This window comes from Streptomyces atroolivaceus (assembly GCF_000717025.1).
Lineage (GTDB): Bacteria > Actinomycetota > Actinomycetes > Streptomycetales > Streptomycetaceae > Streptomyces > Streptomyces atroolivaceus.
The window spans coordinates 1-115,343 of record NZ_JNXG01000007.1 but is presented as its reverse complement, the minus strand read 5'-3'; the positions used below and the strand labels follow the sequence as shown (position 1 = coordinate 115,343).

Sequence of the window (115,343 nt, the reverse complement as noted above, 5' to 3'; positions counted from 1 at the left end):
TCAACCAGAGCCGCACGGCACCCACCGTTTCGGCCATCGCCCAGCGCTGGGGCTTCATCAATCCGACCCACTTCAGCAGGGTGTTCCGGAACGCGTACGGCCTCTCCCCCGCCAAATGGCGCACGACGCGCTTGGAGGTCGGGCGTGCGACCTACGCGGGCAGGACGGTGCACGTGGTTCCCGAGCAGGTGATACCTGGACGGCCAGACACGACAACGACTCGCTCACTGGGCGAACCTCCTGGAAACGTCGTTCGTTCGGGCCTTACGGGCTTCGAAGTGCGCCCCTGCACCACTGGTGACAATGAAAATGAAGAGCACGAGTAGCGAGAACCGCCTGGGTAACACCCCAGGCAGCACATCCCGACGCGTCCGCGGAGGCGCCGTCGCCTGTCTGCTAGGAGCAACGCTTTTCTGGGCCGGCAATTACGTCGTCGGCTCCATCGCGGTCGCGAGCCTCGACCCCCTCAGCCTCACCATTTTGCGTTGGGTGACTGCACTCGTCCCGCTTGCCGCCATCGCTCAGGTGCTCGAAAAACCTCATTGGCGGCAGGTCCTCAGTTCCTGGCCGTGGCTGATCTCACTCGGCGTATCAGGTCTGGCGGGATACAACTTGTTGCTGTACGCCGCCCTGTCGTACACCGACGCTTTCAACGCCTCGCTCATCAACGCGTTCAATCCCGCGCTCATCACTCTGGCTGCCGCCGGATTCTTGCGTGAACGCCTGACCCCGGCAGCGACAGCCGGTGTCCTGATCGCGCTTGTCGGTGTCCTCGTTGTCCTCAGCGGCGGAGATCTGACCGCTTTGCTGGACACCGGATTCGGAACGGGCGAGCTCCTCATGATCGGGGCGATCGGGGCCTGGACCGCGTACACGATCATCGGCCGGCTTGCACCACGTTTGCCACCGATAACTTCCACCGTTGTACAAGCAGCAGTGGCCGTCACCATACTTGCACCCTTCAGTGTTGCCACTGGCGGTCCAAATCTCCCGAAGAGTGCGGATGCCGTCGCCTCCTTGCTTTTTATCGCGGTCTTCCCGTCGGTACTCTCTTACCTGCTATGGAACCGCGCACTGCAACTGATGCCCGCCAACGGTGCGGGTGTATTCCTCAATCTCATCACCGTATTCACCGCGATATTCACCGTTCTCGCAGGCCGTCACTTTGACGCTGCTCAGATGATCGGCGGCGCGGTCGTCATAGGCGGTGTCGTGATGACCAATACCCGAGCTCTACGTCGCAAGCCCAGCCCACCAGGCTCCGAGGGCGGTTGATGAGGGTTCGCCGGGGCCTGCGGCGAGGACGTCCCAGAAGCCCTCGATCGACGGGACGGCGTTCAGCAGAAGGCATGGGCCGAGGGCATCGCCAAGCTCCTGCCGTTCAGTGCCACGGCGAACGGACACCGTGGCGGTCAACGATTGAGTGGTGCTCGGAACAGAGCCGCGGCCGACGGGCGAGGGGCCGGCGTGATCCCCTTTGACAGCCTGACGTGCGACCCGCCCACGGAGCAGTCGTCCAGGCCCGGTCGGCCGGCTCGGCCGGTAGAGCTGCGTGGAGGCGAGGCCGGACGCCGCCCGGCTCGCACGCCGTTCGCGCCTGTGACTCCTGCCGCACGGATGACCTGTGCATGCGTGCTCACCCTACGTCACCGCAGCAGGAACGCAATTTCGACCATGGGTACTGATGGGCAAGAATGTGTCGGCGAAGGGCAGCATTTGCGAGCCAGGGAACGGGTGGACTCACCCAAGTAATGAATGACGGCGACATGAAAATGAACCGGGAGGAACTGGCGTTCGGTGTGTTGTTGCGGCACCTCCGGCTGAATGCAGACATGACCGTGAAAGACCTGGCCGAAGCTTCGGGGGTGAGCGTCCGAGGAATCGGCGATCTCGAGCGAGGACGGCGTGCGGAACCGCAACGGCGGACAGTGGCAGCGCTCGCCTCCGGCCTACGTCTGGACGAGCGCCGATGCGATGAACTCCTCGCGGCTGCGCGGAGAGGGTCCCCCGGAAGCCGTGATTCCGTCGCTGTACGCACCTTTCCCCGCGGCATCGACGACTTCGTAGGCCGTGAGGAGGAGTTGGCTTCGCTCATCACGCTGCTGTCGGAGCGGACGGATAGCGCCGGGACGAACCTTGAGAGGCACCGGCCGGTGTTGGTGACTGTGTCGGGTCCGCCTGGCACAGGAAAGACCACGCTCGCTCTCCATGCGGCGCAGGAGTCGGCGAACAGCTTCCCGGACGGCAGGATGGTTCTTGATCTGCGCGGTATGGACGACACGCCGGCCTCGACGGCCGAGCTCATGCTGAGCATCTGCAAGGCCTTCGGCGTGGCGGACCAAGAGCTCGCGACCGCAGGCCCCGAAGGGCACTCTGCCTTGTACCGGGATTTCCTCTCCAACAAGCGCTGCCTGCTGGTCCTGGACAATGCCCGGGATGAGGCCCAGGTGCGAGAACTACTTCCGGCGCACGGTCGAGCGGTGGTGATGGTGACCAGCCGGCGCATGCTCACCGGGCTTCACGGTGCGCGCCGGCTCGTGCTGGGGGAGCTGGCTCCCTGTGAGGCCGTCGCGTTCCTCACCGCCATGATCGGGACGCGCCGCGCGTCCGCCGAGTCTTCCGCACTCGAGGACCTGGCTCGGCAGTGCGGGTATCTTCCGCTCGCCCTGCGCGTGGCAGGAAGTTGGCTGGCGACCCGCACCAGCTGGACCGTGCGTAGGCTGGCCGAGAGGCTGGCTGTCGTGGAACGCCGTCTGGACGCTCTGGTCGCCGGCGACATGCGTGTGTCGTCCGCGTTCGACCTGTCCTATCATCAGCTCACGCCTGACGCCGCCCGCCTCTTCAGACGCCTTGCTCTGGTGCCCGGTCCTGACGCGGGTCCGGCCTGCGCTGCGAGGCTGATCGGGCAGGATCTCCCCTCTGCGGAAGCCGCACTGGGGGAGCTGATCGAAACGGGCCTGCTCGGTACTCATGGAAACCGCTTCAAGCTGCACGACCTGCTCCGCCTGTACGCGCACGTCCGTCTGGAGGCCGACGAGGAACCCGGAGAGGTAGAGAAGGTTCGGGACGATCTGTATCGCTGGTTGCTGGAAACCACCGTGGTCGCCGGCCGCTGGTTCGAACCGGATCACGGTGGGCCTCCTTCAGACCTCCGGGGGCTGGTGGATCTGTCATCCGCTGACAAGGCTCGTGACTGGCTGCAGACACAAGGAGTGAACTGGCTGACTGCTCTGCGTGCCGCGGCGGAGGCGGGCGACCATGCGCTCGTCGTGGATGTGGCTGAGTCCCTCCACTGGTTCTCCGACCAGTGGATCTTCTGGGGGCACTGGCCCGAGGTGTTCGGTACGGCCGCGCGCAGTGCCAAGACACTCGGTGACGCGGTCATGGAAGCGACTCAGCTCAACTATTGCGCCTGGGCCGTTCTCATCTGCGAGAGCCGTCCCGCTGCGAGTCTGCCTCTGTCCGCCCGAGCGCTGTCGATCGCGCTGAAGGCCGGTGACGCCGCCCAGCAGGCATGGGCGCACTATTACCGCGCATGGGCCTGTCGAAACCTGAATCAACCGGGTGAAGCAGCTCGCCACTGCGACCACGCGGCGGACCTGTTCGCATCCACGGGCGACCTCCACGGCAGCCTTCAGGCTCACCACGCCCGATCCGTGAATCTGTTGGAGGACGGGGATGCCGAGGCCGCCCTTGCCTCGTACCAGCGCACCCATGCTTTCCTGGATGAGGCCGGCGCCCTGGTAGAGCCCCACATCGCCACGACGACGCGCATCGGCATTCTTTCCGGGACGGGCAGGAGCCTTGCTCTGCTGGGGCGGTGGGACGAGGCCGTCAGAAGCGTGCAGGACGCGGTGCGCGTCAGCCATGACCTGGGCAATGCCTCGGTGATGAGCGTCCACCTGGTCCACCTGGGCCGAATGCTCGCTGATGCGGGCCGGGTCACGGAAGCGCGGGAGGCCTTCCTGACCTGCATCGAGCTCGGATCCGACGCCGACCCCCGCCGCGTCGAGGAGTCACACGCGCAGGTTGCCCAGCTCGACTCCGCAGGGAACGCTTCGGTTCTGTGAGTGCAGAGAGGTGTGCCGACGTTGCACTCGAAAGCGACGCAGAGCCCGACCGCGTGAGGTCTTCGCGAACTTGGTCGACGGAGCCGGTCGCCGGGCAGTCGCCCCAACCCAGAAGGCCGAGGAAGGGCTGCTCGGGACACACCCTGTCAACCGTTCATTTCGACGAACGTATCCGCGCTCCTTTCCCTCACGGGCCCACGCCTCCTCACCTCCGACGAGTTCTGTCCGGAAGCTCGGGAACCGGAGTCGTCATCTCACCGGTGATCCCCTGTCTCCGAGCAGCGGCCTCGGCGGACAATCACCCGGTGCACCAAGACGTCGGGTGGGCCCGTCGGCACGGCCTCCCCGCGCCAGCGGCACACGAACCTTCACGGCCCCGGTTGTGTCCGGCGTCCCGAGGACTTGAGGCGGGGACATCGCCACGGTACGAGCAGTCCGGGGCCCTGAGTCTCCGGCCGACAGACGCATGGAGCGCCATTCGCGGGGCGGAAGGCCGTACGCGCCACGGAAGACCCGGCTGAAGTGGGTGGGATTGACGAATCCCCACCGCTGCGCAATGGACGAGACAGTGGGCGCGGTCCGGCCGCTGCGAGCCAGTTCACGCGCGCACTCCTCCAGCCTGCGCCGCTGGATGAGCCGGCTCACGGTGATGCCTTCGCCCTCGAAAACCCGGTGCAGGTAGCGCACCGAGATGTGGTGTGCCTTCGCGACGGATTCCGGTGACAGGGCGGGATCCCCCAGGTTCTCGTCGATGTGGGCGCGGACGCGTCGCACGAACTGATTCCGCGCGTTCCAGACCTCTGTTTCCGCGCCTTCGGTGGATTCGGCGACCAGGGCAGCGAAAATATCGGTGAAGCCGTTCGCCAGACCGCTCGCGGCACCTGGGGAGAATACGTGCGCCGAGGCGACGACCGTGGCGAGCAGCGGCTTCAATACCGCGGCACACCCCTGGGCGGTGCTGAACACAGTGCCGGTGGCGCTTCGAAGTTCCTCGTCCGAGAGACCCAGCATGTGGCGAGGGATGTGAACGACGCTGGTGGAGAAGCGCTCGGGGAAGTCCAAGAAATAGGGACGCGTCGTGTCCCAGACGAAGAGGTCATCAGGGTTCGCGATGACCTGTAGTCCGTCCTGGGTAAGTACCGTCGTGCCCGATGTCTGCAGTGCTATGGCCACGAGGGGCTCCGGTGAGCGTGTGATGTGGGCCGCCGTCCGACTTACGCGGTACGCGTCGGCGGCGACAGCCGAGACCCGCAGGGCCCCCACGCGGTGAGTGACGATGCTCCCCTCGAAGGGGCGGCCGCCGCGCACGACGATGTTCACAGGCACCAGCGCGTGTTCCACGGCCTGGCGCCAAAAGGCGAGTCTGTGTTCCTGGGGCACCGAAGTGGTCGTCAGCACCGGACTCATCCGGCTCTCCTCTCATCCGTGCAATACCGGCGGGGCCCTCGGATACCCGTGGTCGCACGGGCTGGCGGATGCTCGACGCCTCGAAGAGGGGACGGCCGTGCCCGGGCACGTGCGGATGTCCCGTCGAGGGAAGAACCCCTGCGACGGGCCCGGACGGCGGCACTGCGGCCCGGTTCCCCGCTGTGACCAGCCAAGCAGCTCGGCGTACGGCACTCCAGGCAGAAGACAGGCAGAATGTGGCGCAGAGGGCGGCGACCGGCAGGACCAGCTCAGAGCGGCAAGCCCCGATCCTTCGGCGCGCCCGTGGGCTGACAGCGCCTGCCGATCGAGGACGATCGGCAGGCGTACGGGGAAGAACGTCAGGACGAGCCGACCACCGTGCGCGAAGGAGTGCAGGGGGCCGAGACATGCCCGGTTCACGCAGTGTGCTGGTTCACGGCTGTCCCGTACACCACCTCGACGTGAAGGAATGGTGTGCTTGTGCCACCCCGACGCGTCACGGGCGCCCGGGGCGGTTCTGAGAAGGAGCGGTCGTTCCGCATATGCGGCCGACGGCCGGAGCCACAGTCGCCAGGCTGTGCACGAAGATGTCGCCTACACGGGGGGCCAAGAGTCAACCATCGGGATGCCGGGCAACCGCCGACTGCGCCGGCGTTCGCGCTGTCCCCACCCACCCGGCGAAGAGCGCCCGACACCGCCTCCCAAAGACGGTCTGTCTGGCTGTGACCAGCAGACTCGTGCGCACTAGACTTCTGATGACCGTGCTCGGGAATCCACGGGAGCATGGTGAACGAGGAGTCCGGAGTGACCGATGATCACGGAGCGTTCGGAGTTGCGCTGCGCAGGCTGCGGGTTGCCGCTTCGCTGACGCTGGAAGGTCTGGCCGAGGCCTCCGGAGTAAGCGTTCGGGGCATCGGAGATCTCGAGCGTGGGCGGCGTGCTGCGCCGCAGCGGCGGACAGTCGCGGCGCTCGCGCACGGGCTGGGGTTGGGCGAAGATGACCGCGAGCGGTTGCTGGCGGCTGCCAGAGCCGGGCGAGGCACACGTTACTGTCTCGCCGGCGTACGGACCGCCCCTGGCGGAGTCGTCGACTTCGTAGGCCGGACCCGGGAGCTGGCGTCGCTCACCGAACACGCCGAGAGGGCCGCGGCCCGTCGCGGCACCGAGGGGTACGCGGGACAGGTGGCTGTGGCGATCTCCGGGCCACCCGGCACGGGGAAGACCACCCTGGCGCTGCAAGCGGCGCGTGAGCTGTCGGATCATTTCCCGGATGGGCACTTGGTGGTCGACTTGCGCGGCACGGACGCCGATCCGCCAGGGCCGGCCGAGCTGATGCTCACGGTGCTCAAGGCTCTCCATGTGGCAGACCGCGATCTGGCGAAGTCGGGGCTGCCGGGCCACCCCGGGTTGTACCGGCAGCTTTTGACCGAACGGCGCTGCCTGCTGGTGCTGGACAATGCACGCGACGAGGGCCAGGTCCGCCCGCTGCTGCCGAGCGCCGGTGCGGGAATGGTGATGGTGACCAGCCGCCGCATGCTCACGGGCCTGGAAAGTGTCTACCGGCTCCCCTTGGGCGAGCTGACACCAGCAGAGGCCGAAGTCTTCCTGACCGGGTTGATCGGACCGGAACGGTCGGCGGCGGACCCCGTGTCGCTCGCGGAGGTGGCCAGCCTGTGCGGACACCTGCCGTTGGCCCTGCGGGTGGCAGGCAACTGGCTGGCCATCCGCACGGGCTGGTCGGTGCGCAAACTCGCCGACAGCCTGTCTCAGGAGGACCGGAGGCTCGACCTCCTGTCCGCCGGCGAAACCGGAGTCCCGGCTGCCTTTGACCTCTCCTATCGCCAGCTCACCCCGACGGCCGCCCAAATGTTCCGCAGACTCGCGCTCGTCGCGGGCCCGGACGCGGGGGTGGCCTGTGCCGCCCAGCTAACCGGACAGGAGCTGTTCGACACCGAGGACACACTGGAAGAACTGGTTGAGGCGGGGCTGTTGGGATCAAGCGGAGAACGCTATCGGCTGCACGATCTGCTGCGGCTGTTCGCACGTACCCGCCTCGTGGCGGACGAGAGCGCCGAGGCAGCCGACCGGGCAGCGGCGGCCCTGGACGACTGGCTGCTGGATACGACGATAGTTGCTGGCCGCTGGTTCGAACCCGACCACGGAGCTCTCCCGGTGGGCTGGCGAGGGGCTGTGGATCTCTCGTCGGCCGATCTCGCCAGCCAGTGGCTGAAGATTGAGGGTGCCAACTGGCTCGCTGCGCTGCGCAGGGCCGCCGAGGCGGGTGAGCACGCCACCGTGGTCGAAGTGGCAGAGGCGCTGCACTGGTTCTCCGACCAGTGGATCTCGTGGGTGCACTGGCCGGAGATCTTCCGCACTGCCGCCGAGTGTGCGAACGCGCTGGGAGATTCCCTCCTCGAAGCGACCCAGCTCAACTACTACGCTTGGGCGCTTCTCGTGTGCGAGGGGCGCTTCCACGACAGCATCGCCCGTGCCGACCAGGCCCTCGCCGCCGCTCGCCGTGCACGCGACCCCCTGCAGGAGGCTTGGGCGTACCAGTATCGCGCCTGGGCCTTCCGTAAGCTCGGTAACCACGCGATGTCCGGCAAGGATGTCGTCAGGGCCGCCGAACTCTTCGAAGCCGCAGGGGATGTGCACGGAAGTCTTCAGTGCATGCAAAACCATGCCCTGAGTGTGATGGCACAGGGGCGACCCCAGGAGGCCTTGACGTCCTACCGGCGCACCCAGGCCTTCCTGGAGAAGGCAGCTGAGCGCATCGAGCCGCACGTCGCCGACATCACCCGCCTCGAGTTGCACTGCAACATGGGTTTGGCGTACGCCGAGTTGCAGCAGTGGGACGAGTCGCTCACTCATATGCGAACGGCAGTCCGCATATGTTGCGACACGGGCAATACGTCGCTGGAGAGCCGTAGGCTGATCGACCTGGGTACCGTGTTGCTCGATGCCGGCCGACCTTCGGAGGCCGTCGCCGTATACTCCCGCGTGCTGTCGTTGGGTCCGGACGCCGACCCGCGAACCGTCTCGGAGGCACGCGAACGGCTCGACGAACTCCGCGGCCCCTGAACGGTCGCTCGCCGATCACGCCGCCCATGCCGGTCAGAGACCGAAGGATGCGGGGCGGGTCGTGACGTTTTCCACAGTAGATGACTTCCGCATCCGGTTCTGTTCCTCCCGTGCACCGTGACGGTTCTCCCTGCGCACGCAGCGGTTCGAGTGGATCAGCAGACGATCTGTGTGGCGTGTAGGTGGGGTTGCTGACTTCTTCCGCGCTCTGGCGGGTCTGGTTTGCCGACCCTGTGCACGTGGGGGCGTGGTGGGGCCGGGTCTTCTCACGTCTGCGTGGCCGGCCAGGTCTGTGGCGGGAGGGAACTGCCGCGACGAAAGGCCTGCCGATTGTCCGTCGGGCGACCCCGCTCCATACGTTGGTGCACACCAGCACCCACCCGCGCCGCATTGGCAGCCACCCTCGGCTTCATCGTGTTCACCCCCCAGTTCTCTGACCTGCTCGACGGCGCGTAGGTGTCGACCCTCTGCGGACACCATGCGCTGACGGTCACGAGCAGGTGCACTACCGGAGAACCTCTGCCCCCCAGCGCACTTACGTTCCCCTTGAGGGGGTCGTCAGCTCGGAGAGCGGCTCTCTGCCACTGCAGCCCCTGCACCGACAACTTAGGGAGCCCGATGAGCACATCAAACGGAATCAACCCGGATGCCCCGCCCAGTGGTGCAGGCTGCGTCGAGTGCGAGGCCACGGGCAGTTGGTGGTTCCATCTGCGGCGATGCGCCGACTGCGGGCACATCGGGTGTTGCGACGACTCCGTCGGCAGACACGCCACCGCACACGCCCGGACGAGCGGTCACTCGGTCATCCAGAGTTTCGAACCCGGCGAGAGCTGGTTCTGGGACTACGACACCTCCACCCTCTACGAGTCGGGTCCGAAGCTGGCCCCGCCGCGTAGCCACCCCGCCGACCAGACCGTCCCTGGACCGTCAGGACAGGTCCCGGAGGACTGGGCCGACCGTCTGGGCTGATACTTCTCCGCTCCGCCGGAACGCACTGGGCCGGGATCAGCACAGTGCATTCAGTTCCCGCAGGCAGACCTCCGAATCGACTGCATGACCTGGCTCGACGAGACCGAAGCCCCTCGACGCTCAGGGAGACGCCGAGCGGGCTGTCTGTTCGGATCCCGCTCACCCCTCCAGTCCGACGGGGTCAAGCGACCTGGTGGGGTCTCGGGGCTCGCAGCTCCTACAGGAAGTCCCCCCTGGGCAAATCATCGTGCGTTCCACGACAAGTCCCCCCGACCGAGGGCCGCAGAGTGAAGGGAAACATCACACGTCTGCAGTCACTCGGGGGGTCCCATGGAGAAGCGTTTCGGTACTATCACGTGCGTAGTAACGGCACACGTAAGTGCCCTGAACGGCACGTCGTTTCCGTTGCCGGTGAAGTTGCAGTACGGAGTCACCGACCCCTACGCCGTCAGGCTCTCTCTCGGCCCGTCGACCAGGCCGGCCGTCAGCTGGGTTTTCGCCCGTGAGCTGCTCGCCGATGGGCCGAGACGCCCGACGGGCCCCGGTGATGTGCTGGTCCTTCCCAGATGCGGCCACCGCTCTCATTCCACACGGATCGCGCTGATGAACACACACGGCACGGCCACGATCGAGATGCCCTCTACGGCCGTTGCCGCGTTTCTTCGCAGAACGTTCAGCCTGGTGCCCCTTGGCACTGAAGGACAGTATCTGGACCTCGACGGCGCCATCACTGCGCTTATGGGGCGAAGCCACCACTCCTGATCCGGCTGGGCCCGGACAGAAGGTCGTCTGCAACTCTGCTTCACCGGCCTGGTCGATCGCAAAAAATGCCCGTGCACATAGCCTTCATAGGAGAAAACACCTGTGCCTGAGAAACACGTAGCGCCCAGCACCCAGTTCGGCATCTTCACCGTCGGAGACGTCACGCCCGACCCGACCACGGGCCGTACGCCGACCGAGCGGGAGCGCATCAACGCCATGGTCACCATCGCGATCAAGGCAGAGGAGGTCGGCCTGGATGTCTTCGCGACCGGCGAGCACCACAACCCGCCCTTCGTGCCGTCGTCGCCGGCCACGCTGCTCGGCTACGTCGCTGCACGCACGGAGCGGCTGATCCTGTCCACCTCCACCACCCTGATCACCACGAACGATCCCGTGAAGATCGCCGAGGACTTCGCGCTGCTCCAGCACCTGGCGAACGGCCGGGTGGACCTGATGATGGGGCGCGGCAACACCGGCCCGGTTTACCCGTGGTTCGGCAAGGACATCCGGGAGGGCATCAGCATCGCCGTGGAGAACTACGCCCTACTGCACCGCCTGTGGCGCGAAAACGTCGTGAGTTGGGAAGGGAAGTTCCGCACGCCGCTCCAGGGCTTCACCTCCACGCCCCGGCCACTGGACGGCATCCCGCCCTTCGTCTGGCACGGCTCCATCCGCTCGCCGGAGATCGCCGAACAGGCGGCGTACTACGGCGACGGCTTCTTCCACAACAACATCTTCTGGCCCGCCGACCACACCAAGCGCATGATCGAGCTGTACCGGAACCGCTACGCCCACTACGGCCACGGCACCCCCGAACAGGCAATCGTGGGCCTCGGCGGCCAGGTGTTCATGCGGAGGAACTCGCAGGACGCGGTGCGCGAGTTCCGGCCGTACTTCGACGTCGCCCCCGTCTACGGGCACGGGTCGTCGCTGGAGGACTTCACCGAACAGACGCCGCTGACGGTGGGATCGCCGCAGCAGGTGATCGAGAAGACGCTCGCCTTCCGCGAGTACGCCGGTGACTACCAACGCCAGCTGTTCCTGATGGACCACGCGGGGCTGCCGCTGAAGACGGTTCTGGAGCAGCTCGACCTGCTCGGCGAGGAAGTCGTGCCGGTGCTGCGCGAGGAGTTCGCCAAGAACCGCCCGGCGAACGTGCCGGACGCGCCCACCCACGCCTCTCTGCTGGCCCTGGCAGAAGCTGAGTACACCAGGGAAGAAGTGACAACGGGATGAAGCTCGTCGTCGTCTCGGGCGGACTGAGCGTCCCGTCCTCCACTCGTCTCCTTTGCAACCGACTCGCCGCAGTGGCCGCTCCTTCAGCCACGGCTCCAGATCCCCAGCCAGCTGATGTCAAGGTCATCGAGTTGCGCGACTTCGCCGTGGAGATCGCACACACCTTCACCAACGGGTTTCCTGAGAAAACGTTGGCAGACGCTTTTAGTGCGGTCACCGAGGCTGACGGTCTGATCGTGGTCACGCCGGTGTTCTCGGCGTCGTACAGCGGGCTGTTCAAATCGTTCTTCGACGCGCTGAGCGTCACCGACGAGAATGCTCTCGCCGGGAAGCCAATGCTGATCGGCGCGACGGGCGGGACGGCCCGGCACTCGCTGGTCCTGGACCACGCCCTGCGTCCGCTCTTCTCCTACCTCAAGGCCGTCGTCGTGCCGACCGGCGTCTACGCGGCCTCGGAGGACTGGGGCGCCGAGGGCTTGAACGCCAGGGTCGCACGGGCCGCCGGTGAACTGGCGTCCTTGATGGGCAGACCCGCCACGCTTTCGAAGCCCTCCAGGCAGAGCCTCGAGCCGGTGCCGTTCGATCAGCTGCTCACCGAGCTGGGCCAGGCCCCCAGCCATCCTGAAGGGCACCGTGGAAGGAGAGATCGATGAGGACCAGGACGAAGCCGCTTCTGCACGCCCGCCGGTGTGCGCGTCCCAACGCTGGCAGCCGGCCTCGGAGGCTCATTGCTGAAGGCACCTCGGCGGTCAGCCCCGATTGGCAGGCATGGGTGATGTCCGAGCAGTTGCCGTACCTGGGCGGGTTGCGGAAGAGCACGCGGCCGTCCTCGTCCGCCCGGACCGGCGACCCCGCGTCTCCACACCGGCGATGTTGCCGGCCTGCTCGCCGGCGCGGAGAAGGCCGACGAACTCGGCCAGGTCCGAGACCGCGCTCGGGGGCCGCCGGTGCGGCGGCATGCGGCAAGGAGCGGTCGCGCCTCGTCGACAGTGCGGGTGAGGGTAGAGCGCGTATGCCGGGCAGGCAGTGCAGTCGTGTCCTGCCCGGCGAACACGCCGTTGGGTGTGGTGGAACACTCGATGGTCAGCGAGCGGAAGCACACAGCGCGACGCGGGAGACACGATGCGCCGGTGGTGTCAGCTGCCACGTCTCAAGTTCTACTGAGGCGGCTCGGGCTCCTGGCCGCCGGAGTTGTCCACCGGTCCTGCAGCCGTGTCGAAGGCATGCGTGACCTCCGGTGCGGTGCCCGCTACGAGAAGTGCTCGGGCGTGCTCCTCGAAGCGGCGGTCGTCGGCCGTGAGCCGGCTGTGGTGCTGCGGCTGCTACAGCGCCGAGGCCAGGCCGGAAAGGCTGCTCCGATTTCTGTTCAACGCATCGGCAGTTGTCCAGCAGCGCACTGTGCGCCGCGCTGTGCGCCGAAGGACCAGAGTTGGTGCGCCAGCGCGCAATGAACGGCGGTTTCGCGGTCGTAGCGTGGCCATGAACGGTCCGGCTGAGCTCCGGACAAAGTGAAGGCCGCACGGTCGGAAACACCGACATGCACGTAATTCTCAGGAGTCCACATGTCTCAGACCTTCGAGCCGGTCCAGCCGGTTCTGGAACCGGCCGCCGCGGCGTTCGCCGAGGCAACCGCCAACCCTCCGTATCTGTTCGACCTGGCGCCTGCAGAGGGCCGCAAGGCCGTCGACGAGGTGCAGTCCGGTGACATCACAAAGCCGGAAGTCGACGAGGAGTGGATCACCGTGCCGGGAGGGGCCACGGGCAGTGTCCGTGCCCGAATCGTCAAGCCCGCCGGGGCTGAGGGCACTCTGCCCGTCATCCTCTACATTCACGGCGCCGGCTGGGTCTTCGGTAACGCCCACACCCACGACCGACTGGTGCGCGAACTCGCCGTTGGTGCAGAGGCCGCAGTGGTCTTCCCCGAGTACGACCTCTCTCCCGAAGCTCGCTACCCCGTTGCTATCGAGCAGAACTATGTGGTGGCTCAGTGGATTGTCGGTGAAGGCGCCAAGAAGGGCCTCGACGCCAGTCGCCTCGCTGTCGCAGGTGACTCGGTGGGCGGCAACATGGTGGCCGCCCTGACCCTGATGGCCAAGGAACGGGAAGACGTCCCACTGGTCCAGCAGGTGCTGTTCTACCCCGTCACCGACGCGAATTTCGACACCGCTTCGTACCACCAGTTCGCGACCGGTTACTTCCTGCGCCGCGACGGCATGCAGTGGTTCTGGGATCAGTACACGACCGACGAGGCCGAGCGCGCCCAGATCACCGCCTCCCCGCTGCGCGCCACCACCGAGCAGCTCACCGGGCTGCCGCCGGCGCTGGTCATCACCGGGGAAGCCGACGTCCTGCGCGACGAGGGCGAGGCCTACGCCAACAAGCTCCGCGAAGCCGGCGTCCCGGTGACCGCCGTACGGATCCAGGGCATCATTCACGATTTCGTGATGCTCAACACCCTGCGGGAGACCCACGCGGCTCAGATGGCCATCACCCTCGCCATCACCACACTGCGTACCTCTCTGCGGGCCGGCTGACCGGGACGCTTCGCCCGTTGTTGTCGGCCGATTGCAAGGATCGCGGCTTCGCCCCCACGGGGCAGCCGGGTGACGGATCGACGACCGGTCTGTGGCGCGCGTCCGCAGCATGTTCTCGGCGCGTCGCCCCATAGGAACAGAGGGGCGCGGGGGCCACTTGCCTCCCCTCCAGGCTGTGGCTGACTACCCGCGTCGGGCAGGCTGGAATTGTCAGCCACGTCCCGGGAGAGCCCGAGCCCCTCTGACGGTGCTTGACGGCAGCTGCGGTTGAACCAGGCGCTCGGCCCCGGTGGTCCTGCCGCTCAGCATTCGACAGACGCCCCCGGTTTTGTAGGAAGCCCGAACCGGTGCCCCTCGAGGCAATTCTCTCCAGCTCGGACCGCGCAGAGCGCACGCGCCTACCACGGGGTGCACATGCCACGTCCGGTGACAGCTGGTCCGCCAGGGGCGGCGCACGGCAGCACCGTCGCCTCGAGGGCCCCACACCCCAACATGCCTGACATCCGCTCACCGATCCGATGGCGGATGCCGTATGCCGCGGGCATCCCCTCGTACTCCCCGCCTTTTACAGGAGACAAAGATTATGCACGTTCGTTCTCGACGCACCCTCGTGGCCGCGCTCACGGTTGTCTCGGCCGGGTCGTTGGCGCTCGCCGCCCCCACCACCGCCGCCCCGAATGCCTCGACGGCGGTCAGCGCAACCAGTGCCACTACCGTCGCCAAACCGACCATCGTGCTGGTGCACGGCGCCTGGGCCGACGCCTCCAGCTGGAACCCGGTCATCTCCCGCCTCCAGCATGCCGGCTACACCGTCTACGCGCCGCCGAACCCGCTGCGCGGCGTTGCCTCCGACGCGGAGACCATTGCCGACTTCGTGTCCACCATCCCCGGCCCGGTCGTCCTGGTCGGCCACTCCTACGGCGGCATGGTCATCACCAACGCTGCCACGTCGCTGCCCAACGTCAAGGCACTGGTGTACGACGACGCCTACATCCCGGATCAGGGCGAGACCGTCTTTCAGATCAACTCCGCCCAGCCTGGCTCCTGTGTCAGTGTCGACCCCTCTCTGTTCCTCAACCTCGTGCCCTACCCCGGAGCAGCCTCCGGGGATGCCGATGCCTACCTCAAGACGGCCTCGGGACCCTCCTACAAGGGATTCGGCAAGTGCTTCGCGAACGGAGTGCCCCGCGCCCAGGCAAGCCTGCTCGCGGCCGGTCAGCGCCCGTTCGCGGTGAGTGCCGGCTCTGAACCCTCTGGTGCTCCGGCATGGAAGACCCTGCCCTCCTGGGCTGTCGTCGGCACCCAGGACAACGTCATTCCCCCCGCGGAACAGCTCGTCATGGCCAAGCGGGCCGGCTCGCATATTGTCAAGGTGCGGGCCGGCCACCTCTCCCTGATCACCCACCCGGGCACGGTCACGAACACGGTCATCGCTGCCGCCCGGGCCACCGGCTGATCAGCATCTCCTCTCAGCAAATCCGGTCGATGGACCTGGGCGCCACTCCGTGCGAAGGCCGTGGTCCCGGTGGCCGCCGCTGGGCCGCGGACCGTGCGCGTCACCGAGTGAGCAGCGTGACAGGTCCCTTACCGGGCGAGCTGTCGGATCGGAGCTCTGACCTGGGCGAGGACCTCCGTGTACAGCGGTTTCAGGACCGCACTCGCACGGAGGTCTTCGCGCGCCCTGGCGGTGCCCCGCCGCAACCCCTGCGGTGCCTCGGACAGTTCCTCCTGCCCGTCACGGCATCGCCGACGCGCGCCAAGGAGCCACCTGTGACCGTCCTGGACTCGCTGAGCGCCCGTGACGCGCGGGGCTGGCCGCGCTGCGCCGGTCGTGCCGCGCCGCCATAGTGGTGCCCAGCCTCTTCGCGCTGGGCACAGAGGTGCTCGGCAACTCCCTGGTGGCGATGTTCGCGGCGTTCGGTTCGATCGCCCTTCTGCTCTTCGTCGACTTCGGCGGCTCACTGCCCGAACGGCTGGCCGCGCAGGCCTGGCTCGTCGTCGCCGGAGCGGCGTTGGTGTGTCTGGGCACCCTGGCATCCGACTCGGTGTGGCTGCCCGCCCTCGCCATGGCGGTGGTTGCGTTCGGGGTTCTGTTCTCGGGTGTAGTCAGCTCGGTGATTGCCGCTTCGGCCACGCCGTTGCTGGCCGTCTTCACTCTCGCGGTCATGGTGCCCGGGCCCGCAGCATCTCTTTTCGACCGGTTGGCCGGCTACTCGATGGCGGGTGCCGCGTCCTTGATCGCCATCGCCCTGCTGTGGCCGGCGCCCGTACGGGAGCCGCTGCGACACGCGATGGCACGGTCCTGTGCCCTGCTCGCCGATCGCCTGCGTGCGGAAGTCGAGTGCGCGCGGGGGGACTCCACCGGGGACAACCGAGTGGCCCTGGAAAAGCTGCTGGTGATCTGCTGATCCTGCTCGGCACCGACTTCCCGTACTCGAACTTCCTGCCGCGGAATGTCAAGACGGTGCAGATCGACATACAGCCCGAACGGCTGGGCCGCCGAACACAGGTGGATCTCGGCGTCTGGGGGGACGTGGGCGAGACGCTGAAGTGCCTCACGCCGGCCGTGCAGGAGAAGAAGTCGCGACGGTTCCTCGACCGGATGCTGCGCAAGCACGTCCAGAGTCTGGAAAAGGCGGTCGGCGCCTACACGAGGAACGTCGAGTCGTTCACCCCGATCCATCCTGAATACGTGGCTTCGGTGCTGGACGAAGTGTCGGCCGACGACGCGATCTTCACGGTCGACACCGGGATGTGCTGTGTCTGGGCGGCCCGCTTCATTACCCCGAACGGCCGTCGCCGCGTGCTGGGTTCCTTCGTGCACGGCTCGATGGCCAATGCTCTGCCCCAGGCGATCGGCGCTCAGTTCCTCGATCGCGGGCGGCAAGTGGTGTCCCTCTCCGGTGATGGGGGATTCTCCATGCTCATGGGCGACTTCCTCACCCTCGTGCAGTACGACCTGCCGGTGAAGGTGGTCGTCTTCAACAACTCCTCCCTGGGGATGGTCGACCTGGAGATGATGGTCGACGGCCTGCCTCCGCACGGGACCACCTACGCGCACACGAACTACGCGGCCATAGCCACAGCGGCCGGAGCTCGCGGCATCCGGGTGGAGAGTCCGGCTGACGTGCGGGGCTCCCTGCGGGAGGCGTTCGCCCACGACGGGCCGGCCCTCGTGGACGTGGTCACCGACCCGGACGCGCTCGCCATCCCGCCCAGGACGACTGCCGAACAGGTCAGTGGCTTCGCTCTGTCGGCGGGCCGTGCTGTTCTCACCGGCGGAGTGGGGCGAATGATCCACGTCGCCCGGAGCAATCTGCGCAATGTTCCGCGACCGTGAGCACGTGAGCCAGGATCGCGACGGATGGCTATACCTCTGCGGAACATACGTCAATGCGCTGAGAGGCGCATTCTGCTGTGCGAAGTTTCCAAGCTGGCAAGCGGAGTTGGGCACAGGCCGAATCAGTCATTTCGATGGACGTTTCATGCCGAGTGCCAGAGGGTGGCAACAGTTTTGTTCCGGCACGTGCCACGTGTCGTTGTACTTCAGGAGATGACTTCCTCGCTCGGGCGAGAAGTCAAAGGAGAGGAAAGTGAAATCAAATACACGACCGCTTGCCAGTGTGTGGGATTGGCAGACCAAAGCGGCCTGCCGTGGAATGAAGGAATCCGTCTTCTTCTCTCCTCCTGGCGAGAGGGGAAGCAGGCGACGGCGCAGGGAGGGCGGTGCTCGTGCTGTCTGCCGGGCCTGCGCGGTGAAGCTGGACTGCCGGTCTTTCGCTGAGGCTTCTCATCAGCGCTACGGCGTATGGGGAGGTACGACGGAGGGCGAGCGACGCGTTCGGGAATAGCTGCTGCGCGGGCGCCCTTCGGGTACCGGGGGCCACAGGATCCACTTGGCTGGAGGTGCTGAGGGCGTTGAGGGAAAGAAGCTCGTGCTCTCACGGAAAAGTTGGCTCCTGGGTCACTGTGCAGACTTGACTTCAGCATGTGCCGATCATGCCGCTAAGGATGTTGGGCCGGCCCCGGATCCTGCTCTCGAATTCCGGGAAGGAACGGTAGCCATGCCCGTGCGGAACCCCCGTCGGGACGGCGACTTCGCAGAATTGGAACCTTCCCCCGGTGTCAGAGCGTTCATCTGCATCTCGTACGCGGGTGCTCCTTCGTATGCCGAAGCCTTGCGTCTGACGCCGTGCACATTGATCCATATTCGTTTTCTGGAATCCGAGACGAGGTAGGGCGAGTTTCATGGACATCACCCACCACACGGCAGTTCTCAACGGAATCAATCAGCATTGGGTCAGCGCGGGCCAGGGCCCGCCGGTCTATCTTTTGCACGGCTTCCCGCAGACCTGGTACGGCTGGCGCAAGCAGATTCCTGCGTTGGCAGAGAAGTACACCGTGATAGCACCGGACCTCCGTGGGTACGGAGATACGGAGAAGCCCGCGTCCGGCTATGACAAGCGCACGATGGCCCATGACGTTTCCGCGCTGATGGACCACCTGGGACACGAGAAGGTCGCGCTGATCGGACACGACCGCGGGGCGCGCGTGGGGACACGGTTCGCGAAGGATTTCCGCGACCGCATTGACCCGTTCGTTGCCATGGACAACATTCCGACCAGGGTCATCGCGGACACCTACGATGTGGCTCTTGCGCGGCAGGGGTATTGGTTCTTCACCTTTCTCCAGGTTCCCGACCTGCCGGAAGCTTTGATCGCCGGCAACGAAGAAGCCTGGCTGACGTACTTCTATCGCAGCTGGTCCTACAACCCGGACATGCTGACGGCGGAGGAGATCGACGTCTACGTCCGCGCCTACCGGCAGCCGGGGGCGGTCCGGGGCTCCTGCATGGATTATCGAGCGGCTGCCGAGGACGTGACCCAGGACCGCGAGGACGAGGACCAGCTCATCGACTGCCCCGTGCTGACCATCTGGGGCGAGAACTTCAGCGCGGTCGGAGAAGCGTACGACGTTCTCGGCGTGTGGAAGGGCATGGGCCGTGACGTGCGCGGAGTCGCCATTCCCCAGTGCGGTCATCTCTGCCAGGAAGAGCAGCCCGAGGTGGTCAACGCCGAGCTTCTTGCCTTCCTGGACGGCTGGAGCGGCTGAAAGTCGAGCTGTCCGCGCCCAACGGTCTCGGGCGCCGACACCGACCCACGACATAGAAAGAAGGGAGCAGCCCTATGACGCTGCTCGATCCGAAACCAGGAATGCTGCGTCCCCACACGACTCAGGGGCCGTCGGTCGACAGGGTTGCCGACAGCCGGGCGCCCGGCACCCCGGACGTTCTTCGGGACGCCCTCGTTGCTCGACTGGGCGAGCACAAGGTGCTGCACAAGATCTCGGACCTGGTGAGATACGCGTCGGACGCCAGCCCGTACCGGATGGTTCCTCGCGTCGTCGTCGTCGCCGAAACCGTCGACGACGTGGCAACCGTGCTGCAGTTCGCGCGCGAGAACCGTCGTCACGTCGTCTTCCGTGCCGCTGGAACATCCCTCAACGGTCAGGCCCAGGGGGACGACATCCTGGTAGACGTACGCCGTGACTGGACCGGAGTGGAGGTTCTCGAAGGCGGCAAAAAGGCTCGCATACAGCCGGGGACCACAGTGGGCCGGACCAACATCACGCTCTCCCGGCACGGCCGGCTCATGGGCCCCGACCCGGCCAGCTCCAGCGCGTGCACCGTCGGCGGCGTCGTGGCCAACAATGCTTCCGGGATGACCGCCGGCACCACCCGCAACTCCTACCGGCTGCTCTCTTCTCTGACCGTGGTACTGCCCTCAGGGACAGTCGTGAACACCGCGGCCCCCGACGCCGAGGCGCGCTTTCGGGCGGCGGAGCCGGAACTGTGCGCGACCCTGCTTGCACTGAAGGGCGAGATCGAGCGGGACAGCGCGCTCGTGGCACGCATCCGCGCCAAGTACGAACTGAAGAACACCAGCGGCTACCGGCTGGATGCGTTCCTCGACGGTTCCGACGCGGTGGGAATCCTCAGAGGCCTCATGGTCGGCTCGCAGGGCACTCTGGGTTTCATCGCCGAAACCGTCTTCCACACCGTTCCCTTGGACGAGAAGCCCTACACGGCGCTCCTGTTTTTCCCCGATCTGCCCTCCGCCGCCGCCGCTGTGCCCCTTTTCAATCACGCCGGGGCCCGTGCCGTGGAACTGATGGACGGCAACACACTGCGCGCTTGCGCCGAAGTGCAAGGAGTACCCGACGACTGGCGGAACCTGCCGCTGGACACTGCCGCACTGCTGGTCGAGTTCCGTGCCGCCTCGGAAGATGATCACCTCGCCAACCAGCGCGCTGCCGCAAGCGTCGTCACGGGGATGGAGCTGGTGGCGCCGGTACCCTCGGTGACCAACAGCTTCGTGACCGACCCCCGCCTGGTGCACACCTACTGGCACGCCCGCGAGGCGTTCATGACAGCCGTGGGCAAGGCCCGGCCCACGGGTACGACGCTGATCACCGAGGACTTCGCCGTCCCGCCCTCCCGCCTGGCCGAGGCGTGCGAGGCTCTGTCGCAGATGCAGCAGCGCTACGGTTACGCCGCCGCAGTGGCCGGTCACGCCGCCCACGGCAACCTGCACTTCCTGCTCGCCTTCGACGCCGCACGGCCCGACGACGTCGAGCGTTACGCGGCTTTCATGGACGAATTCTGCGCCATGGTGATCGACCGGTTCGACGGCTCCCTCAAGGCGGAACACGCCACCGGCCGGAACATGACCCCGTTCCTGGAGGCGGAGTGGGGCGCTCGGGCCACGGAGATCATGTGGCGGGTCAAGCAGGCGTTCGACTCGCACGGTGTGCTCGCTCCGGGGGTCGTACTGAACCGGGACCCCGGGGCCCACCTCCAGCACCTGAAGACCATCCCCACCATTGAGGCCATTGCCGACCCCTGCATCGAATGCGGCTTCTGCGAGCCGGTGTGTCCCAGCCGTGATCTGACGACGACGCCCCGACAACGGATCGTGCTCCGCCGCGAGATGATGCGTCAGCCGGCCGAATCACCCGTCACGGACAAGCTGCTTGAGTCGTACGGCTACGACGCCGTGGACACCTGCGCGGGCGACTCGACCTGCAAAATCGCCTGTCCGGTGGGCATCGACACCGGAGCCATGATGAAGCAGTTCCGGCACCAGCGACACGGCGGTCTCGCCGAACGGAACGCCGAGCGGGTCGCCGAACACTTCGGCGCCGTGGAGTCGTCCGTGCGCGTTGCCCTCGGCGTCGCGGAGCACGTCGGCGACCGGCTCCTGCGCGGTGCCACCTCCCTCGCCCGTAAGGCGGTCACGTCCGATCTGGTGCCCGAGTGGATCAACGCCATTCCGGGGCCTGCTCCCGCGCACTTGCCCCAGACACAACGGGAGGGCGCCGCAGCCGTCTACTTCGTCGCCTGCGTCAACCGAATCTTCGCGGGACCCGAGGACGGGGAGGACCTCCCGCTGCCGGAGGCTGTCGTCAGGCTCTCCGAACGGGCGGGCCACCCCCTCTGGGTCCCCCCGGACCTCGTCGGCTCCTGCTGCGCGACCATCTGGCACTCCAAGGGATACGACGACGGAAACGCCTTCATGGCCAACCAGACCGTCGAGCAGGCCTGGGAGTGGACGGACGGCGGCAGGCTGCCCCTCGTCGTCGACGCTTCCTCCTGCACCCTGGGCATCGGACACGAGATCGCCCCCTACCTGACGGCGGAGAACAAGCGCAAGCACGAGCGGCTCGATGTGGTCGACTCCCTGGTGTGGGCCGCCGGCGAGCTGCTACCCCACCTCACCGCGTCGCAGAAGGTCGACAGCGCGGTCATCCACCCGACATGTTCGATGAGGCACCTCGGCGACGTCGAGCAGCTGGACGAGCTCGCGAGGTTCGTCGCCCACGAGGTGAGCGTCCCCGTGTACGCGGAGTGCTGTGGCTTCGCCGGGGACCGCGGCATGCTCCACAAGGAGCTGACCGAGTCGGCCACCGCCCACGAGGCGGAAGAGGTCCTGGCGGGCAGCTACGACGCCTATCTCTCGGCGAACCGAACCTGCGAGATCGGCATGGAGCACGTCACGGGCCGTCCATATCAGTCGGTACTGCTGCTTCTCGAGCGCGTCACCAGGCCCCTCTGACCCCCTATCGCCCGCTCCGGCACCCTCCCGAAGAGCCAGTACAGGAGAACTCATGCGTATCGCCAACCTGTCCGGACGACTGATTCTCGTCGCGCACGACCGGGCCGTGGACGTGCACGAAGCCAGTGACCACCGGTTCTCACCTGAGCCTCAGGCGATCTACGAACGCTGGGACGAGTTCAGGACGTGGGCTGCGGATGTGGACCTCCGTACGGGGACCCCCTTCGACCCCGCCGACCTCGGCGCGCCGGCGCCGGCCCCACGCCAGCTCCTCGCCGTCGGCCTCAACTACCGCGAGCACGTCGCCGAGGCCGGGTACAGCACGCCCGAAGGCATGCCACCTGTCTTCACCAAATTCACCAGCAGCATCACCGGCCCGGTCACTGACGTGGTGCTGCCGGAGGAGGGCAATACGGACTGGGAGGTGGAACTGGTCGCAGTCATCGGCCGCCATGCCCGGGACGTGCGGGCAGCAGAAGCGTGGGACTACGTGGCCGGACTGACGATCGGCCAGGACCTGTCCGAACGCGTCCTGCAAATGAGGGGGCCCGCGCCGCAGTTCAGCCTCGCGAAGTCCTACCCGGGCTTCTCACCCATGGGCCCCTGCCTGGTGACCCCCGACGAGTTCGGCGACCCCGACAACCTCGACCTCACGTGCAGCATCAACGGTGAGCGGGTTCAGCACGGCTCCACGCAGCAGCTCATCTTCCCCGTGCCGGATCTCATCGCGAAACTGTCGGCGGTACTGCCACTCTCACCCGGGGACGTCATTTACACCGGTACGCCATCGGGCGTCGGGCTTGGCCGTACACCCCAGCGGTGGCTGAAGGCAGGCGACGAACTCGTCAGCTCGATCCACGGAATCGGCGAGCTACGGCAGCGGATGCTGGCCGCCTGACCCCACCTCTGCGGACGCCCGACCGCGCCAAGACGCGTCACCGCTGATGCTCACCCACGTTCGAAGAGGTTCACAGGCTCATGTTCCATCGCATTCTCGTTGCCGTCGATTCCAGTCCGGCACGCCACTCCGCTGTACGTACGGTCGGAGAGCTGGCCCGGATCACCGGGGCCACGGTCAGTGTTCTGCACGTGATGGCCACCGCGGCCGAGCTCGCTGCCGTGGTCCCGCTCGAGTCCGACGCGGAAGCTGGGGACGTCCTCGACGAAGCGATTGCCGCGCTGCGGGACGTGGGTGTCTCCGCCGGAGGCACCCTCGCCAACGCCCCGACGACCAAGGTGTCCGCCGCCATCTCGTCCGCCGCTGCTGAGTTCCAGGCTGACCTGCTGGTCCTCAGCCCTCATCAGCACGGACTGTTCGGGGCGTTGTTCAACCCTCCCGTCAGTGACGCCGTTGTCCACGGCAGCCGTATCCCCGTACTCCTGACACCCCGTATCGGCGGGAACGACCGGAGGCGAGAGGGGCCGCGGGGGTAACGAGCGACGCACCGCGTCCGCGCGGCAGTCCCGTCGTCCCCTTCGGATGCGGCATGCGCTCACGCCGTGGGCGCCTACCCGCGACCGGCGCCATTGCGGAGCACGTTCACCCATCATCCCGACCGCCCGCACTTTCGGGGCGCGTCCATCCCGACTCGACGTGTGACGGAAGAGAACCCATGACCACGCTCATGAAGAGATTGCGCACCGGACTTCTGGCCTCAGCCGTGGTCACAACCATCGCCGTGACCACGGCTTCGGCCGCCCAGCCGCAGAACGTGCGCGTCATTGCGCACCTAGACATGGCCGAGGGGCAACGTCCGGAGAACATCACCCTGGAGCCCGACGGCAGCGCCGTGGTGACCTTCGCCTACAGCCGGCAGATCGCACGAATCACCAGGGACGGCAAGGTGCGGGTCCTTGCCACTCTGCCTGCACCCGCGGCCGGATCCACCACACCGGCCCTCTCACAGCCGTTCCTCGGAGGCATCGTGCGCGCCGACGACGGAACCCTCTACTTCCTCTACGCCACCGGCAGCAGCGATCTGACCGGCGTGTGGCGGATGCGCACCGGCGGAACCGCCCAGCGCATCGCCGCGCTTCCCGCCGAAGGCCTCCCCAACGGCCTTGCCCTCGACCGGAGTGCACGCAGGTTGTACGTGGCCGACTCGGTCCTCGGCACCGTCTGGCGCGTCCCGCTCACCGGAGGGGCCCCCTCTCGGTGGAGCAGCGGCCCCGAACTGGCTGCGGCCGGATTTCTCGGAGCGAACGGCATCAAGGTGCACAGGGGCTCGGTGTGGGTCTCCAACCTGGACCAGGGCACTGTGCTGCGCATCCCGGTCACCCGGCAGGGCGGCGCCGGATCTGTCGAGACCCGCGCGACGGGACTGACCAACATCGACGACTTCGTGTTCACCGGTCCCGGCGACACTCTCATGGCCGCGATCAACGCGGACAACGCGATCGATCTGGTCAAACCGGACGGCAGCCACACCGTCGTATTGACCGGAGCGGACGGAATCGAGAATCCCACGTCGCTTGCGTTGCGTGGCACCACCGCCTACATCGCCAGCGGTGCCTACTTCACCAACCACGATCCGAACCTGCTCACAGTGCGGACCACAGCGCGTCCGTAGGACGCGTCCACGCGCTCAGATACGCAATCCACATCGAAGAAGGGACAACCTGATGGCTCAGCTCAGCGGGGAACAGGCGGCCACGACACCGGATACGTTCGATCCGGAGGCCTTCCTCGTCGTTCCGGCAAGGGCGTTCGAGGATCTCCAGGTGGGGGAGGTCTTTCGTGCCGCCAGCCGAACCCTGACGGGCGCTCACGCCGCAGCGTTTCAGACAGTCTCCGCGGACAACCATCCGGTGCACTACGACGCGGAGTGGGCTCGTCGGCACGGGCACACCGCACCGGTGGTCCACGGCTTGCAGGTGCTCGCCTTCACCGCTCCCGGCGCCACGCTCTTCCCCCACTTCATCGGTGAGGCCTTCATCGCCTTCCTAGAGCTGTCGTGCACGTTCCTCAAGGAAGTGCACTCGGGGGACACCCTGTATCCGGCGCTCACCATCACCGGGCTCGAGCACAAGGACGACGACGGCGTCGTGAGCACCGCGGCGACCATTCACAACCAGCGGGGCGAACTCGTGCTGTCGGGCCGGCATGCTTACCTGCTCCGGCGTCAGCCTTCCGGGGACGAGCCCTCGCGCCCCTGACGTCGGCTGTGGCAACCGGCTGCAGGAGCCGCTTGGGACGCAACAGCGCCCGGCTTCCCGGATCCGCAGGGTCTGCATCCAGCCCGGGCCTCGGCAGCATGTCGACGTCCGTGGGGTGCACGGCCGTCCTGAATACGGGACATTCGCCGTACGGCCCGAGCTCCGTGCCACAGGGCGGTCCAGTGAATGAACTCAAGCTAGTACGAGCCGCGGTCACTGCGGCCTGGAGGGACGGACAGCTCATGAACGGCACCGATGCCGGAACCAAGGGCAAAGCTGCCGACAGCTTCCCCGCCGGGAACGCTCTCGACGTCGAACGGGTCCGGGGCAGGCCTCTCCCCGATGCGCTCCAGCGCCCAGGTCTCACCCTCGCCGTGACCAGTGCCGCCACCGCGGTCGCCCTGATGACTTACACCGCGCCGATGGTGACCCTCTCCCAGACGGCTTCCGACCTGGGCACTCCGCTCTCCGCCCAGGCGTGGCTGCTGAACGGGGCCCCGCTGGGCCTGGCCGCCCTACTGCTGGTCGGAGGCAGCCTCGCCGACGACTTCGGACGCCGCCGGATCTTCGTTTCCGGCACGTTCGCTCTCGGGTTGGCGACAGCTCTGGGCGCGCTTGCCCCATCGACAGTGCTGTTCACCCTTGCGCGCATCGCGCAGGGCGCCGCCAGCGCCGCCCTCCTGGCGAGCAGTCTGGGACTCATCGTCCACGCCTACGCCACCCTGCAGGGCAGGATCCGTGCCACCGGTGTGTGGGGAGCATTCGTAAGCGGCGGTATCGCGGTGGGGCCGCTTCTCGCCGCTTCGATGCCCTCCTGGCGCCTTGCGTACGTGGTGCTGGGCGTTGCCGCGCTGATCCTGGCGGGATGCGGTCTGTGGGGGCTCTCGGAGTCGCGCTCTCCGCGCGTCGGGCGGACGGACGTCGTCGGTGCCCTCACCTTCGCAGCTGTGCTCGTGGCGCTGGTGGCGGCGCTGACGCTGGGCCGGGACGGCTGGGTGCGGACCCCCGTTGTTCTTCTGCTGGCTGCTGCCTTTCTGCTGGCGGCCGTGTTCGCCCTGGTGGAACGGCGGGTGGCGACGCCGATGATCGACCTGGCGCTGCTGCGTCGACCGCTCTTCCTGGCTTCGTCCGTCGGTGGGCTGTTCACCGGCCTCGCGGTGATAGGCCTGTTCAGCTTCCTGCCCACGCTGCTTCAGCAGGCGCTGGGACTATCGGCGGTCAGCACTGCCTGGCTGTTCCTGCTCTGGTCGGGCATGTCCTTCGTGGTCGCCCTCCTGGCGCGCCACCTCGGCAGCCGCCTTTCCCACCGCCACCAGATGGTCGTCGGCTTCGTTCTGCACGCAGCCGGAACACTGGCCATGCTGGGCGCGGTCGGCGCCGGTTCCTGGACGCGCCTGTTGCCAGGCCTCCTGGTGGCGGGAGTGGGCAGCGGCCTGCTCAATGCCGCGCTGCCGCTGCTGGCGGTCGACTCGGTTCCGGTAGCCCGCGCGGCCATGGGCTCGGGGGCGCAGCAGTCCTTCCGCTATCTCGGTTCATGCGCTGGCGTAGCGCTGACGATCGCGCTCACCGCGTCGGCCCACGACATGGCCGGGGGAGCGAACGAGGCGATGGTGGTGTCGGCAGGCCTGGCGCTGGTAGCCGCGCTGGGCATGGGTCTGCTCCGGGAGCGGGGAAGGATGGCGTCGAACTGAGACCGATGGGCCGCCCGTGGCCGAGGAGGGCTCCGTCCTCCACAAGACGGCCCTCGGGCTGCCATGCCGCCTGCCGCCACATGACCTGAGGCTCACCAGCCGGCCAGCCAACTCCCCGCCCCCGCGGGCGCCACCACGCCGGTTGCGCTCGCGAGGGCGGTCCGCGATGTCCCCGGTTCTCGCCCCGCCTCCATCCGTCATCGCTGGCGAACGTCACAAGAAACCGAAAGGAGCCTGCCTCCGGTGCGCTCACTCCGTCGCTTCCGCGAGCGTGGCAGGCGTAGCGCTCACGGATAAAGCCTGAGGCACGAAGAGGCAAGTCCGCTCGGGTGTGGTCGGTACGTTTGCAGGCATACCCGCTTCTTTCGCCTGAAAGGACCCGGTGTCGAAAGTGGCCCGGGGGCCGCAGAGCGGGGACGTGGCCACTTATTGCATGCCCCGTCACGGGACACGGGGCCGACTCCGGCCGCTCCGATGCCATGTCCGGAAGGTGTCGGACCATCGGTCGGCTCCGAGCTCCGTGTTCAACCGATTCCACTGATCAGAGAGAAACGAGCCCCATCATGTCGCGTACAGAGAAGCCGACCATTGTCCTGGTGCACGGTGCGTTCGCGGACGCATCCAGCTATTCCGCTGTCATCCCTGAGTTGCTCAAGAGGGGGCTGAAGGTTGTTGCTCCGGCTGTTCCCAATCGCAGTCTGATCGGGGACGCCGCGTATGTCGCCTCGGTGGTCCGCCAGATCGACGGCCCGGTGGTGCTGGTGGGCCACTCCTACGGTGGTGCTGTGATCACGGTGGCCGGCGTGGAGGAGAACGTCGAGGCATTGGTCTACCTGTCAGGCTACGCGCTGGAGGTCGGCGAAAGCCTGGGCGAACTGCAGGGCCGGTTCCCTGATTCGGCCCTAGCGGCAGCGCTGGTGTACAAGCCGTTCCCGGTCGAGGGCTCCGACACCCCGGGTACGGACGTGTCGGTGGAGACCGACAAGTTCCCGGCGATCTTCGCGGCGGACGTGGATCCGGAGCTCGCGAAGGTCCTGGCGGTCTCGCAGCGGCCGCTGGCCGCACAGGCTTTCGCGGACGTTGCTCCGGCCGCGGCGTGGAAGACGAAGCCGTCCTTCGGCCTGGTGTCGTCCTCTGACCACACGATCAACCCCGATGTGGAGCGTTTCGGCTACGAGCGTGCCGGCATGACCACCATCGAGGTCGACTCCTCGCACCTGGTCATGCTCGCGCACCCCAAGAAGGTCGTCGCCTTCATCGAGGAAGCCATCGAGGCCACCTCCGAGTAGTTCCGCCGGAAAACCGTCGGCTCTCTTCCGACACGGCCCGCAGGCCGTGCCCACGGCTCGCCCGCATAGGTCGCGGGCGAGCCGCCCCGAGTAGAAGGACAACGATGAATACATCAATCTCGCGTCGCACCGTGACCCTGTCTGCAGTGGCCGGTGCAGCCGCCCTCGGCGCCACCGGCATCGCGCACGCGGCTCCACGGGACACGTCGGCCGCCACCAAGGAACTCACGCACAAGAAGCAACTCCCCACCATCGTGCTGGTGCACGGCGCCTTCGTCGACGCTTCCAGCTGGGCCCCCGTGGTGCAGCGGCTTCAGCGCCAGGGTCACCGTGTCGTGATCCCGCCGAATCCACTGCGCAGCGTCTCCGGTGACGCCGCCTATGTGCGCAGCGTCCTGGACGGTATCGAGGGCCCGGTCCTGCTCGCGGGACACTCCTACGGTGGTTCCGTCATCAGCCGTGCTGCGGTCGGTTCCGCCCAGGTCAAGGGATTGGTTTATGTCGCGGCCTTCGTCCCGGACGTCGGCGAGAGTGCGGCCGAGCTGAGCGACAAGTTCCCAGGCAGTTCGCTCGCCAGGACCACAGTTGTCCAGAAGTACCCGCTGCCCGGTGGAGGCGTCGGCGATGAGCTGGTCATCGGACAGGACCTCTTTCCGCAGCAGTTCGCAGCCGGCGTCGCCGAGACGACGGCCCGGACTATGGCCGTCGGGCAGCGCCCGATCACCGTGGCGGCCCTGAACGAGCCGGCCACCGCGGCGGCCTGGAAGACACTTCCCGTGTGGTACCTCATCGCCACCGAGGACCGGAATATCCCGCCGAAGGCGCAGCGATGGATGGCCGCGCGCGCCAAGGCGCACACGGTCACCGTGCACGCACCCCACGCAGTCGCGACAAGTTCCCCGCGCGCCGTCGCCGATCTGCTCGACAGGGCAGCGCGCGCCGTCGCCGCCGGTCACTGACCGCGCCAGCCGGGACCGCGGACTGCGGTCGGCACCGTGGTGACGGCCCACCCTTGATCGGGCTCTCCCATACCGGCCACGTCGCCCACATGCGCCTCTCGTGCCATTCGCCGGGCATACCCGGCATGCAGACCACATCGACGCCCACAGGAGGCGAACCATGACCGCCATCACGAACCACACGCTCGAAAGTCAGCCGAAGCTGCATCAGAAGGGCTCTTTGATACAGGAGTTCGGGACCGTCAGGCAGTATCCGATTGGCCTGTCCCACGACGCCCGAATGTATGCCTGCCAGCGACTCAACAAGTGCCTGGCGGACACCTCAATCCTGTACGGCCTGTACAAGAAGAGTCACTGGCTGATGCGCGGTGCGACCTTTTACCAGCTTCATCTGCTGCTGGACAAGCATGCCGGAGAGCAGCTTGAGCTGATCGACACCCTCGCCGAGCGTGTGCAGTCGCTGGGGGGTGTGGCGGTGGGCGACCCCCGGCACGTTGCCGAGATCTCCTCGATCCCGCGGCCCCCGGACGGCGTCGAGGAGGTACCGGCGATGCTCTCCCGTCTGTTGGAGGCCCACGAAACCATCCTCATCGAGGCTCATGACGCTGCCGCTCGCGTCAATGAACTGGGCGACGACGGCACTAACGACGTGCTCGTGTCGCAGATCATCCGGACCGGCGAACTCCAGGCGTGGTTCCTCGCCGAGCACTTGGTCGACACCCCTCTGGTGCGCGTCTGAGTGGACGCGGAGATCGCCCCGGCCACGTAGGGGGTCGCCCGTCTTCCCCATGAGAGCTCCAACACCGGTGGTCGGCCCGGACTTCGTTCCGGGTCACGTCGTCGATGCCGGATCGTCAGGGCCGTGCCCGAGACGCATCCGTCGCGGCTTGAGTAGGCTCGCTGCTCGGGGCCTGCTGTCTATCGGTCGGCCGTCGCCGGCCGGCCACCCACTGCGCTTCTCCTTGACGTCAGCTCAGGTCGAGGAGAAGCGCGGCGAGTACGCACCGGGCGTGGTTACGGGCGCGCGGTCATGGACTGCACCGATCGTTATGCCCGGCTCTCCGCGTGGAGAATCGCCGCTCTGGCTGCCCAGGCCAAGATGCTCTGGCCTTGCATGGAGAGTCCGAGCCGGTTCCAGTGGAGGATCACGTGGTAGCTGAGCACATGCCTCGACCCGCGGTCCAGCGTTCCGGCCTGAACAGCACCTGTCCTGGCTTCGGCGCCGAAGCTTTCCGATCTGCCGCGTGGACCGTCAGTGGACGGCGTCGAGCCGGGCCCGCTGATCAACCGTCAGCTTCAGGTCCACCGAGGACAGGTTCTCCTCCAGTTGCGCCAGGGACGACGCCCCGGCCAGCGGGATGACCGGCAGCTCGCCGCCGATCTGCCAGGCGAGGACGACCTGGTTGACGGTGGCGCCGGTCTCCCGGGCGACGGCACGCAGCGCGGCGAGCCGGGCCTGGGTGCCCGGGTGGTCGTAGTCCGGCGGCAGCGGCGTGTCCTCGCGGACGTACGCCCCGGCGAGCAGCGGGGAGTAGGCGACGAGGGTCAGGGCGGGCTCGGCCCGCAGGTAGCCGAACAATTCAGGGGCCGGCGTGGCCGGGGCTGCCGTCCTGGAAGAGGTCGCTCGGCACGTCGAACCGGCGCGCAGGTGGCTGTGCTGGTACTGGAGCACCTCGTATCCGGGCAGCCCGGCCGCGGCGGCCAGCGCCCGGGCCCGATCGACCCGCCACATCGCCTGGTAGCTGGGCCGAGGAGTCCGACCGTACCCTCCGCGGCCAAGGCGCCGAGTCTCTCAACGGTCTCCTGCTGCGGTACGGAGTAGCCGTCGATATGTGCGCACAGCAGGTCCAGCTTGCAGCTCCGCCCCCGTGATCCAGGCCGGGCCGTGGTCATGCACGGCCTCTTCGAGGGCGATCACGAGCGGTAGCCACACAGCAACGCCAGAGGGGCCAGCGCAACTTGCACGCTGGGTCCTCTGCCCTGGTATTTCAGCTTTCGGAACGGCGGGATTCGAACCCACGACTTCTTCGTCCCGAACGAAGATCGGGTCAACCTGCGGGAAGCCACATTGCTACCTGATGCACCAGCACAAGCCGGTGCTCGGCAAGGATGGGAATCCCGTGAGGCCCTGTGAGGGGCTGTGGGACCGAGCGACCCACGAAGCGTTGAGGAAGGTGATACTCCACCGAATGGCGCCTTGGGCACTCAACTCGAATCGCGAGCATCTCCTGACGAAGATCGCCCTGTGCGGGCAGTGCCACACCCGGCTGTACGGCGCACCTGATCAGCCGGACCTGGCAGCGGCAGCTGCTCAACCCCGCTCCGTTTTCCCTCGACTTGGCTCGGATACGCGTTCAGAAGCCGGTGGAGCCGGATCTCGGGTGACACGTGATCGTTCCGCTCCCAGGGGCCACCGGTTGGCGCTCCGGGCCTGGGGATTCCCTCCCACCCTGTACCTCGACGTGCCCGACGAGGTCTCGGTCCAAGTCGTCGCGCGGTTCCTCTCCGGCCGCGAGGGTGACGTCCATCTCCGTGTGCCGTCGGGTGGCGCATCCGCCCCGCAGCCCGCGCGCCAGGGCAGACAGGTCGCTTGGCGACGCCCCACTCCGGAGCATCGATGCAGCGCGTCAGAATTTGCCCCCGCTCACCCAGTGACATCCGGGGCGGCCGGGGATTATGGTGCGAACGAACAAAGTGACAACGTTGTCAGTTGAGCAGGACTCGAAGGGAAATACCCCATGCGGTTTGCTTTCAGACCGTTCCGTCCCCGTGCTTCCGGTATAGCAGCCGGTCTGATGGCCGCCGTACTCGTGAGTGGTGGAGTGGTCGGCATCGCCGAGCCGGCCGCCGCCGCGGGCGCGGAACCGATCGACCTGGTCAATCCGTTCGTCGGAACCCAGAACTTCGGCAACACCTTCCCCGGGGCGAGCGCGCCGTTCGGCATGGTCCAGGTCAGCCCGGACACCGGCGGCCAGGGCGGCTACGACTACAAGCAGGACTCGATCTACGGATTCAGCCAGACGCACCTGTCCGGCGTCGGCTGCGGCGTCATGGGCGAGCTGCCCATCATGCCGACCACGGGTGCAGTCGACTCCGTGGACCCGAACGCCTACCGCTCCCCGTACAGCCACGACGACGAGCAGGCCAGTCCCGGCTACTACCGGGTGGGGCTGAAGAAGTACGACGTCGACGCGGAACTCACCGCCACCGAGCGCACCGGGTGGCAGCGCTACACCTTCCCCTCCACCGGTTCGGCCAACGTCCTGTTCAACACGGGCAAGGCCAACCAGTCCGTGCTGGACTCCGAGGTGCACGTCGTCGGTGACCGCACCATCGAGGGCCGGGTGCACGCCGGGGGCTTCTGTGCCGGACACGACGAGCACACGGTGTACTTCAGCGCCACCTTCGACCGGCCCTTCAAGGCCTACGGCACGTGGGACGGCGCAGACCCGGAGCCCGGTACCCGCGACGCGGAGGGAGACGGCCAGAACGGTGCCTGGGTGACCTTCGACGCGACCACCGACCGGGACGCCGTCCTGAAGGTGGGGCTGTCCTACACCGGTGTGGAGGGCGCCCGTAAGAACCTGGCCGCGGAGACCAAGGAGTCCTTCGACTTCGACGCCACGCGTGCGGCGTTGCGGGACACCTGGAAGAAGCAGCTGGATTCCATCCGGGTCGGCGGAGGCGCGGCGGACCGGCAGAAGGCCTTCTACACCGCGCTCTACCACAGCCAGTTGCACCCGAACCTCGCCGGTGACGTCGACGGCATGTACCAGGGGTTCGACAACAAGACGCACACGGCGAAGGACTACACGCCGTATCAGAACTTCTCGCTCTGGGACACCTACCGGCCGCAGAACCAGCTTCTGCAGATGCTGGAGCCGAAGGTCGCCCGGGACGTCGCGCTGTCGGTCGTCGCGGCCGGCCGGGACGGCGGCTGGCTGCCCCGCTGGGCGCTCGCCAACAGCGAGACCAACATCATGACCGGTGACCCGGTCACCCCCTTCCTCGTAGAGGCCTGGTCAAAGGGTCTGCTCGCCGGACACGAGGCAGAGACCTACGCGTTGCTGAAGAAGAACGCGACCAGCACCCCGCCCGCCGACTCGCCGTACAACGGACGCTCGGGATCGGACCACTACACCGAGCGCGGCTACATCCCGTCAGGTCTCGAGCTCGGCAAGGACTGCGCGGACAAGGGCGGCGACAACGACTGCAAGCACCCGGCGTCGGCCACGATGGAGTACTCCGCCGCCGATGCGTCGCTCGCGCTGATGGCCGACCGGCTCGGACACAAGTCGGACGCCAGGATGTTCGCCGCGCGCGGCCAGTGGTACCGGAACCTGTGGGACTCCTCGATCCAGCAGTTCCGGCCGCGGACGGCCGACGGCACCTGGCTCACGCCCTACGACCCGGTCGAGGCGGCGCACCAGTTCCATGAGGGCGGCGCGTACCAGTACCAGTGGCTGGTACCGCAGGACCCGGCCGGCCTCGTCAGCCTGATGGGCGGCCGGAGCGCCACCGAGAAGCGGCTCGACTCCTTCTTCGTCCACGACAAGCTGCTCACCGACCCGGCGGGCACCGCCCGGAACGACTGGATCTCGCAGCCGTACGACTACTACGGCAAGCCGACGTACAACCCGAACAACGAGCCGGACCTGCACGCCCCGTACATGTACAACTGGGTCGGCGCCCCGGCGAAGACCGCGACCGTGGTGCGTGCGGCGATGACGCTGTTCACCAACGGGCCGGACGGGATGACGGGCAACGACGACCTGGGCACCATGTCGGCCTGGTACGTCTTCTCCTCCCTCGGCCTCTACCCGACGATGAGCGGCGGCGACTTCCTGGCCGTGTCCAGCCCGCAGTTCGAATCGGCGACCGTCCGGATCGGCAGCTATCCCAAGGCGTCCGGCACCAAGGGCCAGGGCGGCACGCTGACGATCGAAGCACCCGGAGCGAGCGACACGAAGCGGTACGTGCAGAGCGTGGCCCTGAACGGCCGGAACGTACCCCAGACCTGGCTGAGCTGGAACAAGCTCGCGCACGGCGGAACCCTTGCCCACCGGCTCGGGACCTCCCCCTCCTCCTGGGGCACGGGCAAGGGCGCCCAGCCGCCTTCCGTCAACCAGGCGTCCCCCGACAGCCGCAAGCACGTCGACGCGTCGCTGCGTCCCGCCTCGGCGGTCGTCCCCACGGGTGACGCCGCACAGACCGCGAAGTTCACGCTGGACGTCCTCGGGCAGGCTCCCGGAAAGCTGAACGTGTCGGTCACGGCGAAGGTGCCCAGCGGCTGGAAGGCCACGACGGCACAGCGTTCGCCACTGGTGATCGATTCCGGTCACCTCCCGGTCCAGAAGAAGGTGTCGCTCGACATCACCGTGCCCCCGGGCGTGGCGGCCGGGTCCTACCCGGTGGAGGTGAAGGTCGCGGGCCGAGGGACGAACTCGGTCACCCGCAAGGCCACCGTCACGGTGGGAGCCGCCACGACCTGCGCGAGCGAGGCGAACGGGCAGTGCGCGGTGGACCTGCGCGCAGACCTCGGCCACGACGGCACGGCCACGGTGGCGAACTCCGACGAGGGTGACTTCGACGGGCATGGCTGGAGCTATGACGGCGACCTGCTGCCCAAGGCGGGTCCGGTCACCTGGGACGGGGTGACGTACGACGCGCCGGACCCCACCGGCACGGCGAACAACTTCCTCGAAGCAGGCGGGCAGGCCCTCCTGCTGCCCGCCGGACAGCACAGTGCGCTGCGGCTGGTCGGCTCGGCGCACAACGGTCCTGTGACCACCACACTGACCGTGCACTACACGGACGGCAGCAGCACGGAGGCACCGGTGACGTTCGGCGACTGGGCGGGCTCCGCGCCGAACGGCAGCACGGTCGTCCTCGACATGCCGCACCGCATCAAGAGGGGCAGCGGTGTCGACGGGCCGTCCATTCGGCTCTTCGGTACGGCCGCCGAGCTCGATGGGGGCAAGACGGTCCGTTCGGTCTCGCTGCCGGACGACTCCCGCGTCGAGATCTACGCTATGACGCTCGTTTAGAGAGGGACGGCGGACCGCCGAAACCCAGCCGGCGGTGCGCCGTTCCGGATCGGTGCACCCCTCTCATCAGGGCCCCGGCGCGAAAGCGCCGGGGCCCTTCGCGTACTCGCCCACCCCGGCATCCGGCCCACCGCCCAATGGGCGCCGACGCCTGCCCGAACGGGGCGGCCACGGCTCGCGTGCCGTCGGCATCTCCGGGTACGACGCCGGTCACGGGCACCGTGACGACCTTCCGGTGTTTCTCACCATGACAACGGCGGCCCGCGTGATGACAGGGGCCGCCCGGGTGTAGGCGGTGAGCGGCCCACGGCAGTACCGGCACGGCCGGTCGAGCGCGGTGTCCTGCCCGTCACGGCGGAGGACCCGCTCGACGCGGGCGCGGCGGGTGGTCGCGGAGAACGAGCGGCAGGCGGCCGCCGTCCGGCGCGGCCTGCGGCACATCCAGTACCGCAGCCACCTCTTTTCGACGGCTGTCTCACCGAGACCGGCCTGACCATCCGACCCGCCTGACCAGCAGCACGACATCCCGAGTTCAACCTCGGTAGTCTGCGGTTGCCTCAACGCGGTTTGGTGGACACGGACGTCGACAATCGGGACCGGCAGGTGCGGTTGTCGTTCCTCGGGTAGGGCTTTGCCTGTCGCCACCGTAGGAGCGACTTCCGCCTCACGGAATGAGACCCCGTCCGGATCGATGACGGCCTCGGGGAGGTCCGTGCGTACCTTGGACGGCCCGTGCCTGCAGGGCGCTCCCGTTCGACCAGCCCGGCGGCTTCCGTGCGGGTCAGCCGCCTGGCCAGGGTGGGCGCTTCGACCCACCGTGCCTTCGTCGGCTCTGTCTGTGAGCCGGGGTCGTGTTCCCGCAGGTGGGCCAGAAGCGTGTCCTGGGTGGGCGCCAAGTCCACCTCGGCGAGCCTCCGAGCGGCCAGCGCTGCGGTGCGTGTCGGCGAGGGCGGGCAACAGCGCGCTGACCTGCCCACGGAGTCTCTCCCCGGCTCTGCTACGTCAGCCATCTCGAAGTGGCGAACCGTGAGGGTCGCGAAATGGCAGTCGCCCAGGTCAGTAGGACGAGAAGCGCACCTGTGGAGGATCTGAAGGAGACTTCGTGTAGTCGTCCCGAACGCCAGGACGAATGACTACGCTACAGGTCGGGGTTGTTCAGCGGCCTGCCGGCGATGGCCGTCGGGGGTAAAGGAGCAGGTCAGTGGCGTGGGACGAGTGGGACCAACTGAAGACTGAAGCGCTGGATCGCCAGCAGGCGGGCACGTCGCACATGCAGCTCAACCAGTACCCTGGTGACTCGGGCCCGGGCCCGGCCCCGACGACGCCCGGCAGCACGGGTGACCTCAACGTCAACCAGCAGGATCTCTCCAAGATCGGCAGCCACGCGCATACGCTCTACGACCAGCTCTGGGACCAGGCCCGTCTGGACAACACGAGCGTCGACAAAGCGGCGAGCGATCTGGCCTCACAGGGATTCGCGCTCGGCTCCGGTCTCCAGCATGTGTCGAACCGCTGGTCCACGCAGCTGAACAGCGTCCTCGACGCCTGCGCGCACATCTCCAACCACATGCAGGTAACCAAGAAGATCCATGACGGTGACGAGGCCTACATCCTGCGGCAGGTGAGCAGCATCGACACTCTCGACGCCGGTTTCGACGAGCGGGTCGGAACGGCCGGGGGCAAGAACCCGATCTACGGCGAGAAAAAGTAACTGCACAACGGGGGCCCACTCATGGATTTCGACACTCTGCGCCACGCCAACCTCAAACTGCTCGACGACGCCGTCGAGGACTGGTCGGTCATCGTCCGCAGCCTCCAAACCCTCGCCAGGGACGCCGAAGACGGCTTGCACCAGGCAGCCAACAAGGCGAGCTGGGCCGGCGAGAACTCACAGGTCACCAAGGAGTTCATCGGCAAGACGGCGGGCGAGATCAAGGACGCCCACACCCAGGGCAAGTCCATCCACGGCATTCTCAAGGACACTGCCGGGGAGCTGAGGGCGTACCACACCCAGCTGAAGGATGCCATCGACCGTGGCCTGCAGAAGAACCTCACTGTGACGAACACCGGTGACGGCGGTTTCACCGTGACCATGAACGTCCACCCGGACCGGGCGGCGAAGGGCCATACCCCACCCTCCCATGCTCAGAGCGACGTCAATGCCCTGCGCGACGAGATCCAAGGAATTCTCGGCAAGGCCACCGAGAGCGACAACTCCGCCAGCAAGATCCTCAAGGCGCTTGCCGACCAGACCGACTACGGTTTTGGTGACGCCAGTTACAAGGACCGGGACGCAGCCGCTGAAGCACTCAAGACCGCCGACGATCTGGCGGCACTCGTCAAGAAGGACCCGGATGATCTCTCCACCGCCGAATTCGACCGGCTCAACGCGGGGCTGAAGCAGTACTCCGCCGACCCGCTGTTCGCCGAACGCTTCGCCACCACGCTCGGGCCGCAGAAGACGCTGGACTTCTGGGCCGGCGTCACCGATCCGCACACGGGGTGGGACCTACGCCGTGACCGCCGGGAGCAGTTCGACGACCTCCAGAAGAACCTGAGCCTCACACTCGCCAACGCCACCCAGAGCGACAGCGCCGCGATGACCTCATGGAAGGGCAACATGGTGGCCCTGGTCGACCAGCCCGTGGGGCGCGGTGGGGGCTTCCCTCTGGGCGGACAGGTGATGAGCAACCTGATGCGCTGGGGCGACTACGACGATCAGTTCCTGAACAGCTACGGCGACAAGCTCATGGCCACGGAGAAGAAGTTCACGGGCAACGGGCAGCACGGAGCCTGGCAGCGTCTGGGGCCCGACGCGACGCTCAACCACACCGGCACGGATACCGGATGGGACCCGATGACGGGGTACCTCAAGGCCCTCGCCAACAACCCGGACGCCGCGACATCCTTCTTCAACGACACCTTCCTCACCAAGGACGAGGACCACGAGTTCACAGAGAAGAAGGACGACAAGGAGGTCAAGAAGTCACTGACCAACTTCGACTACCTCTTCGAGGAGCGTGACTGGCCCGCCGACTTCGACTCCGAACACGAGGAGAGCATCGCGGGACGGAACAACCTGGCGATGGCCCTTGAGGCCGCCACCACAGGTCACCCGGCAGGTGAGCGGCCGACGCTGGACACGCCCCACCACAACGCCGAACAGACCAGGCTCATGGAACGACTGGTGTCGTCCATCGGTGAGGACCCGGACGAACGTCTGCTCAAGTATGGACACATGCTCGACAGCGTGGGGCAGATCACCTCCGAGTACCTGCCGGACATCAATCGGTCCATCAGCGACGCTGATCGGACCGACCCCGACTCGACGTCCTGGAAGCAGACGCAGAAGATGTACCCGATGTACGGGGAAGAGGCCGTACTCGAGCCGCGAGACGTCACCAAGCTCCTCTTCACCGTGGGCCAGAGCCCGGACGGCTACGCGGCGGTAGAGGTGGGGCAGAAGGCTTACATGAGTCAGCTGATGGAGTACCACCTCAACCCCGATCTGCCTGCCGGTCAGGTCGTGGACGACGACACGGAAGGCATTGTGAGGCGAATCGCGGAGAAATCGGGGGAGATCTCCGGAACTCTCGCCCTGGGCCGCCAGGAGGAACTGGCGGCTGCCGGGAAGGAGGCGGATGAGGCGTACAAGGACTCGATGGATCTGGTCAAGAGCGGCATCTCGGGTGGTCTCGGTACGGCGGTCGGAGTAGGGACCTCCTTCGTCGCCACCCCCTGGATCGGAGCCGCCGCGGGTGGAGCCACCACGACCATCACCGGCACCGTCCTCGAATCCATGTTCCAGGACTTCAAGAGCACGGAACTGGAGGATTCCGAGGACACGAGGGGTGAGCTCTGGCAAGACAGCCTGAAGAACAACGGCAACCGCTCGGGCCAGGCAGCTCGGCTGGCCGCGGAAGAGCACGGCATGGTCGACCCCGCGGACGCCGAGACCTGGGCTCGGGAAAGCGGTGCGCAGGGCTTCTACAACGCCCAGTCGATCGTCGACGGCCGTACCCCGGGCAGCCGGACAACGTCCTGACAAAGTCGCCGAGCCCCGCCCAGATACCAAGCAGCCCTCGAGAGGTACCAGCATGTCCCGCCGTCGACCGATCCCTGGAACACGCTCCGGTCCTGCCTTCGCGGCCGTCGTTCTCGCCGTCCTGGCCGCCACGGTCACAGGATGTGGCGCCGACGAGGAGACCAGGGACTATTCCGTGCCAGGCACCCTTTGCGGCATACAGTTCGACATCAAGGAGCTCACTCCGTTCCTCCCGCCGGGGAAGAAGCTCTCCGTCAAGCCCGACGTCTCCCCCGCGGCGACCTGGTGCGATGTGTCCGTGGATGGAAAACTTGCCGTCAGAACGGTCCAGACCTGGTGGCAGGGCGGGCGTGACACGGCGTACTTCCTCCGCAGCCAGACTCTCGAGCGGGTGGAGAAGACCGCCGACGAGGGGCGGTACGTGTACTCCGGCAACCAGGCCTTCGGCAAGACAAAGGACTGCGTTGACGCGAAGTACAAGCAAGAGCTCTATACGGGAGTTCAGGCCTACGGTTCCGATCACGAGGACGCCGACGCCATGAAGCGTCTGATCGTCTCCTTCACCGAGAAGGTCGAGACGTCGGATGCGTGTGACAGGCAGGTGTCATGAGGGACAAGTCGCGTAACGCCGGTGACCCTTCCCATGTCGTCGGCCCATGAAGGGCCGGCGTTCGACTCACCCCGCGCGTATGGGCTGCTCTCCGAGGGGTGCGCAGGCAGGAGCGCTGTCAGGCAGGAACAGGTGTGGGCCGCCCTGGCCCCCAATTGCATGGTGCCGTCCGTACGTGTAGAACCCCGACGCAGCCTGGCTCTCCAGGCGGCACACGTCGAACAGCAGAAGCGGCGGCGGCGCGGTGTGCAGCGGCTCCCTTGTACTCCTCTTCCACGTTGGAGACGCGGCTGCAGGTGCCGGTTGGGCTTCCTCGGATAGTGCGTTGCGTCGGCAGGACTGTAGAGGTGAGGTCCGGCCGCGCCAACTGAGTGGTGCGCACCGCTGCCCGCCAGTCCGCCGGCTGCTGAGCTTCGCCCCGTTTCGAGGGCAGAGGGGAGATTACCCCTGCGTCGTTCACCTGTTCCCGATGACCTCGCCCCTGGAGTGCGTGGCGATTCTGGAGTCTGCCTCAAAGGGCCTTTGAACTGCGGGTTCTCCTGGGCTGTCGGGTGTGGTCGGTGGCGCTCGACCTGTTTCCCGAAATGCAGCGGGTCGAGCGGACGGATCGGCCACCCGAAGCCGCCTGACCCGCGGGCTCACTACGCATGCGGTGAACGGAAGAGGGTTTCAGGGCCTTGGCCCAGCATTCTTGCCGCTCGAATGACGCTTGCGAAGAGCCCGGAAGAGCCGCTCGATTGACGGATCCCCGCCCCGACGACCCCAAGCGCCGGCGGCCCGGCGCCCGGTAGGCCCCGGTCGTCTTCGTTGCCGGAGCGCTGCGCGTGGTCCGTGCCTCACCCCCGCCGGGCTTGAGCCGCGTCTCCTCGCCCAGTCAGTCCGACTGCTTCTCCATGTGCTCCAGGACGTGCTCGGAGATACGGGCGAGTGCCTTGAGTTGACTTGGCGTCAGGGCTTCGATGAACAGTCGGCGGACGTGCTCCACGTGATGGCCTGCGGCCTCTTCGATCGCCTTGTAGCCGGCCGGGGTGGCGACGATGAACGCCCCGCGTCCGTCGTCGGGGCATTCCTCCCTGGCCAGGAGCCCGCGTTTCGTCATCCGCGTGACCTGGTGGGACATGCGGCTCTTCTCCCACTCCACGAGTTTGGCCAGATCCAGCAAGCGCATCCGCCCGCCGCCCCTCTCGGTGAGGCCGGCGAGTACCACGTAGTCGGATGCGGACATTCCGGAGTCGGACTGGACGTGGCGGGACAGCCGTCCGATGAGCTTCTCCTGCATGCGGATGAAGTTGTCCCAGGCGGCTTTCTCTTCCCCGGCGAGCCAGCGCGGCGGTGCGTCCATGGAAGCAGTTTAACGAGGCCGTCTGTCAGTTATCTGCGTGCAGGGGCGGGGCGGAACCTTGATGAGGCAGCGCCCGCCGTGTCCGGGGCGACAAGACCCTGGGGCGGCCACTTCCCGGCGATCGCCGAGGGCGGCGTGATCCGCCGCTCCGTCATCCGGCGGACCAGGCGTGCCTTAACAAGCGCGTTCGCGAGGTCCCGCACAGGGTGAACTCCGCCCGCCGGGCAACTAGTTGACACGTCCACCGTCGCTGCTAGTGTGGATGACGTGTCAACCACTTGGTCGAGCTGACCGACCTCGAAGCCGTGACCGTCTCGCTGCGGAAGCGGAGCCTGTCCGGGATGCGATGCCGAGCGTCTCGACGCGGTGGTTGGCCGACTCGGCCCCAAGGCCGCCTGCGCGGCGCGTACGGCCGTATTCCGGCGTCGAGATCGACGGCGTTCGTCCGAACACCCCGAGCACGCGAAGACAAGTATCCGGAAAGGGATTCCATGAGCAACGAAACGAAGTCCGGCCTGCAGGCACTGCTGACGCCCGAGGAGAGCGTCGTCGTCCTGATCGACCACCAGCCGTTCCAGTTCGCCAACCTGAACAGCCACGAGCCCACGATGATCGTGAACAACGTCGTCGGGCTCGCCAGGGCCGCCAAGGTGTTCGAGGTCCCGACCATCCTGACGACCGTCTTGGAGGAGCGTGGCGGCTACCTCATCAAGGGGCTGCAGGATGTGTTCCCGGAGCAGAAGCCAATCGATCGCACGTTCATCAACACCTGGGAGGACGAGCGTGTCGTCGACGCCGTCAGGGCGACCGGCCGCAAGAAGCTGATCATCGCCGGTCTCTGGACGGAGATCTGTGTCGCGATGCCGGCGATACAGGCGGCGGGTGAGGGCTTCGAGGTGTTCGTAGTCACCGACGCCTCGGGCGGTGCCTCGAAGGAAGCTCATGAGATGGCGGTGCATCGCATGGTTCAGGCGGGCGTGGTGCCGATCACCTGGCAGGCCGTCGCGGGGGAGTGGCAGCGCGACTGGGCCCGCGAGAAGACCTTCCCGGGCATGACCGAAGTCCTGCTCCAGTACGGGGGCGCCACCGGCGTCGCCTTCAGCTGGGAGACGCAGCTGCTCGCTTCAGGGCGTGCCGGGAACACCGCCTGACGGACACGTCAGGCGGTGGCCCCTTGCGGCCGTGCACGGCTCGTCAGTCGCGAAGCAGCTCCGATGGGGGCTGCTGGTCGGCACAGCGGCCGGTTCCGTGACCAAGGCCTCGGTCCGGGAACCGGTCGATGACCAGGGCCGCGGACCGCTGAGGATCACCACAGTCGCCCCCTGAGGGCGTGACGCCCAGGTAGTGCGCGCTCTGCCCCCGAGTCGCAAGCCCGGATTTCCTTGATCCGCCCGGCATCGCGTTCGTTTCCTAGGCCAGTCGTTCCGATAAGGGCCGGCGAGCGTGGTGACTGGCCATGGTGGGGGCGCGGTGGCCTGGCCTACTGCCTTGCACGGTTCGAGGTGTCAGCGCTGGTGGCGTAGGCGGCATTGAGGATGCGTCGCAGGCGGAAGCCGTCCGGGGCGATGGCGGTGATGAGCGCTGCGGGACCGGCGAGGGGGGTGAGAACCGCTTGAGCGTCGTCCGGGGTCTCGATGAGGACCTGAGGCTCGAGCGGGCTCTCGTCGAAATCCGGTTCGATGAGCAGGATTTGGCCGGTCGCCCGATGGTGGCCGAGAACAGCCGGGGTGTCCCATCCGGGTGCCCCCGGCCCGTATTCCGCTTCTTGGTCGAGGAGCACGTGGCCGCCGCGACGGACGGTGAGCCGGGTTGCCACATGACCGGGTGGTTCGCCCATGCGCCCGAGTACCTGCTCTTCGCGCAGGACGAGCCGCGCGGTGGGGGCGAGGTCGATGGTCCAGGCCTGCCGTAGATTGCTGCCGGCCGCGCTGATCAACGGTTTGGGCAGCCAGCGGATCTCCGCGTGATCCGCCACAGTCAGGTGCACGTCGTAGGTGGCGTGCGCGGTGGTCGGGCCTCTCAGGGCAAGAGTCGCAGCTGCGGAGGTGATGTGGAGGGAGGCGCCCTGCAGCGCGGTCGCTTCGATGCGCAGGCGGTCGCCGCCGAGGGGGGCGCTCATGGCACCTACGACGCACACCCGCGCCTCGGTGTCCCGTGACCGCAGACGCCGGAATTCGAAGGGCCCGTCGCCGTCCAGGACGGGCAGGACGGTAGCGCCGGCCCTGGCGGCCGCGGTGACACGGGCGGTGGCCCGTACTCCCACGGCGCCGGTGCTGCGGCCGGCCGGTGGGGCAGGTGCGGTGTCAGGGGTCATGCGGGGCCTGCGGACCAGTCGGCGAGGCGTTCGCGGACCCAGTCGGCGACCGGTTTGACGCCGCCCTCGTCCTTGAGGGAGGTGAAGGCGACCGGGAGGTCACCACGCTGGGTCCTGGCATCGTGGGCCATGGCGTCCACGTCGGAACCGACATAGGGGGCGAGGTCGGTCTTGTTGACGACGAGGAGGTCGGCAGTGGTGACGCCGGGTCCGCCCTTGCGTGGGATGTCGTCGCCGCCGGCCACGTCGATGATGAAGATCTGGTTGTCCACCAGACCCTTGGAGAAGGTGGCGGTGAGGTTGTCGCCGCCGGACTCCACCAGGATCAGGTCGAGGGAGCCGATGGACTCCTCCAGGTCCTCGACGGCTTCGAGGTTGGCGGAGATGTCGTCGCGGATGGCGGTGTGCGGACAGGCCCCCGTTTCGACGGCCTTGATCCGCTCGGGCGGCAGGATCGCTTCCCGGAGCAGGAAGTCGGCGTCCTCGCGGGTGTAGATGTCGTTGGTGACCACGGCGATGGACACTTCGGTGCGCAGTGTCCGGCACAGGGCTGCGACGGTGGCGGTCTTTCCCGAGCCCACGGGGCCGCCGAGCCCGATACGCAGGGCGCGGCGGGTCCCGTCGGGGCGCTCGGTGGCAGGTGCGCTGTAGGTGTGCCGGTGGGGGAACTTCTCGTCGAGGTCGTGGCCGAGGTGCATGCGTTTCCTTGTGTGTTTCTCGTGGTGGGTCATCAGGAGGCGAAAAGGCGGGCCGGCCGGGTGGCGTGCTGCTGAGCGCTGATGTCCAGCAGTGGCGCGGAGGCCGCGGGCAGCACGTCGACTCCCTCTTCGGCGACGCGCCGCGCTGTGGCTGTGGCGGTCGCAGCGACGCGGTCGAGTTCCGGAACGAGGCGGGCGAGCACCGCAGTGGCGTCGAACGGATCCAGGCTGAGCAGCCGCACCGTAGCGGTGGCCGGCCCGCTGACGGTTTCGTACAAGGCCGCATAGGCGGCGTCCAGCGGTTCGAGTCCGGCCGACCTGGCGGCCACACCCAGCACCACCGGCTGGTGTGCGCCCCGAGGCCGGGCCGCGGCAAGCGCGTCGAGTTCGGCCGAGGGCCAGGTGGCGCGCGCCGCTCGCATCATCTGCCGGCCCAGCTTCCGGGCGGTGTCCCGCAGGGCCGCCACCGGGGTACGGGTGTCGGCGGCCGTGTCCAAGGCCAGTGGGTCGTGCCCGGCGGCGGCCGCGGCGGCCAGCGCCGCCGCGACCAGCCCGGCGGTGTGCAGCCGGCCCCGGCAGAAATCCTCCAGGGACTCGGCGTCCCTGATTCGGCCGACCGCGACTGCCGGTTCGGCCCCGCCCGAGTGGGCGTGACCTCCGGCGGGGAACCTCCCGTCAGCCAGCACGAGCAGCGCGGCACGGTTCATTCTCATTCCTCTGCTTGGCGGTTCGGGGTCTGTGCCGGCGACAGTCTCAGAAGAGGAAGTAGCGCTGCGCCATGGGGAGTTCCGAGACGTAGGCGCGGTCGACGATGTGGCCGTCGACGAAGGTCGTCACGTCGGTCACCTTCGCCCCTCCGACGATGACCTCGTAGGTGTCGGGGTCGATCCGGACGGCGGGGGTGGCGCTGTTCTCCTTCATGTCGGCCTTCTTGACCGGGCGCGTGTCCGCGATGGCCCTGAACCGCTTGTTCAGCTTGCGGCCCTTGGCCACCCCGTTCTTGACGGCCCGTTCGGTGACGAAGTTGTAGGAGAGAGAACCAGGAGCCAGGCCGGTGGCTCCCCACATCGGGCGGGGCAGTACCGGCTGAGGGGTGGGGATCGACGCGTTGGCATCCCCCACCTGCGCGTACGCGATCTGCCCGCCCTTGATGACCATGTGCGGCTTGACACCGAAGAACTTCGGCTCCCACAGCACCAGGTCGGCCAGCTTTCCGGTCTCCACCGAACCGACGACGGAGCCGATGCCCTGGGCGAGGGCCGGGTTGATGGTGTACTTCGCGACGTACCGGCGGGCGCGTCGGTTGTCGGCCAAGGGCGGCTCGGCCGCCGGGGTCGCGTCTGCCGGTGCCTTGGTCTTCCTGCCCCTCGGCTCGGCTTCCGGCTTGTCCCGGGGCTGGTCTTCCTCCAGGAAGCCGCGGCGGACCTTCATGACGTGTGCGGTCTGCCAGGTGCGCATGATCATTTCACCGATGCGGCCCATGGCCTGGGCGTCCGAGGACATGATCGAGATGGCGCCGAGGTCGTGGAGGATGTCCTCCGCGGCCATCGTGGAGGGACGGATCCGCGAGTCCGCGAAGGCCAGGTCCTCCTCGACCTTGGGATTGAGGTGATGACAGACCATCACCATGTCGAAGTGCTCCTTGACCGTGTTGACGGTCAGTGGGCGGGTGGGGTTGGTCGAGGCGGGCAGCACGTTCGGCTCGCTCACCATCTTGATCATGTCCGGGGCGTGGCCGCCGCCGGCACCTTCGACGTGGAAGATGTGGATGGACCGGCCGTCGATCGCGTCGATGGTGTCCTGGACGAAGCCCGCCTCGTTCAACGAGTCGGCGTGCAGTGCGAGCTGCACCCCGGTCTCCTTGCAGACCTCCAGGCACTTCTTGATGACGGCGGGGGTCGCGCCCCAGTCCTCGTGGATCTTCAGTCCGATGACACCGGCGTCCACCTGGTCCAGCATGGACTCCTTCGACATGGTTGCGCCCTTGCCGAGCAGTCCGATGTTCACCGGGAAACCGTCCAGCGCCTCAAACATGCGGTCGATGTGCCACGAGCCCGGGGTGACCGTGGTGGCCGTGCTGCCCTCCGCCGGCCCCGTCCCGCCGCCGATGAGCGTGGTGACACCGGAGGCGAGCGCCTCGTCGATCTGGTCGGGGCAGATGAAGTGCACATGGGTGTCGATCCCGCCGGCGGTGAGGATCCTGCCCTTGCCCGCGATGACCTCGGTGTCCGGACCGATGACGAAGTCGGTGGGCCTGGGGCCGATGCCGTTGTGGCCGACCCCCTCCTCGTGCAGACGATCCATCGTCTCGGGGTTGTACGCCTTGCCGAGCGCGACGATGTTCCCGTCCCGGATGGCGACATCCGCTTTGACGACGCCCCAGTGGTCCAGGACCACCACGCCGGTGATGACCGTGTCCGGAGGCACCGCGCCGGCGGCGGCCGCGGACTTGCCGGGTCGGGCCCTGCCCGGGTCGCGCGGCACGACGGACTGGCCCATCGACTCGCGGATCACCTTGCCGCCCCCGAAGACCATCTCGTTGCCGCTGCGCCCCGGGCCCCCCGACCAGTCGTCCTCGATCTTGATCCGCAGCGCCGTGTCGGCGAGGCGGATGCAGTCACGAGTCGTCGGACCGAACCGGTCCGCGTAGGCGGCGCGGGTCAAGGGGTCGGAGGGCTTCGGCTCGTCGTGGCAGCACGAACAGTCCGGGCACTGTGCCATGGAATTCACACCTGTTCCTTGTCGAACGAACCCTTGACGTCGTCGAGCGACCCCTTGACCTTCTCGGGCAGGCCCCGGACCTTGTCGCGCAGACCGTGCACCACGCGGTCACCCTCGATGGGCACGAGCTCGACCTCTTCGGTGATGCCGGGCTCGAAACGTACGGAGCTGCCGGCTGGAACGTTCAGACGCAGGCCCCACGCTTTCCTGCGGGGGAACGTGAGCCCGTCGTTGGCTTCGGCGAAGTGGTAGTGGGAGCCGACCTGGATGGGGCGGTCGGTCGGGTTCTCGACGGTCAGCTTCGTGACCTGGTCGAGCTGCCTGTGGCGTTCGTTGAAGATGACCACCTCGTCCCCCTTCCGGGGGGAGAAGTCCACCCGTCCCGGCGAGACGGCCGGTTCTTCGTCCTCGCCTGCTTCGGGGAAGGGGCCGTGGATGGTGACCAGCTTCGTGCCGTCGGGGAACGTCGCCTCCACCTGCACGTTCTCGATCATCTCCGGGACGCCCTCCATGACTTCCTCCCGGGACAGCACCTTGCGTCCGGAGGACATGAGCTCGGCGACGCTTCTGCCGTCCCTGGCCCCTTCGAGGACGTGGACGATCAACAGCGCCATCGTTTCCGGGTAGTTCAGCCGCACGCCGCGGGCCCGCCGTTTCTCCGCGACGTCCGCCGCCACGTGGATCATCAGGCGCTCTTGTTCGTGTGGGGTCAGGTGCACAGCCAATTCCCTGCATTCGCTCCCGCCCAGGACTCCTGTGCTGGGCTGTGAGCCGGGGTTGTGGCCATGCACATCCACCGTTCGGAAAGACACCATGGCGTTGCACCGGGTGCCCTGTGCGCGGCACGGATGTTGTCCTCGGCCGTACAGCCCCGACTCGACGTGGAGCCATCATGATCACGCTGCCAGGGTCGTAGCCTCGTGATCACTCACACGGAACCCGAATGAGTGATCACGAAGCTGAAGGGCTGACGGCCCGGGGAGACCTTGCAACGTCGGGGCGGGAGGTGCCGGGTCAGGATCCGGCGCCCGATCAGCCCGAGGAAACCGGCCCCCAGCCTGCGCTCCCTCGCCGAGGGCTCACCCGGTCTGGTTCACGGGAAGATTTCGAGGAGGCGATCGACGCTGGGTCCCGGACCAGCGTGTGGGGCGTCACCCACGACGCGAGCCCGTGGGAGAACGTCGCCGGGTCCCTCCGCGACATCGGCGTCGCATGGGACGGCACCGTGTGGGGCGTGAACTCCTTCGACAACGTCCACCGCTACACCGGCGACCAGCCCAGCTGACCCCGCCTTGCCGTGCGGCGGGGCCCGGCAGCAGCACAGTAGGGCTCCGCCGCCCTGTCGGGCTCTGCCGGCGAGCACCTTACGTTCGCCAGTGGTCGTCAGGCGGTGACCCGGACTGTCGTCCACCGGCCGCATCCACGATCAGCACGTTGGTGGCGGGGTAGCGGGAAAATCCCGGCGTTGCCACGTCCGTCGAACTCAACGCGAGCCTGATGGGTGCCCGCGAATCGTTCCTGCGGTGAACCTCTGCGTCCGTGAGGGTGAGAGACGGTCGTCATGCATGAGCCGGTGACGTGAGGCCGGTAGAACACGGAAGATCCCGCCGCGCTCGTTGCGCCACCGCGTTCCGTGCCCGGGGCGGTGAAATCTCTCCGTAGTTGCGACCGCTGGTCCAAGACGTTGGTGAAGGGGGCTCGTCAATGAGCCGAGGCTTGATCGTCGTAGACGTGCAGAACGACTTCTGTGAAGGAGGCAGCATTCCCGTCGCAGGCGGCGCGCAGATCGCGACGAAGATCGCCGACCTGGTGGAGCAGAGCGCGGGCCGGGACTACCAGTACGTCGTGGCCACCCGCGATCACCACATCGACCCGGGAAGTCACTTCTCGGAGAACCCGGACTTCAAGGACAGTTTTCCCGTGCACTGCGTGGCCGGGGACGAGGGCGGGGAGTTCCACCCGCACTTCGCTCCCGCCGCCGCCGGCGGCAAGGTCGACGCCGTCTTCTTCAAGGGCGCCCACAGCTCCTCCAAGAGCGGCTTCGAAGGTGCCGACGAGCAGGGCACGTCCTTGGCGGACTGGCTGCGCGCCCGCGGGGTGGAGGACGTCGACGTGGTGGGTATCGCCACTGACCACTGCGTGCGCGCCACCGCGCTGGACGCAGTGAAGGCCGGCTTCCGTGCGCACGTACGCCTGGACTACTCCGTCGGCGTCGCCCCCGACACGATCGCCTCTACCCTGGACGACTTCCGTGAAGCGGGCGTCGTCGTATCCGGAGAGGTGCCCGTACCGCAGTAGCGCTTCACAGCGGACCGGAGCGGCAGCGGGCCGGGTGGCGGGTGCGTCGTGTTGCCGGCACCGGCGGCACGACGCACTCCTGCGTGCTGCGCTCCCTTGGTCCGCCGAGCATGGTGGAGTGGGGGAGCCGCCACCTCGAAAACACTCGGCTGCTGGGGGAAGGGCCGGGCCAGGCGACTGGCTACGTACTCGTGCCGGTGCCGTACGACCGGTGGGCGCGCTGGACAGGGAGAGGGCCGCCGGGTGCGTCGGAGTGGCGGTGGAGGATGCCCCGTGGCGCGTGTGGCCTTGATGATCGGTCGCCGGCTGAGCTCGACACCCGCCACAGTCCGTACGCCGACGGCGGGCGATGCCGTCCGGGGTCACGATGGTGGCCCCGGTCGTACGGTCGCTGGTCACGCCCCGGGTCCGGGTGAAAGCACTTCTTTCCGCCGCCCGGCGCTCGGGGCATACGGCTCGTGTCAGGACAGGTCGGTGTGGGCCGACGGTTCAGCTCGACGCGAGTGTGTGCTGGTGACGGTCAGCGGCGGCCGGTGGCCAGGATGACGAGGAACTGGCCGCCGCCCGGTTCGATGTCGGCGGTCACCGGCAGCCCCGGTACGAGTCGGGAGAACCGGTCCACCAGCCAATCCGCCACCTCTTGGGCGTCCCGCCTGGTCGGACAACGGCCCACCATCTCGCGGCCTCCCTTGCGCTCCAGTCTCCCGGCTACGGTGATCAACGGCGCGGGTTCGACCACGTACAGGTGGTCCGGCCAGGCGATGACCACCTTGACCGCGCCTTTGCGGGTGTTGCATCCGCGGTGCGCGAGCCGTTCGGCGACCTTGGCCTTCCGGTCGGCAGTCCGGCTGTCGACGCTGGGCCCCCGTGGGTCGTTCACCGACTCGTCGGGGTCGACCGCTTCGTCACACACCCAGCACCGCCAGCCGTCGCGCTCGGCCACATCATCAAGGAGACTCATCCGAGCAAACTAGCCTGCCCGGCCGCCTCCTCGCGCACCAGGGGCCCCCGGCAAGGTCTCAGTGACGGCCAACCATGCTGCACTTCCTGGCGATCAGCATCACCGATGCTTTGACCTGTGTGAATGCCGATACTTCGCTGGCCCGCCAAGGTAGCGAGGCGGTGGGCCCGAGGGTGACGAAGGCGGGGAACCGGAGGGCAGTGACGGCCCGGTGCGGCGTGGAGTGCGCGGCGGATCTGCTGGATGTCGCGGTCGCCGATGGGTGGGTATCGCAGGCGCCGGGGCGCGGGTGAGGCAGAGCCGTCGGCGGTGCCGGTGGCGTCGGGCGTACGGCAGACGGTCGAAGTTGTCGGCGCACAGTCCGATGTGGCGTCCGGTGGTGGTGGCCTGGTGCCCGGGCCGGCCGCGCAGCCCAGGTGTCGGGCGGGCCGGCCCACGTCAACCGGGTCCGACTGCGGTGGTCATCGGAGGCCGGCAGGGAAAGTACCCCGCCGACGGCGGCGGCACCGGTCTGCCGGCCGGCCGGTACCCTTTCGGGATGACCCAGCCCCTTATGCCCCCCGAGCGGCGGCCCGCGAATCACGGGCCGAAGGCGGCTGCCCGCAATCGGGACGCTCTGATCGTCGCCGCGCGGGAGATCTTCGCGTCCCACGGGCTGGATGCTCCGCTCTCCGCGATCGCGCGCCGCGCCGGGGTCGGGCAAGGCGTCCTGTACCGGCATTTTCCTGACCGGGCGGCCGTGGCGATCGCGGTCCTGGAGGAGAACGTGCGGCAGGTCGAACAGGCGGCCGCGGCCGAGGGCGCGCTCTTCGCCGATGTTCTCGGCGTTCTGACCTGGCACCTGACGGAGTCGGCCGCGTTCCTGGGCCTGCTGCACAGCAACGGGGCCACCGGCCACTCGGATGCGCTCGCGCACGCCCTGGTCCTCTCGGGCCGGGTCGAGTCCGCCCTGCGGCAACACCTGCCGATGAGGCACCGGCTGGGCGCGGCGAACGACCTCATGCTCGCCGTAGCCATGGTCTCCGGCGCCACCAGCGGTCCCACACGCGAGGTGCGGGAACGCCGGGCGAGGGCCGCATGGCGGCTCCTCGACGTCGAAGTGGGGCCGGTCCGGCCTTTCGAGGGGTGACGGCCGGGGGCGTCAGCCGCCGTTGGACTGCCGGGTGCCCTTCCCCAGGGCGTCGAACGTGTACAGGTATCCGCCGGCCGGTCCGCTGACGGTCATGTATGCCTTGGTCCCGCCGGGTGTGATGGCCACGTTCGTCGCCGACTCGAGCCCTTCGGGGCGGGTGGGGATCTCGACGGTCGCCAGGTGTTCGCCGTGCTTGCTGTACACGGCCATCGCCGCTCGGCCGTGGAGGGCCTGGTAGAGGTTGCCGTCCGCGTCCACGGCGATCGAGTCGGTCTGGGCGATCCCGCCGTCCACGCGGATCGCGGTGTGCCGGGAGGTCATGTCTCCCTCCTCGTCGAGGCGGAGGTAGGAGATCCGGTTCTGTGTGAGTTCGCTGATCCACAGCCCCCGGTAGTCCGCGTCGAAGGAGATTCCGTTCACCGAGGCGAGTCCGTCGGCGAGGACGGTGGACTTCTTGCCGTCGCGCTCGATCCGCACCACCCGCCCCCGCGCATCACCCGTGGACAGGCTGCGTGAGTCGCTGACGTACAGGTTGCCCTCCTTGTCGAAGGCGATGTCGTCAGGGTTCATCTTCGCCCCGTCGACTTCGCCGGAGAAGAAGGTCCGCGAGTCGCTTCCGTCGGGGGCCAGACTGACAACCTCACCATGGGCGTAGTCGGTCAGGTACAGGCGGCCGTCGTACGGGCTGAACTGCGCCGAGGTGTAAGCCCCCCGGTCATCGGTGTGCACGGCCCGCGACGTCTTCTTCCTCACGTCGACGCGCATCACCTTCGGCTTCCCCGCAGGTGCGGTGACGTCGACGACCAGCAGTCTGCCGTCCTCGTCGAAGGTGGGGCCTTCGAGCAGGGTCATCCCGGTCGCTTCGTGCACCTTGGTCAACTGCATGACCTGGTGGGCGCGGATGGTCCTGTCCGCACCGGCGGCGGCCGGTGCACCGACGGCAGAGCCGCTCGTTTCCGTACCGCATCCGGTGAGGGCCAGCGTGCCGGCGGTGGCGAGCGCTGCGAGGGATCGGACCGGGAGTCGTCGCACGGGGGGATCACTCTTCCTGTCTGTGGGGAGCCCGTCGGCCAGGTGGTTCGCCTGGTCCGTACGGGGGCGCGGAGGCGCCCTGCACGCGTGTGAGGGTCACTCGTGCCGCAACCGGACAGCATTGTCCGGTAGTTGCTACCGTAGCGGACGGCCGCTCGATCCGATGCGGCCGACCGATTGGAGTGAGACCCCCACATGACGAGCACTCAAGCGACGGACCCCAACGACATCGACGCCCTGCGGCAGCGCTACAGCCTCGAACGTGAACGGCGGGTACGGACGGACGGTGCCCGCCAGTACCGCCGGACAGAAGCCGAGTTCGGCTACTACGCCGCCGATCCCTACGCGGGCGAAGTGGCCGCGCGTGAGCCGCTGACGGACACCGTCGACGTCGCTGTGATCGGTGGCGGGTTCGGCGGCATCCTCGCCGGGGCACGGATGCGGCAGCAGGGCGTGGGACGCGTGCGGATCGTCGAGAAGGGCGGCGACTTCGGCGGCACCTGGTACTGGAACCGCTACCCGGGCATCCACTGCGACATCGAGTCGCACGTCTACCTGCCGATGCTCGACGAGACCGGCTACGTGCCGGAGTGGAAGTACGCTCCCGGCGAGGAGATCCGCCGCCACGCGGTGCGCATCGCCGAGAAGTACGACCTCTATCCGGACGCCCTGTTCTCCACCGCGGTCACCTCGCTCACCTGGGACCAGGCGTCCGAGACGTGGATCGTGGCCACCGACCGCGGCGACGCTTTCCACGCGACGTACGTCGTCACGGCCACCGGCACCCTGTCCGAGCCGAAGCTGCCCGGGATACCCGGCATCGAGACCTTCCAGGGCCATACCTTCCACACGTCGCGCTGGGACTACTCCTACACCGGCGGCACCCCGGACGGCGGGATGACCGGCCTCAGGGGTAAGCGGGTGGGCATCGTCGGCACCGGGGCCACCGGCGTCCAGGCCATCCCGATGCTGGCCGAGGACGCCGAGCACGTCTACGTCTTCCAGCGCACCCCCTCAAGTGTGGACGTGCGCGCCAACCGCCGCACCACAGCCGCGGATGTCGGCGCCGACCGGGAGGGCTGGGCCCGCGAGCGTCGTGAGAACTTCTTGGCGATCGTCTCCGGCGAGCAGGCCGACCAGGACCTCGTGGCCGACGGCTGGACCGCCTCGGCCGCTCTCCTGGAAAAGCTCCTGCCCAGCTTCCGCCGCGACGAGCAGGGGCCGTCCTTCGAGGCTGCTTACGAATTGGCCGACGCCGCCAAGATGAACGAGCTGCGCGCCCGTGTCGAGCAGACCGTCACCGACCCGGACACGGCGGAGAAGCTCAAGCCCTGGTACCGGTACGCCTGCAAACGCCCCACGTTCTCCGACAAGTACTACGCGTCGTTCAACCGCGACAACGTTTCCCTCGTCGACACCGCCGACACTCACGGCATCGAGCGCATCACCGAGCAGGGGGCCGTCGTCGGCGACGACACCTACGAACTCGACTGCCTGATCTTCGCCACGGGATTCTCCGTGGGGGTTTCCGGCATCTTCTCCGGGACGCTCCCCGTCCACGGCCGAGGCGGCACGCAACTTCTGCACGCCTGGGCGCAGCAGGGCCCGCGGACCCTGCACGGCTTCACCGGCAACGGCTTTCCGAACCTGATCCACATGGGGTCCCTGCACAACGCCAGCAGCGTCAACTTCACGCACATACTCGACGAGCAGGCAGTCCACGCCGCCGCCCTCGTAGCGGCGGCCGAAACGGCGTGCGCGCTCATCGAACCGTCCCCCGAAGCCGAGGACGCCTGGGCAGCTGTGATGGCCAAGGACGCCGCGGACCACGAGTGGTTCCACGCCGGATGCACCCCCGGCTACTACAACCGCGAGGGGCTCGGACGTCCGAACACCGCGAGCGCCTACCCCCACGGAGCCTTCACGTTCCACCAACTGCTCAAGCAGTGGCGCGAGGAGTCCATCGGCGAGGTCCTGCAGCCCAAGGCCGCCCTCTAGGACTCACACAGTCACCTCCGCCCCGTGCTGCACCCGGGCAGGATCAGTGGAAGACGCCGGTTCGGCCTCCTCCCGGGTCGAACCGGCACCTCGGTCGCGGAGACGGCGTGGGCACACACCGCCCCCGGCCGGTCACCGGCGGGTCTTCGTCGCGCCTGGGGATCGGCCGAGGCCGGTGCTTCACGTCTACGGGTGCCAACGAGTCGGGCGAGTCCGCCGGGCCGAACAGGCCGGGACGAGCCCTGGGTAGCGAAAGTCGCGTCATGTCGGCGTCACACACGCTCTGCCGTCCAGCTGCCCCGGTGTCAGGGTCCAGGCGGCCGGAGCGGGCCGGCCGGAGCCTCGTTCCACCACACCGGGCCGGTGGCGCACCGGCCTTGAGGCGGGCTATGACCAGCGTTTTCGAGTTCGGCGTCGCTCCGGGGGTCCGTGCGGACCCACACCTCCCCGGTGGCGGATCCCGGTGGGACGTCGACGCGCTCGAGTCCCGGCGTCTGCGTCAAGAGCAGGAGATCGTCCCGGGATTCGCCCGTCTCCTCAAGGGTGCGGCTGCCGAAGAGGACGCAGTGCACATCCCAGCGATCGTTGTACCCGGAGTCGGCCCGGATCCGGCAGAAGCGGTTCACCGCCTCCTGGTCGAGGGGCGGTCGCGGCCCGTTCCTCCCCGAGCGCGGCGGTCGCGGCGGTCGCGGCGTTCGCGGCGAAGCCTTTCGCGACGTCCTCGGCGCTCCACCACTCCGCTGCCTCGGCGACCGCGGCGGGGGTGAAGTCCGTCATCGTGAGAAAGCCCTCCAGCAGTCGGCTGACCCCCTGTGTCCGCGATGCCCGACTGGGCTTCCTGCCGGCGGGTCACCAGGCCCTCCGCCATGGCGCAGGGGCCCGAGAAGGGGAAGGTGCCGGTGGCGGCCACCAGGGTGCCGCCGCCAGGGTGCGGGACATCGAGCAGTGCATCAGCACCGCTGCGGACCGACCGTGGTGGTCGTACTCCGGTTCGGCCCGGTGGGGTGCCACCCGCCCCCGCCCTGCATCGGGCGGAGGGCCGGCAGCCGCCAATCAGACTCCTCATTCGTCCGGAAACTAAAGCGGCCACGACCAGACCACATCGGCGGCGTCCCGTTCCCTGATGATCCGTCGGTAGCGTGATGCTTCGCGTTGTGTTCCCGAGTTGATCGGGCGGTACCGGACCCAGTCCATCGGGACGATGTGGAGGGCCAGGGATTCCGACGCGCGTTGCCGATCGACCGAGTGCGCGAGCACCACGGCGAAGCGCTGGATACACCACAAGCACTCCCGGGGCGGTCCGGTGACGACGGCTCCGGCGTCAGCGAGCTTTCGGCCGTACCCGTCCTCGGCATCGAGCCCCATCTCCGCATGGAAGTCATCGCCTCCGAAGAAGTGGACGCAGCTGCGTTGCAGGCTGCGCCTCATGTCCGACAGGCGCTCGGCCCTTCCGGAATCGCCGTCCTCCTGCGCACGGGCCACTGCGAGCGGGAAGATCGCGTACTTGCCCCTGTCGATCACAGGGAAGCCGAGATCTGTCCACTGCGGAGTCTTCTCGGAAAACCTTCGACCGAGAACGCGCTCGAGCGCGTGCACGATTGACAGACCGTCCGAGATCCGATTCATGTCCTGCTCGAGCCCGGTCACGAGGCCCCTGGCCCGACTGCGGGATCGTTCTCGGGCGAAGCGGGCTGCTGCGGGGAGCGCAGTACGAGCAGGGTGATCTCGCTGGGGGCGAAGACGCGGAAGGGCGGGCCCCAGAAGCCGGTGCCGCGGCTGGTGTAGAGGAGGGTGCGAGCGCCGTGGTGGCTGAGGCCGGCGACGGCTGGTTGGTCGAGGCGGACCAAGTGGTGGAAGGGCCAGATCTGGCCGCCGTGGGTGTGGCCGGAGAGCTGGAGGTCGATGCCGTGGGCTGCCGCGCGGTCGACGAACTTGGGCTGGTGGGCGAGGAGGAGGACGGGGAGGCCGGAGTCGGCGCCGTGGAGGGCTCCGGCGAGGTGGGCGCGGTGGCCCGCCAGCCCGGAGGACTCGGCGGTGACGTCATCGACGCCGGCGACCACGAGGGTGTCACCGCCGCGTTCGAGCAGCAGGTGGCGGTTGCGCAGTGGCTGCCAGCCCAGCTCGTCCATCAGGTCGACCCAGCCCTGGGCCTCGCTGTAGTACTCGTGGTTGCCGGTGACGTAGACACGGGCCCGGGTCGCCTGCACGGTGCCCAGTGGAACGGCCTGGGCACGACGGCGTTCGGCCGTGCCGTCCGCGATGTCGCCGGTGTGGCAGACCAGGTCGGCCTCCAGGGTGTTCACCGTCTCGCAGACCCGTGCCGACCAGCGGGCGCGGTCGAGCGGACCGTAGTGGGTGTCGGTGATCAGGACGACTCGGGTGCCGTCCAAGCCGGCTCCCAGACGCGGGAGCAGCACGTCGAGCCGGCGGACCCGTGGCACGCGTCGGGCCTCGGCGTACCCCCAGACGAGCAGCAGGGCGGCTGTGCCGAGGACGGCCCAGGTGACGATGCGCGCCCGGTCCTGTCCGTCACCGACGCCGGCCACGGTCAGGGCGAGCCGCAGCAGGACGCCGAGCAGAACGGACCAGGTGAACAGGACCCATGCGCTGCCCAGCAGCGTGTCACCGACGATCGCCGCCCGGTCCTGCTGGCGCCGACCGTGACCGCGCACCATCGCGAGCGGCATACCGATCAGGCCGAGGGCGAACAGCGTGGTGCCGATCAGCGTGACGGGGAGCGGCCAGTGCTGACCGGTGTGCAGGAGAACCCAGCACGGCACGGCCCACAGAAGGACGGGGGCGATCAGGGGGATGTAGCGCATGAGGCGCTGCAGTCGGCTCCGTGGCGCACCCTGCGCTTCACTGGTGGCGGATCGGGTGTTGCTGGTCTCGGTCATGCTTTCCCTCCTGCGGTTCTGTCCGGCCTGATTCTGCTCCGGCCTCGACTGCCGGAGTCTCCTGGAGAGCCCATCGAGAGGTATTCATCCTGAAGTTCGCAGGTCGCGGGGGTGGTGTGGGTCGCCTGGCGGGTGTTCACCCGGACCTTGGTGAGGATGCGCCAGGGCCTGAGGTGGGTGAGCCGTGTTCGAGGACGGCGGGGCTTCAGTGACCGCTTCGCGCAGCCGTCGGTCCTTCCGGGTCAGTGTCTCTCCTGAGCCTCAAAGCATTCCCGAAGGACCCGGACAATGAGTTCATGCTTTTCCACCCCGTCATTCCTCGTGATCGCGAAAATATTCCGCCCAAGCCAATTCGGGTCGTCCACGCGCACCAGAGAAATATTCTGTGGGACGACCGGGGCGAGAAACCCCGGGATGACGCAGACGCCGAGACCGGCGGCAACGAGTCCGAAACGACTGAGCCAGGACCGCGCGCTGAAGGCGACCAACGGTTCGGTCAGCGTGGGCCATGCGCCGAACTGCGGTTCGTCAACGGCGCCCTTGCCCACGATCCATGACACGTGGGCGAGTTCACGCACCGGGACGGCGCCTTCCGTCGCGGCGAGTGGGTGCCCGCGCGGCACGCCCACCATCAGCTCGCTGCCCGGCAGCGGGGTGAGCCGCAGCCCTTCCAGAGCCGGCTGCGGAAGACCCGGCCCGGAAGCCACGACCGCGACGTCCAGCCGCTTGGTGACGACCTGGTGCACGAGCTGGGGCGAGGACGCCTCGGTGAGCGCGAACGTCAGCCTGGGGTGCTGCTCCAATGCTCTGGCCAGTGCGAAAGGGAGCAGAGCGGCGTTCGCGGCGGGAAATGCCCCCACCCGGACCCGCACCTGAGGTCCGGAGGTCAGCTCATCGAGCCGTTCGTCCAGCCGATCGAGGCCGGCGAGGGTCTCGGTGGCGAAACGGGCGACGATCTCGCCCGCGCGGGTCGTCCTGACACCGCGCGCGCCGCGTACGAAGAGCGCCTGCCCCGCGGCTTTCTCCGCGGCCGAGACCTGGCGGGAGACAGCGGGCTGGGAGTAGCCGAGCGTGCGTGCCGCGCCGCTCAGTGAGCCGTGCGCGGCCACCGCGCGCACGACGCGGAGAGCGCTGATGCTGAGTTCGGGCATGGCGGCAGCATAGCCGCCCGAGCCATGCACAAAAGTTATGGGAGCGAACTACTCCTTGCATATGATGCAGGGTTGAAAAGCGGTTTTCCTGGGCTACTGTCGAAAGCGGCGACAACGCCACCACCCCTGAAAGGCTTTTCGCGTGAGCGAGTTCATTTCCCCTGACGACACCCGGTACGACGAGCGTTCCCGGGCCCTGGTACGGATCGGACGTGAGGCGATCGCCGTTGCCGACGACGAGAAGCTGGACGCCTATTTCGCGGAAGACTTCATATTTCACGGACCCGACGGCGACCTGACGTACGCGCAGCTCCGTTCCTTCTTCACAGCCATGCGTACCGCGTTCGAGGGATTCGCGTGCGAGCGCCGCGCCCTCATCAGCCAGGGCGACTATGTCGGAGCGCGTACCTGCATGTCGGGGCGTTTCACCGCACCCTTCGAGGCATCCCCGATCGGCACGATCGCACCGAACGGGCAGCTGATGCGACTCGAACTGATCAACCACTTCCGCTATGACGAGAACGGCCGGCTGGCCGAGGAGTGGGTCCAGTACGACAACGTCGGCCTCCTCCGTCAGCTCGGTGTCGACCTCACAGAGGGGCGCTGACGGACACCAGCGGGCCGTCTCGCCGGGAGTCGGCCTGCAGCTGACCGGCGCCGGCGGCCTGTTGCAGAGCTGGCCAAGCGTGTCCTGGAAGGCTCCCTGGATGGCGAGATCACATGCCCGTCAGGGGGCGCCGCCGCTTCTCGACGATCTGCGGTTCGAACATGCCCGCCACGTCCCGGGGAGCTTCACCTCGACCGGCCCGACGTCCGTCAGGACGGTCCTGGCGCGAGTGCCGTTGCCGCTGCCGCCACTGTTCCGGCCCTCTGCGTCGGGCTGGTCATGACCGAGGTGACCGGACGTCGTCACGGCGGTAACCGCCGAGGTACACCGCGGCATCCCGGGCTCCGGGCCGCTGACGGCGGCGGGGCGCCGAGTACGCAGGGTGCCGACACCTCAATAACCAAGATCAACCGTCAATCTGACAAACCGACAACACCGGAGCATGCACCATGCCCTTTTCCCTCGACGCCGAACTGTCCGCCGTGCTCGCCGCCATGGCCGGGGACACCACGCCCGAGCCGCTGGCGCCCGGTGACTGGAAGACCTGGCGGGACACTGTTGCCGCCCTCTACCCGGCCCTGACCGCCGACCTGGACCGGCCCGAGGTCGGGCATCAGGTGTTCAGCGTGGCCACGCAGGACGGCGCGCGGATCGATCTGCACTGGTTCACCCCGCTCGGCGTCACCGGCCCGACCGCGGCCGTAGTCCACGCCCACGGTGGCGGTCTGGTCGCCGGCGAGGTGGCGCACTTCGCCCCGTTCATCGCCCGGTACGTCGCCTCTGCCGGTGTTCCGTTCCTGTCGGTGGAGTACCGGCTGGCCCCGGAAGTGACCGGATCGACCCTCACCGACGACGTGTACACGGGGCTGACCTGGCTGCTCGAGCACGCCGACGAGTTCGGTGTGGACCCGGCTCGGATCGCGGTGATGGGCGAGAGCGCCGGAGCCGCCCTGGCAGCGACCACGGCGATCCGCGCCCGCCAGGAAGGCATCGACCTGGCTCGGCAGATCCTCATCTACCCGATGCTCGACAACCGAGACACACCACTCGCCCCGCACCTGCACACGTTCTCCGCCGACCTGCACACCCTCAAGAACACCGCCTGGCAGCTCGTACTCGGCGACGCCCACGTCGACGACACACCCGCGACGATCGTCCCCGCCCGCCTGGAGGACTGCACCGGTCTGCCCCCGGCCTACCTCGAGGTCGGCGAACTCGAAGCCTTCCGGGACGAGACCGTCACCTACGCCCAGCGGCTGTGGTCCGCCGGCGTCAGCGCCGAGCTGCACGTCCTGCCCGGCTTGACACACGGCTGGGACCACATCGCACCCGGCATCTCCGCGCACGCCCCGGTCCACGTCCGCCGCGTCACCATTCTGCGTTCCCTTTGACCAGCAAGGAAAGGTCATGGGCACTCCCGACCCGCGCATGCTGTACGTCGACTGCATCGAGGCCCTCGACGCCCGGGAGTTCCACCGGATGGCCGGGTCGACGCGTACCCGGGTGACGCGGGAATCGTGACCGGATCCATGGGTCCCCCCGCGTCGCCGGAACCGGAGCGGGGGAGCGCCCCGCTGTCCCGTGGTGCCGTCGGGCCCGGCCGGGAGGGGGCGTGCTCAGCAGTCGCGGATCGACGTCACGTCATAGACGAGGGCGGAACTGTTGGCCGGTCCGCGGCAGGTCAGTTGGCGCGCCGGCGTGCGCCGGGCCAGTACCTCGACGTCGAGCACCCTCGCGTGAGGGGCCCGGCTGCTGACGCGGACGAGCCAGCCGTCCTGGTCGCGGACCGTTGAGGTGACCGCGTAGTCGTGCCTGCCTGCCGGGCCGAAGCGCCTCAGCACCGCGGCCACCGCTGCCTGCTGTGGCGGGTAGAGGGTGGTGTAGCCCCGCAGGTGGTCGGCACGGATACGGTCGGCAAGGTGCTCCTCGACCACGGTGACCGCCGATCGGGCGTCCAGATTGCCGTAGTAGACGCCATCGGGTACGACGACGACGTTGGCGGCGAACCTGTCACCGCCCACATGCGTGCATTCCCACACGAGATCGGGCCAGCGCGCACTGAGGACCCCGCCCACGGGCCGCCCGCGCACCGCGCAGCAGGCGTCGTGCATACCGTGGGCGCAGACGAGGACGACGGGGGGCCTGCCCGGTTCCCCCGGGGAGTCCAGGGCGGTCACGATCTGCGCCAGGTCCTGGTCGCGGTGCCAGCTGCCCCACCGCTGGCGCAGCGCGCCGGAGCCGTCGTGGCGCAGCACCGCCCACCGTCCGCTCCCCTCGGGGCGGCGACGTCCGTGCCGCCGCACCAGGAGCACGCGGGCCCGGCTCGCCCGGGCGGCGGAGAACACGAAAGCCTTGGTCTCCGGATCGAGGGCGAGGCCGTCGAATCCGTTGGCGGGCCAGCCGCGCCGGTACTCGATGAGCACCCAGACGGAGCCGTACGGGGCTGTGCCCACGAACGCGTCGTCACGCGCCCGGGCGGCGTCCGCGCAGAAGAACCGTTCCGGGGTGGTCACCGGTCCGTGGGCACCAGCACGCCCGCCCGCAGCAGCCGTCCGGCGAGTGCGAGGCCGAGGTCGCCGGCGGTGCGGACCTGGCCGTCCAGCAGCCGGGCCACGGGTACGAGGTCGGCCGCCGGGAAGTCGAGGTAGCCCACACGGGTGAACAACCGGGAACCTTCCAGCCGTGGCTCGAGCGCCTTCCTCAGCCGCACCGGCGACGTCGGGACGAGGTTGTTCAACGCGGTGAGCTGGGCCAGCGGGCCCAGGGGTGCCGGGCGGCCCTGGGACCGCCGGGCGCGATGGAACGCCGGCGCGGGGTCGGCCTCCGCGAGGGCGGCCAGCAGGCGCTCGCGGACCAGGTCCACCTCACCGTCCGAACCGTCCGGGCCGTCGGTTCCCAAGGGAAGGGCGCGGCGCATCACGGGATCGTCGCCCAGCGCCGCGAGGGCGGCCCGGGTCAGCTGCTCGGCCAGCGAGTGGCGGGTCCAGGTGTGCACCCCGAGGGTCAGGTGAATCGAGACCTGCCCCTGGGCCTGCGCGGAGTGCAACCAGCCGCGCGGCAGATAGAGCACATCGCCGGGACGGAGCACGGTGTCCATGTGGGGCGTGCCGTGTGCGGCCTGGTCGGCGACGGCCGAACGGCGATCGGTCCACGGCTGATCGCGCAACGGATCCGGCAGTACGGGTTCGTGGACGACCCACCGCTTCGCCCCCTCGATCTGCAGGACGAAGACGTCGTGCACGTCGTAGTGCGCGTCGAAGCCGCGGTTCTGCGGCGGGGTGACGTAGGCGTTCGCCTGTACGGGGTGCCCCAGCTCCGTACTCAGTACGGAGACCAGGTCCGTCACCGGTTCCCAGGTGCGGTGCAGTGCCTGCAGAACGAGCGTGGCCCCGTCCGAGAACGCACGCCACAGTGCGGTGTCGTCGAGCTGGTCGGCGACGGTGGCTCCGACCCCCGCGGGTGCGGTGAAGGAGGACGAGGGAAGTGTTGAACCGTCCTTGGCGACGCGAAGGAACGGCGTGCGCAACCCGCGGCGTGAGATCAGCTCGTCCACGGCGGACGTGGAGAAGACGTCGGAGAAATCGCTCGCGCCTCGCGTCAGCGCCGCTGTCCGGGCCCAGACGTCACGGGCGAATTCCTCCCGGCTGAGCCTGGTCAGGCGGGATTCCAGGATCCCGGCGCCCTGACGTGCGCCGGACTCCTGGATCTCGGTCCGGGACATGCTCAAGAGCGGCTGCCGGCCTCATCGGCTCCGCCGTCCGCTCCGCCGTCGTGGACGCCGGGGGTGCCTGCTGCTCCGCCGTCCGCGGGCCCTTCGGCTCCGCCGTCCGCTCCGCCGTCGTGGACGCCGGGGGTGCCTGCTGCTCCGCCGTCCGCGGGCCCTTCGGCCCCGCCGTCCGCTCCGCCGTCCGCTCCGCCGTCGTGGACCCCGGGGGCGCCCGCCGCTCCGCCGTCCGCGGGTCCCTCGTGTTCGTTCGCGTCGTGCTCGGGGTGGGTCATCGTTCCTCCTGGGATCGCACCATGGGGACGAGGGTTTTCCGTTGTCCGGAAACCTGGTCGCCGGGACTGATCTGCGCTGAAATAGCCCGTATTTACCGTATCTCCGTGGCTGGAAAACATCGATTCGAGCAACGAGAAGTCCTCCGGATGCCGGAAGCGTTCGCCGGATGGCCACGGCAGTGGTGGGCGTCGGCTGCACACTCTTCTTCGACGCGTTCCAGCGTTTCCTCGTCGACGGCGTCTCCACTTCATCGGTGTCCTGATGAGCATCGCCTCACTGCCTCTGGTGACCCCCCTCGCTGCGGCTGGTACCGGCGCACCTCTGCTGTGTGAGATGACCGGGACGGAGCGGCCCCCCCCGTGCGGTGCTTCGGCGCGCTGGCCGCCGGCGTGTCCGGAGGGCGGGTGGTAGGCGTACCGACAGCTCTGGTCCCGATCTTCGTCGTGCTCCTCCACCCCCAGGGCACCCGTCAGTGCACGGCCCGCGCCTCGGACACGTCATCACCTGCCCAGGGGGCGGCGGGCCTGTGTTTCCTGCGTCGCGGCCCACGAGGCGAGCAGGCGCAGGCCCTCTTCGGAGGGAGAGCCGGGTTCGGCGGTGTAGACGGTGAGGGTGAGGCCGGGTTCCGCCGCCATCTCCAGTCCCTCGAAGGCGAGGGTGAGGTCGCCGACGGCTTCGTGGTGGAAGTTCTTGGTGCCGGTGCCGTGGTGGCGGACGTTGTGGGCACCCCAGCGGGTGCGGAACTCGTCGCTGCGGGTGGAGAGTTCACCGACGAGGTCGTGGAGATCCTTGTCGTGGGGGTTGCGGCCGGCCTCGGTGCGCAGGATCGCGACGGTGACGTCGGCGGCAAGGCCCCAGTCGGGGTAGAAGCGACGGGAGACGGGGTCCAGGAAGGTGAAGCGGGCGACGTTCTCCTGGTTGTGGGCGGTGGCGTAGATGTCGCTGTAGAAGGCCCGGGCGAGAGCGTTGACGGCGAGGATGTCCATACGGCCGTTGCGGACGAACGCCGGGCCGGCGGTGATCGCGTCGAGCGTCCACTGCAGGCTGCGGTGCGGCGACCACTGCCGGGCCGGCCGTCGCCGCCGGGGGCGGCCGAGGGCATCGGAGCCGTCGGCGGCCTGGGCCAGGTGGAGCAGGTGTGCCCGTTCGGCGTCGTCGAGCCGCAGCGCGCGGGCCACGGATTCCAGAACGGCGGGGGAGACGCCGGCGAGGTTGCCGCGTTCGAGCTTGGCGTAGTACTCCACGCTCATGTCGGCCAGGGCCGCCACCTCGCTGCGGCGCAGGCCGGGGACGCGGCGGCGGGTCCCGGAGGGCAGTCCGGCCTGCTCGGGGGTGATCTTGGCTCGCCGCGAGGTGAGGAACTCGCGGACCTCCTGATGGTTGTCCACCCTTCGACCGTACGTGCAGCGGGCCGCAGGAGGGATGTACTGCCGGTACACCCATCGACGGTGACTGGCTGCCCGTGACGAAGGGCGGTTACCTGGAGGACGTGGTGCTCTTCCCCGGCTGTTCGCCGGCAGGGAAGAGGCCGCCCGACCCTGGTGTGCGTACCCGCGAGCCTCGGGGCCGGTTGCACGCGGACCGCAGCAGCGGTCCGGACCACGTACGCAAAGGAACCCCTCATGCGCGGCGCAGTGATCCACGCCCCCGGTGACGTCCGCTTCGAGACACTGGACGACCCGAAGATCCTCCACCCGACCGACGCGATCATCCGTACTGCCGTCACCTGCGTATGCGGGTCCGACCTGTGGCCCTGGCGCGGTCTGGAGCCGATCGGCGACGCCCATCCGATGGGGCACGAGTACGTCGGTTTCGTCGAGGAGGTCGGCTCCGAGGTCACAGCCGTGAAGCCGGGCCAGTTCGTCGTCGGCTCGTTCGCGACCTCGGACGACACCTGCGCGAACTGCCGCAACGGCTTCCAGTCGAACTGCGTGCACCGGGAGTTCATGAGCACCTGCCAGGCCGACTACGTCCGGATCCCCAACGCCCAGGGCACCCTGGTCGCCACCGGGGAAGTGCCGTCCGAGGAGCTGTGGCCGGGCCTGCTGGCCGTTTCCGACGTCATGGGCACCGGCTGGTGGGCCGCCGACGCCGCCGGAGTGAAGCCCGGCTCGACCGCCGTCGTCGTCGGTGACGGTGCGGTCGGCCTGTCGGCAGTGATCGCGGCGAAGGAGATGGGTGCGGAACGGATCATCGCGATGAGCCGCCACGAGTCCCGGCAGAAGCTCGCTCGCGAGTTCGGTGCCACCGACATCGTCACCGAGCGTGGCGACGACGGCATCGCCCGTGTCAAGGACCTCACCGGTGGTATCGGCGCCGACTCCGTGCTGGAGTGCGTGGGCACCGCGCAGGCCATGCAGCAGGCACTTCACTCCGCCCGGCCCGGCGGCGACGTCGGCTTCGTCGGCGTCCCGCACGAGGTCGCCGTGGACGGGCAGGAACTCTTCTTCTCCCACGTCGGCCTGCGCGGCGGTCCCGCCCCCGTACGCCGCTACCTTCCCGACCTCATCGACCGCGTCGTGACCGGCCGGATCGACCCGGGCAAGGTCTTCGACCTCACCCTTCCCCTGGACCAGGTCGCGGAGGGATACAGGGCGATGGACGAGCGCCGCGCCATCAAGGCACTCCTCAAGCCCTGACCCGCACCTTCCCCTTCCCCTTCCCCGGGGCCGGACGCCCGGCCCCGGCCCGCTTGTGAGGACCCCAGCGTGACCACCTACGTTCTCGTCGGCGCCGGTCCCGGCCTCGGACTGGCCACCGCCCGCCGCTTCGGCACCGCCGGCCACGGCGTCGCCCTGATCGCCCGCAGCGCCGAACACCTCGAGCACCTGACTGATGAGCTCCGCCGTGACGGCATCCAGGCCCGCGGATTCCCCGCGGACGTCCTCGCCCCGGACGCGCTCACCGGCGCCCTCCAGGACGTGGCGGAGGCTCTCGGGCCGGTCGAGATCCTGCAGTACAGCCCGGTGCCGCGCGCCGACTTCATGAAACCGGTTCTCGACACCACCACCGACGACCTGGAGGATCCGCTCGCCTTCTCGCTGAAGGGGCCGGTCACCTGCGTGAACGCGGTCCTGCCCGGCATGCGGGCCCTGGGGCGCGGCACCCTTCTCTTCGTCAACGGCGGCAGCGCGGTCCGCCCTCACCCCCAGCGGGCCGGTACCTCGATCGCCTTCGCCGCCGAAAGCGCCTACGCCCGCATGCTGCACGACGCGCTCGCCGCCGAGAACATCCACGCAGCGCAGCTGATCGTCCCCGGCGCGATCCGGCCGGACGCCGGAGAGAGCAGCCCCGAGGTGCTGGCCGAGCGCCTGTACGCCCTGCACACCGAGCGCGACGGCTTCCGCCACTACGCGGAGCCGATGCCCGAGTGACGGTCGCACCCAAGCTGGTCGAGGTCAGCGGAGAGGTGCCTTTCGGCGACGTGGGGGAGTGTCCCAGGCTCGTCTCGCGACCGCAGCCTGGTGACCGTCAGCGGCCTGGCCGCCCTCCACCGCAGGGGGCAGCTGCCCCACCACCTAGGCGTGGCACCGGAGATCGGCCCGAGCGCCGAGGGACTCTCCGGGGCCACCACCCACCTCGCCTTCCAGGCGGGCGGCCCCACGCCATGACCGCGATGAGCCAGCTCAAGAAGCGCGCCGACGAGCGCGGCGCCTGACACCCGTAGACCGCCTCCCGCGGCATCTGCACAGCAAAGGACACCGTCCGTGGAACACATCACCCAGACCCCGACCGCCAAGGCCCCCGCCGAGCGCTTCACCGGCGACGTCTACCTCAACATGATCGAGACCCCCGTCGAGCCGGCCCGGCTGGCGACCGCCCTGGTCCGCTTCACCCCCGGCGCCCGCACCAACTGGCACTCGCACGCCAACGGCCAGACCCTCTACATCACCGACGGCGTCGGCCTCGTCGGCACCCGCGACGGTGACGTCGTACGGGTCGGCGCCGGGCAGACCGTCAAGTGCCCGCCGGGAGAGGAGCACTGGCACGGAGGTACTGACACCACGCTCATGGCCCACATCGCCATGGTCGTCGGCGATGCCGACGGAGATGGCACCACGTGGCTGGAACCGGTGACCGACGAGCAGTACGCCGCCGCGCTCGCCACCGTCATCCGCTGAGGCCGAGTACGGCGGACGGCTACGGGGGAGACCCGGTGAGGGGTGCTGTGGCCTGCTGGGTGGGTCAGGCAGCGCCGGGCTCCTCCAGCGCCACCACGACCATCACCGGAAGATCGCGTCCTGCTGGATCACACCGGCGGTCAGGATCCGGCCGTCGAGAGCCCACTTCCTCACCCTGATGAACTCGTCCTCGTCCGCCGCCGTCTGTTCGGCCTCGACGAGGTGGCCGGCGAGGGAGGACGCCCCGAGCTCGGGCAGGAAGCCGGCGAGCGCCTGCTCCCCCTGCTCGTAGACGGCTTCCACGTCGTCGAAGTAGCCCGACTCGTCGACGTCGAGGATCCAGACGGCGAACGAGACGCGGACCGCCCCACCGCCGGACGTCCGGATCCAGCCTCCGACGCCGTCCTTGTCCCACGACGTCTCCACGCCGTCACGGGGCCTGCCCCCCCCGGTGTCCACTTCTGGGCCGAGAACCGCGCCGCCGCCCCCTCGGCGGTCAGCGGGGCGAGGCCCCGGAGCTCTTCCAGCCTTGCGATCACGGCAGCCATGAACCCGTTCCAGACGGGCCAGGGGCCTGATCCACTCAGTGGATCAGGCCCCTGGCCCGGTGTTTTCCGCTGTCGACGGGCGCTCGCCCGCAACGGGTGGGTCCGCGCCGCGTCGTCAGCGTCTGCGGGAGGGGCGGCCGGCTCCGATTCCCGCTACGTGCAGGGCAAGAAGTGTCAGGCCCAGGAGCATGACGTTCACGGAGGAGAAGACGTCGTTGGTGGCGATGTCTGCAGCGTTGATCAGGAAAGCGATGGCGAACAGGACGGCCGCGGCTATGCCGAGCATGGTGTGCTCCTCTCGAAGGGGTGAGGTGCATGTGCCCGGACTTCCCGCGGGCAGACCCCCTTTTCCGCTTCGGCTTCGGAACAGGGGCCGGGCTGCGTACCGAGTTGCGGGGGTGTGTCTCGTAGGCGGGGGTAGGTGGTGAGGAGAGCCGAGTGAGGGAGGGCCGATGACGAAGGACACGTCGCTGCGCGCGGTGGGGTGGGCACAGTCGTTTCCGGCGTCGCAAGGGGTGCGGGCCGGCCGCCGTTGGACACGGGAGCACCTGGCATCCCTGGAGTGGACCAAGGACGCCCCCGAAATGGTGGACGCGATCCTGCTCAGTGTCTCCGAGCTGATCACCAACGCGCACGTGCACGCGCACAGCGACGCCCAGTTGGTCCTCACCTGGGACAGCCACTGCCTGCACGTGAGCGTCCACGACTCCGACCCGCTGCCCCCCGCCAAGCAGCCCGAAGACGTCACGACGACCGGGGGACGCGGACTGGCCATCGTCGACGCGCTCGCCGACGGCTGGGCCACGCATCCGCAGGCGTCGGGCAAGACCGTCACCGCCTGCTTCGTACCACCGGGCGCTCCCAAGCCCCGGCACGGCGGGGACGTCAGCTGAGCTACGGGCTGAAGCGGGCAGACCGGGAGGAGAGCGGGAGGCATGACGACCCGGTCCGATCCTGCACACGCCTCACGCCCGCGCTGCCCGACATGTGTGTGGCCCGGCACGGCCGGGCCACACACATCGCGGAGGGAGCGCGTCGCGCTCTCGCTGGAGTCAGTGCTTGAAGGCGTCCTTCGCCTTCTCCTTGGCCTGGCGGGCGTCGCCCTTGGTCTGGTCGGCCCTGCCTTCGGCGGTGAGGCGTTCGTTCCCGACCGCGCGGCCGGCGGCCTCCTTGACCTTGCCCTTGGCCTGCTCGGTCTTTGCCCGGTTCTTCTCATCGGTTGCCATGTCATTCACACCTTGCTCTGCTCGGCGTCAGGAACACCTCTCGTGTGACCGGTAGCAGCACGTGCAAACACGGTGACGGCTGCGGAGCCCGGCGGCCTTGGGGGTGGGCGGCGTATCGACGAGCGCGTTCATCCTGGTCCGTGGGGTGGCGGACGATGCCGGGCAGGTCCGTGCGGCAGTGGAGGCGGTCACCTGCCGAGCCCCGGGTGAGCTGTTGTTCCAGTTCCGGGGGAGACCTCCGCAGCTCGGCAGGAAGGCCTGGTGCCGGCCGCCGTCGAGAGGTCTGCAGGGGTCGAGCCGACCGGGCCGGCCGGCAGCCGTCCACTCGGTAGTCCCTCGTGGCTCACTGCGCGGGCGGTGCGGCGGGCGGTGTGGCCGCCCGTGCGCATGACGCGGGCCGTCCGTTGCGAGGCCGAACGTCGGTGACGTGCAACGGGGGCGACCACCGGAGGCCAAGGGTGTCCCGTGATCCCGGGTGGATCAGCGCGCGGCGTCGGATGCGGTGCATCGCAAGGCGGAGGGACGTCCGCACACTGGATGTATCCGGGCGTTCCGGCAACGCGGCGAGGTGCCGTAGCTGTCGTCGTGCGCCCGCCGGGGATCATGGAACAGCCCTTATCCGTGCTCGGTGGGCTCTGGCAGCGCCCTCGTGAGGACTGCCCGGACGTGGTCCGGGTCGGCATCGTGGTCGTCGAGGAGGATTGCTGCGCACAGGCCGTCGCAAAGTGCCACGAAGGCCTCAACGGCGTCAGGGTCGTCCGTCTGTGTTCGGGCGAGTGCCGCGACGTTGTCGCGCCAGCCCCGTGCCGCGGGACGCAGGGCGGGGCGGCGGGCCGCCAGGGTCGACAGCTCACGTTCGGCGAGTGCGCGCTCACGGCCCGGCCCCGCAGACTCGGCGATGAGCCGGGCGAGCCCGTCGAGAGGGTCGTCCGCGGTCTCGACGAGCTGGCGGATGCGGCGCGTGTACGTGTCGGCGACGCTGGTCAGGGCGGCGACCAGCAGGTCGTCGAGTGTGGCGAAGTAGTAGAGGGTCAGACTGGTGGTGATTCCCGCCTCTTTGGCCACGGCCCGATGGGTCACGCCGGAGGCACCGTCGCGGCGGACGATCGCGAGCGTTGCCTCGATGATCTGGGTCCGGCGGCGCTGACCGCGCAGCTTGCGCCCATCGACCGCGTCCTGCTGGTGCTCATCCGTCATTGCCCTCACCGATCATCGCCGCTCACGCGGGTCGAGACTATCGGCTCCGCCCCGGGGCCGGAATCGCCGATCGGGCGGATGTGACGCAGGGTTCCGAAGCAGGCGACCGATGCTACGGCGATCGCGACACCCGCGGTGATCGCGGCGGTGTTGAGTCCGCTGGTGAACGCGTCCTGTGCGTGTCGGAGAGCCCCGGCCGGCAGCGCGTCCGCCACGGATCTCGCGCCGGAGAGGCTGTCGTTGTAGGGCTCGGCCACGGACGGGGGCAGTCCGGGCCGAGCCTCGACCGCCGTCCGGTAGATCGCCGCGGTGAGGCTCCCCAGGAGCGCGACCCCGGCCGCGATCCCGAGCTCTTGCACGGTCTCCGACAGCGCGGCGGCCGACCCGGACCTCTCCGGCGGTGCCGCGCCCACGACGAGGTCGGTTCCGAGTGCGGCGATGACTCCGATGCCGAAGTAGATGAACGCGAATCCGGTGACCACGCTCAGCCGGCTGTCGGTCCCGGCAAAGGCGAGGAAGACGTATCCGACGAGGGACAGCGCGAGGGCGGAGGCCATGACGACCCCCGGCGGAAAGCGAGTGGCGATCAGGGGCGCACCGATGCCGGCGATCAGCATGGCCAGTGCCGGTGGCCCCATCCACAGTCCCGCCGCGGTGGGCGAGAACCCCGCGACGAGCTGCAGGTGCTGCGTGATCAGGAACATCATCCCGCCGTAGCCGACCAGGCCGACCAGCAGAACTGTCAGAGCGGCGGAGAAGGCCCGGTCGGTGAAGAGCCTGATGTCCAGCAGTGGTTCTCTGAGGCGCAGTTGGCGACGGACGAACGCAACCGCCGAGCCGCCGCCGAGCAGGACGGCGGCCGAGGCCTGGACGTCGAGGCCATGTGCGGCGACATGCTTGACCGCATAGAAGGCCGGAAGCATCGCCGTCAGGGACAGCCCGACGCTCGACAGGTCGAGCCGCCCCGCGTCGGTCCGGAACTCCGGCACCAGCGTCGGCGCGGCAGCCAGCACGAACACGCTGACGGGTACCGCGATCAGGAAGGCCGCACCCCACCAGAAGCCGGCGGCCAGGACTCCGCCCACGACCGGTCCGGCCGCCATGCCGAGCGCGAACATCGTGGCCCAGGCGCCGATCGCCAGCGCCCGCTGCCGGGCGTCGGCGAACATGTGGCTGATCAGGGACAGTGTGGACGGCATCAGCGTCGCTCCTGCCACTCCGAGCAGTGCCCGCGCCACGATCAGCCACAGGGCGCTGGGGGCGAACGCCGCAAGGACCGAGGCGGCCCCGAAAGCGGCCATGCCGATCATCAGCAGGCGTCGGCGCCCGATCCGGTCGCCCAGCGTGCCCATGGTGATCAGGAACCCCGCGATGAGGAATCCGTAGATGTCCATGATCCACAACGTTTCCGTCGCGGTGGGGTCCAGGTCCGCGGCCAGGCTCGGGGCGACGAGGTACAGCGCCGTCACGTCGAGCCCCAGCAGCACGGTCGGTAACGCCAGCACCGCGAAGCCGGCCCACTCCCGCCACCCTGCGCGTAACGACGGTTCCGCTGCCATCACACCCTCCTATCTAGTTGAACGAACGTACTAGTTGTACCATCGTTCAGCATTGTGGAGAAGGGGCCGGGCCGTGGGCACAGGAACGAACGCACCCCCTCGGCGTGGAGGGGAGACGGCTGCCTCTCGGTGCAACAGCACGGTCGGCGCCCGCCGGAGCGGCCCGCCCCGCGTCAGGAAGCGCGATGCGACGACCCCCACGGGCGTAGTGGCGCGGCGGGTGCACGGCTACGGGCGTCAGCCTCGTGCTCGCGGCTACGGGCGTCAGCCTCGTGCTTGAAGGCGGTGAACCGGCCGGTGTTCTCCGAGGCGCACGTCCATGTCGCCGGGTCGGTCGCCGCCTGCGGTGCTGATCGTCTGTGCGTGCCGCGGCTGACGCGGTCGCAGCGTGGGGTTACTCGGCGACCTCAAGCCCCCGGCGGTCCCGCACCGTTCACAGCGGGCCGGTGCTCGTGACGGGCTTCGTCGCCGGTGGCCGTCCGGTGGTGCCCGAAGCGGCGCGTCAGAGGCGCTTCCACATACCGGTACAGAGCCACGGAGCAGCCCAGCGCGACCGCGAGCAGGACGAGGACCAGGAACGTGCCGGTCGCCAGGGAGAACGTGCGAGTCGGTCCGATGATGTGGGAGGCCGTCATGATGACGGTCAGGTGGACCATGTAGAACGCGAAGGAGATCTCACCCAGGAACACCATCGTCGGCCTGCGGAACACCGAGGGGCTGTTGTGCAGGTCCGCGACCGCGGCGGCGGCGATCAGGGGCGCGGTGCACACGGACGCCAGCCCGCTCCTGCCCGCGAGGTAGGGCTCGCACAGAGCGAGCAGATATCCGGCTGCGGCCACCGCGAAAGCAGGCACGAGCCCGATCCGAGGCCACATGCCTGCGGTGACGATCCTGGCCAGGAGGATGCCCAGGACGAATTCGAGCGCGCGGACCGGTGGGAAGAAGTACACGAACCACACCTGACCGAACGACACGGGGGCGGTCATCGAGAAGAGGCTCAGCCGTGGCTGGTCGGGCACCAGGAACGTCGCGACGAGGAAGGCACCCGCGATCAGCGCGATCACCGCTGCCGCTGCCGGCCACAGCCACCTGCTGCGCATGCGGCGCAGAGCGGGCAGCAGAGCCGGAAAGGCCAGGTAGAAGAAGAACTCGCAGGACAGGGACCAGCTGACCTCATTGACGGCCATGCTGGTCCGCAGGCTCGGGAACCAGGCCTGCTGCAGAGTCAGCGACGCCAGCCAGTCGACCGCGGAGGTGGGCCGGGCCATGGCGGTCACCAGGAGGGCGGCCAGGCCGAAGGTGACCAGATGGGTGGGACCGATCTTCACCAGGCGGCGGCGCCAGAACGAGCGTGCGGCGTCGTCCGGCCGTGCGGTCCAGGTCAGGACGAACCCACTGAGGACGAAGAAGAAGCCGACACCGTACGGGCCGGCAAGGGAGCAGGCCAGTTTGAGCGCCGTCCCGATGTCGCCCGGCACGAGTCGGGTGAACCACAGGACGTGCCCGGTGAAGACGAGTAGTGCGGCGACGAACCGCAGTCCTGTCAGCGACGGCAGCCGGGACGGGGTCGGACGTGTGGCCGCGCGCGTGGAGCCGCGTTCCTTCGGACGAGCGCCGGCGCGGCCTTCCCGGCCGAGACGCAGGCGTCCACCCGAACCCGCCCACTGGAGGAACGCGACACGACTGCCCGACCGGCCGGTTCCCAGGTCCACACCCATGACAGGAGGAACGACCACGACGGCAACCCGTCACGCTCGGAGAGGAGCTGAGGTGCCTCGCGGGAGTCAGGGCAGCCCGGGGCAAGGGCGGCGTGGTCCGGCCTGACGCGTCGTCCGGTCCGGCAGGAGGCCCGGGTGCGGTGCGTAGACGCAGATCAGGCCTTGTGCTTCAGAGGCGTCGATTCCGCTGGTGCCACGCGTGCGAAGAGGTCAGGAGCCCCGTCGGCGCGCGGCACGGGAGCAGCCCGCGGCCCCCGGTCGGTCACCCGCTTTGCTCTGCCGTACCGCCCTGCGGCTAGTTTGTGTGCAGGACAGGAAAGCAGGCCCGTGGCGGCAGAGGCGCACGGGGGACGGGAGGTCGGGAAGAGTGTCGCTGCGCGGAGGCGATCCAGCCGAGATCGGCGGCTATCCGCTCGAGGCGCGGCTCGGCTCGGGTGGCATGGGCACGGTCTTTCTGGCCCGTACGAGTTCGGGGCGACCTGTCGCGATCAAACTGATTCACCAGCACTTCGCGGGGGACGACGAGTTCCGCACCCGTTTCCGCCATGAGGTGGCGGCCGCGAGGCGGGTGAGCGGCGCGTTCACCGCAGCCGTGGTCGACGCCGCCCCCGAGGCCGAGCAGCCGTGGATGGCGACGACCTACATCGAGGGGCACACGCTCGCCCAGCGCATCGCCACGAAGGGCCCGTTGGACGGAGCGGAGCTGAGGAGGCTGGCCATCGGGCTGGCGGAGGCGCTGCGCGACATCCACCGGGTGGGGGTCGTCCACCGTGACCTGAAGCCCTCGAACGTCGTGCTCTCGCCCGAGGGCCCGCGCGTCATCGACTTCGGCATCTCGCGCGCCGTGGACCAGCAGACGCTGACGATGACGGGGCGGGTCATCGGGACGCCGCCCTTCATGTCGCCGGAGCAGTTGCAGGCGCCGCGTGGAGTGGGACCGCGGTCCGATGTCTTCTCGCTGGGGACGCTGCTGGTGTACTCGGCGACGGGCCACGGGCCCTTCGACGCGGACAGCCCGTACATGACGGCGTATCAGGTGGTGCACGAGGAGCCGTCGCTGGGTGCCGTGCCGGTGGCTCTGCGCGCGGTGGTCGAGTCCTGTCTGGACAAGGAGCCCGAGGGACGACCCTCGGCGGACGAACTCCTCGTGCTGCTGCGGGACCTCCCGGCCGACCTCGGTGGGACCGAAGCGAACGGGGTCGGCGCGGGCCGCGTCCGCGACGTGATCACCCAGCATCACACCGCGACGCGGGCCACCCCGGCCCCGATCGACCCTGCCGGTGCCGATGGTCCTGGGGCCACCGGCACCCCCATCGGCCGCCGTCTGCGTCGCCGATGGCGCCCTGTGCTCGCGGCCGCGGTCGCGGTGGCCGCGATCGGCGGGGGAGTCGCCGTGCTGAAGACCGGCGGCCCTGAGGGGCGCAGCGGGGGCGACAAGGGCAACGGCGTCGCGGCGCCGGGTGCCGCACTTCCGGACGGCTTCGAGCCGTGGCGCAAGACCGTGCGGGGCGGTCAGGAGGACATCCCCGACGAACTGCGCTGCGTCGCGCGCGGCGACGCGCTGTTCTGCGGGGGCGGCGGTGTTGTCGCGACCCGCGTCAGGGCCCTGGACGGCTCGCGGGTGTGGACGGCGAAGAGCCCGGGCGTCCCCGTCCAGGGCATGCACCTTGTGGGCGCCACCGACGACACGGTGCTCGGTTACCGCTTCGCGGCCCAGGACGCCCCGCAGGACCCTCCCGCCGAGGTGGTGGCCCTCGACGCGGACGACGGCCGGGAGTTGTGGTCCGTGCCGTCCGGCGCCCAGTCGACGGCCGTCACGGGCCGGACTCAGGACGCCGTCGTGGTCGGCTCCGCCGTCGTGACGGTCGACTCCTCCAACTCCCGCTTCGAGGCACGGGACGCGCACAGCGGTGAGGTCACCTGGACGACGTCGTTCCCCGCGGGTACGCAGTGCGCTCCCGTCCCGGTAGGCCCACAGGTCTTCGCGATGTGCGCGACGGATGCGGAGGTGGATGCCACAGAGGTGCGCCACCCCACCCTCCACACGGTCGACCGTGCCTCGGGGGCACTGGGCAGGGCCATCGCGATCGACGGCCCCGCAGTGCCGACGGGCACCGCCGACGGCAGGCTCGTCCTCCTTCAGGGGCGCCTGGAGGGACCGGCGCTGGTCGGCTACGACGGAGTGGTGCGGGTCGACCCGGCCTCGCGCAAGGTCACGTACTCCCGACTGGCCAAGACATACGAGGGGACGCCCGGGGTGGCGGACGACACCGTCTACGTGAGCGGGCAGACCGGTCTCGTCACGGCGCTCGACCCCGCGTCCGGCCGGGAGAAGTGGTCGCGGCAGACGGCCGTGGAGGGTGCGTCGGGTCCCGCCGCGGGAGAAGACGCGCTGTACTTCAGCTCGGCCACAGGCCGGGTGGTCGCGCTGTCGCCGCACGACGGCAAGACCCTGTGGACGACGGACCCGCAGGCCGATGGTTTGACGGGCGAGCAGGGCGCAAGCCCGCGCGTGACCGTTGCGGGGCGTGCGGTGATCGTGGCCGCGGCCAGGAACACGCTCTTCGCCTTCGACGCGCAGAAGCCGCCGAAGGCGGGCTGACCCCGGAAGGCCCGGCCCGGCCGCAGCGGCGGAGAGCGACGCGGCCTCCCGCCGGGCCCTGTTGGCCGTCACCGGCAACAAGACGCTGACGCGTACGGCCGTGCTGCTGGAACCAGGTCTCCGCGAGCGCGGCCGCCTTGTCCACGCACCTGCGGCGGACGTGTCGCAGCCCGAGCGGTCATCACGCCGCGCGAGCGCCGCGCGGAGCGAGTCCTTCGGTGCCGTGCCAGTCCAGTATGAGGACAGTGGCGTCGTCGGTGAGGTTGCCGCGGCAGGCATTCAGTACCGCTGTGGTCAGGGTACGGACGGCCTCCCTGGGATGGGAGGCGCGGGTCTCGGCCACGAGGGAGGCCAGATCCACAGCTGCGGCACCGCGTTCCTGCATGCCGTCGGTGAGCAGAACCAGACGGTCGCCGGGGTGCAGCTGAAGCTCCTGGAGTTGGTAGGAGGTGGGCGCGGCGACCCCGAACGGCAGGTTGACGGCGAGCCGGACCTCCTCGGCTTCCGCAGCACCGTCCCGCAGGCGCAGAGGCCAGGGATGTCCTGCGTTGACCAGTTCGCAGGTGCCCGTCTCGAGACGGATGCACAGCAGTTGTCCGGTGGCCAGCCCACGATTGTGGCTCAGCAGGGCCTCGTGAGCGCGATGGGCCTGATGGAGCGCGTCGCAGCCCGTGCGCCGGGCCCCGCGCAACGCACCGGTGACCAGCGTGGCCAGCAGGGCGGAGTCGGTGTCGTGGCCCATGGCGTCGGTGATGGACAGGTGCAGCGTGTCCCGGTCGAGGGTGTAGTCGTAGGTGTCGCCCCCGATGTCGTCGGCCGGGACCAGACCTGCGGCGAGGGTGAACTGGGGGGCCTCGCAGCAGGAGGCCGAGGGGAGCAGCTGATGCTGGATCTCGGCGGCCAGACTGGTCCGAGTGGTGCGCCGGCCGGCGTGGTACAGATCGGTGAAGCGGCGGTCCGTGACGATGATGTAGGCCAGTGCGTGGGCCGCGTCGCTGATCTGCCCGAGCACGGTGTCATCGGCGTACTGCAGTGTGACCTCCAGCAGGCCGATGCAGTCGCCGCGATTGCTCACCGGCGAGATCACGCGCTGTCCGCCCTGACCATCCGGTTCCACGTGCTGCCGCTGGTCGCGGAGGACCGTGTCGTACAGGCTGCCTTGCAGATCGATCGGTTCCGCGGCGTCCACCAGGTCGCTCTCGGCAGGCGCGGTCAGGCGCAACAGCCGCTGTTCCATGAGATCGACGAACAGGAACGACACGCATTCCGCCCCGAAGCGCTTGCGCAGGTCGTGCGCGATCACGCCGACGGACTCGCCGGGCGGCGCGGACTCCGCTGCGGCCAGAAGCTCGCCGAGCTCCAGATCTCTGCCATTCATGGCAACCTCCCTCGTCTGTCGCCACTTATTCCCCGGGTTTCGTCAACCTCACCTGTGCTTCCGTCACGCCCGGTCACGACGTCTCCACTTCGGCGTTGCGTGCCGGTGGCGCATCGACGTGCGGCCACGCTGCCCCCGGCACCGGTCCGGCCACCTGTGCGGCCGTGGAACGGCGGTGCAGGACGCGCCGCCCGCCGAGGCCGAAGCGGTCGCATGTCCGAGGCCGGCGGAGGACCGGTTCCGCCGGCAGGGCACGTTGTCCGTGCGGTACCCGGGCATCACCTGGCGGGCCTGGAACCGCGCGTGGGCGGATGCCTTTCGTGTGCGCGGAGAGGACCCCCGCCCTGGCCGACTGCATCCCGCTGTTGCCGGCCGGGTCGGGCACTCCCGCAGGCGCGCCCACGCTCCGCTCGGCACCGAGGGTCACGGCAGCAAACCCAGCCGGCGGACCGCGCCGACGCGGGGGCGGTGCCGGGCCGGGCCGTCGTTCATCGCGTGGTCACCGGACCCCCGTCAGTCCTGTCCTGACGACGGGTTATGACTGTCCCTGTTCCGATGACCGGTGGCGACGACGTCACCGAAGGACGCGGCCGGTGCTCGCGCGATCAGTCGGGTAGTTCGCTTCGTCCGTCGTCCTCGGCCAAGCGCGTCCACGCGGTGTGCGTCGCGGCAAGGCACGCGCTGGTCGCGGCATGCGCACGGAACGCGGCGTCATGGGTGGCCGCGGTCTCCGAGGGCGTCGACGATGGCCTGCTGGAGTGCGTACTGGCTGTCCTGAGGCCGGGCCCGCAGTGCGGGAGTCGAGACCATCAGCCCGCGGCGGATCGGCGGCGACGAAGAAGCACCCGTCAGCAGACCCTGCGGGCGCAGCGCCGGCTCCGGCCGTGGCTGGTGGCGGCGGTGGCGTCGTCCGGTGGGTTGGAGCCGACGGTGACCTCGCGTGTAGCGTTCATGCCGTCTTCTCCGGAGCGATCTCGGCGATCAGGCCCTCGACCAGGGTCTTGATCTCGTCACGGATCGGGCGCACGGAACCGACGCCCTGACCCGCCGGGTCCTCGAGCTTCCAGTCCAGGTAGCGCTTGCCGGGGAAGACCGGGCAGGTGTCGCCGCAGCCCATGGTGATGCAGACGTCCGACTCGCGGACCGCGTCGACAGTGAGGACCTTCGGCGTCTCGGTGGAGATGTCGATGCCGACCTCGGCCATGGCCTCGACGGCGGCCGGGTTGACCTGGTCGCCGGGGCTGGAGCCGGCGGAACGGACTTCGACGCGGTCTCCGGCCAGGTGGGCCAGCCATGCGGCGGCCATCTGGGACCGGCCGGCGTTGTGGACGCAGACGAACAGGACTGACGGCTTGTCGGCCATGGTGATCGCTCTCTCCCGACGTGTGGCGGAACGGCCGCCGATGACTTCCGTCCGCTGTATCAGCGGGCGATGATGTGAAAGTATCAGTGCATGCTGACTTCAGTCGATCCTGATCTGATCCGGGTGCTGGGCGATCCGCTCCGCCTCCGGATCGTGACCCTGCTGGCGCGCGAGACGCTCTGCACGACGCACCTGGTCGAGGAGACCGGAGCCAGGCAGACCAACCTGTCCAACCACCTGAAGGTGCTGCGTGAGGCCGGGCTGGTGGAGACCGAGCCGTGCGGCCGCTTCACCTACTACAGGCTCAAGCCGGAGGTCCTTGGAGGGCTGTCCGAGCAGTTCGCCGAGCTCGCCGCCTCCGCCCGCACCGCCGCCGAGAACAAGAGGGCCTGCCCGTGACCTCCACCGAGCCCTCGGCTCCCTCCGCCCAGGACGCCGGCCCGGCCGGCGACGACTCGATCGTCGGAAGGCTCTCCACCCTCGACCGCTACCTCGCGGTGTGGATCCTGCTGGCCATGGCCGTCGGTCTCGGGCTGGGCCGTCTCGTCCCCGGGATGAACGGCGTGCTCGCGAGGATCGAGATCGGCGGCATCTCCCTGCCGATCGCGCTCGGCCTGCTGGTCATGATGTACCCCGTCCTCGCCAAGGTCCGCTACGACCGGCTCGATCGCGTCACCGGCGATCGCAAGCTGCTGGTCTCCTCCCTGGTCATCAACTGGATCGTCGGACCCGCGGTCATGTTCGCGCTGGCGTGGACCTTCCTGCCGGACCTGCCCGAGTACCGCACCGGCCTGATCATCGTCGGGCTCGCCCGCTGCATCGCCATGGTCATCATCTGGAACGACCTCGCGTGCGGCGACCGCGAGGCGGCAGCCGTACTCGTCGCGCTGAACTCGGTGTTCCAGGTCCTCGCGTTCGGCCTGCTGGGCTGGTTCTACCTGGACCTGCTGCCGCGCTGGATGAACCTCGGCGACGGCCAGGGGCTGGACGTGTCCGTCTGGCACATCGCGATGAACGTCGTCATCTTCCTCGGGATCCCGCTGCTGGCCGGATTCCTCACCCGCCGCATCGGCGAGCAGAAGATGGGCCGTGCCGTCTACGAGGCGGAGTTCCTGCCGAAGATCGGCCCGTGGGCCCTGTACGGGCTGCTGTTCACGATCGTCATCCTCTTCGCCCTGCAGGGCGAGACCATCACCTCCCAGCCGCTGGACGTCGCCCGGATCGCGCTGCCGCTACTGGTCTACTTCGCGATCATGTTCTTCGGTACCTTCCTCCTCGGCAAGGGGCTCGGCCTGGCCTACGACCGCACCACGACCCTGGCGTTCACCGCGGCGGGCAACAACTTCGAGCTGGCCATCGCGGTCGCCATCGCCACTTTCGGCGTCACCTCCGGTCAGGCCCTCTCCGGCGTCGTCGGCCCGCTCATCGAAGTGCCGGTGCTGATCGGCCTGGTGTACGTCGCGCTCGCCTGGCGCAGGAGGTTCGCTGCGGACGCGGTGACGACGACCCCGTGACGCACACGGCGGATCGAGGGGTTTGTCCCTCGGTGGCCGCCCTCATGGCGTCGGCGGGCCGGCCCGCCGACGCTGCTCGCGAGATCGGCGGGCTGAGCCGACGGTCATGTGAGGGCGGGACTGCGGCGCTCGACGAGGACGAGGCCGCCAGGCGCCGTGCGGGCGACCGGTCCGCTTCCCGCTCCGCCGGTGTCCGTCCGGCCGTCAGGCCGCGGCCGGCATGGCCAGCAGCTTGCCCATCGCGGCGAGCACCGCCGGCTCCACTCGGTAGTACACCCAGGTGCCGCGCCGCTCGGAGGTCAGCAAGCCGGCCTCCCTCAGCTTCTTCAGGTGATGGGACACGGTGGGCTGGGAGACGCCGACGTCGGAGATGTCGCACACGCATGCCTCCCCGCCCTCGTGCGAGGCCACGGCGGAGAACAGCCGCAGACGGACCGGGTCGCCCAGCGCCTTGAACATCCGCGCGGCCGTCTCGGCCTCCTCGGCGCTCATGGGGCGCTCGGTCAATGGCGGGCAGCACGGCGCCGCACCCTGATCGTCGGCTTCGAGCAGCGGCAGCACCTTCGCATTCGACATGTGTCTATGTTGACACACTTCGAACCAGCGCCGTGAGGGCCGTCACGCTGAGAGGCCGACCGTCGCGGCCCCGCGCCGCGCTGCTCGCCCTCTCCGCCACGCAGGTCGTGAGCCGGGTGGCCGACGGGGGAGCGGTCGTAGGGTGGCGGGCGCCCGGGGCCGCTACGAGGTGGTGATGCTCGGGCCCGCGGAACGCCGCGCGTGTCTTCGTGTCCCTGGTGGCCACCGGACCGGTCGGTGACTCTCCCGGCAACGTTGTGGTCTGCGTGAATCAATACCTGTTCCCGTGAAGTGAGAGTTTGCCGGACCACGCGGTGAGAGTTTTTGGTGCAATGGGCGAAGCAGAATTATGCGGTGTGCGCGGGCAGTTTCTGCGTGCTACTGTCGATCTCAGTTGCAGTTGTGGTTCCCAAAACTTCAAGTGCATCCACCCGATTTCTTCCGGTGGGAGCACTTTTGTATTTCCGGTCATTTTCCGGGCGGGGTAATCATCGCGGCGACACGGCGTCCGTGCAGTGCGGACCCGGTGTACTGCCCCAAAGGAGATATGACATGGCTGCTGGTACCGTGAAGTGGTTCAACGCGGAAAAGGGATTCGGCTTCATCGAGCAGGACGGTGGCGGCGCTGACGTGTTCGCCCACTACTCGAACATCGCCGCCCAGGGCTTCCGCGAGCTCCTCGAAGGCCAGAAGGTGACCTTCGACATCGCGCAGGGCCAGAAGGGCCCGACGGCCGAGAACATCGTCCCGGCCTGACACCGGACCGAAGTCCGTAGCTGGGGCCCGCATCCTTCGGGGTGCGGGCCCCAGCTACGTGCATTTCCCCTGGACGCTTCACCGGCGGGACGACGCGGAGGAATCCGCAGTCTCACCGCGTGCGGGTTCCTCATCGGAGTGCAGGCGCAACCCCCAAGTCCCTACCGTGGCTGACGCCCGGATCCTGCATCCCTCGCGTCCTGTGTTTCAGCACCTGCTCGCGCGTGGATTTCCGTCGGCCAGATCTGCTCTTTTGTCATCGGTTCATTCTCGTAATTCGCCATGCTGCGTATCGCTGTGGGAATTCCTTGATATGTGCCGCATCAAGGAAGGTTCCGCATGAACCGCACACGTACGCACGACCGCTCCGCCCGCAGCAGTAACGGCACTGCCGACACCGGCAGGGGAGGAAGCCGATACGGCTCGCAGGCGCCGCGCCGTTCCGCCGGGCCGGCCCGCTCCGGCGGTTACGGCCGCCGAGCCGCCGCGGTGCAAGGTGAGTTCGCGCTCCCCACGACGATCACACCCGCGCTGCCCGCCGTCGATGGCTTCGCCGACCTCGAGATGCCCGAGCAGTTGCTGGCCGAGCTGGGCAGGCAGGGAGTGACCGTGCCGTTCCCGATCCAGGGTGCGACGCTGCCGAACTCTCTGGCGGGCCGTGACGTCCTGGGCCGTGGGCGTACCGGTTCCGGGAAGACCCTTGCCTTCGGCCTGGCCCTCCTCGCACGCACCGCCGGACAGCGTGCCGAGCCACGCCAGCCGCTGGGACTGATCCTCGTACCGACACGTGAGCTGGCGCAGCAGGTGACCGACGCGCTGACGCCGTACGCCCGTTCCGTCAGGCTTCGACTCGTCACGGTCGTGGGCGGGATGTCGATCGGCAGGCAGGCCGGAGCGCTGCGCGGCGGGGCCGAGGTCGTCGTCGCGACCCCGGGCCGGCTCAAAGATCTCATCGAACGTGGCGACTGCCGGCTGAACCAGGTGGGCATCACGGTGCTGGACGAGGCCGACCAGATGGCTGACATGGGTTTCATGCCGCAGGTCACCGCGCTGCTCGACCAAGTGCGTCCGGAGGGGCAGAGGATGCTGTTCTCCGCCACCCTGGACCGTAACGTCGACCTGCTGGTACGCCGCTACCTGACCGACCCCGTCGTGCACTCGGTCGACCCGTCGGCCGGGGCCGTCACGACGATGGAGCACCACGTCCTGCACGTCCACGGCGCCGACAAGAACACCGCGGCGACCGAGATCGCCGCCCGCGACGGCCGCGTGATCATGTTCCTGGACACCAAGCACGCCGTCGACCGACTCACCCAGCACCTGCTCGACAGCGGTGTCCGGGCCGCCGCGCTGCACGGGGGCAAGTCGCAGCCGCAGCGCACCCGCACGCTCGCGCAGTTCAAGACGGGGCACGTCAGCGTGCTGGTGGCGACCAACGTCGCGGCGCGCGGCATCCACGTCGACAACCTCGACCTGGTGGTGAACGTCGACCCGCCGACCGACCACAAGGACTACCTCCACCGCGGAGGCCGGACCGCCCGCGCCGGCGAGTCGGGCAGTGTCGTCACCCTCGTCACACCGAACCAGCGCCGCGACATCGTCCGTCTCATGTCGGACGCCGGGATCCGGCCGCAGACCACCCGGATCCACTCGGGCGACGAAGCCCTGAGCCGGATCACCGGCGCCCAGGCCCCGTCCGGCATCCCGGTTGTCATCACCGCACCGGTGGCCGAACGCCCCAAGCGCAACGCCTCCTCCCGCGGCCGACGCCGCCCCGCTCCGGCAGCCCGGCGCGCGGCGGTAGGCGAGTCCCGCTTCGGTGCGGCAGCCTAGGACGTTCGTATCAGGAATCCGGCCCACTTCTGCAGGAGACACCTTTTGACGCTGGTTCGCATCCAACCCAGCCCGGCGGGCGCCGGCCCCGTGCACCGACCGGTGGCCGAGGCCATGGACGCGGCCGGGCCGCAGGTCTGCGACGACATGAGTGTGGAGGTGGCGCTCGCAGTCATGGCCGCCGCCCTCACGGGCCGACTGGCCGTCTGCGACCAGGACGGCCGGTGCACCGGCCTGGTCACCCGGACCGAACTCGCGGCCGTCCGGGAAAGCTCCGCCTACACGGACCGGGTCCGCCTGCGCGACGTTCTCGGCGGACACGGATCGCCCACGTCGCTCGTGACCGGTCTGGCCGAAGCCGGGCACCCGCTGCGCCGCCTGCCGCTCGGTGCCCTGCCGGTGGCCGGTGCACAAGACCTTGCTCCGGGCGTTCCCGCCCTCTCCCGCTGAACCGCCTCACCCCTGGTCGGACCGTCCCCTTCTCCCTGTGAGGCCACATGCGCTGCGTCATCGCCCGCTTCCCGTTCGATCTGACCAAGAGCGGCGTGCTGGAATCCATGAAGGGCGTCAAGCCCGAACCGGGCACCGGCGAATCCGTGACCATCGGCCGCCGCCACTATCCCGTCAAGCAGGTCGGCCAGGTCATCACACGCCAGGACCGACGTGACTTCAGCGCCGGCGAAGTCCTTCGGGCCATGGCCAGGCTCGGCTTCACCTGCCGTACCTTCCCCGAACTCGCCGCACCGCCCGAGGGGCGCGCACACGGCGTCCGGTGACCGCACCCGGTGGGCTCCGCCGCTCACGTGGACGAAGACGCCTGGCCAGGTGCCGGGCGTGCGAAGGTCTGGGCCGCTCAGCCATTGCTGAGCGGCCCTGAGCTGCTCCTCCAGGATCACCGCCCAGGAGTGGTCCGTCCCGTCCGCGACGTGGCCGAGGCGTCGGCGAGGTCGGCGCCGGTGTCGGCGTTCCGCCGGGAGCGGTCCACGCCGTGCCAGTCCAGGCACATGACGGTCGCGTCGTCCTGCAGGTGACCGCGGTTGGCGTCGACGACCGACGCGATGAGGGCACGGGCGGTCTCACGGGGATGCAGCGCGCGTGTGCTGACGATCAGGTCCGACAGATCGAGGCTGCCGGCGTTGCGCTCGAGCATGCCGTCCGTCAGCATCACCAGCCTGTCACCCGGCCGCAGGTCCAGCGACTGGACCCGGTAGCTGTGAGGGACGTCCAGGCCGAACGGCATATCGATTCGCGGAGTGATCTCCCCTACCTGTCCGTCCCGCATCAGTAGCGGCCAGGGGTGCCCGGCGTTGATGAACTCGGTCGTGCCGTCGATCAGGCTGATACGCAGGAGCTGGCCGGTGACGTAGCCGCGGCTGCTGTGCTCGCGCACGGCCTGATCGGCCTGGCGGGCCTGCTCGGCGAGGTCGGCACCGGTCCTTCGCGCCCGGCGCAGGGCGCCCACCAGGAGGGTGGCCAGCAGGGCGGCGCGGACGTCGTGCCCCATGGCATCGGTGACGGAGAGCTGGACGGTGTCCCGGTCGATCACGTAATCGAACGTGTCACCCCCGACGTGGTCGGCCGGTTCGAGCGCTCCGGCCACCGAGAACTGTGCCGCCTCGCAGGTCAGCGACGCCGGGAGCAGCCGGTGCTGGATCTCCGCGGCGAGACTCAGCGGGATCGTGCGGCGGCCCCACTGGTACACGTCGGTGAAGGACCTGTTCGCGATGACGATGTACGCCAAGGCGTGTGCTGTCTCGCCGATCTCCCGCATCGCCGCCGCGTCAGGCGCCGTGGACAGGAACAGTTCCAGGAGCCCGATGGCGTCCCCGCGGTTGGTCACCGGGGCGACGATCCGCACCAGCGAGCCGTCGCCTCTGTCCTCCACGCTCGGCCGCTGGGTGCGGATCACGTCGTCGTAAAGGGTGCCGCGCAACGTGATGCGCCGGGCGGGCTCATCGGTCTCGACGCTGCCGGCGGCCCCCAGCCGTACGACCGAGCCACCGGTGAAGTCGGTGATCAGGAACGATACCGACGCGGCCCCGAGGCGCTCCTTGAGCATGCGTGCGACCACGTCGAGCGACTCCACGGGGGCCGCGGCTTCCGCCGCTGCCAGCGTCTCCGCCAGAGTTGTCGCACTGCCCACGTCCCCTCCGGTGCCAGGAGTACGGGGGGCCGGCCCACCGTCCTCGTCAGGCCCGCGTACGGTCACGGTGACTCCTCGCTGCTCGCTGCGTCCAGGGTTCCGTCCCGGGTGGGAGCCGGGCCGACGCCAAGCCCGGTGCCGGGCAGATGTTATTGCACCGCAGAGCCCCTGAGCGGTATTCCCCTCGGCCGAGCGCGCGTTCCCTGCCCGCCTGTCTGCCTGCCGGTCTCGCCCGCCCTCGCTGCGGCCGCCGCGGTTTCCGGACGGAGCGAGCCCGAAGCGGGGGAGCACAACCGTGTGCGGCGGTGGCGGGGGTTCCGGCACCGCAGGGGGCTGGATACGCGGCCCGGCCCGGTTGTAGCCCGTGCCAGGTCCCGCCGGGCGACCCGTACGGTGGAGGCGGGGTCGGCCCGATTGGTGTGCGAGAGCGGGGGAGTTGTCCGGTGAGCATACGGCTGGCCGAGGTGGAGATCGCCCGCATACGGTGGGAGGATTTCCGTACGCTCGGCAACCGGTCCGGCGGGATTCCCGGGACGCTGCGCAGCCTGCTCGCAGCCGCCGATGAGAACGAGGCCATGGCGGCCTACTGGGACCTGGAAAACGTCGTCGTCGTGCAGGGTCAGTTGCACAGCGCCGCGTTGCCGACGGTCTCCGTGCTCCTGGCGGGCTTGCTCGGTGACCTGTCGCCGGACGCCCGGGACCTGGTCCTGGAACTTCTCCAGCAGATCGTCATGGGTGAGTCCGACGAGAACGAGGCCGCCCTCGGCAACACCGACCTGGGTGACCGCTGCCGGGAAGCGGCGCGCACCGGTCTCTGGCTCGTCTACCGCGAGCTCGGAACCCGGCGCAGGGAGACGGCGGAAGCCATCCTGGAACGCATCGAGAACGAGAAGCCGAGACTCGCCGCCTGCCTGGCCGGAGTCCGGGGCAAGTAGCGTGCCGCCACGCCCTCCGAAGCGCGATCCGGCCGACCACCGCGAGTCACTCGCCACCGCAACAGGACCAGCAGTACGGAGATCCAGGACCCGTCACCTCAGTGGCAGTCCAGCAGTGCCGATCGTTCCCGGGTGCGTACGGCGGGGAGCCAGGCAGTGGGAGGCTCGGAGCCGGCCGGGAGGCGGACGCGGAACCAGCGGGTGGACCGCCGGTCCTCCTCGTCGATGATGGGCTCCCCGCCGGCCATCTGGCAGTCGGCGGTGAGAACGTCGCCGTGCCACACCCTGGTCGGTACGACGTTCTCCGCGGTGTAGGGAAGCATGGGATCGATCGCCAGGCCCAGACTGCACCGCGGGTTCCGGTCGACCCGCTCCCGGCAGTCCTGCTCGGCGTTGTACACCCGGATCGTGCCGGGCGTCGGGGCGTCCTCACGGCCCGGTGATGCGGCCGAGGTCGTCCGTACCGCGTCCGAGTACAGGGCAGCGCCCGCGATCCCGCAGAGCGCGGTGGCCAGGGCGGCGGTTCGGGCCCGGCCGCCCAGCCGTCCTGACCCCGCCTGAGGTCTCGCCTGGTGGGCGGCGATGCGGGCGAGCAGGCTCTCGGCGGTGTGGGGGGCGCGGGCGTCGTGGGTAGGGGCGAGACAGTCGGCGGCCAGCGCCCGCCAGAACGGCGGCACGGCGTGGTCCATGCGCAGCGGCGCACGCCCTTCGCCGTACTCCTGCACCGCGGCACCGCGCGCCACGGATGTGGCCCCGGCGAACGGAGAGCGGCCGGACGCGAACACCTCGTGGATGACGATGCCCAGCGCCCAGATGTCCGCGGTCGGCCGGACCCGCACACCGAGTTCGCCGAGGGGCGCCCTCCAGCGCTCGGGCGGAAAGTAGTCCAGGGTGCCCATGGGAGGCGCGTACCCGTGGGTCCCCGTCAGCTCGGTGGCGAGGCCGAAGTCCGAGAGCTTCACGGAGTGGTCCCTGCCCAAGAGGACGTTCTCCGGCTTGAGATCCGCGTGGACCCAGCCCGACCGGTGGAGATGGGCGAGTCCTTCGCAGATGCCCGCTATCAGCCGGCCGCGATCGGCCTCCGGTACTCCCGCGTCGACCAGTTCTCTCAGACTGCCCGCGGCCCGTTCCATGACCAGCACGATCGCGCCCTCCAGTGAGGGGCGGTCGGGTGCGGAGAGAACCAACGACTCCAGGAGGCCGATCAGCCGCGGATGTCCGGCCCTGCGGCCGAGTTCGACCTCGCGACGGGCGGATTCCACGATCCTGCGCGTCTGGCGCGGCGCGAGTCCGGCGGTCGGCATGATCTTGAGCGCGACGTCGGCGAGGCCCGGAGGCGTGGCGGTCCCGCCGGTTCCGTCCGGGCGCCCGTCTGCCGGTCGCGCCGCGTACACCGTCGACCAGCCCCCCGAACCGATCCGGTGGGTCACCACCCAGTCTCCGACCTGGTAGCCGGGTGGCAGCAGGTCCGTCCGGTCGTGTTCCGCGGTGCCCCCCGCACCGTGCGGCGGTCTCATCGCGCCGCCTGCCGCTCCCGCCCGCCGGCCGCTGCCGGAGGCGGCAGCAGCACGAGGTGCTCTTCCCGTACGAGCCCGAAGCGCAGTGCCAGCCCGACGATCTCCTCCCGCTTGCCGTTGCGGCGGTCGGGTTCGTGGGAGTCCGGGCCGCCGATGCGCAGCTTCTCCTCGGCGAGGTAGTCGATGTGCGAGCTGACCGCCCGCGCGGTCAGCGCGCCACAGGTGGGGTGCTCCCTGAGCCGCTCGACGATCTGGGGTGTGGTGGGGACCGCCACGCGCGACTGGTCGCGCAGGCGTGGTTCGCAGAGCGCGACCAGGACGAGGAAGTACGTCGCCGTCTCGTTCAGGGAGTACGCGGTGACGGTGCTGTTCCCCCAGGGGACACCCATGGCGTCCGGGTCCAGATAGAGGTGGTCGGGAGCGAACACCTGGAAGGAGATCGTGACGTCCCCGCGCGTGGGCAGCACGACGCGCGAGAACTCGAACGGGATCGGCGCCCCCACCCGCCGCGGCGGGACCCTCAGGTATTCGCCCGCTCCCTCCGGGTTCTCCACGAGATAGCTGTGGGTGGTGCTGTGATTCGTCAACTGCCAATGATCGTCGGTCACACGAATCTCCCCGGCGAGCCGGGAGATCGCCCGGTCGGCGAGGCGCAGCTCGACGGGGATCGCCATGGAGCCCCGTCCGAAGCGCGCGACCTCGCCGGGACCCAGCCGTAACGTCACCGCGTCACCGTGCGGTTCGCCGCCGTCGGCGCCACCGCTTCCCCGCGGCAGATGGACGACTACGCCGCTCACCGCTCCCCCCGATCCACGCATCGCTTGCCGGACCAGCGGAACGATACTCATCTCTCAGGGGAGTTCACCGGCGTACTTCGGCCACATCGCCGGAACCGGCCGCCCGGGGCCGTGGATGCATCGTTCCGGACCGCGCACAGTGGGCAAAGTCACCGTGCGGAGGGGGCAGGAGCCCGGGCCCGGGGGGAGGGGCGGCGCGAACGAGGCCCCGAGAACCCGTTCGGATGGCGGGATTCGCACGCTCCGCTCAGAGAGCAGGGCTCCCCGACAGGAGGGGCGCGACCGTGCGATCCCCGAAGGCCGTCCACGGCTGCCACCCGCCGCTCGGCCGGGCCTGGACGCGGGCGCGCATCCGGCCGGCGACGGTGACGGCGAGGACGTGCAGCCGCCCGGCGGCGTCGAGCGCCGCCGTGGGCGAGGCGGCCAGCCGGATGCCGGGCTCCCCGAACTCCCCGCCGGGATGCACGTCCCCGCCGGGAGCGACCTGCCAGCGGTGGCCGAGCCGGGCTCCGCCGGGCGTCAGGGAGAACGCCTCCAGCCGGCCGTCGGAGTTCACGGCGAACGCCGGGGCGGTGGCGCTCCAGCCGAAGAGCGGCCGCCATTCGTCCCAGCCGCCGCTCGGCACGGCCTGCCGCCGGGCGAAGGTTCCCACGCCAGACGGTCCGATCGCGGCGACGGTGAGCCGGCCGCTGCCGTCCCTGCCCACCCGGGGCGCGGCTCCGGCCGCGGTGCCGAACCGGTGCCACGACGCGGTCCAGGGTCCGCCGGGGGCTTCCTGCCAGCGGTGCTCGATGCCCGAGCCGCCGGGGGTGAGGGCGAACACCTCGAGCCGGCCGTCGGCGTTCCCCGCGACAACCGGTGGAGCGCCCGCCGGCCCGCCGAATCCGGGCTCCCACGGGTCCCAGACCGGGGAACCGGCAGCCCTCTGCCGCCGCCGCGCGACGGAGGCGCCGCCGGGGCTCAGGGCGAAGGCCTCCAGCCGGCCGTGGGCGTCGCGGGCGATGGCGGGGGCGGCACCGGCCGGACCGCCGAACTCCTCCCAGTCGTACCAGCCGCCGTCCGGCCGCTGCACCCGGTGGTGCAGCCTGGCGCCGCCCGGGGCGAGTGAGAACACCTCGAGCCTGCCGTCGGTGGCCCGTCCGAGCGTGGGAACCGCACCGGCGGGCCCTCCGAAGGGCTCCCATTCCGACCAGCTGTCCGTGTCCGGGTCGAGCTGGACGCGCCGCAGCATCGTGCGGTCGGTGGCGTCGAGCGCGAACACCGTCAGGCGGCCGGCCACGTCGAGGCCGGCCACCGGGTTGTCGGGGCTCTGCCACGGAGGTGGCGTGTCCCGCCATGACAGGGGAGCCACGTACAGCCCGTTCCGGAACCAGCCCGCGGCGCTCGCGTACCAGGCCTCCCCGTCGTGGACCACCTCCACGGCGTGACCGGGCACATGCCCCGCCCATCCGGAGAGCTCGAAGTGGAACGGGTCCGGCGACGCGAGGACGTCGGTGCCCTCGTAGCCGTTGCGCGGACCGATGAACAGGTAGTACCAGCCGTCCCGTCCGAGGACGTACGGCGATTCGGTGACCGAGACGGTCGCGTCCGTGCTCGCGTCGGTGAACGCGACGCCCTGCTCGCCCCAGTTCAGCAGATCCGCGGAACGCCGGTAGGCCACGACATGGTGGCCGCCGCCCGGGCCGGAGAGTTCCGTGTAGTACATGACCCACTCGCCACCGACCCGCACCACCATCGGGTCACGCGCCGCGAGCCCCCGGAACAGCGGGCCGGACGGTTCGCGGGTCCAGGTGAACAGGTCGGTCGACGTGGCGAGGTTGATCGCCGCGCCACTCGCGCCTCCCGCGGCGTAGAACATCCAGTACCTGCCGCCCGCCTCGATGACGTGCGGCGCCCACAGGTGGGCCTCACCGAAGTAGGACGGGTCGACGGTGAGCGCGTCGGGGTGGCTGGTCCACGGTCCGTGCGGGCTCGGTGCGGAGGCGTGGGCGAAGGAGATCTCCGCCTCGCTGTCGGGTGATTCGCCACGTGGTGCACTGTTCCCGACGATGGCGAACAGGTGCCAGCGGCCCTGAGCCCTGATCAGCGTGTGATCGTTGAGATACCGCGGGCCCGCGGAGGTGGAAGGGTCGTAGACGTACGTGAAGGGTCCCGCGGCGACCCGGTGAGGGGGCGGGGCGTCTCCGGAGGGCGTGGCGGCGACGGCCGGCACGGCGCCCAGGAACGGGAGGGCGCCGACGCCGGCCGCACCGCGCAACAGGCTCCGCCTGCTGATCGGAAGCATGAGTTCCTTCGGAGTGGTCAGCCGACGGCGGGGCCGGCGGAGTTGTTGAGCCAGATCCAGTCGGACCAGGTGGCGAAGCCGGTCTGCCACTTGTGGAAGGTACCGGCGTGGCTCGTGCCGAAGACCTCGATGCGGCCGTCGGCGTTGGTGGCGGCGACGACCTCGGTGCCGCCGGTACCGAAGGGAGCCCAGTCGCTGTAAGGGGCGTTCACAGCGGTCTGCCAGCTGTGCATGGCGGTGGTGCCGTTCATCGCGTAGACCTCGACGCGGCCGTCGGGGGTGCGTTCGCTGGTGAGCTGTGAGTCGGCCGGGCCGCCCGTGGGCTCCCATTCGGACCAACTCGTGGGGCCCGTCTGGTACTTGTGGAAGACGCCGACCGGGCCGGAGGCGAAGACCTCCAGCCGTCCGTCCGCGTTGTGGTCGACCGTGAGGTCGTGTCCGCCCTCGCCGAATCCGGCCCACGAGGACCAGCCGCCGTTGGGGGCGGTCTGGTACCGGTGCTGGAAGGTGCTGCCGTTGAGAGCGAAGACCTCCAGACGTCCGTCGGGTGCCTTCTCCATCTCCACCCGGCTGTCGGCGGGGCCGCCGCCCGTGGGCTCCCAACCCGACCAGCCGCCGTTCGGCGCGACTTGGTACCGGTGGAAGAGGCCTTCCGGCCCGGACGCGTAGACCTCGATGCGGCCGTCGGCGTTGACACCGGCGGCGGTGTCCCGGCCCCCACCGCCGAAGGTCTCCCATCCCGACCAGTCGCCGGAGGGGCTCGACTGCCAGCGGTGCTGGAAGGTGTTCCCGTTGATGGCAAGCAGTTCCAGACGGCCGTCGGCGTTCGGTGCGAGGGCGAGTTCGGCGTTGCCGGGCCCACCGAGCGCTTCCCACTCCGACCAGTTGCCGTTGGCCTCCTGCTGCCAGGCGTGGTGGATGCCGTCGGCTCCGGCGGCGAACAGTTCCAGCCGCCCGTCCGCCGACCGCGCCGACACGACCCGGCCCGACTCCGCCGGATGCACCAGCGGCCGGGGCCGCGGGCCACTGCCCGGGGTGCAGGGCAGCACCACGCCGCGCTCCGCGAGGTGGACCTCGGGGTCGATACCGTAGGACGTGGACCGGTCCCCCCAGATCCGCAGATGGAGATGGGGCCCGGTGGACTGTCCCTCGGAGCCCATCAGGGCGATCTGCTGGCCGGCCACGACGCGGTCGCCGACGGAGACGTCCCGCCGGATCATGTGCCCGTATTCCGAGATCCTCCCGTCGGGGTGCAGGACCCGGATCCACTGGCCGTAGCCGCTCTCGTACCCGGAGATGGTCACCTCGCCGTCGCCCACGGCGTGGACCGGCGTGCCGACGGCGTTGGCGATGTCGACGCCGTTGTGGCGGCTGTGGAAGTGCTGGGAAACGAAACCGGCGGCCGGGCATGCCGCAGCGGCAGCCGTGGTCCCGGTGGCTGCGGCGGGAGTCGCGGGCAGCAGCGTCGGCAGCAGCAGGACGGATGTCGACGCGAGAACCCAGGTCAGTGCGCGCCGGGAAAACCCTGGAAGCACGAGTCCTTCTCCCCTTGGCGGTCTCGGGATGAGTGGGACGGTCGGTTCGGGCCGTGCGGAAGTCGGTACGGAAGGTAGCAACAGCGCGGGCCCGGGAGACCCCGGAACGTTACGGACTGACAGGCGGGAGCACGTCGGCTAAGAGACCAGCTCATTTGGCGAGTCTGCGGTAGCAGACGAGGGGGCTGGCGATGCTGGTGAAGGCCAGGAAGTGGTCGCCGCCGGCGGAGCAGGTGGGCACGACAGCGGCGCGCCCGGGTTCCGGCCGCGCCGCTGTCGAGCTGTGGTCAGCCCTCGGGGGAGCCCCCGGGTCAGTGGAGCTTGTTGACGGCTGTCTTTGTCGTGGTGCGGAAGGCGGTCAGCGGGGCGTCCTCGAGGTCGCCCATCTGGCCCCAGCGGACGAGGGTGACGGTGCGGCCGTCGCGGCCGACGGAGAACAGGTGGATGTCGGAGATGCCGATCTGCGGGTCGGCGGTGTCCAGGCTGTAGACCCAGGCGCCCTCCTCGACGGCGAGCTTGCCGTGGGAGGCGCTGACGGCCTGCAGGCCCGGGTTCTGCTGTTCCAGCAGGGGGCCGCAGCCGGCGAGGGCCCCGCGGAGGGTGTCGACCAGCTTCACTGCGTCGGCTTCGGTACGGGCGATGGTGGTGACCTGGACGCCGTTGGTGTCGAGCTCGGTGCTGAACTCGCGGTAGCGGGTGTTCTGCGCCGGGATCTTGTACGGGGCGCAGAGGACGCCGCCGTTCTCCGGGACGCCGGTGAAGACCTGGGTGGCGGTCCACGGCGTCGACGACGGCGGCATCTGGGAGGCGGCGAGGAAGGCGGGCTGGGCAGCGGCCTGCGCCGGGGCTGTGGCAAGGGCCGCGAGGCCCAGTGCGGCAGCGGCTGCGGTGGCGAGTGCGGTGCGGAGCTTGTTCATGGTGGTGGATCCCCCGTCGGGTCGTCCGTTCGGTCAGTGCTCAACCAGCGTGGGGCCGGCGCCCGCCGGCTGCAACGATCACGCGCCCACCAGCCGTCCCGGAACCATTCCACCCCCGCTGACGTGCAAGGACGTGAAGGATGGGACGCAGGGTCGAGGGGGATGGAATGCCGAAGGACGCCGCCGTCGAGGAGTTCGCGGGGCTCGTGCGCGCGCTGAAGGCGCGGGACGGGAGGAGTTACGAGGCGCTGGGCCGGCGGCTGAGCGTCAGCGCCTCCACCCTCCACCGCTACTGCTCGGGCGCGACCGTCCCGGAGGAGTTCGCCGTGGTCGACCGCCTCGCCCTGCTGTGCGGGGCGGACGAGGAGGAACGGCGGGCCCTGGAGGCGGCCTGGACGGAGGCGGACCGCGCCCGCCGCCGAGCGGCCTCGCCCGCGCCCACGCCTGTGCCGGCCGTGTCGGCCGCGCCGGAATCGAACCCGGAACCGTCCGCGCCGGAACCGGGCCCCGGCCCCGCCCCGGACCCGACCGCGCCGGACCCGTCCGCCCCGGACCCGACCGCCCCGGACCCGACCGCCCCGGACCCGACCGCGCCGGAGGCGCCCCGCGCCCGCCCCCGTCGTGGCGCCCCCGCTCCCCTCCTCGTCGTCGCCGCCGTCGCCCTCGTCGTGCTCGCCCTCGCCGCCGCCCTGCTCGGTCACCCCACCCGTACGGCTTCCGCCCCCGCTCCCGCTTCCACCGCTCCTGGGCGGACCGCGGCCCCCCTCCCCTTCACCTGGAGCATCGGCTCCCAGCTCTGGGAGGGCGGCTGCGGGCACACCTACCTCGTGGACCGGGCCCCCCGCGCGGTCGCCCCGCCGCCGGTCGCGGCCGACTCCGGGGCGTGGGCCGGGACGCACGGTGCTGTGCACGGCGGGGAGGCGCTGGTGCGGATCACGGTCCAGGGCCGGTCGCCGTCCGACGCCGTCGTCCTCCATGCCCTGCACGTGCGCGTGGTCGACCGCGCCGCGCCCCTGCCGTGGAACGCGTACCGGATGGACCACGGCTGTGGCGGCGCCATCACCCCGCGCCACTTCGCCGTGGACCTCGACCGGCCGCGCCCGCTCGCGAGGCCCGTCGACGGCCTTGACGCCTCCGGCGCCGAGGTCCGGAAGATCCCGGCCGTCTCCTTCCCGTACAAGGTCACCTCCTCCGACCCCGAGGAGCTGCTGGTCTCCGCGCGGACGGCGGGCTGCGACTGCCGCTGGTACCTGGAGCTGGAGTGGAGCGCCGGGGGCCGTACGGGGACGGTGCGGATCACGGACGGCGGGAAGCCGTTCCGCACGAGCGGGACCAGGGGGAGGCCGGCGTACGTGCACGACTCCGCCGAAGGGCGCTGGATCACGGACTCGGACTCTGGACAGACCGGGTGACCGATGAGTAACTTCGACCGACATAGGCTGAGCAAGCGCTTAGAGGCCATCTCATCTGGCGAGTCGGCGGTAGCAGATGAGGGTGCAGGCGATGCTGGTGAAGGCCAGGAAGTGGTCGGCTTGACGGGAACCGAATCCGGCCGGCCGTGGCAAGCTGGGATCGAAGATCCACCTGATCTGGTCTGTGACCGGATCGGGCTGCCGCTGTCGCTGGGCATCGCCGGAGCGAACATGCACGACAGCCAGGGTCTGGAGCCGCTCGTGCGCGGCATCCCGCCCGTCCGGTCCCGCCGCGGCCCGCGCCGCCGGAGGCCGGCGAAGCTGCACGCCGACAAGGGATACGACTACGACCGCCTGCGCAGATAGCTGCGTCAGCGACCCTCGCATCGCCCGCAAGGGCGTCGAGTCCTCGCAGCGGCTGGGCCGGCATCGCTGGGTGGTCGAGCGAACCGTGTCCTGGGCGGCGGGCTGCCGCCGGCTCCACCGTCGCTACGAACGCAAGGCCGAACACTTCCTCGCCTTCGTCGGCACAGCCGCAACCCTCATCGGCTACCGCCGTCGTAACAAGCCGATCAGACCGAGAAACCAGTGAGCCGAGGCCGGGCTTCCTCACGTCCGAAGGCCAGCACCTTCGCAAGTACCTCGCGCATCGCGTCGACGCTCTCGGCCGACACGTCGAGCACTGCCTCAATCTTTGCGTCCTCCAGCTCCAGATCATCCAGACAGCCGGGGGCCAGTGACACCGTGAGCAAGGTGTCCGTCAGAATCACCTCACGGACACAGCCATAGGCCGTGCACTGGTCTGGCGTCATCACGCAGTACGTGTCGAGCCCAAGGCGAGATGTCCTGTGCGGACGGCTCACCGACAGCGCTCGTGAACAGCAGGAAGAAGCCCTCGTCCTCCTCCGCCACGCCGGCCTGCATCTCGCCGTCGATATCAACCTCGGCCGCAACCGAAGAGGCCGTGAACCTGTATGCCATATGCAGGTTTTACCAGGAACCCAGTACAGACCACTCTCACCCCTTCACAACAGGTACTTGGGATGCCTCCATAAGAAGCGACGTCTAAAGCGCCTGTTGTCGCCGGTCATCGAGATTTCATCGGTTCTCCTTAGCGTGGCCGCGTTCGGACGACGGCCCGTACGACAGGGGGAAGGACGACGATGGCACGGAGGAGACACAGAACGGGGCTGCCGATGGCGGTCACGGCCGCGGTGGCGGTGATGAGCACGCTCGCGGCCACCGGGGCGACCGTCACGGGGGCGTCCGCCGCCGAGCCGGGGCCGGACAAGCCGACGATCCGCTACACCGAGTACGGAATCCCGCACATCATCGCCTCGGACTGGGAAGGGCTGGGAACGGGCTACGGATACGCGGCGGCCAAGGACAACATCTGCACCCTGGCAGACACCTACCTGATGGTCAACGCCCAGAGGTCCCGCCACCTCGGACCCGAGGGCAAGGCGAGCCCCGGCCAGCTCCAGAACACCACCACCAACCTCAACAGCGACCTGTACTTCCAGCGGATCAAGGACGACCGCGTGGTGGAGCGGCTGCTCGACCAGCCCGCCCCCGACGGGCCGGAGCCGGAGGTCGAAGAGGCCGTCCGAGGCTATGTCCAGGGATACAACAGGTATCTGGCCGAGACGGGCGCGGGCAACATCTCCGACCCGGCCTGCCGCGGGGCCGCCTGGGTGCGGCCGATCACGGAGCTGGACGTCTACCGGCACGCGCACGCCGAGATCATCATGGGCAGCGCCGACGCGCTGCTGGACGGTCAGGTGAACGCCGCTCCCGCGGTGGCGCCGGCCGTCGCACAGCCGAAACCGGCCCCCAGGAGGACCGCGGGGAAGATCCGCGAGGCGATGGCGGCGAGCCGTGAGGACAGCATGGGCAGCAACGCGCTGGCGGTCGGTTCCAAGGGGGTGTCCGGTGGCACCAGCATGCTGCTGGCCAACCCGCACTTCCCGTGGCAGGGCAAGAACCGGATGTGGCAGAGCCAGCTGACCATCCCGGGCAAGGTCAACGTCTCCGGGGCCAGCCTGCTCGGGCTTCCCGCAGTGAACATCGGACACAACGACGACGTCGCCTGGAGCCACACGGTCGCCACGGTCGCGCCGTTCGGGCTGTTCGACGTACAGGTCGATCCGCTGAACCCCACCAAGTACCTGGTCGACGGCGTCTGGGAGCAGATGACCTCGCAGCAGGTCGGTGTCGACGTGCGCAACGCGGACGGCTCCATCGGCACGGTCACCAGAAAGCTGTGGTCCACCCGGTACGGACCGATCACCACGTCGATGCAGGGTGTCGCGTTGCCCTGGGTGGTCAGCGCACACGCGGTGCGCGACGTGAACATGCACAACCTGCGGGCACTGAACACCTGGTTCGGCCTCGACCAGGCCAAGGACGTCCACGAAGTGGTCGGCATCCTGGAGACCACCCAGGGTGTCCCCTTCTTCAACACCATTGCCTCCGACCGCAAGGGCGACGCGCTCTACGCGGACATCCAGGCCACCCCGAACGTCACCGACGAACACGCGCGGTCGTGCCTCACCGAGACCGGCAAGCTGCTGTTCAACCAGGCGCTCCCGCTGTCGAACGTGCCGCCGATCTCCATCCTCGACGGCAAGCGCAGTGCGTGCGACTGGCCCGACGACCCGGACGCGGCAGCCCCGGGCCTGCTGGATCCGCACGAGCAGCCACGGCTCATCCGCTCCGACTTCGTGGGCAACGCCAACGACAGCCCCTGGCTGGCCAACCCCGAGCAGCCGCTGACCTTCCCCCGGGTGATGGGTGACGCCTCGGCGCCCCGATCGCTGCGTACACAGGAGCTCATCCTGACCGCGCGGAACCGGATCAACGGCACCGACGGCCTGCCCGGCAAGGGCTTCACTCCGGACACCATGGGGCAGTTGCTGTTCGCCGACAACAGCAGGGCCGCCGACCTTGCACTCGACGCCACGGTGACGATGTGCCGGAACGTCGCCTTCGGGCTCATCCTGGTGGACGGCACTCTGGTCGACGTGCGCGAGGCGTGTCCGATCCTGGCAGCGTGGAAGAGCCACGACTACACGTCGGACAGCCGGGGATCCTGGCTCTTCGCCAACTACTGGTCCCTGCTGCTCAACGGACAGGGAGTCGAGAAGCTGCCGTGGCGGGTCCCCTTCGACCCCAAGGACCCGGTGCACACGCCCAACTCGCTGGACACCGGAAGCTCCGCCGTCCGTGACGCGTTCGGCCGTGCGGTGCTCGCGCTGCGCAGGGCGGGTACTGCGCTGGACGCCCCGCTCTCGGACGTCCAGAAGGTCACCCGCGCCGGTGAGCGGATCCCGATCCACGGTTCGATCGGCCAACTGGGTGTGCTGAACGTGATCAGTCGCGGTCAGGTCGACGGAGAGATGGACATCGTCTTCGGGTCCAGCTTCATCCAGCAGGTGCGGTTCACCGCGGAAGGCCCGCCGCAGGCCCTCTCCGTCCTGGCCTACTCCCAGTCGGCCAACCCGAATTCGCCCCACTTCACCGACCAGACCAAGCTGTTCTCGGCCGGCAGGTGGGTGACCAACAGGTTCACGGAGGAACAGATCGCGGCTTCACCGGAATTGCAGATCAAGGTTCTGGACTGAGCATGCCTACAACCTCACCAGGGGGAACGCAGTGACAAGGAGAACGCATTGGTGGCGACCGGCGGTGGCGTGGATGCTCGCCGCCCTGGCCGTGGCCGTGGTCACGCCGGCGGGTTCGGTGCAAGCCGCTGACGGGAGTGCCACGCCGCCGCCCATGGCGGACGGTTTCGGCCTGACCCAGGTAGGCGCGGCGACAGGAAGTGCCACCGACTTCTACCTCACCGTGACCACACCCGAGGTCGCGGGCGAGCAGCACATCAAGATCATTCTGCCGAGTGGCTACTACGAGGAACCCGACCGGCGCTACCCGGTGATGTACTTCCTGCACGGTTCGCCCGACGATCCGGTCCAGCAGACCTATCCGGCACTGTCGATGTCGGACCAGATGATCACAGTCATCCCGGACGGCGGCGCCCGGGGCTGGTACGCCAACTGGCTGGACCAGAAGACCGCGGCCGGTGCCCAGAACTGGGAGAACTTCCACCTCGGGCAGGTGGGTCCGTTCATCGACGCGAACCTGCGGACCATCGCCACCAAGAAGGCCAGGGCCGTCGCCGGCGTCTCGATGGGCGGGTTCGGCGCCTTCCACTACGCCCAGGCCCGTCCCGACCTGTTCAGCCACACGGCGTCCCTGTCAGGAGACATCGATCTGTCGGTCAACCACATGGGCCTCCGGCTGGCCGTGGTCGCCTCCCTCATCGACGGACCGGGCGTGATCTGCGCACTGGCATCCGGAGACTGCGACCCCGGCGACTCGCCCTACAAGCCCGGCGTGGACAGTGACGCCGCGTTCGGCTCGCCCTACCCGGTGTTCAACGCCGACTGGCGGTGGAACGAGGTCGACCCGTCCCAGCACATGGGCAGGCTGGCCGAGGCCGGGGTCAAGGTCTCCGTCTACACGGGCGACGGAGGCGGTTCGCCCGGCGACGCGGAGTTCTGGGTCGCCGGCGCGGCCAAGAACGTCAAGTCCGCCATGGACGCTCTGGGCATGTCCTACTACTACGTCAACTACGGCGACGGGGCCGGCTGGGGCACCCGGTGCGACGGCGGCCACAACGCCGGTTGCTGGGAGCAGGATCTCCGGGACCTGATCCCCAGGCTGGAGCGGGAGTTCGCTGCCTGAGCCAAGCGCTCGCCGTCGCCCCGCGTGCCGCCGGAGCGGTACGCGGGACGACGGCGGGTGTGCGTTCCAGGCCCTCGTCGATCGAGCGGGTGCCCGGCCGACGACGGACCTCCGACTCGGTTCACTAGGTGATCGCGGGGCCGGAACCGTTCAGCCAGGCCCATTCCGACCAGGTGGCGAAGCCGGTCTGCCATCGGTGATAGACGCCGGCGTGGCTCGTACCGAACACTTCGACGCGACCGTCTGCGTTGTTGCCCGCACCGATCGACGTGCCACCGCCGCCGAAGGTCTCCCACTGTGAGAACGCCGCGTTCGGGCCGGTCTGCCAGGAGTGGCTCGCGGTGGTGGCGTTGATGGCGAACACCTCTACCCGCCCGTCCACCGACCGCGAGGTGGCCAGCTCGGCGTCAGGGATCCCGCCGGTGCCGGTCCACGCCGACCACGAGGTCGGGCTCGTCTGCCAGCGGTGGAACACCCCCTCGGCGTTGGAGGCGAACACCTCGAGCCTGCCGTCCTGGTTGTGGCTGGCGGTGACGGCGTGTCCTCCGGTGCCGAAGTTCTCCCAGGCGGACCATCCGCCGTTGACGCCGGTCTGGTACAGGTGCTCGAACGTGGAGTCGGACAGCGCGAAGACCTCCAGTCGCCCGTCGGGTGCGTTCTCCATGGCGAGCCGCGCGTTGGCAGGGCCGCCGTGGGTGCCTTCCCATGCGGCCCAACCGCCACTGGGCGCGGTCTGCCAGCGGTGGAACACCCCGTCGGCGTTGGAGGCGAACACCTCGATCCGGCCGTCGGCGTTGTTGCCCGCCGCCAGTCGGTGCCCTCCCGTACCGAAGTTCTCCCAGGCGGACCACGCGGCACTGGGTCCGGTCTGCCACATGTGATCGAACGTACTGTCCGACAGGGCGAAGAGCTCCAGGCGGCCGTCCGCGTTGGACGCCACCGCCAGCTGGGCGTCACGCGGGCCACCCGCGAACCGCCACGGCGACCATGCCCCGTTCGCCGCGGTCTGCCACGAGTGGTACACCCCGTCGGCACCGGCGGCGAACGCCTCGAGGCGCCCGTCCGCGGACCGCCCGGACACGACCCTTCCGGAGGCGTACGGGTGCTTGGGGCCGGCGCTCGTACCGGACCACAACGCGTTGGCGATCAGGGTGGCGTCGCCCGCCTCGATCCCGTACAGGTGGCGCAGGTCCTCCCTCGGCTGCTGCACACGCCAGCACACCTCGCCGATCGGCGCGTCGTTCCACGAGCCGCCCCCGTACACCCCCTCCATCGCGTCGAGGAAGGCGTTGGTGGCGTAGGCCGGATTCAGACGCTGCTCCCGGGTGCCCCACCAGTCCTGCTGCTGGAACAGCCCGATGCTGGTGTGGTCGACGGCCTGGGAGTAGTTGTTCATGCTGGCTTCCACGATGATCGTGGCGATGGCGATCGCCGCGGCTCTCGGGTTGAGCCCCCGGTCCTTCACCGCCTGCGTGACCATCCGAGCACACGACATCTTGTACGCGTTCAGATGACCGGCCATCTTCGCGTCGAGCTGCGGGTTGAGCTGGTCCGCCATGACGCCGTCGGTGGCGGACGGACCGGCCGGATCACACGGTGCGGTCGGAATGGCCATGCCCTGGGGGCCGCTGAAATACCGGGAGACACCGGACCGGTCGTCTCCCGGCCCCGGAAGAGGCCCGGGCCGGGCTACGGCGATCGAGGCGGTCATCCCGACGACCAACGCCCAGATACAGGCCATCAGGGCCAGTCCGGTGCATACGCGGTGTAAGCCGCTTCTTGCCATGGGGTGCCTTTCCGTCGCGAACTCCGGTCGTGGCGGCCGACAGTAGGAGGCACCGATGAAATACCGATGGAATCGGCCCTCCCACTCGTTTCATCGGGAAGTCATCGGCCACTGCCAGTCTCGTGAGGCGTAGGCAGACCACATGGGGAGGTTCGAATGCGAGCGAAGAGGATGACGGCCGTGTCGGCCGGACTTCTGCTGACGGCAGGGCTTTCGGCGATACAGACGTCCACGGCGCAGGCGGCAGCGGCGCCGTGCGGCGGCACCTACACGATCGTCGTCGGCGGCACGGGAAGCTCGTGGAACAACGACGGCTTCACCGGCAACATCCAGCAGCACGTGGGGTACCCCACCCAGATCCCCAACGGCGCGAGCGCCCGGGCAGGTGTCAATGAGCTGAACCGGCTGGTGCGCGACCAGCGTGCCGCGTGTCCGGGCCAGCACGTCAAGATGGGCGGGTACTCCCTGGGAGCCGCGGTGGTGCACATCTGGGTCACCGAGAACTGGCAGACCTTCGACAACGTCAATGCCGTTCTCATCTCGGATCCCAAGCGGCAGGCCGGCCCCGGCGCCAACGGGGGATCCGTGCCGTTCGGCGGAATCGTCGGCGCTCCGCTCGCCGGCGCCGACAAATTCTTCGGCGACGTACCGGTCAAGACGATCTGCCACTGGGACTATGTCTGCGACGAGTCCGCCGGCATCTGGACCTACCCGAACAACCACATCAGGAACTACCCCAACGACTTCAACATGGATCACCACAACGACAGCGCCAACGAGCAGTGGTACAACGGCGCCTGGCACCCCGCCTCCTGGTGATCAGGGTCCGGTCACGGACCCGGCCAAGGGGATGAGGCCGAGACCGGCTTCGTCACCGCGCAGGATCATCTGGTGCGCCCGCCGCAGCATCCGGCTCGGAGCGACCCCCAGGTCGTCGGCGAGCAGGCGGCGGGCGCGCTCGAACACCCTCAAGGCGTCGGCCTGGCGTCCGGTGCGGTACAGCGCCCGCATCAGCATCGCGGCCAACGACTCGTTGAAGGGATGCGCCGTCGACAGGGCGGAAAGTTCGCCGATCGCCTCCGAGTCCTGGCCGAGGCGCAGCTGCCACGTCAGCTTCCGCTGCACGATGGCGATCCTGCGCTCGGTGAGCCGCAGCCGCTCCAGTTCGGCGAGCGGCCCCGGCAGACCGGCCAGGGGTTCCGCGCGGAACAGCTCCAGCGCCTGGGCACAGAGACGGACCGCCTCGAGCGGTTCGCCCGCCCGGTCGGCCTTCCCGATGCCGTTGACCAGCTCCTCCATGCGTGCCACGTCCACGTCGACCGCGCCGGAGACCAGCTGGTAACCACGGAGTCCGCGCTCGATGACGGAGTCCGAACCCTCCCCGGCGCGCAGAGCTTTGCGCAGCCGGTAGATGTACACCGGCACCACGTTCGCGACCGGCGGCTCCATCCCCCATACGTCATCGAGTAGTTCCCGCTGACTGAGCGACCGCCCCGCGCCCAGCGCCAGGGCCGCCAGAACGGCTTGCTGGCGCAGATGCCCCAGATCCAGGGGCCGCCCGTCCCGCCACGCCCGCAGCGGCCCGAGCATGGAGAGCCGGATTCCCGGCCCCGCCGCTCGCACGGTGACGGCCCGTGGAACCGGTCTCACCGATCCCGTGCGCGGGCCACGTCCGGGGACGACCAGACCACAGTCGAAGGCGTGGACGATCGCGGCGGCCCGGTCGCGCAGACCGAGCTTCACCAGGATCCGGGCGAGGTGCTCGGCCACAACGTCCTCGGGAATGGCGAGGGCTGCGGCGACCTCGTCGTCCCGCAGTCCGCATCCGACCGCGGAGAGCACCTGGTGTTCCTGGTGCCCGAGAACGGCGGCAGGTCGGTCGGTGGTGACGCTCGTCGGCATCGCTGCTCCCCGGGCTCCGGACGGGTCGGTCTTGCGGGCGCCGTCGAAGGTAACGGGGGCAGCACGGTGCGAGGCATCCGGAACGATCCGGAGTGACACACACGGCGCCCGGCGGCAAGCCCCACGGGCCCGGGCACGCCGCACCCACGATGACCAGGTGGGGGCCCTACGGGCCCGGCCTCGCAGGTGCATGGGCCGCCCTCGGTGGACCAGCGCGAAGGACCGTGTCCTCGTCCCGGAGCTGACCGTCTCAGCCCGGGACAGGAGGACGCTCAGCGCTGAGTGGGGAGGGGGCCTGCGACGGGCACCGAGATCCGGACGAGGCCGAGGGGCAGCAGCTGTCACCGTGTCCGCGCGGCGGGGGTGCGGTAAGTTGCCCGCCATGACTGAGCTCGGACCCGTCGCCCGGCCGGCTGCTCCGATCAGAACCGGGCGGCTCGTGCTTCGCCGGTCCGAGGCCCGGGATCGTGCGGCGTTCATCGAGCTGTTCGCCTCGTCGGAGGTGGGTACCTATGTCGGTGGCCCTCGACCGCGTGCCGAGCTCGACCGCACGGTGCCTGAGGTGCCCGGGCGGCGCCCAGGCCTCTTCGTGGTCGCTCTCGAGGGAGCGATGATCGGCATGATCACGCTCGACCGGCGCGACGCGAAGCGCCCGGGCCACGTACGTCCGGATGCCGCGGAGGCCGAGCTCGGTTACATGTTCCTGCCGGAGGCGTGGGGGTGCGGGTATGCCGCCGAGGCGTGCGCAGCGGCACTCGACTGGTTCGCCGGCGCGCTGCCCGGTGAGCCGGTGGTGCTCTGCACCCAGACCGCCAACGACCGCTCGATGCGCCTGGCGGCGAAGCTGGGGTTCACCGAGGTGGAGCGGTTCGAGGAGTACGGCGCCGAGCAGTGGTTCGGCGCCTGGTGCCCGGGGTCGGGCCCGCGCCGCTGACGGTCCTCGCAGGCCGGGGCACTTCGCCGGGCAGTCGCCTTCGACCGCACCTCAGCTGCGAACCCCTCTTCCGCACGAGGGTGCCGGCCCCGAGCCGGGGGAGCGCCCGCGCCTCCCTCGTACGGCCCTCAGAGCCCAGGCCGACCGCTTGATCGTCCCCGGGCGGGGTAGCGAAATGGCATGGCCACTGACAACACATCCACTGCCGCGAGCGGTTACGTGCAGCCCGAGATCGACGTCCGGGCGCTGACCGAGGTGCTCGACGGCGAGTACGCCGAGATCCGCGACCTCGTCCGAACCAACCTGGTGACGCATGCCTCCGTTCTGGAGGATGCCGACGAGCTCGGCGTTGACGCGTATCGCGAACGGGTGCGTGAACTCGTGGTCGAGATGGCCGCGACGGGCCAGACCGGCATGGGTTTCCCGCGCGAGTACGGCGGGGGTGGGGATGTCGGGGCCTCGATCGCCGCGTTCGAGACGCTCGCCTTCGGTGACCTGTCGGTACTGGTGAAGGTCGGCGTGCAGTTCGGACTCTTCGGTGGCGCGATCCTGCATCTGGGCACCGAACGCCATCACGAGGCCCATCTGCCGGACCTGATCACCGGGCAGCTGATGGGGTGCTTCGCGATGACGGAGACCGGGCACGGTTCCAATGTCCAGGCGCTCGGCACCCGCGCGAGTTACGACGCCGCCCGCCAGGAGTTCGTCATCACCACGCACGGCGACCAGGCGCGCAAGGACTACATCGGCAACGCGGCCCGCCACGCCGAACTGGCGGTCGTCTTCGCCCAGCTGGAGGTGGGCGGGAAGCCCGAGGGTGTGCATGCGTTCGTCGTGCCGATCCGGGTCGGAGGTGACGTGGCACCCGGCGTCCGGATCGAGGACGACGGCCGCAAGATGGGCCTCAACGGTGTGGACAACGGCCGCATCTGGTTCGACGGTGTGCGGGTGCCACGCGAGGCGCTGCTCAACCGCTTCGCCGACGTCACCCCCGAAGGCGTCTACGAGAGCTCGATCGAGAATCCCGACCGACGCTTCTTCACCATGCTCGGCACGCTGGTGCAGGGCCGGGTCAGCGTCGGCGGCGCCGCGGTCAACGCCGCCAAGGTCGCCCTCGCCATCGCGACCACATACGCGGACCGGCGACGGCAGTTCGAAGCGGCCCCGGACGCGGAGGAACAACTGCTCCTCGACTACGGGCTGCATCAGCGCCGTCTGCTGCCGCTCATCGCGCGTACGTATGCGTTGCACTTCGCGCAGGACGTCGTGCGCACACAACTGCACGAAGTCTTCTCCGGCATCAAGGACGACGCGCATACGCGGCGCCAGCTCGAGTCACGGGCGGCCGGCACCAAGGCGCTCGGCACCTGGCACGCCACCCGGGTCGTCCAGGAGTGCCGTGAGGCGTGCGGCGGCGCGGGTTACCTCGCCGTCAACCGGTTCGCCGCCCTCAAGAGCGACAGCGACATCTTCACCACCTTCGAGGGCGACAACCATGTCCTGCTGCAGCTCGTGGCCAAGGGACTGCTCACCCATCACGCGAGCGAGTTCGAGGACCTGGACCAGCTCGGCATGGTCCGCTACGTCACCAACCTCGCCGTCGAGACGGTCATAGAGAAGACTTCGGTCCACAAGCTGCTCGAGCGGGTACGAGACCTGCTGCCGGGCGGCGACGAGTGGGACCAGGAAGCCGGCCTGCTCGACTCGGAGTACCAGCTCGCCATGCTCCGCTACCGCGAGGAGCACATGCTCGCCGGCGTGGCCCGCCGGCTCAAGCGCGGGATCGACCAGAAGCGCAGTCCCGGCGTCGTGTTCTCGCAGGTGCAGGACCACGTCATCGCGGTCGCCCACGCACACGTCGAACGGCTGGTGCTGGAGGCGTTCGTCGACAAGGTGCGTGCGCTGCCCGAGAGCGGCAACAAGGTCGCGCTGGGCTTGCTGTGCGACCTGTACGCCCTGTCGACGATCGAGTCGGACCGGGCATGGTTCATGGAGCACGGCCGGCTGACCGTCCAGCGTTCCAAGGCGATCAGCCGTGAGGTGAACGACCTCTGCCGCAAGGTCCGGCCCCTGGCGGGCGGCCTCGTCGATGCCTGGGGCATCCCGCCCGAGATGCTGCGCGCACCGGATCTGGTGGGCTGATCCGGGGTCGGAGCCCGGGCGGAGGCGCCGGCCCGCCGTGGTCGCCGGGCCTGGGCGCTGCGCGAGTGCCGGGCGCCCACCTCCGTCGGACGCGGCGCCCCGGGTGGGCTCGCGGCCGACGGAGGTCCCGCCCGGACCACAGGAGGTCAGACGCGGTCCGCTGCGATGAGGAGGTACTGGAAGGACCCGTCCTTGTAGGAGTTGATGAACGCGTCCTCGATTCCCGTGACCAGCGAAGACGTGGCCCGCAGCTCCCAGTAGGGCAGCGTGTCGGGGGTGAGGTCGACGACGGCCTGTGGCACGAGGCGGTTGTCGGCCATGGCGCGCAGGTACTCCCGGCGCGAGTGGATGTTGCACTCGAAGTGAGCGTTGATCTGCGAGACCCACTTCGAAGGCTGGCCGTACCTGGGGTTCCAGCAGCCGGTGATGGTCACGTAGCGACCGCCGACCGCGAGGACGCGGGAATGTTCGGCGAAGAGGTCGTGCAGGTCGACGTACATGCTCGACTCGTTGTTCCATGAGGCCGCCGCGGACCCGGTCTCGAAAGGCGTGGCGAGCATGTTGCAGACTCGGGCGCGGACATGGTCCTGGATGCGGAGTTCGCGGGCACGACCGTTCGCGAAGTCGGCCTGCTTGGCCGACAGCGTGACACCTTCGACCTTGCATCCGAAGCGCTGGTGCGCCATCACCATCGAGCCGCCGCGGCCGCAGCCGGCGTCCAGCAGGGTGTCGTCACGCCCGATGTCGCCGAGGTGCCCCAGCAAGTACTCGGCCTGTGCCGACTCCAGACGGTGGAGTTCGGCGATCAGCTTCTTCTCGCCTGCACCGTCCTCGGCGTCGCCGAGCGCGGCGTGATCCACTTCACCGATGCCGTAGTGGTGGTGGTAGAGGCCGTCGACATCGCCGAGGCGCAGGTTCACGGGCCTGGCCTCCCCGTCCCAGTAGCGTGCGATGTCCCCCTGGTAGGGCGTCGACGGACGGGGGATGCGCAGGGGGGTGGACGCGGCGGTGAGGTCGGTGTTGATCACAGATGAGTCCATTCTCTTACCAGAAATCGGGCAGGCTGTAGCGGTAGGTGTTGGACCGGTGCCAGTGGTGGTTGCCGTCGACCCATGCGGCGACGCCCCGCAGGAAGCGCTGCACGCTCGGGAAGGGGCAGGAAGCGGACAGGGCCGAGGCTTCGGTCTCGAAGTCGTGCATCAGGTCGTTGTGGACCTCGACCGACTTCAGATACGCGTCCCGGTCGGACAGCCCTTCACGCGCGGCGATCACGACGGGCAGGTTCAGGTGCCGGCCCGGAGCGTCGAGTTCCTTCGTGTAGGAGTACAGGTCGTTCACGATGGTCGTCGCGTTCCCCGCAAGGGCGATGACCTTCTGCATGGCGGCCTGGGCGTGCAGGTCCGCCGGCAGCTCGTAGCCGCCGACGGTGTCGGTGATGGTGGGGCAGGGGCGGAAGTTGTTGAACTGGCGCATCGCCAGGTACTCCCACACCTCGGGGACGTGGTCCAGTTGTGACCAGGCTGCTTCGGCGAGGTACCCCATGTGCAGCCGCGCCATGTCGTGGCGCAGACGGTCCGCCTGGGAGGGGCCGGCCGCTCGGACGAAGTACTCCATGGCGGAGCGGTAGGCGCGCCGGGGCGCGTCCGCATGGAGCGACTTCGCCCATTGCGGCCGGTACTCCTGCGTCGTGTGCAGGGGGTCGAGGGCGGTGTGCGCCAGCAGAAGACGCTCACCGAGGCCGATGGGCGAGCCCCCGTGGTCCTCGCAGTAGCAGTCGTCCACCGCGTTCTCGGCCACCATCAGGCGTGTGGCGATCATCAGGTGCTCGACGGTCGGCGCGTCCGGATGACAGCCGACCATGTAGCGGCCCACGGAGAAGCCGTCGAACTCCTCCTCCCAGTCCTCGGGGTACAGGCGGACCTCCTCCATTGCCCAGGACTTGATCCGTCGGCTGACCTCGTCGACCCGCACCGGGTCGGGCTCGGGCACCGGGTGGAAGTAGAGGCCCGGGACCGGCATGCCTTCCGCCGCATCTGCCGACGGGTGCGACGGCGGCGGCTCCTCCCGCAGGGTCAGCCGCAGGCCCGCGGTGCCCAGGCCGCTGGGACCACGAAGGATCCGTTCCAATCCGGCGCCCGGTGCCGGCCCCTCGGCTGCCGGGCGGCCGAGGGGAGGCGGGACAGGGGCGGAAACCGCCGGCGGGGCGGGCAAGAGGCCGCTTGTGGCGGCCTTCGCATCGCAGGCGTGGACCGCCGCGGAAGTGAGGACGTGCGCCCCGAGGTGGGAAGCGGCCTCCGGCAGGCGCGACTGTGGCGGGGGCAGCTCAGGCGCGGGCATCCATGGCTCCTTCGTGGGGTGGGCGGCTGTCCTGGAGCCCTCCAGGGCATGCGCGACCTCCCGGAGGCTTCGGGGCGTCGCGCCAGGCCTTTCGGGCTGGGCCTGCTAATCGGCCCAACGGGCGATCTGCACGTTCTCCAGCACGCCGACCGCGTCCGGCACGAGAATGGCGGCGGAGTAGTAGGTGCTGACCAGGTAGGACGTGATCGCCTTCTCGTCGAGGCCCATGAAGCGGACCGACAGGCCCGGTTCGTACTCGTCCGGCAGCCCGGTCTGGTGCAGGCCGATGACGCCCTGGCTCTCCTCGCCGGTACGCATCACGAGGATCGAGCTGGTCTTCTCCCGTGTGACGGGAATCTTGTTGCAGGGGAGGATCGGGACTCCACGCCAGGCCGGAACCTGCTGGCCGCCGAGGTCGACGTGGTCCGGATAGAGCCCACGGGAGTTGAACTCACGCCCGATCGCCGCGATCGTCCGGGGGTGGGCGAGGAAGAACTTCGAACCGCGGCGTCGACAGAGCAGTTCGTCCATGTCGTCCGGGGTCGGCGGGCCGGAGTGTGTCTGGATGCGCTGCTTGAAGTCGGCGTTGTGGAGGAGGCCGAACTCCCGGTTGTTGATCAGCTCGTGCTCCTGACGCTCGCGCAGCGCCTCGATGGTGAGCCTGAGCTGCTCCTCGGTCTGGTTCATCGGCCCGTTGTAGAGATCGGCGACCCTTGTGTGGATCCGCAGAATGGTCTGGGCGACCGAGAGCTCGTACTCGCGCGGTTTCAGTTCGTAGTCGACGAACGCGCCGGGCAACTCGTGTTCGCCGACGTGGCCGGCCGACATCGCGATCTCCGCCTCGCCGCGATGGTTCTGCCGTCGGCCGGAAAGCGACGAGAACTCCTCGAGGTGGCCTCGGAGACCGGGCGCCGAGGCCAGCACGGCCGCGAAGTCACTACGTGACAGGGTGAGCAACGTGCCGGAGGTCTCAGCGGTGGCGGTGTGCTCCCACCGGGCGTCCTCGTCCAACAAGGCCTGCTCGCCGAACCGGTCGCCGTCGGCGAGCACCTCGAGAGCGACCTCGTCACCGAATTTGCCGGCGGAGGTCTGGCTGACGCGGCCGTGGGCGATCAAGTGGAGCGCGTCCGCGGGCGTTCCCCGCTCGACCAGTGTCTCGCCGACGCGGAAGTCGCGTTGCACGCACCGGTCGGCGATGGCGGTCAGCACCTCCACGTCGTCGAAGCCTCGCAGCAGAGCCAGTTCACCGAGCTCACGGGGAATCACCCGGACGTCGGCACCGTCCTGGACGAACTCCACTCTCCCGTCGCCGACGGTGTAGGTCAGGCGACGGTTCACGCGGTAGGCCCCGCCCTTGGTTTCCACCCAGGGGAGCATGCGCAGCAGCCAGCGGGATGTGATCTCCTGCATCTGCGGGGCGGACTTGGTCGTGTTGGCGAGGTTGCGGGCAGCCGCAGTGCCCAGGCTGGACTGCCGGGGCAGCCCTGGTCGCGTGTCCGGGCTCGAATCAACAGTCATCGGGCAAGCTCTCCTTGGTCAGGGCGGTGACGCGCGTATGCGGACGCCACCGGGCAACAGGAGGGAAAAGCGGTATATGAACGAGAACCCGTCCAGATCCAGGGGAACTGTAATGGCCGCTTCGCCTCCTGGATCAAGGGAAGCCGCCGACATTAACTCGATACGATGATCGCGCCCGCATGATGTTTGTACGTGTACCGGCTTGATTCAGCCGGGATCGGCGGCACGTCGCACCACGGCCGTCGGCTTCAGCGGGCGGATCGACGAGTCGAGGACCGGCACGAGCGCCGCACGCACCCGCCGTCGCGACACCACGGAGATCCCGCATGGCTGATTACTACCCGTACCGAATCTCCCACGGGGGAAGCCACTTGACGCTGATCTGGCGGTCCGGGGAGGGCGATGCCCCCAACGAGGTGGCCGTCGACGGCCGCGGGGGACTCCTCGCGTTCCCTGACCTGAGGACGCTCGAGGAACACTGTGACCGCCACGGCTGGGAGCTCATTCGGGAGGGCGGAGCGGCTCTCGATCTGGCCGTCGTACGTCAGTGGGTCGAACGCCCTGATCTTGACCCGGTTCCGGCCGGACTGCTGCTCGCGGCGTGGAACTTCTTCGAAGATCTCTCAAGCAGTCTCAAGGCCGGCCCGGCCCTTCCGCCACAAGGACCGCTCCACGACAACGCTTACGAAAAGATCTTCGGCGGCGATGCTCTCGGACCGACCACCTGCAGGGGGGCCTGGACGGAGGAGGAGGCCGCGGCGGTGCGCGAACTCCTGCGCATGGGGCTGGACCTCTGGGAGCGGGCCGTGGGTGGGTCCCGGATCCGATGACCGTATCCGTCCGTCTCCCGTCTCCCCTCTGCAACTGCCGATGCAGTACCGGTCCGATGTCCCGCCCCGGCCTCTCGCGCGAGTCGGCGAGCAAGGTTCGCGGTGCCCAGCTGCTCGGGGGTGTCGCCTCGCACCCCAACCGTCCCGGCCAGGGCTCGGCTGCGCGCGGCCCGTCGCCGATCCGGAGTGCCGCGGCCGGGCGGGGCACGGTCCTGCGCCGCCCGGAAAATTCATTTTGAATGCGTTCGAAGATCGCCCTACAGTCATGCAGCCCGACCTGATGGTGGGCATGGTATCTGCTGGTCTCTGCGTGGCGCCCGCCCCAGCCGATGGCGGCGAACCGCTCCCGCGCAGAGCCGGACGACGACACAGGGGGACCCAACCGCATGATCACCCATTCCGGCCGGCGGGCCAGAACCACCGCCGTGGTCACGGGACTTGTAGGCGTGCTGCTCGCCGCCACCCCGGGCGTGGCCATGGCTGCGGGGGAGAACCTTCCGCCGCTTCGGCCGAGCATCGACGCCCTCACCGTCGACCGGACCAAGGCATGCTCCGACGAGCCCGTCCACGTCTCCCAGGCACCCGAACTCCGGGCCACCGTCGAGGACACGACGGAGGACAACGAGGAATGGGAGACCAACAGGGCCGGCGCCGAGTTCGAGGCCTGGTGGACCGACACCGATGGAGCCCAGCAGCGCCGTACCTACGCCTCAAGCATCCTGCATTCCCCCATCACCCAGCTGTGGCGGACCCCCTCCGACCTCCCGGCGGACACAGTCGTCTCCTGGCACGTCAGGGCCGTCGACGACGAGGGCGCGACCTCCGCCTGGAGTGACGAGACCCCCGGCACCCCCTGCCGGTTCATCATCGACACGGTGAGCCCTGAGCCGGCGACGGTCGTCTCGGCGCAGTACCCGGACGACGACAGCGGCTGGCACGACGGCGCCGGCGTCTACGGCAGCTTCACCTTCGACTCGCCGTCCGAGGACGTCGTCGAGTACGTCTACTCGGTTCTCGGCTCCGCACCCGGACGAGTCCGGCCCGAAGAGCCGGGCGGACCGGCCACCATCCGGTGGATGCCGGAGGACAGCGGGGTCTACTACCTGCAGGTCCGCGCCGTCGACCGAGCCGGACGCTCCAGCTCCCAGGTGACCCACTACATGCGGGTTGCCGCCGGCCGTGCCCCTGTCGCCCACTGGCCCCTCGGCGACCCGGCCGGGTCCCACAAGGCCGCCGCCGAGTCGGGCCCGGCGGCCCGCGCTGAGGACGGCGTCCTCTTCGGCGCCCCCGCTCCCGCCCGCACCGGCCTCACCTCCGCCGTCACCCTCGACGGCCGGGGCAACAGCTACCTCACCCCGGACGCCCCCGCGGCGGACACCGAGAAGACCTTCGCCCTCTCCGCCTGGGTCCGCCCGGCAGCCACCGACGCCCCGATGACGGTGGCCAGCCAGGACGCCGCCGACGGCGCCTCAGCCTTCACCCTCGGCCTGCGCCCGGCCGCTGACGGCCCGGCCACCTGGGCCTTCCGCTACGGCACCACCACTCTCACCGGTGGGAGCGCCTCTGCCGGCGGCTGGGCACACCTGACCGGCCTGTACGACACCGAGGACAGCACCCTGCACCTCTACGTCAACGGCAAGAAGGTCGCCTCCGAGACCGGTGTCGCCCCGGTGGCCGCCCCTGGCGCCTTCCAGATCGGCCGTGCCCGCGGCGACTCCGGTGAGCGCTGGAAGGGCGAGGCGGCCGACGTCCGCGTCTGGGACCGGGTCGTGTCCCGCAAGGAGGTCGAGAGGCTGGGTTCCCGCCCCGCCGACCTGGTCGCAGCCTGGGACATCGAGCGTTCGGACGACGGTGTGGTCCCCGATCGGGACGGCGGCCAGCCACTGACCCTGCACGGCGGCGCCGGCTTCTACACCCCCGACTACGACGCCTGCTTCGAAGACCCCGAGTGCACCGAGTTCCCGGCGAGCGCCCTCGACGGCAACGACCACCTGGACCTGGACGGCACCGACGGCTACGCCGCCACCAGTGGCCCCGTCGTCGACACCGCCGACAGCTTCAGCGTCGGGCTGCGGGTCCGCTTCGCCGACACCACCCCCCACCGGCCGATGACCGTCCTGTCCCAGGGCGACGCCGACAGCGACGCGTTCAAGGTCCGCTACGATCCCGCGGGGTCCGAGTGGCAGCTGATCGTCACACCCAGCAGCGAGCAGGGTGCCGAGGAAACCGTGATCGCCGGGGCCGGTGCTCCCACCGACCACACCGACGAAGCGGTCGTCGTGTACGACGACTCCGAGGGCCACATCACCCTGTACGTCAACGGCGAGGCGGTGGCCACCGCGGAGTTCAACGCCTCCTGGAGCGCGACCGGCCCGCTCCAGATCGGCCGCGGACACACCGTCGACGGGGGTTGGGGCGAGTATTTCCACGGTGGGGCCGACACCGTCCGCGTCTTCGGCGGAGCCCTCAGCGCGTCCCAGGTGAACTCGTTCGCCTACCTCAACTGAGGCTTGCAGGAGCTTCCCTCAGCCACTCACCGCCACTCCTTCCCACGTGGCCGTCGACGCCGGCGGCCACGTGGGGACGGGATTCGGGGGCCGGTGACTCAATCGATTTCGGCGGTGCCGAGACCGCGGCCAGGGACGGGTCGGGGAACTACTGAAGGAGAAGCGGGACTTCACCGCAGGGGAGCCCGTCAGCGACCGCGGGGCTGTCAACGGAATCCTGTGTGGCGTCAGCGGCATCCTGTCCGTCTACAGGGCGACGTCGGGGTACTCGTGAAGCAGGAGAGATGCCAGCGGGAGGATTTCCCGAGGATCGCATTTCATCACCTTTCTCGATAAACGCTCGATGCGTGTGTCAATCCCGGTGCTCGGCAGAAGGCATAAGGGGTGAGAGACCGCAACCGATGCTTCCCCGCGGCTGTTCCCTCGCGTGCGGTAATTTCCACCGTTTCCGGTCGCCAGGCGCCTGGTGGGCTTTGGTTCGGGATGCTCCCACGGCCGCTCCGATCGTTGGTTCCAGAATGCCTGACACAGGAATTCACCCGGTTGGCGGGGGTCGTGCCGCAAGGGGAATCCCGCGTGCGTCCGTTGCCGTACACGCACTCCGGCCACCGCCCATGCCCAGGAGCTCCTGTGGCCCGGGGGTGGCCCTCGGCCTATCATGATTCGGCAGAGCTCCTGAATCAGAACAAACACAAATCGTTGATTCCCGAATTGTTGTGATGGATACGATTTCCGGAAGGTGCATTTCGGCAACGAATCGGGTATCAATCAGTTGTTTCGTGCTCGGCCTGAGGCGCTTCACACGGCTTCTCGCGGGAACACTCCCGCCTTGTGCACTGCGGTGAGACGGAGGTGTGGACCCAATGGTGAGGTCGGAGGAGTACCTGGAAGAGCCCACGATCGAGGACGGCGCCTCGGCGTGGCGTATCGCACGGGATTCATGTGTGCTCGACGTGAATTCTTCCTACAGCTACCTGCTGTGGTGCCGTGACTTCGCGGCGACCTCCGTGGTCGCCCGCGACGAACAGGGCGAGGCCGTAGCATTCGTGACCGGGTACGTCCGCCCCGAACTGCCCGGCACACTCGTCATCTGGCAGATCGCTGTGGATGAGGCCCGGCGCGGCCGTGGTCTGGCCGGGGCGATGCTCGATCACCTCGCCGCCCGCCTTCTGTCCCGGGGCGTCCTCCAGCACCTGGAGACGACGATCAGCGCGGAGAACGAGGCGTCACACAAACTGTTCCTCTCGTTCGCCGAGAGGCACGGGGCGCAGCTGGAACGTGAGCTGCTGTTTCCCGCACGGCTCTTCCCCGACACGCACGAGTCCGAACACCTGTACCGCATCGGGCCACTTGGTCAACCACCCGTCCCGTCGCCGGAAGCCCAGCACCTGGATACTCGCCACGCTAGGAGCGCGTCATGAAGCGGACCAGCCCGCATGCCCTGAGTGTCTTCGAGAGCCTTGAGTCGGAAGTACGCAGCTACTGCCGCGGCTGGCCCGCGGTGTTCGACCGCGCGCAGGGCGCCCGGCTCACGGACGAGGACGGCCACTCCTACCTGGACTTCTTCGCCGGTGCCGGATCGCTCAACT

The 115,343-nt window shown here is 69.1% G+C and carries 93 protein-coding genes and 6 pseudogenes (1 of these 99 running past the window's edge); 59 read left to right on the top strand and 40 right to left on the bottom strand.

Going from position 1 to position 115,343, the window contains the following annotated elements; all coding sequences use genetic code 11:
- From OO67_RS16570 to OO67_RS16565, 3 genes are all read left to right on the top strand, one after another.
- Positions 1–326 carry the 3' end of a helix-turn-helix domain-containing protein gene (locus OO67_RS16570; RefSeq protein WP_063746154.1) on the top strand. The gene continues 805 nt to the left of window position 1, outside the view, so the window shows 326 of its 1,131 coding nt (coding positions 806–1,131); the start codon falls outside the window, past its left edge; it ends in the stop codon at positions 324–326.
- Complete coding sequence (locus OO67_RS36785; RefSeq protein ID WP_106972762.1) at positions 310–1,275, top strand: DMT family transporter; 966 nt, start codon at positions 310–312, stop codon at positions 1,273–1,275. Before OO67_RS16570 ends, OO67_RS36785 begins: the two co-directional genes overlap by 17 nt.
- Positions 1,276–1,751: 476 nt before the next feature.
- Positions 1,752–4,070 (top strand): ATP-binding protein, encoded by a 2,319-nt coding sequence (locus tag OO67_RS16565; RefSeq protein WP_244300239.1) that lies wholly within the window; start codon positions 1,752–1,754, stop codon positions 4,068–4,070.
- A 249-nt stretch (positions 4,071–4,319) separates the two neighbouring features.
- Here the strand turns inward: OO67_RS16565 and OO67_RS16560 are convergent, their stop codons facing one another.
- On the bottom strand, positions 4,320–5,477 hold the full coding sequence (locus OO67_RS16560; protein WP_063746153.1) for an AraC-like ligand-binding domain-containing protein: 1,158 nt from the start codon (positions 5,475–5,477) through the stop codon (positions 4,320–4,322).
- Between the two features lie 783 nt (positions 5,478–6,260).
- On the opposite strand from OO67_RS16560, the gene OO67_RS16555 reads away from it, so the two are divergent.
- From OO67_RS16555 to OO67_RS16470, 20 genes and pseudogenes are all read left to right on the top strand, one after another.
- Positions 6,261–8,558 (top strand): tetratricopeptide repeat protein, encoded by a 2,298-nt coding sequence (locus OO67_RS16555; RefSeq protein WP_051709488.1) that lies wholly within the window; start codon positions 6,261–6,263, stop codon positions 8,556–8,558.
- Positions 8,559–9,176: 618 nt separating this feature from the next.
- Positions 9,177–9,527, top strand: a complete 351-nt coding sequence (locus tag OO67_RS36780; protein ID WP_078598011.1) for a UBP-type zinc finger domain-containing protein — start codon at positions 9,177–9,179, stop codon at positions 9,525–9,527.
- Between the two features lie 330 nt (positions 9,528–9,857).
- Complete coding sequence (locus OO67_RS16550; protein WP_078598009.1) at positions 9,858–10,289, top strand: SsgA family sporulation/cell division regulator; 432 nt, start codon at positions 9,858–9,860, stop codon at positions 10,287–10,289.
- A gap of 102 nt (positions 10,290–10,391) precedes the next feature.
- Positions 10,392–11,525 carry an LLM class flavin-dependent oxidoreductase gene (locus tag OO67_RS16545; RefSeq protein ID WP_033300938.1) on the top strand — a complete coding sequence of 378 codons (1,134 nt, stop codon included), beginning with the start codon at positions 10,392–10,394 and terminating at the stop codon, positions 11,523–11,525.
- Positions 11,522–12,178: an FMN reductase gene (locus OO67_RS16540; protein WP_051709486.1), complete on the top strand. Its 657-nt coding sequence runs from the start codon at positions 11,522–11,524 to the stop codon at positions 12,176–12,178. Before OO67_RS16545 ends, OO67_RS16540 begins: the two co-directional genes overlap by 4 nt.
- A 909-nt stretch (positions 12,179–13,087) precedes the next feature.
- Positions 13,088–14,059, top strand: a complete 972-nt coding sequence (locus OO67_RS16535) for an alpha/beta hydrolase (RefSeq protein ID WP_033300937.1) — start codon at positions 13,088–13,090, stop codon at positions 14,057–14,059.
- 583 nt (positions 14,060–14,642) lie between these two features.
- Positions 14,643–15,515, top strand: a complete 873-nt coding sequence (locus OO67_RS16530) for an alpha/beta fold hydrolase (protein WP_078598007.1) — start codon at positions 14,643–14,645, stop codon at positions 15,513–15,515.
- Positions 15,516–15,909: 394 nt separating this feature from the next.
- Positions 15,910–16,467 (top strand): YccS family putative transporter, encoded by a 558-nt coding sequence (locus OO67_RS16525; protein WP_157841697.1) that lies wholly within the window; start codon positions 15,910–15,912, stop codon positions 16,465–16,467.
- Positions 16,458–17,399, top strand: a pseudogene (locus OO67_RS16520) (thiamine pyrophosphate-dependent enzyme); the annotation flags it as partial. The gene OO67_RS16525 and the pseudogene OO67_RS16520, both read left to right, overlap by 10 nt.
- Before the next feature lie 253 nt (positions 17,400–17,652).
- Positions 17,653–17,910: a WhiB family transcriptional regulator gene (locus OO67_RS36775; RefSeq protein WP_078598005.1), complete on the top strand. Its 258-nt coding sequence runs from the start codon at positions 17,653–17,655 to the stop codon at positions 17,908–17,910.
- Positions 17,911–18,307: 397 nt separating this feature from the next.
- Positions 18,308–19,171, top strand: coding sequence for an alpha/beta fold hydrolase (locus tag OO67_RS16515; RefSeq protein ID WP_033300935.1), 864 nt, complete (start codon positions 18,308–18,310; stop codon positions 19,169–19,171).
- A 74-nt stretch (positions 19,172–19,245) separates the two neighbouring features.
- Positions 19,246–22,173: an FAD-binding and (Fe-S)-binding domain-containing protein gene (locus tag OO67_RS16510; RefSeq protein ID WP_033300934.1), complete on the top strand. Its 2,928-nt coding sequence runs from the start codon at positions 19,246–19,248 to the stop codon at positions 22,171–22,173.
- A gap of 52 nt (positions 22,174–22,225) precedes the next feature.
- The gene (locus OO67_RS16505; RefSeq protein ID WP_033300932.1) at positions 22,226–23,071 is read left to right on the top strand and encodes a fumarylacetoacetate hydrolase family protein; all 846 of its coding nucleotides are present in this window, start codon (positions 22,226–22,228) and stop codon (positions 23,069–23,071) included.
- 80 nt (positions 23,072–23,151) lie between these two features.
- Complete coding sequence (locus OO67_RS16500; protein WP_033300931.1) at positions 23,152–23,607, top strand: universal stress protein; 456 nt, start codon at positions 23,152–23,154, stop codon at positions 23,605–23,607.
- Between the two features lie 179 nt (positions 23,608–23,786).
- On the top strand, positions 23,787–24,743 hold the full coding sequence (locus OO67_RS16495) for an SMP-30/gluconolactonase/LRE family protein (protein ID WP_033300930.1): 957 nt from the start codon (positions 23,787–23,789) through the stop codon (positions 24,741–24,743).
- A gap of 52 nt (positions 24,744–24,795) precedes the next feature.
- A complete protein-coding gene (locus OO67_RS16490) occupies positions 24,796–25,329 on the top strand; it encodes a MaoC family dehydratase (RefSeq protein WP_033300929.1) in 534 nt (177 codons plus the stop codon).
- A 242-nt stretch (positions 25,330–25,571) separates the two neighbouring features.
- On the top strand, positions 25,572–27,020 hold the full coding sequence (locus tag OO67_RS16485) for an MFS transporter (RefSeq protein WP_078598003.1): 1,449 nt from the start codon (positions 25,572–25,574) through the stop codon (positions 27,018–27,020).
- Between the two features lie 563 nt (positions 27,021–27,583).
- Positions 27,584–28,309 carry an alpha/beta fold hydrolase gene (locus OO67_RS16480; protein ID WP_033300928.1) on the top strand — a complete coding sequence of 242 codons (726 nt, stop codon included), beginning with the start codon at positions 27,584–27,586 and terminating at the stop codon, positions 28,307–28,309.
- A 104-nt stretch (positions 28,310–28,413) separates the two neighbouring features.
- Entirely contained in the window at positions 28,414–29,268 is an 855-nt protein-coding gene (locus OO67_RS16475; protein WP_033300926.1) for an alpha/beta fold hydrolase, read from the top strand.
- Between the two features lie 160 nt (positions 29,269–29,428).
- Complete coding sequence (locus OO67_RS16470) at positions 29,429–30,007, top strand: Dps family protein (protein ID WP_033300924.1); 579 nt, start codon at positions 29,429–29,431, stop codon at positions 30,005–30,007.
- A gap of 513 nt (positions 30,008–30,520) precedes the next feature.
- Here the strand turns inward: OO67_RS16470 and OO67_RS16465 are convergent.
- Positions 30,521–31,122, bottom strand: a pseudogene (locus OO67_RS16465) (aldo/keto reductase); the annotation flags it as partial.
- A 941-nt stretch (positions 31,123–32,063) separates the two neighbouring features.
- On the opposite strand from OO67_RS16465, the gene OO67_RS16460 reads away from it, so the two are divergent.
- The 4 genes from OO67_RS16460 to OO67_RS16445 all read left to right on the top strand — a co-directional run bounded on the left by OO67_RS16460 (position 32,064) and on the right by OO67_RS16445 (position 39,970).
- Positions 32,064–35,315, top strand: a complete 3,252-nt coding sequence (locus OO67_RS16460; RefSeq protein ID WP_051709485.1) for a GH92 family glycosyl hydrolase — start codon at positions 32,064–32,066, stop codon at positions 35,313–35,315.
- Positions 35,316–36,516: 1,201 nt separating this feature from the next.
- The gene (locus OO67_RS16455; RefSeq protein ID WP_033300922.1) at positions 36,517–37,026 is read left to right on the top strand and encodes a hypothetical protein; all 510 of its coding nucleotides are present in this window, start codon (positions 36,517–36,519) and stop codon (positions 37,024–37,026) included.
- Positions 37,027–37,047: 21 nt separating this feature from the next.
- Positions 37,048–39,360: a DUF6571 family protein gene (locus OO67_RS16450; protein WP_033300920.1), complete on the top strand. Its 2,313-nt coding sequence runs from the start codon at positions 37,048–37,050 to the stop codon at positions 39,358–39,360.
- A 52-nt stretch (positions 39,361–39,412) separates the two neighbouring features.
- Positions 39,413–39,970, top strand: coding sequence for a hypothetical protein (locus OO67_RS16445; protein ID WP_051709484.1), 558 nt, complete (start codon positions 39,413–39,415; stop codon positions 39,968–39,970).
- 874 nt (positions 39,971–40,844) lie between these two features.
- On the opposite strand, the gene OO67_RS16440 is transcribed toward OO67_RS16445, so the two are convergent.
- Complete coding sequence (locus OO67_RS16440; protein WP_033300919.1) at positions 40,845–41,312, bottom strand: MarR family winged helix-turn-helix transcriptional regulator; 468 nt, start codon at positions 41,310–41,312, stop codon at positions 40,845–40,847.
- 491 nt (positions 41,313–41,803) lie between these two features.
- Here OO67_RS16440 and OO67_RS16435 point away from each other — a divergent pair, with 491 nt between their 5' ends.
- A complete protein-coding gene (locus OO67_RS16435) occupies positions 41,804–42,463 on the top strand; it encodes a hydrolase (RefSeq protein WP_033300918.1) in 660 nt (219 codons plus the stop codon).
- A 329-nt stretch (positions 42,464–42,792) separates the two neighbouring features.
- Here OO67_RS16435 and OO67_RS16430 read toward each other — a convergent pair whose 3' ends face one another.
- From OO67_RS16430 to OO67_RS16410, 5 genes are read right to left on the bottom strand one after another with little or no spacing between them, the layout of a single operon-like run.
- Positions 42,793–43,626: an urease accessory protein UreD gene (locus OO67_RS16430; RefSeq protein ID WP_033300917.1), complete on the bottom strand. Its 834-nt coding sequence runs from the start codon at positions 43,624–43,626 to the stop codon at positions 42,793–42,795.
- Positions 43,623–44,324 (bottom strand): urease accessory protein UreG, encoded by a 702-nt coding sequence (gene ureG, locus OO67_RS16425; RefSeq protein ID WP_033300915.1) that lies wholly within the window; start codon positions 44,322–44,324, stop codon positions 43,623–43,625. The genes OO67_RS16430 and ureG overlap by 4 nt, the downstream gene beginning before the upstream one ends.
- 32 nt (positions 44,325–44,356) lie before the next feature.
- Complete coding sequence (locus tag OO67_RS16420) at positions 44,357–45,031, bottom strand: urease accessory protein UreF (protein WP_033300914.1); 675 nt, start codon at positions 45,029–45,031, stop codon at positions 44,357–44,359.
- A 46-nt stretch (positions 45,032–45,077) separates the two neighbouring features.
- Positions 45,078–47,045: an urease subunit alpha gene (locus tag OO67_RS16415; protein ID WP_051709500.1), complete on the bottom strand. Its 1,968-nt coding sequence runs from the start codon at positions 47,043–47,045 to the stop codon at positions 45,078–45,080.
- A gap of 5 nt (positions 47,046–47,050) precedes the next feature.
- On the bottom strand, positions 47,051–47,764 hold the full coding sequence (locus OO67_RS16410; protein WP_063746152.1) for an urease subunit gamma: 714 nt from the start codon (positions 47,762–47,764) through the stop codon (positions 47,051–47,053).
- Positions 47,765–48,186: 422 nt separating this feature from the next.
- Here OO67_RS16410 and OO67_RS40625 point away from each other — a divergent pair, with 422 nt between their 5' ends.
- On the top strand, positions 48,187–48,330 hold the full coding sequence (locus OO67_RS40625) for a tectonin domain-containing protein (RefSeq protein WP_157841696.1): 144 nt from the start codon (positions 48,187–48,189) through the stop codon (positions 48,328–48,330).
- A gap of 419 nt (positions 48,331–48,749) precedes the next feature.
- The gene (locus OO67_RS16405; protein WP_033300913.1) at positions 48,750–49,343 is read left to right on the top strand and encodes an isochorismatase family protein; all 594 of its coding nucleotides are present in this window, start codon (positions 48,750–48,752) and stop codon (positions 49,341–49,343) included.
- Positions 49,344–49,863: 520 nt separating this feature from the next.
- Here OO67_RS16405 and OO67_RS16400 read toward each other — a convergent pair.
- On the bottom strand, positions 49,864–50,304 hold the full coding sequence (locus OO67_RS16400; RefSeq protein ID WP_033300912.1) for a hypothetical protein: 441 nt from the start codon (positions 50,302–50,304) through the stop codon (positions 49,864–49,866).
- 538 nt (positions 50,305–50,842) lie between these two features.
- Here OO67_RS16400 and OO67_RS16390 point away from each other — a divergent pair.
- A complete protein-coding gene (locus OO67_RS16390) occupies positions 50,843–51,433 on the top strand; it encodes a helix-turn-helix domain-containing protein (RefSeq protein ID WP_033301269.1) in 591 nt (196 codons plus the stop codon).
- Between the two features lie 12 nt (positions 51,434–51,445).
- Here OO67_RS16390 and OO67_RS16385 read toward each other — a convergent pair whose 3' ends face one another.
- On the bottom strand, positions 51,446–52,468 hold the full coding sequence (locus tag OO67_RS16385) for an SMP-30/gluconolactonase/LRE family protein (protein ID WP_033300909.1): 1,023 nt from the start codon (positions 52,466–52,468) through the stop codon (positions 51,446–51,448).
- A 195-nt stretch (positions 52,469–52,663) separates the two neighbouring features.
- Here OO67_RS16385 and OO67_RS16380 point away from each other — a divergent pair, with 195 nt between their 5' ends.
- Positions 52,664–54,466, top strand: a complete 1,803-nt coding sequence (locus tag OO67_RS16380; RefSeq protein ID WP_033300907.1) for a flavin-containing monooxygenase — start codon at positions 52,664–52,666, stop codon at positions 54,464–54,466.
- Positions 54,467–55,543: 1,077 nt separating this feature from the next.
- On the opposite strand, the gene OO67_RS16370 is transcribed toward OO67_RS16380, so the two are convergent.
- The 3 genes from OO67_RS16370 to OO67_RS16360 form a co-directional block, all read right to left on the bottom strand.
- Positions 55,544–56,113, bottom strand: a complete 570-nt coding sequence (locus tag OO67_RS16370; RefSeq protein ID WP_033300904.1) for a hypothetical protein — start codon at positions 56,111–56,113, stop codon at positions 55,544–55,546.
- Positions 56,110–57,363, bottom strand: a complete 1,254-nt coding sequence (locus tag OO67_RS16365) for a metallophosphoesterase (RefSeq protein WP_051709482.1) — start codon at positions 57,361–57,363, stop codon at positions 56,110–56,112. Before OO67_RS16365 ends, OO67_RS16370 begins: the two co-directional genes overlap by 4 nt.
- A gap of 242 nt (positions 57,364–57,605) precedes the next feature.
- Positions 57,606–58,514: a LysR family transcriptional regulator gene (locus tag OO67_RS16360; protein WP_033301266.1), complete on the bottom strand. Its 909-nt coding sequence runs from the start codon at positions 58,512–58,514 to the stop codon at positions 57,606–57,608.
- Between the two features lie 142 nt (positions 58,515–58,656).
- Here OO67_RS16360 and OO67_RS16355 point away from each other — a divergent pair, with 142 nt between their 5' ends.
- Together OO67_RS16355 and OO67_RS40840 are read left to right on the top strand one after the other, a co-directional pair.
- The gene (locus OO67_RS16355) at positions 58,657–59,121 is read left to right on the top strand and encodes an ester cyclase (RefSeq protein ID WP_033300903.1); all 465 of its coding nucleotides are present in this window, start codon (positions 58,657–58,659) and stop codon (positions 59,119–59,121) included.
- Positions 59,122–59,152: 31 nt separating this feature from the next.
- A pseudogene (locus tag OO67_RS40840) lies at positions 59,153–59,235 on the top strand (transposase); the annotation flags it as partial.
- On the opposite strand, the pseudogene OO67_RS39870 reads toward OO67_RS40840, so the two are convergent.
- Positions 59,234–59,412, bottom strand: a pseudogene (locus OO67_RS39870) (transposase); the annotation flags it as partial. The pseudogenes OO67_RS40840 and OO67_RS39870 overlap by 2 nt on opposite strands.
- Before the next feature lie 158 nt (positions 59,413–59,570).
- Here OO67_RS39870 and OO67_RS16350 point away from each other — a divergent pair.
- On the top strand, positions 59,571–60,512 hold the full coding sequence (locus tag OO67_RS16350) for an alpha/beta hydrolase fold domain-containing protein (protein WP_033300902.1): 942 nt from the start codon (positions 59,571–59,573) through the stop codon (positions 60,510–60,512).
- 225 nt (positions 60,513–60,737) lie between these two features.
- Here the strand turns inward: OO67_RS16350 and OO67_RS16345 are convergent, their stop codons facing one another.
- The 4 genes from OO67_RS16345 to OO67_RS16330 form a co-directional block, all read right to left on the bottom strand.
- Positions 60,738–61,634: a sucrase ferredoxin gene (locus tag OO67_RS16345; RefSeq protein WP_033300901.1), complete on the bottom strand. Its 897-nt coding sequence runs from the start codon at positions 61,632–61,634 to the stop codon at positions 60,738–60,740.
- On the bottom strand, positions 61,631–62,842 hold the full coding sequence (locus OO67_RS16340) for a cupin domain-containing protein (RefSeq protein WP_382057199.1): 1,212 nt from the start codon (positions 62,840–62,842) through the stop codon (positions 61,631–61,633). The genes OO67_RS16345 and OO67_RS16340 overlap by 4 nt, the downstream gene beginning before the upstream one ends.
- 2 nt (positions 62,843–62,844) lie before the next feature.
- Positions 62,845–63,120 carry a hypothetical protein gene (locus tag OO67_RS16335; protein WP_033300898.1) on the bottom strand — a complete coding sequence of 92 codons (276 nt, stop codon included), beginning with the start codon at positions 63,118–63,120 and terminating at the stop codon, positions 62,845–62,847.
- Between the two features lie 501 nt (positions 63,121–63,621).
- The gene (locus tag OO67_RS16330) at positions 63,622–64,509 is read right to left on the bottom strand and encodes a helix-turn-helix transcriptional regulator (RefSeq protein WP_033300896.1); all 888 of its coding nucleotides are present in this window, start codon (positions 64,507–64,509) and stop codon (positions 63,622–63,624) included.
- Positions 64,510–64,743: 234 nt separating this feature from the next.
- On the opposite strand from OO67_RS16330, the gene OO67_RS16325 reads away from it, so the two are divergent.
- The 4 genes from OO67_RS16325 to OO67_RS16310 all read left to right on the top strand — a co-directional run bounded on the left by OO67_RS16325 (position 64,744) and on the right by OO67_RS16310 (position 67,242).
- Complete coding sequence (locus OO67_RS16325; protein WP_033300894.1) at positions 64,744–65,760, top strand: zinc-dependent alcohol dehydrogenase family protein; 1,017 nt, start codon at positions 64,744–64,746, stop codon at positions 65,758–65,760.
- A gap of 69 nt (positions 65,761–65,829) precedes the next feature.
- Complete coding sequence (locus tag OO67_RS16320) at positions 65,830–66,495, top strand: SDR family NAD(P)-dependent oxidoreductase (protein ID WP_033300892.1); 666 nt, start codon at positions 65,830–65,832, stop codon at positions 66,493–66,495.
- A 90-nt stretch (positions 66,496–66,585) separates the two neighbouring features.
- Entirely contained in the window at positions 66,586–66,732 is a 147-nt protein-coding gene (locus OO67_RS39865; protein ID WP_244300237.1) for a hypothetical protein, read from the top strand.
- Positions 66,733–66,828: 96 nt separating this feature from the next.
- On the top strand, positions 66,829–67,242 hold the full coding sequence (locus tag OO67_RS16310; RefSeq protein ID WP_033300890.1) for a (R)-mandelonitrile lyase: 414 nt from the start codon (positions 66,829–66,831) through the stop codon (positions 67,240–67,242).
- Positions 67,243–67,344: 102 nt separating this feature from the next.
- Here OO67_RS16310 and OO67_RS16305 read toward each other — a convergent pair whose 3' ends face one another.
- Together OO67_RS16305 and OO67_RS39000 are read right to left on the bottom strand one after the other, a co-directional pair.
- Positions 67,345–67,668, bottom strand: a complete 324-nt coding sequence (locus tag OO67_RS16305) for a hypothetical protein (protein WP_341864643.1) — start codon at positions 67,666–67,668, stop codon at positions 67,345–67,347.
- A 237-nt stretch (positions 67,669–67,905) separates the two neighbouring features.
- Positions 67,906–68,076, bottom strand: coding sequence for a hypothetical protein (locus OO67_RS39000; RefSeq protein ID WP_167748653.1), 171 nt, complete (start codon positions 68,074–68,076; stop codon positions 67,906–67,908).
- 166 nt (positions 68,077–68,242) lie between these two features.
- Here OO67_RS39000 and OO67_RS16300 point away from each other — a divergent pair, with 166 nt between their 5' ends.
- A complete protein-coding gene (locus OO67_RS16300; protein WP_208861029.1) occupies positions 68,243–68,683 on the top strand; it encodes an ATP-binding protein in 441 nt (146 codons plus the stop codon).
- Between the two features lie 159 nt (positions 68,684–68,842).
- Here the strand turns inward: OO67_RS16300 and OO67_RS36750 are convergent, their stop codons facing one another.
- From OO67_RS36750 to OO67_RS16285, 4 genes are all read right to left on the bottom strand, one after another.
- Complete coding sequence (locus tag OO67_RS36750; protein WP_078597993.1) at positions 68,843–69,016, bottom strand: CsbD family protein; 174 nt, start codon at positions 69,014–69,016, stop codon at positions 68,843–68,845.
- Between the two features lie 615 nt (positions 69,017–69,631).
- Positions 69,632–70,213, bottom strand: a complete 582-nt coding sequence (locus OO67_RS16295; RefSeq protein WP_033300888.1) for a TetR/AcrR family transcriptional regulator — start codon at positions 70,211–70,213, stop codon at positions 69,632–69,634.
- Between the two features lie 5 nt (positions 70,214–70,218).
- Positions 70,219–71,772: an MFS transporter gene (locus OO67_RS16290; RefSeq protein WP_033300886.1), complete on the bottom strand. Its 1,554-nt coding sequence runs from the start codon at positions 71,770–71,772 to the stop codon at positions 70,219–70,221.
- 407 nt (positions 71,773–72,179) lie between these two features.
- Positions 72,180–73,490, bottom strand: a complete 1,311-nt coding sequence (locus OO67_RS16285; protein WP_051709478.1) for an acyltransferase family protein — start codon at positions 73,488–73,490, stop codon at positions 72,180–72,182.
- A gap of 367 nt (positions 73,491–73,857) precedes the next feature.
- On the opposite strand from OO67_RS16285, the gene OO67_RS16280 reads away from it, so the two are divergent.
- Complete coding sequence (locus OO67_RS16280; RefSeq protein WP_033300884.1) at positions 73,858–76,092, top strand: serine/threonine-protein kinase; 2,235 nt, start codon at positions 73,858–73,860, stop codon at positions 76,090–76,092.
- Positions 76,093–76,273: 181 nt separating this feature from the next.
- On the opposite strand, the gene OO67_RS16275 is transcribed toward OO67_RS16280, so the two are convergent.
- Complete coding sequence (locus OO67_RS16275; RefSeq protein ID WP_033300882.1) at positions 76,274–77,470, bottom strand: PP2C family protein-serine/threonine phosphatase; 1,197 nt, start codon at positions 77,468–77,470, stop codon at positions 76,274–76,276.
- A gap of 949 nt (positions 77,471–78,419) precedes the next feature.
- On the bottom strand, positions 78,420–78,833 hold the full coding sequence (locus OO67_RS16270; RefSeq protein ID WP_033300880.1) for an arsenate reductase ArsC: 414 nt from the start codon (positions 78,831–78,833) through the stop codon (positions 78,420–78,422).
- Between the two features lie 90 nt (positions 78,834–78,923).
- Between OO67_RS16270 and OO67_RS16265 the strand changes: the two genes are divergently transcribed.
- Both OO67_RS16265 and arsB read left to right on the top strand, forming a co-directional pair.
- On the top strand, positions 78,924–79,232 hold the full coding sequence (locus OO67_RS16265) for an ArsR/SmtB family transcription factor (RefSeq protein WP_033300878.1): 309 nt from the start codon (positions 78,924–78,926) through the stop codon (positions 79,230–79,232).
- Positions 79,229–80,347 (top strand): ACR3 family arsenite efflux transporter, encoded by a 1,119-nt coding sequence (gene arsB / locus OO67_RS16260; protein WP_033300877.1) that lies wholly within the window; start codon positions 79,229–79,231, stop codon positions 80,345–80,347. Before OO67_RS16265 ends, arsB begins: the two co-directional genes overlap by 4 nt.
- Positions 80,348–80,551: 204 nt before the next feature.
- Here arsB and OO67_RS16255 read toward each other — a convergent pair whose 3' ends face one another.
- A complete protein-coding gene (locus OO67_RS16255; protein WP_033300876.1) occupies positions 80,552–80,923 on the bottom strand; it encodes an ArsR/SmtB family transcription factor in 372 nt (123 codons plus the stop codon).
- Positions 80,924–81,475: 552 nt separating this feature from the next.
- On the opposite strand from OO67_RS16255, the gene OO67_RS16250 reads away from it, so the two are divergent.
- The 4 genes from OO67_RS16250 to OO67_RS16235 all read left to right on the top strand — a co-directional run bounded on the left by OO67_RS16250 (position 81,476) and on the right by OO67_RS16235 (position 84,288).
- Complete coding sequence (locus OO67_RS16250) at positions 81,476–81,679, top strand: cold-shock protein (RefSeq protein WP_023586116.1); 204 nt, start codon at positions 81,476–81,478, stop codon at positions 81,677–81,679.
- Between the two features lie 339 nt (positions 81,680–82,018).
- Positions 82,019–83,512, top strand: a complete 1,494-nt coding sequence (locus OO67_RS16245) for a DEAD/DEAH box helicase (RefSeq protein WP_033300875.1) — start codon at positions 82,019–82,021, stop codon at positions 83,510–83,512.
- A gap of 45 nt (positions 83,513–83,557) precedes the next feature.
- Entirely contained in the window at positions 83,558–83,962 is a 405-nt protein-coding gene (locus OO67_RS16240; protein ID WP_033300874.1) for a CBS domain-containing protein, read from the top strand.
- Positions 83,963–84,009: 47 nt separating this feature from the next.
- Positions 84,010–84,288 carry an SCO5918 family protein gene (locus OO67_RS16235; protein WP_033300873.1) on the top strand — a complete coding sequence of 93 codons (279 nt, stop codon included), beginning with the start codon at positions 84,010–84,012 and terminating at the stop codon, positions 84,286–84,288.
- Between the two features lie 116 nt (positions 84,289–84,404).
- Here OO67_RS16235 and OO67_RS16230 read toward each other — a convergent pair whose 3' ends face one another.
- Complete coding sequence (locus tag OO67_RS16230) at positions 84,405–85,598, bottom strand: PP2C family protein-serine/threonine phosphatase (protein ID WP_051709498.1); 1,194 nt, start codon at positions 85,596–85,598, stop codon at positions 84,405–84,407.
- 500 nt (positions 85,599–86,098) lie between these two features.
- Between OO67_RS16230 and OO67_RS16225 the strand changes: the two genes are divergently transcribed.
- A complete protein-coding gene (locus tag OO67_RS16225; RefSeq protein ID WP_033300870.1) occupies positions 86,099–86,590 on the top strand; it encodes a hypothetical protein in 492 nt (163 codons plus the stop codon).
- A 98-nt stretch (positions 86,591–86,688) separates the two neighbouring features.
- Here OO67_RS16225 and OO67_RS16220 read toward each other — a convergent pair whose 3' ends face one another.
- The 5 genes from OO67_RS16220 to OO67_RS16200 form a co-directional block, all read right to left on the bottom strand.
- Positions 86,689–88,107, bottom strand: a complete 1,419-nt coding sequence (locus tag OO67_RS16220) for a serine/threonine-protein kinase (RefSeq protein ID WP_033300868.1) — start codon at positions 88,105–88,107, stop codon at positions 86,689–86,691.
- Positions 88,104–88,904, bottom strand: a complete 801-nt coding sequence (locus OO67_RS16215; RefSeq protein ID WP_208861028.1) for a serine/threonine protein kinase — start codon at positions 88,902–88,904, stop codon at positions 88,104–88,106. Before OO67_RS16215 ends, OO67_RS16220 begins: the two co-directional genes overlap by 4 nt.
- 247 nt (positions 88,905–89,151) lie before the next feature.
- Complete coding sequence (locus tag OO67_RS16210; protein ID WP_033300867.1) at positions 89,152–91,188, bottom strand: DUF8189 domain-containing protein; 2,037 nt, start codon at positions 91,186–91,188, stop codon at positions 89,152–89,154.
- Positions 91,189–91,205: 17 nt separating this feature from the next.
- The gene (locus OO67_RS16205) at positions 91,206–92,723 is read right to left on the bottom strand and encodes a DUF8189 domain-containing protein (RefSeq protein ID WP_033300865.1); all 1,518 of its coding nucleotides are present in this window, start codon (positions 92,721–92,723) and stop codon (positions 91,206–91,208) included.
- Positions 92,724–93,034: 311 nt separating this feature from the next.
- Positions 93,035–93,640, bottom strand: coding sequence for a hypothetical protein (locus OO67_RS16200; RefSeq protein WP_033300864.1), 606 nt, complete (start codon positions 93,638–93,640; stop codon positions 93,035–93,037).
- 167 nt (positions 93,641–93,807) lie between these two features.
- Here OO67_RS16200 and OO67_RS16195 point away from each other — a divergent pair, with 167 nt between their 5' ends.
- Both OO67_RS16195 and OO67_RS16190 read left to right on the top strand, forming a co-directional pair.
- Entirely contained in the window at positions 93,808–95,052 is a 1,245-nt protein-coding gene (locus OO67_RS16195; RefSeq protein WP_033300862.1) for a helix-turn-helix domain-containing protein, read from the top strand.
- Between the two features lie 130 nt (positions 95,053–95,182).
- A pseudogene (locus tag OO67_RS16190) lies at positions 95,183–95,644 on the top strand (IS5 family transposase); the annotation flags it as partial.
- Here the strand turns inward: OO67_RS16190 and OO67_RS39860 are convergent.
- A complete protein-coding gene (locus OO67_RS39860; RefSeq protein ID WP_244300235.1) occupies positions 95,625–95,864 on the bottom strand; it encodes a hypothetical protein in 240 nt (79 codons plus the stop codon). The pseudogene OO67_RS16190 and the gene OO67_RS39860 overlap by 20 nt on opposite strands.
- On the bottom strand, positions 95,824–96,033 hold the full coding sequence (locus tag OO67_RS39855; RefSeq protein WP_244300233.1) for a hypothetical protein: 210 nt from the start codon (positions 96,031–96,033) through the stop codon (positions 95,824–95,826). The genes OO67_RS39860 and OO67_RS39855 overlap by 41 nt, the downstream gene beginning before the upstream one ends.
- Before the next feature lie 182 nt (positions 96,034–96,215).
- Here OO67_RS39855 and OO67_RS16180 point away from each other — a divergent pair, with 182 nt between their 5' ends.
- Positions 96,216–98,675 carry a penicillin acylase family protein gene (locus OO67_RS16180; protein ID WP_033300859.1) on the top strand — a complete coding sequence of 820 codons (2,460 nt, stop codon included), beginning with the start codon at positions 96,216–96,218 and terminating at the stop codon, positions 98,673–98,675.
- Positions 98,676–98,748: 73 nt separating this feature from the next.
- Positions 98,749–99,798, top strand: a complete 1,050-nt coding sequence (locus OO67_RS16175) for an alpha/beta hydrolase (RefSeq protein ID WP_106972761.1) — start codon at positions 98,749–98,751, stop codon at positions 99,796–99,798.
- Between the two features lie 124 nt (positions 99,799–99,922).
- Here the strand turns inward: OO67_RS16175 and OO67_RS16170 are convergent, their stop codons facing one another.
- Positions 99,923–101,584: a PLL family lectin gene (locus tag OO67_RS16170; RefSeq protein WP_033300857.1), complete on the bottom strand. Its 1,662-nt coding sequence runs from the start codon at positions 101,582–101,584 to the stop codon at positions 99,923–99,925.
- A 156-nt stretch (positions 101,585–101,740) separates the two neighbouring features.
- On the opposite strand from OO67_RS16170, the gene OO67_RS16165 reads away from it, so the two are divergent.
- A complete protein-coding gene (locus OO67_RS16165; RefSeq protein ID WP_033300856.1) occupies positions 101,741–102,403 on the top strand; it encodes a cutinase family protein in 663 nt (220 codons plus the stop codon).
- Here OO67_RS16165 and OO67_RS16160 read toward each other — a convergent pair whose 3' ends face one another.
- The gene (locus OO67_RS16160) at positions 102,404–103,486 is read right to left on the bottom strand and encodes a BTAD domain-containing putative transcriptional regulator (protein WP_033300855.1); all 1,083 of its coding nucleotides are present in this window, start codon (positions 103,484–103,486) and stop codon (positions 102,404–102,406) included.
- Between the two features lie 382 nt (positions 103,487–103,868).
- Between OO67_RS16160 and OO67_RS16155 the strand changes: the two genes are divergently transcribed.
- Positions 103,869–104,420 (top strand): GNAT family N-acetyltransferase, encoded by a 552-nt coding sequence (locus tag OO67_RS16155; protein WP_033300854.1) that lies wholly within the window; start codon positions 103,869–103,871, stop codon positions 104,418–104,420.
- A gap of 180 nt (positions 104,421–104,600) precedes the next feature.
- Positions 104,601–106,562, top strand: coding sequence for an acyl-CoA dehydrogenase family protein (locus OO67_RS16150; RefSeq protein ID WP_033300853.1), 1,962 nt, complete (start codon positions 104,601–104,603; stop codon positions 106,560–106,562).
- A 146-nt stretch (positions 106,563–106,708) separates the two neighbouring features.
- Here OO67_RS16150 and OO67_RS16145 read toward each other — a convergent pair whose 3' ends face one another.
- From OO67_RS16145 to OO67_RS16135, 3 genes are all read right to left on the bottom strand, one after another.
- Positions 106,709–107,602 carry a geranyl diphosphate 2-C-methyltransferase gene (locus OO67_RS16145; protein WP_106972760.1) on the bottom strand — a complete coding sequence of 298 codons (894 nt, stop codon included), beginning with the start codon at positions 107,600–107,602 and terminating at the stop codon, positions 106,709–106,711.
- Positions 107,603–107,606: 4 nt separating this feature from the next.
- Positions 107,607–108,899 (bottom strand): family 2 encapsulin nanocompartment cargo protein terpene cyclase, encoded by a 1,293-nt coding sequence (locus OO67_RS16140; RefSeq protein ID WP_033300851.1) that lies wholly within the window; start codon positions 108,897–108,899, stop codon positions 107,607–107,609.
- 105 nt (positions 108,900–109,004) lie between these two features.
- Complete coding sequence (locus OO67_RS16135) at positions 109,005–110,417, bottom strand: family 2B encapsulin nanocompartment shell protein (RefSeq protein ID WP_033300849.1); 1,413 nt, start codon at positions 110,415–110,417, stop codon at positions 109,005–109,007.
- 326 nt (positions 110,418–110,743) lie between these two features.
- Here OO67_RS16135 and OO67_RS35730 point away from each other — a divergent pair, with 326 nt between their 5' ends.
- The 4 genes and pseudogenes from OO67_RS35730 to OO67_RS38045 form a co-directional block, all read left to right on the top strand.
- Entirely contained in the window at positions 110,744–111,247 is a 504-nt protein-coding gene (locus tag OO67_RS35730; RefSeq protein WP_051709476.1) for a hypothetical protein, read from the top strand.
- A gap of 386 nt (positions 111,248–111,633) precedes the next feature.
- On the top strand, positions 111,634–113,754 hold the full coding sequence (locus OO67_RS40485) for a LamG domain-containing protein (protein WP_078597991.1): 2,121 nt from the start codon (positions 111,634–111,636) through the stop codon (positions 113,752–113,754).
- A gap of 863 nt (positions 113,755–114,617) precedes the next feature.
- The gene (gene ectA / locus OO67_RS16120; protein WP_033300847.1) at positions 114,618–115,175 is read left to right on the top strand and encodes a diaminobutyrate acetyltransferase; all 558 of its coding nucleotides are present in this window, start codon (positions 114,618–114,620) and stop codon (positions 115,173–115,175) included.
- A pseudogene (locus OO67_RS38045) lies at positions 115,172–115,343 on the top strand (diaminobutyrate--2-oxoglutarate transaminase); the annotation flags it as partial. The gene ectA and the pseudogene OO67_RS38045, both read left to right, overlap by 4 nt.

Excerpts from the sequence above, each read along its gene's own strand:
- OO67_RS36785 (WP_106972762.1), top strand. The coding sequence starts at position 310 with ATGAAGAGCACGAGTAGCGAGAACCGCCTGGGTAACACCCCAGGCAGC.
- OO67_RS16565 (WP_244300239.1), top strand. The coding sequence starts at position 1,752 with ATGAATGACGGCGACATGAAAATGAACCGGGAGGAACTGGCGTTCGGT.
- OO67_RS16560 (WP_063746153.1), bottom strand. The coding sequence starts at position 5,477 with ATGAGTCCGGTGCTGACGACCACTTCGGTGCCCCAGGAACACAGACTC.
- OO67_RS16555 (WP_051709488.1), top strand. The coding sequence starts at position 6,261 with ATGGTGAACGAGGAGTCCGGAGTGACCGATGATCACGGAGCGTTCGGA.
- OO67_RS36780 (WP_078598011.1), top strand. The coding sequence starts at position 9,177 with ATGAGCACATCAAACGGAATCAACCCGGATGCCCCGCCCAGTGGTGCA.
- OO67_RS16550 (WP_078598009.1), top strand. The coding sequence starts at position 9,858 with ATGGAGAAGCGTTTCGGTACTATCACGTGCGTAGTAACGGCACACGTA.
- OO67_RS16540 (WP_051709486.1), top strand. The coding sequence starts at position 11,522 with ATGAAGCTCGTCGTCGTCTCGGGCGGACTGAGCGTCCCGTCCTCCACT.
- OO67_RS16535 (WP_033300937.1), top strand. The coding sequence starts at position 13,088 with ATGTCTCAGACCTTCGAGCCGGTCCAGCCGGTTCTGGAACCGGCCGCC.
- OO67_RS16530 (WP_078598007.1), top strand. The coding sequence starts at position 14,643 with ATGCACGTTCGTTCTCGACGCACCCTCGTGGCCGCGCTCACGGTTGTC.
- OO67_RS16515 (WP_033300935.1), top strand. The coding sequence starts at position 18,308 with ATGGACATCACCCACCACACGGCAGTTCTCAACGGAATCAATCAGCAT.
- OO67_RS16510 (WP_033300934.1), top strand. The coding sequence starts at position 19,246 with ATGACGCTGCTCGATCCGAAACCAGGAATGCTGCGTCCCCACACGACT.
- OO67_RS16505 (WP_033300932.1), top strand. The coding sequence starts at position 22,226 with ATGCGTATCGCCAACCTGTCCGGACGACTGATTCTCGTCGCGCACGAC.
- OO67_RS16500 (WP_033300931.1), top strand. The coding sequence starts at position 23,152 with ATGTTCCATCGCATTCTCGTTGCCGTCGATTCCAGTCCGGCACGCCAC.
- OO67_RS16495 (WP_033300930.1), top strand. The coding sequence starts at position 23,787 with ATGACCACGCTCATGAAGAGATTGCGCACCGGACTTCTGGCCTCAGCC.
- OO67_RS16490 (WP_033300929.1), top strand. The coding sequence starts at position 24,796 with ATGGCTCAGCTCAGCGGGGAACAGGCGGCCACGACACCGGATACGTTC.
- OO67_RS16485 (WP_078598003.1), top strand. The coding sequence starts at position 25,572 with ATGAACGGCACCGATGCCGGAACCAAGGGCAAAGCTGCCGACAGCTTC.
- OO67_RS16480 (WP_033300928.1), top strand. The coding sequence starts at position 27,584 with ATGTCGCGTACAGAGAAGCCGACCATTGTCCTGGTGCACGGTGCGTTC.
- OO67_RS16475 (WP_033300926.1), top strand. The coding sequence starts at position 28,414 with ATGAATACATCAATCTCGCGTCGCACCGTGACCCTGTCTGCAGTGGCC.
- OO67_RS16470 (WP_033300924.1), top strand. The coding sequence starts at position 29,429 with ATGACCGCCATCACGAACCACACGCTCGAAAGTCAGCCGAAGCTGCAT.
- OO67_RS16460 (WP_051709485.1), top strand. The coding sequence starts at position 32,064 with ATGGCCGCCGTACTCGTGAGTGGTGGAGTGGTCGGCATCGCCGAGCCG.
- OO67_RS16450 (WP_033300920.1), top strand. The coding sequence starts at position 37,048 with ATGGATTTCGACACTCTGCGCCACGCCAACCTCAAACTGCTCGACGAC.
- OO67_RS16445 (WP_051709484.1), top strand. The coding sequence starts at position 39,413 with ATGTCCCGCCGTCGACCGATCCCTGGAACACGCTCCGGTCCTGCCTTC.
- OO67_RS16440 (WP_033300919.1), bottom strand. The coding sequence starts at position 41,312 with ATGGACGCACCGCCGCGCTGGCTCGCCGGGGAAGAGAAAGCCGCCTGG.
- OO67_RS16435 (WP_033300918.1), top strand. The coding sequence starts at position 41,804 with ATGAGCAACGAAACGAAGTCCGGCCTGCAGGCACTGCTGACGCCCGAG.
- OO67_RS16430 (WP_033300917.1), bottom strand. The coding sequence starts at position 43,626 with ATGACCCCTGACACCGCACCTGCCCCACCGGCCGGCCGCAGCACCGGC.
- ureG (WP_033300915.1), bottom strand. The coding sequence starts at position 44,324 with ATGCACCTCGGCCACGACCTCGACGAGAAGTTCCCCCACCGGCACACC.
- OO67_RS16420 (WP_033300914.1), bottom strand. The coding sequence starts at position 45,031 with ATGAACCGTGCCGCGCTGCTCGTGCTGGCTGACGGGAGGTTCCCCGCC.
- OO67_RS16415 (WP_051709500.1), bottom strand. The coding sequence starts at position 47,045 with ATGGCACAGTGCCCGGACTGTTCGTGCTGCCACGACGAGCCGAAGCCC.
- OO67_RS16405 (WP_033300913.1), top strand. The coding sequence starts at position 48,750 with ATGAGCCGAGGCTTGATCGTCGTAGACGTGCAGAACGACTTCTGTGAA.
- OO67_RS16400 (WP_033300912.1), bottom strand. The coding sequence starts at position 50,304 with ATGAGTCTCCTTGATGATGTGGCCGAGCGCGACGGCTGGCGGTGCTGG.
- OO67_RS16390 (WP_033301269.1), top strand. The coding sequence starts at position 50,843 with ATGACCCAGCCCCTTATGCCCCCCGAGCGGCGGCCCGCGAATCACGGG.
- OO67_RS16380 (WP_033300907.1), top strand. The coding sequence starts at position 52,664 with ATGACGAGCACTCAAGCGACGGACCCCAACGACATCGACGCCCTGCGG.
- OO67_RS16365 (WP_051709482.1), bottom strand. The coding sequence starts at position 57,363 with ATGACCGAGACCAGCAACACCCGATCCGCCACCAGTGAAGCGCAGGGT.
- OO67_RS16360 (WP_033301266.1), bottom strand. The coding sequence starts at position 58,514 with ATGCCCGAACTCAGCATCAGCGCTCTCCGCGTCGTGCGCGCGGTGGCC.
- OO67_RS16350 (WP_033300902.1), top strand. The coding sequence starts at position 59,571 with ATGCCCTTTTCCCTCGACGCCGAACTGTCCGCCGTGCTCGCCGCCATG.
- OO67_RS16340 (WP_382057199.1), bottom strand. The coding sequence starts at position 62,842 with ATGTCCCGGACCGAGATCCAGGAGTCCGGCGCACGTCAGGGCGCCGGG.
- OO67_RS16335 (WP_033300898.1), bottom strand. The coding sequence starts at position 63,120 with ATGACCCACCCCGAGCACGACGCGAACGAACACGAGGGACCCGCGGAC.
- OO67_RS16325 (WP_033300894.1), top strand. The coding sequence starts at position 64,744 with ATGCGCGGCGCAGTGATCCACGCCCCCGGTGACGTCCGCTTCGAGACA.
- OO67_RS39000 (WP_167748653.1), bottom strand. The coding sequence starts at position 68,076 with ATGCTCGGCATAGCCGCGGCCGTCCTGTTCGCCATCGCTTTCCTGATC.
- OO67_RS16300 (WP_208861029.1), top strand. The coding sequence starts at position 68,243 with ATGACGAAGGACACGTCGCTGCGCGCGGTGGGGTGGGCACAGTCGTTT.
- OO67_RS36750 (WP_078597993.1), bottom strand. The coding sequence starts at position 69,016 with ATGGCAACCGATGAGAAGAACCGGGCAAAGACCGAGCAGGCCAAGGGC.
- OO67_RS16295 (WP_033300888.1), bottom strand. The coding sequence starts at position 70,213 with ATGACGGATGAGCACCAGCAGGACGCGGTCGATGGGCGCAAGCTGCGC.
- OO67_RS16290 (WP_033300886.1), bottom strand. The coding sequence starts at position 71,772 with ATGGCAGCGGAACCGTCGTTACGCGCAGGGTGGCGGGAGTGGGCCGGC.
- OO67_RS16285 (WP_051709478.1), bottom strand. The coding sequence starts at position 73,490 with ATGGGTGTGGACCTGGGAACCGGCCGGTCGGGCAGTCGTGTCGCGTTC.
- OO67_RS16275 (WP_033300882.1), bottom strand. The coding sequence starts at position 77,470 with ATGAATGGCAGAGATCTGGAGCTCGGCGAGCTTCTGGCCGCAGCGGAG.
- OO67_RS16270 (WP_033300880.1), bottom strand. The coding sequence starts at position 78,833 with ATGGCCGACAAGCCGTCAGTCCTGTTCGTCTGCGTCCACAACGCCGGC.
- OO67_RS16265 (WP_033300878.1), top strand. The coding sequence starts at position 78,924 with ATGCTGACTTCAGTCGATCCTGATCTGATCCGGGTGCTGGGCGATCCG.
- OO67_RS16255 (WP_033300876.1), bottom strand. The coding sequence starts at position 80,923 with ATGTCGAATGCGAAGGTGCTGCCGCTGCTCGAAGCCGACGATCAGGGT.
- OO67_RS16250 (WP_023586116.1), top strand. The coding sequence starts at position 81,476 with ATGGCTGCTGGTACCGTGAAGTGGTTCAACGCGGAAAAGGGATTCGGC.
- OO67_RS16245 (WP_033300875.1), top strand. The coding sequence starts at position 82,019 with ATGAACCGCACACGTACGCACGACCGCTCCGCCCGCAGCAGTAACGGC.
- OO67_RS16235 (WP_033300873.1), top strand. The coding sequence starts at position 84,010 with ATGCGCTGCGTCATCGCCCGCTTCCCGTTCGATCTGACCAAGAGCGGC.
- OO67_RS16220 (WP_033300868.1), bottom strand. The coding sequence starts at position 88,107 with ATGAGACCGCCGCACGGTGCGGGGGGCACCGCGGAACACGACCGGACG.
- OO67_RS16210 (WP_033300867.1), bottom strand. The coding sequence starts at position 91,188 with ATGCTTCCGATCAGCAGGCGGAGCCTGTTGCGCGGTGCGGCCGGCGTC.
- OO67_RS16200 (WP_033300864.1), bottom strand. The coding sequence starts at position 93,640 with ATGAACAAGCTCCGCACCGCACTCGCCACCGCAGCCGCTGCCGCACTG.
- OO67_RS16195 (WP_033300862.1), top strand. The coding sequence starts at position 93,808 with ATGCCGAAGGACGCCGCCGTCGAGGAGTTCGCGGGGCTCGTGCGCGCG.
- OO67_RS39860 (WP_244300235.1), bottom strand. The coding sequence starts at position 95,864 with ATGACGCCAGACCAGTGCACGGCCTATGGCTGTGTCCGTGAGGTGATT.
- OO67_RS39855 (WP_244300233.1), bottom strand. The coding sequence starts at position 96,033 with ATGGCATACAGGTTCACGGCCTCTTCGGTTGCGGCCGAGGTTGATATC.
- OO67_RS16180 (WP_033300859.1), top strand. The coding sequence starts at position 96,216 with ATGGCACGGAGGAGACACAGAACGGGGCTGCCGATGGCGGTCACGGCC.
- OO67_RS16175 (WP_106972761.1), top strand. The coding sequence starts at position 98,749 with ATGCTCGCCGCCCTGGCCGTGGCCGTGGTCACGCCGGCGGGTTCGGTG.
- OO67_RS16170 (WP_033300857.1), bottom strand. The coding sequence starts at position 101,584 with ATGGCAAGAAGCGGCTTACACCGCGTATGCACCGGACTGGCCCTGATG.
- OO67_RS16165 (WP_033300856.1), top strand. The coding sequence starts at position 101,741 with ATGCGAGCGAAGAGGATGACGGCCGTGTCGGCCGGACTTCTGCTGACG.
- OO67_RS16160 (WP_033300855.1), bottom strand. The coding sequence starts at position 103,486 with ATGCCGACGAGCGTCACCACCGACCGACCTGCCGCCGTTCTCGGGCAC.
- OO67_RS16155 (WP_033300854.1), top strand. The coding sequence starts at position 103,869 with ATGACTGAGCTCGGACCCGTCGCCCGGCCGGCTGCTCCGATCAGAACC.
- OO67_RS16150 (WP_033300853.1), top strand. The coding sequence starts at position 104,601 with ATGGCCACTGACAACACATCCACTGCCGCGAGCGGTTACGTGCAGCCC.
- OO67_RS16145 (WP_106972760.1), bottom strand. The coding sequence starts at position 107,602 with ATGGACTCATCTGTGATCAACACCGACCTCACCGCCGCGTCCACCCCC.
- OO67_RS16140 (WP_033300851.1), bottom strand. The coding sequence starts at position 108,899 with ATGCCCGCGCCTGAGCTGCCCCCGCCACAGTCGCGCCTGCCGGAGGCC.
- OO67_RS16135 (WP_033300849.1), bottom strand. The coding sequence starts at position 110,417 with ATGACTGTTGATTCGAGCCCGGACACGCGACCAGGGCTGCCCCGGCAG.
- OO67_RS35730 (WP_051709476.1), top strand. The coding sequence starts at position 110,744 with ATGGCTGATTACTACCCGTACCGAATCTCCCACGGGGGAAGCCACTTG.
- OO67_RS40485 (WP_078597991.1), top strand. The coding sequence starts at position 111,634 with ATGATCACCCATTCCGGCCGGCGGGCCAGAACCACCGCCGTGGTCACG.
- ectA (WP_033300847.1), top strand. The coding sequence starts at position 114,618 with ATGGTGAGGTCGGAGGAGTACCTGGAAGAGCCCACGATCGAGGACGGC.